Annotated in this window: 96 protein-coding genes and 4 pseudogenes (1 of these 100 running past the window's edge); 59 read left to right on the top strand and 41 right to left on the bottom strand. The window is 31.5% G+C overall.

Annotation, left to right across the window (positions count from 1 at the left end; translation table 11 throughout):
• Window positions 1–2,381 carry the 3' portion of a BspA family leucine-rich repeat surface protein gene (locus tag Q4Q35_RS06175; protein WP_303277075.1) on the top strand. The gene continues 4,420 nt to the left of window position 1, outside the view, so the window shows 2,381 of its 6,801 coding nt (coding positions 4,421–6,801); the start codon falls outside the window, past its left edge; its stop codon occupies window positions 2,379–2,381.
• 4 nt (window positions 2,382–2,385) lie between these two features.
• Window positions 2,386–3,321 (top strand): PorP/SprF family type IX secretion system membrane protein, encoded by a 936-nt coding sequence (locus Q4Q35_RS06170; RefSeq protein WP_303277074.1) that lies wholly within the window; start codon window positions 2,386–2,388, stop codon window positions 3,319–3,321.
• A gap of 438 nt (window positions 3,322–3,759) precedes the next feature.
• On the opposite strand, the gene Q4Q35_RS06165 is transcribed toward Q4Q35_RS06170, so the two are convergent.
• Both Q4Q35_RS06165 and Q4Q35_RS06160 read right to left on the bottom strand, forming a co-directional pair.
• Window positions 3,760–5,658 carry an amidophosphoribosyltransferase gene (locus Q4Q35_RS06165; protein ID WP_303277073.1) on the bottom strand — a complete coding sequence of 633 codons (1,899 nt, stop codon included), beginning with the start codon at window positions 5,656–5,658 and terminating at the stop codon, window positions 3,760–3,762.
• 96 nt (window positions 5,659–5,754) lie between these two features.
• Window positions 5,755–6,681, bottom strand: a complete 927-nt coding sequence (locus Q4Q35_RS06160) for a PfkB family carbohydrate kinase (RefSeq protein WP_303277072.1) — start codon at window positions 6,679–6,681, stop codon at window positions 5,755–5,757.
• 370 nt (window positions 6,682–7,051) lie between these two features.
• Between Q4Q35_RS06160 and Q4Q35_RS06155 the strand changes: the two genes are divergently transcribed.
• Together Q4Q35_RS06155 and Q4Q35_RS06150 are read left to right on the top strand one after the other, a co-directional pair.
• A complete protein-coding gene (locus tag Q4Q35_RS06155) occupies window positions 7,052–8,314 on the top strand; it encodes a sensor histidine kinase (protein WP_303277071.1) in 1,263 nt (420 codons plus the stop codon).
• A complete protein-coding gene (locus Q4Q35_RS06150) occupies window positions 8,314–9,063 on the top strand; it encodes a LytR/AlgR family response regulator transcription factor (protein WP_303277070.1) in 750 nt (249 codons plus the stop codon). Before Q4Q35_RS06155 ends, Q4Q35_RS06150 begins: the two co-directional genes overlap by 1 nt.
• A gap of 2 nt (window positions 9,064–9,065) precedes the next feature.
• On the opposite strand, the gene Q4Q35_RS06145 is transcribed toward Q4Q35_RS06150, so the two are convergent.
• Together Q4Q35_RS06145 and purN are read right to left on the bottom strand one after the other, a co-directional pair.
• Complete coding sequence (locus tag Q4Q35_RS06145) at window positions 9,066–9,707, bottom strand: ribonuclease H1 domain-containing protein (protein ID WP_303277069.1); 642 nt, start codon at window positions 9,705–9,707, stop codon at window positions 9,066–9,068.
• A 116-nt stretch (window positions 9,708–9,823) separates the two neighbouring features.
• A complete protein-coding gene (purN, locus tag Q4Q35_RS06140) occupies window positions 9,824–10,390 on the bottom strand; it encodes a phosphoribosylglycinamide formyltransferase (RefSeq protein WP_303277068.1) in 567 nt (188 codons plus the stop codon).
• Between the two features lie 184 nt (window positions 10,391–10,574).
• On the opposite strand from purN, the gene Q4Q35_RS06135 reads away from it, so the two are divergent.
• The 5 genes from Q4Q35_RS06135 to pyk all read left to right on the top strand — a co-directional run bounded on the left by Q4Q35_RS06135 (window position 10,575) and on the right by pyk (window position 14,967).
• Window positions 10,575–10,808: an acyl carrier protein gene (locus Q4Q35_RS06135; RefSeq protein ID WP_008269813.1), complete on the top strand. Its 234-nt coding sequence runs from the start codon at window positions 10,575–10,577 to the stop codon at window positions 10,806–10,808.
• Window positions 10,809–10,826: 18 nt separating this feature from the next.
• Window positions 10,827–12,077: a beta-ketoacyl-ACP synthase II gene (gene fabF, locus Q4Q35_RS06130; protein WP_303277067.1), complete on the top strand. Its 1,251-nt coding sequence runs from the start codon at window positions 10,827–10,829 to the stop codon at window positions 12,075–12,077.
• Window positions 12,078–12,178: 101 nt separating this feature from the next.
• Window positions 12,179–12,919 (top strand): ribonuclease III, encoded by a 741-nt coding sequence (gene rnc, locus Q4Q35_RS06125; protein WP_303277066.1) that lies wholly within the window; start codon window positions 12,179–12,181, stop codon window positions 12,917–12,919.
• A gap of 120 nt (window positions 12,920–13,039) precedes the next feature.
• The gene (locus tag Q4Q35_RS06120; RefSeq protein WP_303277065.1) at window positions 13,040–13,525 is read left to right on the top strand and encodes an IPExxxVDY family protein; all 486 of its coding nucleotides are present in this window, start codon (window positions 13,040–13,042) and stop codon (window positions 13,523–13,525) included.
• A complete protein-coding gene (gene pyk / locus Q4Q35_RS06115) occupies window positions 13,525–14,967 on the top strand; it encodes a pyruvate kinase (protein WP_303277064.1) in 1,443 nt (480 codons plus the stop codon). Before Q4Q35_RS06120 ends, pyk begins: the two co-directional genes overlap by 1 nt.
• 114 nt (window positions 14,968–15,081) lie before the next feature.
• On the opposite strand, the gene Q4Q35_RS06110 is transcribed toward pyk, so the two are convergent.
• From Q4Q35_RS06110 to dinB, 6 genes are all read right to left on the bottom strand, one after another.
• Window positions 15,082–15,954, bottom strand: a complete 873-nt coding sequence (locus tag Q4Q35_RS06110) for a hypothetical protein (RefSeq protein ID WP_303277063.1) — start codon at window positions 15,952–15,954, stop codon at window positions 15,082–15,084.
• 182 nt (window positions 15,955–16,136) lie between these two features.
• Window positions 16,137–16,592, bottom strand: coding sequence for a hypothetical protein (locus tag Q4Q35_RS06105; protein ID WP_303277062.1), 456 nt, complete (start codon window positions 16,590–16,592; stop codon window positions 16,137–16,139).
• A 35-nt stretch (window positions 16,593–16,627) separates the two neighbouring features.
• Window positions 16,628–17,497: a hypothetical protein gene (locus Q4Q35_RS06100; RefSeq protein WP_303277061.1), complete on the bottom strand. Its 870-nt coding sequence runs from the start codon at window positions 17,495–17,497 to the stop codon at window positions 16,628–16,630.
• 16 nt (window positions 17,498–17,513) lie between these two features.
• Complete coding sequence (locus Q4Q35_RS06095; RefSeq protein WP_303277060.1) at window positions 17,514–17,987, bottom strand: hypothetical protein; 474 nt, start codon at window positions 17,985–17,987, stop codon at window positions 17,514–17,516.
• Window positions 17,988–17,996: 9 nt separating this feature from the next.
• Complete coding sequence (locus Q4Q35_RS06090; RefSeq protein ID WP_303277059.1) at window positions 17,997–18,563, bottom strand: RNA polymerase sigma factor; 567 nt, start codon at window positions 18,561–18,563, stop codon at window positions 17,997–17,999.
• Between the two features lie 135 nt (window positions 18,564–18,698).
• Window positions 18,699–19,796, bottom strand: coding sequence for a DNA polymerase IV (gene dinB, locus Q4Q35_RS06085; protein WP_303277058.1), 1,098 nt, complete (start codon window positions 19,794–19,796; stop codon window positions 18,699–18,701).
• A gap of 114 nt (window positions 19,797–19,910) precedes the next feature.
• On the opposite strand from dinB, the gene Q4Q35_RS06080 reads away from it, so the two are divergent.
• The 3 genes from Q4Q35_RS06080 to Q4Q35_RS06070 are packed head-to-tail and all read left to right on the top strand — an operon-like array spanning window position 19,911 to window position 21,825.
• On the top strand, window positions 19,911–20,384 hold the full coding sequence (locus Q4Q35_RS06080; RefSeq protein ID WP_303277057.1) for a CYTH domain-containing protein: 474 nt from the start codon (window positions 19,911–19,913) through the stop codon (window positions 20,382–20,384).
• Window positions 20,385–20,403: 19 nt separating this feature from the next.
• Window positions 20,404–20,946: a YciI family protein gene (locus Q4Q35_RS06075; RefSeq protein ID WP_303277056.1), complete on the top strand. Its 543-nt coding sequence runs from the start codon at window positions 20,404–20,406 to the stop codon at window positions 20,944–20,946.
• Window positions 20,947–21,825 carry an endonuclease/exonuclease/phosphatase family protein gene (locus tag Q4Q35_RS06070; protein ID WP_303277055.1) on the top strand — a complete coding sequence of 293 codons (879 nt, stop codon included), beginning with the start codon at window positions 20,947–20,949 and terminating at the stop codon, window positions 21,823–21,825.
• Window position 21,826: 1 nt separating this feature from the next.
• Here the strand turns inward: Q4Q35_RS06070 and pbpC are convergent, their stop codons facing one another.
• A complete protein-coding gene (pbpC, locus tag Q4Q35_RS06065) occupies window positions 21,827–24,178 on the bottom strand; it encodes a penicillin-binding protein 1C (RefSeq protein WP_303277054.1) in 2,352 nt (783 codons plus the stop codon).
• 457 nt (window positions 24,179–24,635) lie between these two features.
• On the opposite strand from pbpC, the gene Q4Q35_RS06060 reads away from it, so the two are divergent.
• A complete protein-coding gene (locus Q4Q35_RS06060; protein ID WP_303277053.1) occupies window positions 24,636–26,249 on the top strand; it encodes a T9SS type B sorting domain-containing protein in 1,614 nt (537 codons plus the stop codon).
• A 373-nt stretch (window positions 26,250–26,622) separates the two neighbouring features.
• Here the strand turns inward: Q4Q35_RS06060 and Q4Q35_RS06055 are convergent, their stop codons facing one another.
• The 3 genes from Q4Q35_RS06055 to Q4Q35_RS06045 form a co-directional block, all read right to left on the bottom strand.
• Window positions 26,623–26,985, bottom strand: a complete 363-nt coding sequence (locus Q4Q35_RS06055) for an endonuclease domain-containing protein (protein WP_303277052.1) — start codon at window positions 26,983–26,985, stop codon at window positions 26,623–26,625.
• Between the two features lie 202 nt (window positions 26,986–27,187).
• Window positions 27,188–27,550: an endonuclease domain-containing protein gene (locus Q4Q35_RS06050; RefSeq protein WP_303277051.1), complete on the bottom strand. Its 363-nt coding sequence runs from the start codon at window positions 27,548–27,550 to the stop codon at window positions 27,188–27,190.
• A gap of 211 nt (window positions 27,551–27,761) precedes the next feature.
• The gene (locus Q4Q35_RS06045; RefSeq protein ID WP_303277050.1) at window positions 27,762–33,326 is read right to left on the bottom strand and encodes an alpha-2-macroglobulin family protein; all 5,565 of its coding nucleotides are present in this window, start codon (window positions 33,324–33,326) and stop codon (window positions 27,762–27,764) included.
• A gap of 191 nt (window positions 33,327–33,517) precedes the next feature.
• Between Q4Q35_RS06045 and Q4Q35_RS06040 the strand changes: the two genes are divergently transcribed.
• A complete protein-coding gene (locus Q4Q35_RS06040; RefSeq protein WP_303277049.1) occupies window positions 33,518–33,991 on the top strand; it encodes a CAP domain-containing protein in 474 nt (157 codons plus the stop codon).
• Window positions 33,992–34,180: 189 nt separating this feature from the next.
• Here the strand turns inward: Q4Q35_RS06040 and Q4Q35_RS06035 are convergent, their stop codons facing one another.
• Window positions 34,181–35,263, bottom strand: coding sequence for an isoaspartyl peptidase/L-asparaginase family protein (locus tag Q4Q35_RS06035; RefSeq protein WP_303277048.1), 1,083 nt, complete (start codon window positions 35,261–35,263; stop codon window positions 34,181–34,183).
• Window positions 35,264–35,386: 123 nt separating this feature from the next.
• Here Q4Q35_RS06035 and amaB point away from each other — a divergent pair, with 123 nt between their 5' ends.
• From amaB to Q4Q35_RS06010, 5 genes are all read left to right on the top strand, one after another.
• The gene (amaB, locus tag Q4Q35_RS06030) at window positions 35,387–36,940 is read left to right on the top strand and encodes an L-piperidine-6-carboxylate dehydrogenase (protein WP_303277047.1); all 1,554 of its coding nucleotides are present in this window, start codon (window positions 35,387–35,389) and stop codon (window positions 36,938–36,940) included.
• A 34-nt stretch (window positions 36,941–36,974) separates the two neighbouring features.
• Window positions 36,975–37,418, top strand: coding sequence for a hypothetical protein (locus Q4Q35_RS06025; protein ID WP_303277046.1), 444 nt, complete (start codon window positions 36,975–36,977; stop codon window positions 37,416–37,418).
• Window positions 37,411–38,718: a tetratricopeptide repeat protein gene (locus tag Q4Q35_RS06020; RefSeq protein WP_303277045.1), complete on the top strand. Its 1,308-nt coding sequence runs from the start codon at window positions 37,411–37,413 to the stop codon at window positions 38,716–38,718. The genes Q4Q35_RS06025 and Q4Q35_RS06020 overlap by 8 nt, the downstream gene beginning before the upstream one ends.
• 420 nt (window positions 38,719–39,138) lie before the next feature.
• A complete protein-coding gene (locus tag Q4Q35_RS06015) occupies window positions 39,139–40,512 on the top strand; it encodes a DUF1800 domain-containing protein (protein WP_303277044.1) in 1,374 nt (457 codons plus the stop codon).
• Between the two features lie 2 nt (window positions 40,513–40,514).
• Window positions 40,515–41,705, top strand: a complete 1,191-nt coding sequence (locus Q4Q35_RS06010) for a DUF1501 domain-containing protein (protein ID WP_303277043.1) — start codon at window positions 40,515–40,517, stop codon at window positions 41,703–41,705.
• A 158-nt stretch (window positions 41,706–41,863) separates the two neighbouring features.
• On the opposite strand, the gene Q4Q35_RS06005 is transcribed toward Q4Q35_RS06010, so the two are convergent.
• The 3 genes from Q4Q35_RS06005 to Q4Q35_RS05995 are packed head-to-tail and all read right to left on the bottom strand — an operon-like array spanning window position 41,864 to window position 44,523.
• Entirely contained in the window at window positions 41,864–42,997 is a 1,134-nt protein-coding gene (locus Q4Q35_RS06005; protein ID WP_303277042.1) for an ATP-binding protein, read from the bottom strand.
• 31 nt (window positions 42,998–43,028) lie between these two features.
• Window positions 43,029–43,769: a phosphodiester glycosidase family protein gene (locus tag Q4Q35_RS06000; protein ID WP_303277041.1), complete on the bottom strand. Its 741-nt coding sequence runs from the start codon at window positions 43,767–43,769 to the stop codon at window positions 43,029–43,031.
• Window position 43,770: 1 nt separating this feature from the next.
• On the bottom strand, window positions 43,771–44,523 hold the full coding sequence (locus tag Q4Q35_RS05995; RefSeq protein ID WP_303277040.1) for an SDR family NAD(P)-dependent oxidoreductase: 753 nt from the start codon (window positions 44,521–44,523) through the stop codon (window positions 43,771–43,773).
• A 186-nt stretch (window positions 44,524–44,709) separates the two neighbouring features.
• Here Q4Q35_RS05995 and Q4Q35_RS05990 point away from each other — a divergent pair, with 186 nt between their 5' ends.
• From Q4Q35_RS05990 to Q4Q35_RS05915, 16 genes are all read left to right on the top strand, one after another.
• The gene (locus Q4Q35_RS05990; protein WP_303277039.1) at window positions 44,710–45,819 is read left to right on the top strand and encodes a DUF4382 domain-containing protein; all 1,110 of its coding nucleotides are present in this window, start codon (window positions 44,710–44,712) and stop codon (window positions 45,817–45,819) included.
• 187 nt (window positions 45,820–46,006) lie between these two features.
• Window positions 46,007–47,008 carry an AAA family ATPase gene (locus Q4Q35_RS05985; RefSeq protein ID WP_303277038.1) on the top strand — a complete coding sequence of 334 codons (1,002 nt, stop codon included), beginning with the start codon at window positions 46,007–46,009 and terminating at the stop codon, window positions 47,006–47,008.
• Window positions 47,009–47,082: 74 nt separating this feature from the next.
• The gene (locus tag Q4Q35_RS05980) at window positions 47,083–47,949 is read left to right on the top strand and encodes a DUF58 domain-containing protein (RefSeq protein ID WP_303277037.1); all 867 of its coding nucleotides are present in this window, start codon (window positions 47,083–47,085) and stop codon (window positions 47,947–47,949) included.
• A gap of 14 nt (window positions 47,950–47,963) precedes the next feature.
• Window positions 47,964–49,625 (top strand): hypothetical protein, encoded by a 1,662-nt coding sequence (locus tag Q4Q35_RS05975; protein ID WP_303277036.1) that lies wholly within the window; start codon window positions 47,964–47,966, stop codon window positions 49,623–49,625.
• Window positions 49,625–50,629 carry a vWA domain-containing protein gene (locus Q4Q35_RS05970; RefSeq protein ID WP_303277035.1) on the top strand — a complete coding sequence of 335 codons (1,005 nt, stop codon included), beginning with the start codon at window positions 49,625–49,627 and terminating at the stop codon, window positions 50,627–50,629. The genes Q4Q35_RS05975 and Q4Q35_RS05970 overlap by 1 nt, the downstream gene beginning before the upstream one ends.
• A 98-nt stretch (window positions 50,630–50,727) precedes the next feature.
• Window positions 50,728–51,765 (top strand): VWA domain-containing protein, encoded by a 1,038-nt coding sequence (locus tag Q4Q35_RS05965; RefSeq protein WP_303277034.1) that lies wholly within the window; start codon window positions 50,728–50,730, stop codon window positions 51,763–51,765.
• 101 nt (window positions 51,766–51,866) lie between these two features.
• Window positions 51,867–52,466 carry a peroxiredoxin-like family protein gene (locus Q4Q35_RS05960; protein ID WP_303277033.1) on the top strand — a complete coding sequence of 200 codons (600 nt, stop codon included), beginning with the start codon at window positions 51,867–51,869 and terminating at the stop codon, window positions 52,464–52,466.
• Complete coding sequence (locus tag Q4Q35_RS05955; RefSeq protein ID WP_303277032.1) at window positions 52,463–53,305, top strand: tetratricopeptide repeat protein; 843 nt, start codon at window positions 52,463–52,465, stop codon at window positions 53,303–53,305. Before Q4Q35_RS05960 ends, Q4Q35_RS05955 begins: the two co-directional genes overlap by 4 nt.
• Window positions 53,306–53,368: 63 nt before the next feature.
• Window positions 53,369–55,141, top strand: a complete 1,773-nt coding sequence (locus tag Q4Q35_RS05950; protein WP_303277031.1) for a BatD family protein — start codon at window positions 53,369–53,371, stop codon at window positions 55,139–55,141.
• A 1-nt stretch (window position 55,142) separates the two neighbouring features.
• Window positions 55,143–55,901, top strand: coding sequence for an SH3 domain-containing protein (locus tag Q4Q35_RS05945; protein WP_303277030.1), 759 nt, complete (start codon window positions 55,143–55,145; stop codon window positions 55,899–55,901).
• 54 nt (window positions 55,902–55,955) lie between these two features.
• Complete coding sequence (locus tag Q4Q35_RS05940) at window positions 55,956–56,261, top strand: hypothetical protein (RefSeq protein WP_303277029.1); 306 nt, start codon at window positions 55,956–55,958, stop codon at window positions 56,259–56,261.
• A 101-nt stretch (window positions 56,262–56,362) separates the two neighbouring features.
• Window positions 56,363–57,925, top strand: coding sequence for a SulP family inorganic anion transporter (locus Q4Q35_RS05935; RefSeq protein ID WP_303277028.1), 1,563 nt, complete (start codon window positions 56,363–56,365; stop codon window positions 57,923–57,925).
• A gap of 7 nt (window positions 57,926–57,932) precedes the next feature.
• A complete protein-coding gene (locus Q4Q35_RS05930; protein WP_303277027.1) occupies window positions 57,933–58,727 on the top strand; it encodes a universal stress protein in 795 nt (264 codons plus the stop codon).
• A 24-nt stretch (window positions 58,728–58,751) separates the two neighbouring features.
• Window positions 58,752–59,429 carry a DUF2490 domain-containing protein gene (locus tag Q4Q35_RS05925; protein WP_437439738.1) on the top strand — a complete coding sequence of 226 codons (678 nt, stop codon included), beginning with the start codon at window positions 58,752–58,754 and terminating at the stop codon, window positions 59,427–59,429.
• Window positions 59,430–59,499: 70 nt separating this feature from the next.
• Window positions 59,500–61,362 carry a SulP family inorganic anion transporter gene (locus Q4Q35_RS05920; protein WP_303277026.1) on the top strand — a complete coding sequence of 621 codons (1,863 nt, stop codon included), beginning with the start codon at window positions 59,500–59,502 and terminating at the stop codon, window positions 61,360–61,362.
• A gap of 25 nt (window positions 61,363–61,387) precedes the next feature.
• Window positions 61,388–62,017: a carbonic anhydrase family protein gene (locus tag Q4Q35_RS05915; protein WP_303277025.1), complete on the top strand. Its 630-nt coding sequence runs from the start codon at window positions 61,388–61,390 to the stop codon at window positions 62,015–62,017.
• A 132-nt stretch (window positions 62,018–62,149) separates the two neighbouring features.
• Here the strand turns inward: Q4Q35_RS05915 and Q4Q35_RS05910 are convergent, their stop codons facing one another.
• Window positions 62,150–62,662 carry a CvpA family protein gene (locus Q4Q35_RS05910; RefSeq protein ID WP_303277024.1) on the bottom strand — a complete coding sequence of 171 codons (513 nt, stop codon included), beginning with the start codon at window positions 62,660–62,662 and terminating at the stop codon, window positions 62,150–62,152.
• Between the two features lie 75 nt (window positions 62,663–62,737).
• Between Q4Q35_RS05910 and Q4Q35_RS05905 the strand changes: the two genes are divergently transcribed.
• From Q4Q35_RS05905 to Q4Q35_RS05895, 3 genes are all read left to right on the top strand, one after another.
• A complete protein-coding gene (locus tag Q4Q35_RS05905) occupies window positions 62,738–63,094 on the top strand; it encodes a hypothetical protein (protein ID WP_303277023.1) in 357 nt (118 codons plus the stop codon).
• A gap of 167 nt (window positions 63,095–63,261) precedes the next feature.
• Entirely contained in the window at window positions 63,262–64,281 is a 1,020-nt protein-coding gene (gene pheS, locus Q4Q35_RS05900; RefSeq protein ID WP_303277022.1) for a phenylalanine--tRNA ligase subunit alpha, read from the top strand.
• Window positions 64,282–64,364: 83 nt separating this feature from the next.
• Window positions 64,365–64,760, top strand: coding sequence for a hypothetical protein (locus Q4Q35_RS05895; protein ID WP_303277021.1), 396 nt, complete (start codon window positions 64,365–64,367; stop codon window positions 64,758–64,760).
• 209 nt (window positions 64,761–64,969) lie between these two features.
• On the opposite strand, the gene Q4Q35_RS05890 is transcribed toward Q4Q35_RS05895, so the two are convergent.
• A complete protein-coding gene (locus tag Q4Q35_RS05890; RefSeq protein ID WP_303277020.1) occupies window positions 64,970–65,971 on the bottom strand; it encodes an NAD(P)H-dependent glycerol-3-phosphate dehydrogenase in 1,002 nt (333 codons plus the stop codon).
• Window positions 65,972–66,102: 131 nt separating this feature from the next.
• Between Q4Q35_RS05890 and Q4Q35_RS05885 the strand changes: the two genes are divergently transcribed.
• Entirely contained in the window at window positions 66,103–67,041 is a 939-nt protein-coding gene (locus Q4Q35_RS05885) for a nicotinic acid mononucleotide adenyltransferase (protein WP_303277018.1), read from the top strand.
• 247 nt (window positions 67,042–67,288) lie between these two features.
• The gene (lysM, locus tag Q4Q35_RS05880) at window positions 67,289–67,774 is read left to right on the top strand and encodes a peptidoglycan-binding protein LysM (protein WP_303277017.1); all 486 of its coding nucleotides are present in this window, start codon (window positions 67,289–67,291) and stop codon (window positions 67,772–67,774) included.
• A 78-nt stretch (window positions 67,775–67,852) separates the two neighbouring features.
• Here lysM and Q4Q35_RS05875 read toward each other — a convergent pair whose 3' ends face one another.
• Window positions 67,853–70,441: a phosphoenolpyruvate carboxylase gene (locus Q4Q35_RS05875; protein WP_303277016.1), complete on the bottom strand. Its 2,589-nt coding sequence runs from the start codon at window positions 70,439–70,441 to the stop codon at window positions 67,853–67,855.
• A 297-nt stretch (window positions 70,442–70,738) separates the two neighbouring features.
• Here Q4Q35_RS05875 and Q4Q35_RS05870 point away from each other — a divergent pair, with 297 nt between their 5' ends.
• The 3 genes from Q4Q35_RS05870 to nadB all read left to right on the top strand — a co-directional run bounded on the left by Q4Q35_RS05870 (window position 70,739) and on the right by nadB (window position 75,268).
• Window positions 70,739–72,547 carry a hypothetical protein gene (locus Q4Q35_RS05870; RefSeq protein WP_303277015.1) on the top strand — a complete coding sequence of 603 codons (1,809 nt, stop codon included), beginning with the start codon at window positions 70,739–70,741 and terminating at the stop codon, window positions 72,545–72,547.
• A gap of 231 nt (window positions 72,548–72,778) precedes the next feature.
• Window positions 72,779–73,705 carry a quinolinate synthase NadA gene (nadA, locus tag Q4Q35_RS05865; protein WP_303277014.1) on the top strand — a complete coding sequence of 309 codons (927 nt, stop codon included), beginning with the start codon at window positions 72,779–72,781 and terminating at the stop codon, window positions 73,703–73,705.
• 3 nt (window positions 73,706–73,708) lie between these two features.
• Window positions 73,709–75,268, top strand: a complete 1,560-nt coding sequence (nadB, locus tag Q4Q35_RS05860) for an L-aspartate oxidase (protein ID WP_303277013.1) — start codon at window positions 73,709–73,711, stop codon at window positions 75,266–75,268.
• A gap of 169 nt (window positions 75,269–75,437) precedes the next feature.
• Here the strand turns inward: nadB and Q4Q35_RS05855 are convergent.
• From Q4Q35_RS05855 to Q4Q35_RS05805, 11 genes and pseudogenes are all read right to left on the bottom strand, one after another.
• A pseudogene (locus Q4Q35_RS05855) lies at window positions 75,438–75,629 on the bottom strand (single-stranded DNA-binding protein); the annotation flags it as partial.
• A 159-nt stretch (window positions 75,630–75,788) separates the two neighbouring features.
• Complete coding sequence (locus tag Q4Q35_RS05850; protein WP_303277012.1) at window positions 75,789–78,431, bottom strand: DEAD/DEAH box helicase; 2,643 nt, start codon at window positions 78,429–78,431, stop codon at window positions 75,789–75,791.
• A gap of 337 nt (window positions 78,432–78,768) precedes the next feature.
• A pseudogene (locus Q4Q35_RS05845) lies at window positions 78,769–78,945 on the bottom strand (single-stranded DNA-binding protein); the annotation flags it as partial.
• Window positions 78,909–80,420: a recombinase family protein gene (locus Q4Q35_RS05840; RefSeq protein WP_303277010.1), complete on the bottom strand. Its 1,512-nt coding sequence runs from the start codon at window positions 80,418–80,420 to the stop codon at window positions 78,909–78,911. The pseudogene Q4Q35_RS05845 and the gene Q4Q35_RS05840, both read right to left, overlap by 37 nt.
• A 63-nt stretch (window positions 80,421–80,483) precedes the next feature.
• Window positions 80,484–83,486 carry a type IV secretory system conjugative DNA transfer family protein gene (locus Q4Q35_RS05835; RefSeq protein WP_303277009.1) on the bottom strand — a complete coding sequence of 1,001 codons (3,003 nt, stop codon included), beginning with the start codon at window positions 83,484–83,486 and terminating at the stop codon, window positions 80,484–80,486.
• A 2-nt stretch (window positions 83,487–83,488) separates the two neighbouring features.
• Window positions 83,489–84,073 carry a hypothetical protein gene (locus Q4Q35_RS05830; RefSeq protein ID WP_303277008.1) on the bottom strand — a complete coding sequence of 195 codons (585 nt, stop codon included), beginning with the start codon at window positions 84,071–84,073 and terminating at the stop codon, window positions 83,489–83,491.
• Window positions 84,074–84,148: 75 nt separating this feature from the next.
• A complete protein-coding gene (locus tag Q4Q35_RS05825) occupies window positions 84,149–85,027 on the bottom strand; it encodes an alpha/beta fold hydrolase (RefSeq protein ID WP_303277007.1) in 879 nt (292 codons plus the stop codon).
• 20 nt (window positions 85,028–85,047) lie between these two features.
• Window positions 85,048–86,124, bottom strand: a complete 1,077-nt coding sequence (locus tag Q4Q35_RS05820; protein ID WP_303277006.1) for a hypothetical protein — start codon at window positions 86,122–86,124, stop codon at window positions 85,048–85,050.
• Window positions 86,114–86,926 carry a hypothetical protein gene (locus Q4Q35_RS05815; RefSeq protein WP_303277005.1) on the bottom strand — a complete coding sequence of 271 codons (813 nt, stop codon included), beginning with the start codon at window positions 86,924–86,926 and terminating at the stop codon, window positions 86,114–86,116. The genes Q4Q35_RS05820 and Q4Q35_RS05815 overlap by 11 nt, the downstream gene beginning before the upstream one ends.
• A gap of 154 nt (window positions 86,927–87,080) precedes the next feature.
• A complete protein-coding gene (locus Q4Q35_RS05810; RefSeq protein WP_303277004.1) occupies window positions 87,081–88,694 on the bottom strand; it encodes a tetratricopeptide repeat protein in 1,614 nt (537 codons plus the stop codon).
• A 126-nt stretch (window positions 88,695–88,820) separates the two neighbouring features.
• Window positions 88,821–88,964, bottom strand: coding sequence for a hypothetical protein (locus Q4Q35_RS05805; RefSeq protein ID WP_303277003.1), 144 nt, complete (start codon window positions 88,962–88,964; stop codon window positions 88,821–88,823).
• Window positions 88,965–89,310: 346 nt separating this feature from the next.
• Here Q4Q35_RS05805 and Q4Q35_RS05800 point away from each other — a divergent pair, with 346 nt between their 5' ends.
• Window positions 89,311–89,700: a hypothetical protein gene (locus Q4Q35_RS05800; protein WP_303277002.1), complete on the top strand. Its 390-nt coding sequence runs from the start codon at window positions 89,311–89,313 to the stop codon at window positions 89,698–89,700.
• Window positions 89,700–91,271 (top strand): hypothetical protein, encoded by a 1,572-nt coding sequence (locus tag Q4Q35_RS05795; protein WP_303277001.1) that lies wholly within the window; start codon window positions 89,700–89,702, stop codon window positions 91,269–91,271. Before Q4Q35_RS05800 ends, Q4Q35_RS05795 begins: the two co-directional genes overlap by 1 nt.
• Before the next feature lie 132 nt (window positions 91,272–91,403).
• On the opposite strand, the gene Q4Q35_RS05790 is transcribed toward Q4Q35_RS05795, so the two are convergent.
• Entirely contained in the window at window positions 91,404–91,562 is a 159-nt protein-coding gene (locus Q4Q35_RS05790) for a hypothetical protein (RefSeq protein ID WP_303277000.1), read from the bottom strand.
• Window positions 91,563–91,810: 248 nt separating this feature from the next.
• On the opposite strand from Q4Q35_RS05790, the gene Q4Q35_RS05785 reads away from it, so the two are divergent.
• Entirely contained in the window at window positions 91,811–92,344 is a 534-nt protein-coding gene (locus Q4Q35_RS05785) for a hypothetical protein (RefSeq protein WP_303276999.1), read from the top strand.
• A 42-nt stretch (window positions 92,345–92,386) separates the two neighbouring features.
• Window positions 92,387–93,886, top strand: coding sequence for a hypothetical protein (locus tag Q4Q35_RS05780; RefSeq protein WP_303276998.1), 1,500 nt, complete (start codon window positions 92,387–92,389; stop codon window positions 93,884–93,886).
• A gap of 223 nt (window positions 93,887–94,109) precedes the next feature.
• Here the strand turns inward: Q4Q35_RS05780 and Q4Q35_RS05775 are convergent, their stop codons facing one another.
• The gene (locus Q4Q35_RS05775) at window positions 94,110–94,343 is read right to left on the bottom strand and encodes a helix-turn-helix domain-containing protein (RefSeq protein ID WP_303276996.1); all 234 of its coding nucleotides are present in this window, start codon (window positions 94,341–94,343) and stop codon (window positions 94,110–94,112) included.
• Window positions 94,344–94,494: 151 nt separating this feature from the next.
• Here Q4Q35_RS05775 and Q4Q35_RS05770 point away from each other — a divergent pair, with 151 nt between their 5' ends.
• The 3 genes from Q4Q35_RS05770 (at window position 94,495) to Q4Q35_RS05760 (ending at window position 100,732) form a co-directional block, all read left to right on the top strand.
• Window positions 94,495–96,165, top strand: a complete 1,671-nt coding sequence (locus tag Q4Q35_RS05770) for a T9SS type A sorting domain-containing protein (RefSeq protein WP_303276995.1) — start codon at window positions 94,495–94,497, stop codon at window positions 96,163–96,165.
• A gap of 253 nt (window positions 96,166–96,418) precedes the next feature.
• Window positions 96,419–99,007 (top strand): AAA family ATPase, encoded by a 2,589-nt coding sequence (locus Q4Q35_RS05765; RefSeq protein WP_303276994.1) that lies wholly within the window; start codon window positions 96,419–96,421, stop codon window positions 99,005–99,007.
• Between the two features lie 30 nt (window positions 99,008–99,037).
• Window positions 99,038–100,732: a DUF262 domain-containing protein gene (locus tag Q4Q35_RS05760; RefSeq protein ID WP_303276993.1), complete on the top strand. Its 1,695-nt coding sequence runs from the start codon at window positions 99,038–99,040 to the stop codon at window positions 100,730–100,732.
• A gap of 201 nt (window positions 100,733–100,933) precedes the next feature.
• On the opposite strand, the gene Q4Q35_RS05755 is transcribed toward Q4Q35_RS05760, so the two are convergent.
• The 5 genes from Q4Q35_RS05755 to Q4Q35_RS05735 are packed head-to-tail and all read right to left on the bottom strand — an operon-like array spanning window position 100,934 to window position 104,287.
• On the bottom strand, window positions 100,934–101,374 hold the full coding sequence (locus Q4Q35_RS05755; protein ID WP_303276992.1) for a hypothetical protein: 441 nt from the start codon (window positions 101,372–101,374) through the stop codon (window positions 100,934–100,936).
• A 2-nt stretch (window positions 101,375–101,376) separates the two neighbouring features.
• Window positions 101,377–101,871: a hypothetical protein gene (locus Q4Q35_RS05750; RefSeq protein WP_303276991.1), complete on the bottom strand. Its 495-nt coding sequence runs from the start codon at window positions 101,869–101,871 to the stop codon at window positions 101,377–101,379.
• 40 nt (window positions 101,872–101,911) lie between these two features.
• Window positions 101,912–102,703 carry a DNA adenine methylase gene (locus tag Q4Q35_RS05745; RefSeq protein ID WP_303276990.1) on the bottom strand — a complete coding sequence of 264 codons (792 nt, stop codon included), beginning with the start codon at window positions 102,701–102,703 and terminating at the stop codon, window positions 101,912–101,914.
• An 18-nt stretch (window positions 102,704–102,721) separates the two neighbouring features.
• Window positions 102,722–103,195, bottom strand: a complete 474-nt coding sequence (locus tag Q4Q35_RS05740; protein ID WP_303276989.1) for a JAB domain-containing protein — start codon at window positions 103,193–103,195, stop codon at window positions 102,722–102,724.
• Window positions 103,196–103,213: 18 nt separating this feature from the next.
• Window positions 103,214–104,287 (bottom strand): type IV secretory system conjugative DNA transfer family protein, encoded by a 1,074-nt coding sequence (locus Q4Q35_RS05735; RefSeq protein WP_303276988.1) that lies wholly within the window; start codon window positions 104,285–104,287, stop codon window positions 103,214–103,216.
• Between the two features lie 497 nt (window positions 104,288–104,784).
• Here Q4Q35_RS05735 and Q4Q35_RS05730 point away from each other — a divergent pair, with 497 nt between their 5' ends.
• From Q4Q35_RS05730 to Q4Q35_RS05690, 9 genes are all read left to right on the top strand, one after another.
• Entirely contained in the window at window positions 104,785–105,663 is an 879-nt protein-coding gene (locus tag Q4Q35_RS05730) for a tyrosine-type recombinase/integrase (RefSeq protein WP_303276987.1), read from the top strand.
• Between the two features lie 327 nt (window positions 105,664–105,990).
• Window positions 105,991–106,203 carry a hypothetical protein gene (locus Q4Q35_RS05725; protein WP_303276986.1) on the top strand — a complete coding sequence of 71 codons (213 nt, stop codon included), beginning with the start codon at window positions 105,991–105,993 and terminating at the stop codon, window positions 106,201–106,203.
• Complete coding sequence (locus tag Q4Q35_RS05720) at window positions 106,190–106,699, top strand: hypothetical protein (RefSeq protein ID WP_303276985.1); 510 nt, start codon at window positions 106,190–106,192, stop codon at window positions 106,697–106,699. Before Q4Q35_RS05725 ends, Q4Q35_RS05720 begins: the two co-directional genes overlap by 14 nt.
• Before the next feature lie 828 nt (window positions 106,700–107,527).
• Window positions 107,528–108,235: a hypothetical protein gene (locus Q4Q35_RS05715; RefSeq protein WP_303276984.1), complete on the top strand. Its 708-nt coding sequence runs from the start codon at window positions 107,528–107,530 to the stop codon at window positions 108,233–108,235.
• On the top strand, window positions 108,208–108,900 hold the full coding sequence (locus tag Q4Q35_RS05710; RefSeq protein WP_303276983.1) for a condensin complex protein MksE: 693 nt from the start codon (window positions 108,208–108,210) through the stop codon (window positions 108,898–108,900). The genes Q4Q35_RS05715 and Q4Q35_RS05710 overlap by 28 nt, the downstream gene beginning before the upstream one ends.
• On the top strand, window positions 108,893–112,090 hold the full coding sequence (locus Q4Q35_RS05705; protein WP_303276982.1) for a hypothetical protein: 3,198 nt from the start codon (window positions 108,893–108,895) through the stop codon (window positions 112,088–112,090). Before Q4Q35_RS05710 ends, Q4Q35_RS05705 begins: the two co-directional genes overlap by 8 nt.
• A gap of 1 nt (window position 112,091) precedes the next feature.
• Window positions 112,092–113,036 carry a hypothetical protein gene (locus Q4Q35_RS05700; RefSeq protein ID WP_303276981.1) on the top strand — a complete coding sequence of 315 codons (945 nt, stop codon included), beginning with the start codon at window positions 112,092–112,094 and terminating at the stop codon, window positions 113,034–113,036.
• Window positions 113,037–113,344: 308 nt separating this feature from the next.
• On the top strand, window positions 113,345–114,334 hold the full coding sequence (locus Q4Q35_RS05695; protein WP_303276980.1) for a hypothetical protein: 990 nt from the start codon (window positions 113,345–113,347) through the stop codon (window positions 114,332–114,334).
• A 2-nt stretch (window positions 114,335–114,336) separates the two neighbouring features.
• The gene (locus Q4Q35_RS05690) at window positions 114,337–115,071 is read left to right on the top strand and encodes a hypothetical protein (protein WP_303276979.1); all 735 of its coding nucleotides are present in this window, start codon (window positions 114,337–114,339) and stop codon (window positions 115,069–115,071) included.
• 44 nt (window positions 115,072–115,115) lie between these two features.
• On the opposite strand, the pseudogene Q4Q35_RS05685 reads toward Q4Q35_RS05690, so the two are convergent.
• Together Q4Q35_RS05685 and Q4Q35_RS22470 are read right to left on the bottom strand one after the other, a co-directional pair.
• Window positions 115,116–115,217: pseudogene (locus Q4Q35_RS05685) on the bottom strand (single-stranded DNA-binding protein); the annotation flags it as partial.
• A gap of 5 nt (window positions 115,218–115,222) precedes the next feature.
• Window positions 115,223–115,343: pseudogene (locus tag Q4Q35_RS22470) on the bottom strand (IS982 family transposase); the annotation flags it as partial.

The following is a 115,343-nucleotide window of genomic DNA, read 5'->3' as shown; positions in this document are numbered from 1 at the left end:
GTGCGACTCCAACTGTGCCGGAGTGTACTAACTTAACCTTGCCTGTAAATGGTTCTACCGATATAGCTGTAGATTCAGATTTAGAATGGTTAGCTATAGTAAATGCTGATGGGTATCGTATTACAGCAGGTACTACCCTTGGAAATAACGACGTTATAGATAATGTGGATGTTGGTAATGTAACAATATACGATCTTCCTGCTAACCTTCCGGAGAATACAACTATTTTCGTTACCATTACACCTTATAACACTGTTGGAGATGCAGCCTCATGTACTGAAGAAAGTTTCACTACAGAACTAATTCCGGTTCCTCCAACATGCACAAGTTTAACAAACCCTTTAAACGGAGCTACCGATGTTCCTGTTAATGCTAATCTTAGCTGGAATCCTATATCTGACGCTACAAGTTATCTACTAACAGTAGGTACTACCGGAGGTGGGATAGAGATTCTTAATAGTATTGACGTTGGTAATGTAACCACCTATAATTTGTCGGATGATTTACCTCCTAATAGATTAATTTTTGTGACTATTACGCCTTATAATGCCGCTGGAGATGCAACAAGTTGTTCTGAAGAAAGTTTTAGAACAGGAAATTCTCTAGCAGTTATTCCAAATTGCACCACGTTATCAACACCGCTAAACAATGCTACGGATGTGGCTCTTGATTCAAACTTAGATTGGAATGCCGTGGCCAATGCTACAGGCTACCGTATTAATGTTGGTACTACTGCTGGGGGAACCGATATTGCAGATGATCAAGATGTAGGCAATGTTACTACATTCGATCCGACAGCTGACTTACCGGAAAATACCACCATCTTTGTTTCCATTACACCTTATAATGCAGTTGGGGATGCCACGGGTTGTACCAGGGAATCTTTCACTACGGAAACTATTGCCACTGTTCCTAATTGTACCACGTTATCAATACCACTAAACAATGCTACAGGTGTGGCGGTTAATTCGAACTTAGATTGGAATGCGGGGGTTAATGCTACTGGGTATAGAATTAATGTTGGAACTACTGCTGGTGGTACCGATATTGCAGATGATCAGGATGTAGGCAATGTTACTACCTTTGATCCGACAACTGACTTACCGGAAAATACCACCATCTTTGTTTCCATTACACCTTATAATGCAGTTGGGGATGCTACGGGTTGTACCAGGGAATCTTTCACTACGGAAACTATTGCCACTGTTCCTAATTGTACCACGTTATCAATGCCGCTAAACAATGCTACAGGTGTGGCGGTTAATTCGAACTTAGATTGGAATGCGGGGGTTAATGCTACAGGGTATAGAATTAATGTTGGAACTACTGCAGGTGGTACCGATATTGCAGATAATCAGGATGTGGGCAATGTTACTACATTCGATCCGACAACTGACCTGCCGGAAAATACCACCATCTTTGTTTCCATTACACCTTATAATGCGGTTGGGGATGCCATGGGTTGTACCAGGGAATCTTTCACTACGGAAACTATTGCCACTGTTCCTAATTGCACTTCTTTAATCAGCCCGTTAAATAGCACTACGAATGTAGCGGTAGGCACAAACCTTAGTTGGAATGTCGTTGCCAATGCTACAGGTTATCGTATTAATGTTGGAACTACTGCTGGTGGTACCGATATTGCAGATGATCAGAATGTAGGCAATGTTACTACCTTCGATCCGACAACTGACCTGCCGGAAAACACCACCATCTTTGTTTCCATTACGCCTTATAATGCGGTTGGGGATGCCACAGGATGTACTAGGGAATCTTTTACTACGGAAACTATTGCCACTGTTCCTAGTTGTACAAGTTTAACAAGTCCTCTAAATGGGGATAGGGATATTGTAATAAATACAAGTCTTAACTGGGATGCCGTTGCAGATGCTACAGGATATAGAATCAATATAGGAACTTTATCGGGAGCTACTGATATTTTAAATTCTGAAGATGTAGGCAACCTATTAACATTTGATTTATCTGACTTACCAGAGAACACAACGATCTACGTAACTATAATTCCTTACAATGCTGTTGGAGATGCCATTGGCTGTTCTGAAGAATCGTTTACAACAGAACCTTTAGCTGAGTCAAAATATGGCCTTTCACCTAATGGAGACGGAATCAATGATTTTTGGGAGATAAGAGGTATAGAAAATAGTCCACAAAATATTGTGAATATCTATAATAGATGGGGGGATTTAGTTTTTTCAATCCCAAATTATAATAATACCACTAATGTATTTAGAGGGGAAGCTAATAACCTTACCAATTTGGGGGCAAGCACATTACCCGACGGAACTTATTTCTTTGATATTAAAATATCTGGAACTCATAACTTAAAAAAGCTAAAGGGATTTTTAGTGTTAAAGCGTTAATATAATGAATAGAAAAAATAACTTTACCGCTTATGCGGCTGTCTTACTATTTTTTATTTTAAAAACAAGCATTTGTGTTGGTCAGCAAACACCATCGTTTTCAGAATACAATTACAATCCGTTTATTATAAATTCTGCATATGCAGGTTTAACTCAAAACACTGAATTGTCTATAAGCAATTTGGGCTACTTTAATCAATTTGAAGGAAGCCCTAAAAGCTTTTCATTTAGCGGGCATGGCGCTTTAAACAGAGGTAAAATGGGAGCTGGAGTTGGTATTATTCGAGATGAAATAGGCGTTACTACTTCCTCTCATTTTTTTGGAGCTTATTCTTATAAAATATTCTTCGATCTGAAAAATAACCGCCCAGATTGGCAACACTATACAGCAGGAGTACTTTCCTTTGGAATCACAGCAGGCCTACAACAATATCAGGATAACTTATTAGAGTTGAGAATTATAGATGATCATGTTTTTGCTGAAAATATTAATGCCACAATTCCAACTTTAGGTTTGAGTTTTTTATTTAATTATTCTACATTTTATTTAGGAATTTCAACCCCAAATATTTTAGGTGAGTCATTAGCTTCTCAAGCTAATTTAAATCTTGTAAATCCCTATTATGGTTATTTTGGGTATCGTTTTTTTAATAACCGTTATCGGGAGATAATGATAAAACCAAATGTGCTATTAAAATATGAAGATGGGGCTCCATTACAGGCCGATATAAACTTAGCAGTAAGTTTTAAAAATAAGTTTGAAGTAGGAGCAGGATATAGATCCAGGTCTTCTCTAAATTTTTTAGCTGGTATTTATTTGTTTAAAAACGCACGTTTTATTTACAGTTATAATGTCGCAAATAATAATGCTCCGTTAGGTAATACACATGGCTTTATTTTAAGTTATCAATTTGGAAACGGATATAGAATCGATTATTAAAAAAAGTAAAATGAAAAAGGTGAACGAGTGTTCACCTTTTTGCCCCAAATCTACCATGAACTTAACCTACTTATGTTATGGTGATTCAAATATATCTTTCTTCTAAAGATTGGTAAAATATTTTAGTTAAACTGCTCATATATTGGCTTAAAGGCTTTTAAGTACCATTATAAAGCAAAAAAGGGTACAAGTAACTTTTAAAAAATAGACTTACATTTTAAAACAGACTCAAAAGGAAACTAAACTGCATAAAAAAAGGCGAACAGATGTTCACCTTTTTTTGCCCCAAATCTACCATGAACTTAACCTACTTATGTTATGGTGATTCAAATTTATATGTATTTTAGATACTTTGATTATTTTTTAGACAAAAAGCGTATTTTTCGGATTAAATGTATTTTTTAGCAAAAAAAGAAGAAAAAATTGACAAATTAATAATTAATAAGCTCTTTCATTATTTCCTTCATAAAAATTGATGAATGCTCTGTTTACAACTCTGTTCCCTCCAACGGTAGGATAGTTTCCTGTAAAGTACCAATCCCCTAAATGATTAGGACATGCTTTATGCAAATTTTCAACTGGCTGAAAAATAATTTTAACTTCAGCTTTAACACTTTCATCACTTAACAGTTCAGAAATTTTTCCTGATATTTCCTCATCGGTAAAAGGATCATAAATCTCTTTTACAAAATTCTGCACATGTTTATCATCTAAATCTGTTTGACCCATACACTTATTATATACCTCTTCTACAATATGGTACTTGTTTGCATCTTTTAATAAATCTAAAGCGGCTCTAAAAGCAACTAAGCTTTCTAGGTTGGCCATATCGATACCATAACAATCTGGGTATCTAATTTGTGGCGCAGAGGATACCACAATAATTTTTTTAGGGTTTAAACGGTCAAGCATTTTTAAAATACTCATTTTTAATGTAGTCCCTCTAACAATACTATCATCAATAATAACCAAATTATCTTCTGGTTTTATAACGCCATAAGTAACATCGTAAACGTGAGCCACCAAATCATCACGACTACTATCTTCTGTAATAAACGTTCTAAGCTTAACATCTTTTATAGCAATCTTTTCAATTCGTGCACGTTCCGATAAGATTTCGGTTACTTTATCTGCCGATAATGAACGTTGTCCACTTAAAATAGCACGTGTCTTCTTTTTGTTTATATAAGCTTCAGCAGTTTCAATCATACCAAAAAATGATGTCTCTGCCGTATTGGGAATATAAGAAAAGACCGTGTTCTTAGTATCATTATTAATGGCTTCAAGAACTTTAGGCATTAACAGTTTCCCAAGCATTTTACGTTCTTGATATATTTCGGCATCACTCCCTCTAGAAAAATAAATGCGCTCAAAAGAACAAGATTTTCTTTCTAAAGGTTCTAATATTTGTTTAAAGCGTACTTCGCCCGATTTTTTAATAATAATAGCTTGACCTGGATCTAATTCTTTTACATCTTCAAAGTTTACATTAAAAACTGTTTGAATAACAGGTCGTTCTGATGCAACGACAACCACCTCATCATCTTTATAATAATATGTCGGGCGAATGCCTGCAGGGTCTCTTAAAACAAACGAATCTCCATGACCAATAAGCCCCGCCATAGCGTAACCTCCATCCCAATTTTTTGCAGCCCTTTTTAATATTTTACCTACCTTAAGACGTTCTGCAATAAGCGGCGAAGCCTCTCTTTTATTATAGCCTTCTTTTTTTAAATCTTTGTAAATTTTACTTACTGCATCATCTAAAAAATGACCTATTTTCTCCATAATAGTTATGGTATCGGTATACTCTTTTGGATGCTGCCCTAATTCAATAAGATTGGAAAAAAGTTCTTTAACGTTTGTCATGTTAAAGTTTCCTGCCATTATTAAATTTCTATGCATCCAATTATTTTGTCTTAAAAAAGGATGTACACTTTCTACACTATTTTTACCAAAAGTACCATAACGAACATGCCCCAATAACAGTTCTCCTATATAAGGAATATGTTGTTTTTGTAAAGCAACATTATTAGTATACTCCGGATGTGCTGTTAATGTGTTATTTATTCTTTCGTTTATCTGACCAAAAATATCTTGAATAGGTTGTTGTGCTATAGAGCGTATTCTACTTATATAACGTTCGCCTGGTTTTGTATCTAATTTAATACTTGCAAAACCGGCACCATCTTGACCGCGATTGTGTTGTTTCTCCATCATGAGGTACATCTTGTTTACACCATAAAATGCACTTCCGTATTTTTCTTTATAATATTCCAGTGGTTTTAAAAGTCTTATAACTGCTATGCCACATTCATGCTTTAAAACATCGCTCATATATATTTTTTTTCGCTTTCACTTCAACATGCTCAGTGTGCACGCAGAAATGATATTAAATTAAAACGCACTCTAATTTTGAGTGCGTTGGTTGGTTTATGTTAATTCTATTTCAAATTGCGTTAACTGCTTAAATTGCAACAAGCGTTTATGTATTTCTTTACTTGATAAATTTTGCATGCGCTCGGTTCCAAATTTTTCTACACAAAACGATGCAAGTGTAGAACCATAAATAACCGCATTTTTCATATTTTCAAAAGAAGTATCACCTGTCTTTGCAAGGTATCCCGCAAAACCTCCGGCAAAAGTATCTCCTGCTCCCGTAGGATCAAAAACTTCTTCTAAAGGTAAAGCCGGTGCATAAAACACATTGTCTTCATGAAATAATAAAGCGCCGTGCTCACCTTTTTTAATCACTACATATTTAGGACCCAAATCGTAAATCTTTTTGGCTGCAACAACCAAAGAATACTCTCCGGTTAATTGTCTGGCTTCTTCATCATTAATGGTAATAACATCTACATTCTTAATAACATTATGTAAATCCTCTAAAGCACAATCCATCCAAAAATTCATAGTATCTAAAACCACTAATTTAGGTTTTGTGGTCATTTGGTCTAAAACACTTTGTTGGACGATCGGATGTAAATTTCCTAACATAACAATTTCCGCATCACGATAATCTTCTGGAACTACAGGGTTAAAATCGGCAAGCGTATTTAATTCTGTAACTAAAGTATCGCGAGAATTCATATCGTTATGGTAACGCCCGCTCCAAAAAAACGTTTTGCCTTCTTTAACTATTTCAATTCCCGAAATGTCTATATTTCTATCTGATAATAAATCTAAATATTCCTGAGGAAAGTCACCACCTGCAATAGATACTATTGCTGAGTCTACATTAAATTGTGAAGCCGATAAACCAATGTAAGTTGCGGCACCGCCAAGAATTTTATCGGTTTTACCGAAAGGCGTTTCAATAGCATCAAATGCTACTGTGCCAACTATTACTAATTTACTCATAAAAGAGACCTGATAATTTTCTGCAAAGATAAGTTTTTTAAGTCCTAATTCAAGAATATTTTTTTTAAGAAAATTTAGCTTTTAACAACTTACTATTATAAATCGACAGTTCACTAACTTTTCTTTTTATAGTATATCTTAATCACTCACTTTTGTTCAAAATAATAATTTAGACATGAAAACTATAAGCAAATTTTTAAATGCATTTAAATATGCATGTATTGTTAGTGTTTTGATAAACGTGATTGGGTTTATTATTGCAATTTTATTGAATGGAGTAGACGGGGTTTTAGAGATATATAAAGAAATAGCTCCACTAACATTGTCTTTATTTTTTTTTCCTTGCTTTTTTTCAATTTATTATTTTAAAATGAATGACTACAAAGATATTATTAAAGGTATAAAAACAATTATTAAGCCAGCATTTTCATCTTTTATATTGATATATTGTATTGTTTATTTAACTCTTAAATTCTATAAGGTCTCCAATTTAGATATTTCATTTTGGAATAAAGCAAGTTTATTTAATGGGATAACAGCTATAATTATAACTGTTTTTTGTACACTGATTTATTATTTATTAACTCATAGAAAGATTACAAAAAGGGATTATGAAAAAACCTCTTTGACTACAAAAAATATTGTTTTAATCTGGCTAATTGGAACCTTTCTATATTTAACAATAATTTCAATTTTAGGTAATATTATTCCAATAAAATATGCAATAATAATTGCTTTATTTGGAGTAGTTAATAGTGTTATAATATCTTATGGAATAAAGTATATAGTAGCTAGACAAAATAAGTCAATTACTAATATAGTTTTTATAATTATATATATTGTAAATATTATTTTGCTACCAGCATTATTTTTAGAATCTTTAGAATTTTTAGGAAAAAATTTTGGAGGCTTGTTCCAATATAATTCTTCCAAGTCAATTGGGGTAAACCTAGTTAGGGGTGTGGTTATTTTTGGGAGTTATTTTTTACTACTTACATTGTCTATTCATATTTATTTTATTTATGAAATAAATAGGAATCAAAAACAAAACTTAAAACAAATAGGAATCACTGCGTCATTAAAATATCAACAGTTAAAGGCTCAATTAAGCCCCCATTTTTTATTCAATAACATTAGTGTACTAACTGGGTTAATAGAAGAAAATCAAGAAAAAGCTATTCAATTTTCAGAAAAATTATCTCATGTTTATAGGTATTTTTTGAATCAAGAAAACACCGATTTAGTATTACTAAAAGAGGAACTCGTATTTGCTAAAGAGTATCTGAAATTATTACAAGTACGATTTGAAAATGCTATAATATTTACTGATGAAACAGATGGTTTTTCTAATTATTATATATTACCAATGGCGCTACAACAAGTGTTTGAAAATATAATTAAACATAATGAAATAAGCATTGAATCTCCTATGGATATTGAAATGACTTTTGAGAAAAATTATTTAGTCATTAAAAACAGTAAATATCCAAAAGACAGTACTGGAAAGGGGGAAAATACGGGGTTAGAAAATATTATAAACAGATATGCTTTTTTTACAGATGAGAAAGTAATAATAATTAATAATAAACATTATTATACAATTAAGTTACCTTTACTAAAAGCAGAAGATTAATGAAAGTAGTAATTATTGAAGACGAGTTATTATCAAGTAGAAGGTTAGAACGAATGTTATCTGATTATAATTATGAAATTTTAGCAAGTTTGGTTTCTGTAAAATCTTCAATTAAATGGTTTAAGGAGCATAAGCACCCAGATATTTTATTCCTAGATATTCAGCTTTCAGATGGCTTGTGTTTTGAAATTTTTAAACACATTGAAATCAAAAGTGTAATAGTTTTTACTACCGCTTTTAGCCAATACAGTATTAAAGCATTTGATTATAATAGTGTATCTTACTTACTCAAGCCAATTAATAAAGAGAGCCTAAAAAAAGCTATAAAAAAGGCAACTGTTTTTAATAAAAATGAAAACGAGCTATTAGCCTTAAAAGAAGCCGTTCAAGAATATAATATTCCTGTATTTAAAAATAAATTTGTAGTTAAACTGGGAAAAAAAATAAAACTAATTAGCACAGACAATATTGAATGCTTTTTTAGCTCAAATAATATCACATATTTACGTTCAAACGATTTTAATTACATTCTAAATTCAGCATTAATAGATCTTGAAAATGAATTAAACCCTGCTGTTTTTTTTCAAATCAGCAGAAAATTTATTGTTAACATGCATGCTATTAAAAACATTATTTCATATTCTAATAGTAGATTAAGGCTAGTTTTAAACTCTTATAATGAAAGCGAGATTATTGTAAGTAGAGAGCGTGTAAAAGATTTTAAGAAATGGATTAATGGTGGAGTATAACACTACTTCCTCCCAAAATCGGCCGGAATTTCCCCCCAAGCTTTCGTTTCCCATTTTACAATAACCGTTTTGTAAGTATTGTTTTTTAGCCAATCAACGGCTCTGTCTATTAATTCAAAAACAGCTTTGTTTTTTTTATTTCGCTCTAATTTAGTATTGCAATGTTTCTTTTTCACCCAACTTATGGCTGTTCTAGAATCTGTATAAAGAATGCGATCACTCTTATTTTTTTTAAGCAATGCCAATCCATGAACAATACCAAGAAATTCACCTATATTATTTGTACCTTCTTCAAAAGGGCCTTGAATAAAAAGTTGCTTTTTAGTTTTAGTATCTACACCTCGATATTCCATTTTCCCTGGATTTCCACTCGAAGCGGCATCAACCGAAATAGAATTGTAATTAGGTTGCCCTATTTTTTTTAATTGTTCTTTAGAAAGTTCACTTTTAAATTTTGAAGATTTTCCAATATAATCTTTATAGTTTCCTTTAAAAGCTTTTTTTGCAGCTTCAAATGTTGAAAACGATTTATATTGAGCACCTTGATAATCTTTTATCTGTGCTTTACAATCATTCCATGATTCAAAAACACCAGTATGATGTCCTTTCCAAACGGTGTAATATTTCTTCTTTTTCTTCGACATTTTTTGTCATTCACGTGTAATCACTAAGTGTAGTCAAAGTGAAAACAGGAATCTTTTAAATTAACTTCTATCTATAATTGAGACACTTCAACTGCGCTCAGCATAACATTTTAATTTCATTCAGATAATAGCTTCTCTACCACTTTAGGGAAATGTTCCATTTCTAATTCATGAATTTTTGCGGCAACATCTTCAGCTGTATCAGAAGTGCTAACATCACATTTTGCTTGAAAAATGATAGCACCTTCATCATAATTTTCATTCACATAATGAATAGTAATACCTGTTTCTACTTCATTATTTGCAACAACAGCTTTATGCACGTTCATACCATACATGCCTTTGCCACCATACTTTGGCAATAATGCTGGGTGAATATTTATAACCTTATTAGGAAATGCTTTTAAAATAGATTCAGGAAATTTCCATAAAAACCCTGCTAAAACAATTAAATCTGGTTGAGACACCTTCAATATATTTAAAACATCATCTGTTTTTGTAAATGCTACCCTATTGAAATACAGCGCGCTAACTTTTAGGTTTTTAGCTCGATCTAAAACTTTGGCATGAGAATTGTTTGTAAGGATTTGAATAACAGAAGCATTATCACTGTTGTGAAAAAACTTAATTAAATTTTCAGCATTACTTCCACTTCCGGACGCAAAAATTACAATACGTTTCATTCTACTATTTATAATGTTAAATTACTCGAACAAAAAAAAGAATAATTATTAACAATTAGAAGTTAAAATATAAATACTTAGTGGTATTTTAGTAAATTACAAACACATTTTTATATTTAAAGATATGTTTTAAAAATAAAGTTTTTTATTTTTGCCAACTAATTAAAATTTAAAATTAAATATTATGTCAGACATTGCATCAAGAGTAAAAGCGATTATCGTAGACAAATTGGGAGTTGATGAGAACGAAGTTGTAACAGAAGCAAGCTTCACAAACGATTTAGGAGCGGACTCATTAGACACTGTTGAATTAATAATGGAGTTCGAAAAAGAATTCGATATCCAAATACCAGACGATCAAGCTGAGAATATTGCTACAGTTGGTCAAGCTATTTCTTACATAGAAGAAGCTAAATAAGCACATTATTTAACTATTATGGAACTAAAGCGAGTTGTAGTCACAGGATTAGGGGCTTTAACACCTATAGGTAATACCAAAGATGAATTTTGGGAAGGACTTATTAGTGGTAAAAGTGGTGCTGCGCCTATAACATATTATGATACCGAAAAGTTTAAAACAAAATTCGCTTGCGAATTAAAAGGTTTTAACGCAACTGATTTTCTTGATAGAAAAGAGGCTCGTAAAATGGATAAGTTTGCACAGTATGCTATGGTGGCTTCAGATGAAGCTATACTAGATGCTAAATTAAACCTAGACGAGGTAAATAAATTGCGAGTAGGTGTTATATGGGGAACAGGGATTGGAGGTTTGGAAACCTTTCAGCAAGAAGTTTTAAACTTTGCCGAAGGTGATGGAACTCCAAGGTTTAATCCATTCTTTATTCCAAAAATGATTGCGGATATTGCACCAGCCAATATTTCCATAAAACATGGATTTATGGGCCCAAATTACACAACAGTTTCTGCTTGTGCATCTTCTGCTAATGCTATGTTTGATGCTCTAAACTCAATACGTTTAGGGTATTGTGATGTTGTTGTTACCGGAGGAAGTGAAGCAGCAGTTGCTATTGCTGGAATGGGTGGTTTTAATGCCATGCATGCATTATCTACCAGAAATGAAAGCCCAGAAACGGCTTCAAGACCGTTTGACGGAACCAGAGACGGATTTGTTTTAGGGGAAGGAGCAGGTGCTTTAATTTTAGAAGAATACGAACACGCAAAAGCAAGAGGGGCAAAAATATATGCTGAAGTTGCAGGAGGCGGGTTATCTTCTGATGCGCACCATATGACGGCTCCACACCCTGAAGGCATTGGTGTTGTTGAGGTTATGAAAAATTGCTTAGAAAATGCCGGACTTAAACCGGAGGATATAGACCATATAAATACTCATGGAACCTCTACTCCTTTAGGAGATGTGGCAGAACTTAAAGCCATATCTAAAGTTTTTGGAAATCATGCTAAGAATATAAATATCAATTCGACAAAATCAATGACCGGGCATTTATTAGGTGCTGCCGGAGCTATTGAAGCCATTTCGGTTATATTAGCAATGGAACACGGTGTTGTACCTCCAACAATTAATCATACTACAATAGATGAAAACATTGATCCTGAATTAAATTTAACCTTAAATAAGGCTCAAAAGCGGGATGTTAAAGTAGCGATGAGTAATACATTTGGATTTGGTGGACACAACGCGTGTGTTGTATTTAAGAAAACAAGTTAATTTTCGAATGAAGTTAAACCATAACGATATATTAAATTTTACAGTATAATGAAATATGGTTTATTATACATCTGACATTAAAATAACGTATTAATTATCAGATGAAAAAAATTCGTAACATATTAAATTCCCGTTTTAAACGCAACGGGAATTTTTTTATACAATTAACTAAAATTCTCGAATTCAAACCTAAAAACATTAAATTCTACAAAACGGCATTCACACACCGATCAATGAATATTAAAGATAGTAAAGGAAATGCTATCAATTATGAACGGTTAGAGTTTTTAGGAGATGCTACATTAAGTGCCGTAATTGCATCACATTTATATTTAGAAGTACCAAGTGGCGATGAGGGTTATTTAACTAAAATGCGCTCTAAAATTGTAAGTAGAGAACATTTAAACGAACTAGGGAAAGACCTAAATTTAATAGATCTAGTAGAAAGTAAAATTCCTCCAGGACAGTTTGGAGACAATATCCATGGCAATATTTTTGAAGCTTTAATAGGTGCTATCTTTCTTGATAAAGGCTATAAGTTCTGCGAAAAGTTTATATATAAACGCGTTATAACTCCATATGTAGATATTGAAACCCTAGAAGGTAAAGTTATTAGCTACAAAAGCTTACTTATTGAATGGTGCCAAAAAGAAAAGAAAACATTTAAATATAATGTATATGAAGATACGGGTAATGATGAGATTCGGCATTTTTCGGTAAAACTATCTATAAATGAAAAAATAGTTGCAAAAGCACGTGCAACATCAAAGAAAAAGGCCGAAGAAAAAGCTTCGAAACGCGCTTTTTTTGCATTCCAAAGCAAGATGTCTAAGATGCTTTAACCTATCATAGATAAAAGAATTTAACTATAACGTTTTCGTTTAATTTATTATTAAGATATAAGTAAACGTATTCCAATTGAATTTTATAAATACTATATTTACCGCGACTAATACAAAGTTATGGCTGTACACAAACTCATTTTAGATAATGTTTTTGAAGAAGAATTGTATACTTTAGTAGCAATTCATTGTGCACTTGAAGATTATCGTTTAGCATATCTTTTAAATAAATATTTAGGAATAAGTCTTATTAGAAAATCACAAGACTTAGATTATCAAAATGGGAAATCAATCTACTCAATTTTTGAGTGGGAAGACAATAAACAGCAAACCATTTGGAGTTTAGTTTCTAATATTTGTAAAACAGAAGAATTTAGACAAAAGAGTAACGAATCATTATTTGATTCTGAAGAAAAAATCACAAGAACAGCGTATTTAATACCGGAATATAAAACGGTTAATTATTTTTTAAAAATAGATACCGAAATTAATTTTAGTAAAGAAAAATATATTCTGAATAATGTATTAAAAGTACCTCAAATTGCCACAGCTTACAGTATTGATGTCAATCAATTAAAATCTAAGGATAACCTAATTTTTAACTAATGTCGATAACAAAAAAAACCAAAATAGTAGCAACATTAGGACCGGCTACAAGTAAAAAAGAAGTTTTAAAAGGGATGCTTGAAGAAGGCGTTAATGTATTTAGAATAAACTTTTCTCATGCCGATTATAGTGATGTTACCGAACGCATTAAAATGATACGTGAATTAAATGAAGAATTTGGTTTTACTGCTGCTATTTTAGCAGATTTACAGGGCCCTAAACTTCGTGTAGGTGTTATGAAAGAAGAAGTCGTTGTACACCCTGACGATGAAATCATTTTTGCTACCGGTAAGCGTTTTGAAGGAACAAAAGAGCGTGTTTACATGACTTATGATAGGTTTCCCCAAGACGCAAAACCAGGAGAACGAATTCTCTTAGATGATGGGAAATTAATTTTTGAAGTTGCTTCAACAAACAAAAAAGACGAAGTGGTTGCTCGTGTTATTCAAGGTGGCCCACTGAAGTCTAAAAAAGGTGTAAACCTTCCTAATACAAATATTTCGCAACCGGCTTTAACTGAAAAAGATATTGAAGACGCTGTTTTTGCTATTAGCCAAGGAGTCGATTGGATTGCTTTATCGTTTGTTCGTCATGCAGAAGATTTAATGCAACTTCGCGATTTAATAAATAAGCACAGTGAATATAAAATACCAATTATAGCTAAAATTGAAAAACCAGAAGCTGTAGAAAATATCGATAAAATCGTAACACATTGCGATGGTATTATGGTAGCCCGTGGTGATTTAGGTGTTGAGGTTCCTGCAGAAGAAGTACCTCTTATTCAAAAACAATTAGTTTTACGTGCTAAAAAAGCCAGAATTCCAGTCATTATAGCAACTCAAATGATGGAGACTATGATTTCCAGTTTAACACCTACAAGAGCAGAGGTGAACGATGTTGCAAATTCTGTTATGGATGGTGCCGATGCTGTTATGCTATCTGGTGAAACATCGGTTGGTAATTATCCTGTACAAGTTATTAAACAAATGTCCAACATTCTTAAAAGTGTTGAGGATTCTAACCTAATACAAGTACCACAATTACCTCCACATATTCGTACCAATCGTTATATAACAAAATCTATTTGTTATCATGCTGCTAATATGGCAAACGAAATTAATGCGAAAGCTATTTCAACATTAACGAATAGTGGATATACGGCATTTCAAATTTCGGCATGGAGGCCATCATGTCATATTTTAGTTTTTACTTCCAACAAACGTATATTAACGCGTCTTAGTTTACTTTGGGGTGTTCGTGCGTTTTATTACGATAAATTTGTAAGTACAGACGAAACTATTGAGGATGTGAATTCTATTGCTTGCAAAATGGGGTATTTAGAAGTAGGTGACATGCTTATTAGTTTAGCGGCAATGCCTATTAAAGATAAAGGGATGGTAAACACACTGCGTGTTACCGAAATAGAGACTTGTAACCTTTAAGAAATTTAAGGTTTAAACATATAACGTGATGCACTTTAGAAAAACTAAAGTACATCACGTTTTTCATTTATATTTTTTTGGAGCTTTATAAGTAAATTAAGAAAACATCTAAAGTTACAAATCAAACATATATGCTACAGAAAAATTAAAAAACCCGGTAGTATTTAAATTAGATTCAGTACCTATAGCCGAAGGTAAATTTATATTATACCCAAGCTCGAAATCAAAAGCATTCGTGCTAAACTCTAAAGGAATATTAATTTGAGTATTAATTAAATCGAAAACATCATTTTCTGAATAATCCGTATATATAACACCATCTTGCAGATATGTTTGTGCTAATTCGAAGGTTTGTTTTCCAATAACAATATTAAGCTCAGGTTTTAATTTTAAGCTGCTCTTTTTTGCTTTAAATAATTTAAATGACGCATAACTTGTAGATGAAATTTGAAACGAATCATCGCTTCCAAATAAATAAGTGCCAGAAAGCTGTGTCCCTATAGTACGTTGTTTATTTTTAGCACCAAAGGATAAAGTTAGCGCATTTTTAAAAGGGTTATCTACACCATTTGAATAAACATACCTTGAATAAGAAGCATACAATCTAAACCATTTTTTTTTACCTATATCTTTACCATACCCAAGTGTTAGCGCTGTAAAATCCCATTTTGGGACAAATTCATTATAATATACCCCAGAGATACTAGCTATAAATCCTTTAGAATGTATATAGCTAATTTGCGGCCTTATATTATATTGATCAATACCAATATCTCTTCCGGAAAAATAAGTATCGCTATTGTAATCAAGAGATACATATAAAAATTGAAAATTAGCATCGATCAAGTCATCTAAAATATCCTCATCTTCCAACAAACTATCAATAATCTCATCAACTTCTTTTTCCTTTTCAGAATTCGGTTTTTCTTGTGAATATGTAAATAAACCACTCGATAATATTAAAAATGTCATGAAGACTTTTTTCATTTATTATTATTTATTAATCGTAAGATTTAATTACTTATAGTAAACATGCTTATGGTACTTATGATGCGTTTATATTGTTATTTTTTTAAATAAATATATAAACGCAGAAAAGTGGTTGAATGCATTATTCAACCACTTATCCTATGAAACTAAAGATATATCAAGATGTAAAATGCTATCAATCAACCATTATTTCTTTGTTTCCTTTTTATTATTCTATCTCTTTTTACAGATTCGCGCAATTTATTCCTATTTTCTCCACTTCTGGTTTTCGCTCTAGTACGTATTCGTTGCCGTTGTTCTGTAGTAAGTGTTGCTTTAAATTGTTCTTTCAGCCTATTTACTTTAACTCTATTTTCTTCTAATAAATTTTTTTGAGCTTCTGTAAAAGTTAGTATTAATGCTTCACGCCTTTCTTGTTTTGAAAGGGTTGCATTTTCTAAAATTGTTAACTGTTCGTTTGTTAGGCTTGCTTTAAAAGCTTCTCTATTTGCTTTTATTAAATTACGTTGTTCTTCCATGAGTTTGGTTTGCTCTACTGTTAAACTCTCTTTGAGAATATCTTCTTGAGCCCCTAAACCCATAATACTTATAAATATACCAAGCATTAGTAATTTAATTTTGTTTACAAATTTCATGTCGTTAATTTTTGTTTCAAAGGAAACAGAATGTTTTAGAAACGTCTTCTTTTTCTCTTCAATTCAATTTCTGTAACTGTTTCATCTGCTTCAGTTAATGTAGCTACATTATCGCAAGTACCATCACCATAATCTAAAATAGACGTTTCGTCTGCTTCTGTATATTCTTTAATACCTTCAGCTATATACTTACATGCTGCTGGCTTAACTAAAGCGGTTGTTATTTCAACGCTTTTTGTATTGTCTTCTACATCTGTAAATGAATATGATCCAGTAATCGTTTTTTCATCGTCTTTATGGGTATCTGTATCTCCTCCTGCTGTTACTTCCACCAAGCGAGTTCCTACTTTTGTTATAGTACCTTCATCTGTTTCTATTGTTATATTAACAGACCCTTCTATTTGTGGATTACCATTTTCATTTTCTGCGGTATACTCGTGAGTTTTTGTTCCGTTTACAACATAACCGTTAACTGTAAAAGCATCAAATGTTATACTACGACTTTTGTCTGTATCTAAAGAGGATTTTACAATAGTTATCGTTCCAGATATAATGTCTCCGTTTCTATCTTCACAATCGTCTGGAAAAGATATGGTAATTGTTGTTACATCATCTTCAATGACTTCTTCAAATACGGTACAGTCTGGGAAAAAACCAGATCTATCTTTACAGCCTTTTCCCAACTGCGTTTTTCCTGAGCTTGTTTTACCTGTAGATTCAAATTCCAGAGAACTTACTGCATACAAACTGTAAGCATCTATTACCGATTCTACTTCTTCAACAGAGGCTTCTAGTGCAACCTGTTCTGCAGCACTAAGACTTTGCGAAGCTTCTTCGGTACAAGATAAAAAGCCTAAAGTAATTGTTACTATAGCTGAAACTACTATAAATTTGTTCTTTTTCATAATAAGAGGTTTAAAATTAGTATTGTAAAGCTTCATCAACTAAAGCTTCTTCTAAAACATAGTTATCTATAAACTCATCAATGTTATTTTCTTCTACAAAAAGAGATGTAATTAAAATATCAGTTTCTGATAATACATCGGTTTCATTATCAAATGTTTCTACATCTAATTGTTTAATCGTATCTAAAACAATTGTTTGGATATCATCAATCGGCAAACCTCGATCTGGTTTAACTAATGTGATAGTTATTAATAATATAATGGATGCTGCTGCATACCAAACAAACGATTTTTTTAAAAAGAAGCTTGGTTTTTCTTGTTTCTTTTTACCTGAAACTTTAGATAAAATTTCTTGCTTGGATTTTGAAAAATAATTTTCCGGAACACCAAACCCTAATTCTTTGCTATGCAATTCTCGCATGTTCTTATCGAACAAATTTTGATTGTTTGGTTGCTTTTGAGGTGTTATATTATTGTCCTTTGTATTCATCGCTTATTTTTAGACCTGGGTTTTTGTTAAAAGTTGAACAGAAAGTATATTTTTTTCAATATGTTTAACCGAATTGTAATAGGATGATTTTAAAGTCCCTTCTTTCACGCCCAATATATCGGCTATTTCTCTAAATTTTAAATCGTCAAAATACTTCATTTGAAATATTAGTCTTTGCCTTTCGGGAAGTTCGGATAAAATACGGTGCAATTTTAATTGTGTTTCATTACTATCAAAAAAAGTATCACTTGTTAAATTGTCCAGATAACTATTATTAACATCGTCAATTGAAACATTTTGTCTTTTCTTGTTTTTTTCTATAAAGCGAAGGCATTCGTTATAAGCAATTTTATACATCCAGGTATGTAAAGAGCTTTTTTGTTTAAAATTAGGTAAGCTTTTGTAAATTCTTAAAAACGTGTTTTGAAGTACATCATTTGCATTCTCATGTGTAATGACCAGTTTACGAATATGCCAATATAAGCGCTCTTGATAAAGGTCCAGCAATTTTGCAAATGCTTTTTCTTTATGCTTGGTACTGGTTAATTCTTTTAAAAAAACAGACTCGTCTATCAAAATCTTGGTTAATACAGACTAATGTATTTGTAGTAAATACAGTTTAAACAATAGCATTTTTAATTAGACCTTTAAAAACGGAAATAGTTTATCTTATATTTTAATTGGGGTATTTTTAAGCTTTTGCAAATCTGCCTAAAAGTCAAACTTTAATTGAACACTCACACTTTTTTGCTCTGGTTTTTTCTTGGCCTCAGTATTTAGGTTAGACAAAGAAATGCCTAATAAACGTACCGAATTGCTTAACTTTTCCTGATACAATAAATCTTTTGCTGTATCCAAAATAACGCTTTTATCACTTATAAAATATTGTAAAGTCTTGCTTCTGGTTTGCAAAGTAAAATCACTGTATTTAATTTTTAAAGTCACCGTTTTTCCTGCCACTTTACTTTTGTTTAATCGCCTTGAAACTTCTTCTGCTATATGTTCCAATTTTTCAAGCATAAACACTTCGCTGGATAAATTTTCTCTAAATGTTCGTTCGGCCGCTAATGATTTTCTTATCCTATTTGGTTTTACTTCACTATTGTGAACCCCTCTAACGGTGTAATAATAATACCTTCCGGACTTCCCGAAATTAGTATCTAAATACTCAAGTGTTTTTTGTTTTAAATCCCATCCGGTAAAAATGCCTTTCTGATACATCTTTTCAGCCGTTACTTTTCCCACGCCATAAAACTTTCTAATATCTAATTTTTCTAAAAACTCAATTACTTCTTCCGGGTTTACCGTTTTTTGCCCATTGGGTTTATTATAATCGCTCGCTACTTTGGCAATAAATTTATTTATAGAAATTCCTGCTGATGCTGTTAATCCAACTTCGTTATAGATTCGTTCTCGAATTTCTTTAGCTATCAGCGATGCACTTGGGTTGCCTTTTTTATTTTGAGTAACATCCAGATACGCTTCATCAAGCGAAAGGGGTTCTACCAAATCTGTGTATTCAAAAAAAATGGTTCTTATCTTTTTAGAGATTTCAGAATAACGTTCAAAATTAGCTCTTACAAAGATAATATGTGGACATAATTTAGCTGCTAAGTTTCCAGCCATGGCACTTTTTACTCCAAATTTTCTAGCTTCGTAACTGGCTGCACTTACAACACCTCGTTTACCACCACCGCCTACAGCAATGGGTTTCCCTCTTAAATCGGGATTATCCAGTTGCTCAACTGAAGCATAAAAAGCATCCATATCTATATGGATAATTTTTCGTATTGGTAAATCGTTAGACATACAACAAAATTATACTAATTTTGAATACTAAAATTTCAAATTATAAAAACCAAACTTTAAGATATGTTACTTTTTAAATTTTGGTATTTTAAATATTGATTATTACTGGTAAATATGGTTGAAATAGAACGCAAATTTTTAGTGAATTCTAATGCTTATAAAGAAGCATCTTATAAAGGTACCAGAATTATTCAAGGATTTTTAAATACGCATAAAGAAAGAACTGTTCGGATTAGACTTAAAGGGGACGTAGGATATATAACTGTTAAAGGACTATCTTCGAGTAATGGATTATCACGTTTTGAATGGGAAAAGGAAATTAATGTTAAAGAAGCCGAGTCGCTATTAAAGCTATGTGAATCAGGCGTTATTGAAAAAATGCGCTATGAGGTCAGAATAAAAAATCATACTTTTGAAGTAGATGAATTTTTTGGTGATAACGAAGGGTTGATACTTGCCGAAATTGAATTGGATAATGAAAATGAGGCTTTTGAGAAACCTCATTGGTTAGGAGAAGAAGTTACAGGAAACATAAAATATTATAATTCACAATTAAGCAAACAGCCTTTTAGTACATGGAAACACTAAAAAGCATAAACCTAAACAGATGAAAAAACTACTTATAGCATTATTACTTGTATCGGTTTTCTTTTCGTGTAAAGAAGAAACTAAAGCCTCTATTTCGGACTTAAAAGAGAACATTGAAGAAGTCACTGAAACCGTTACTGATACTATTCCCGAAATTATTGAAGAGCCTGTTAAATCAATAAAGCAAATTAAAGAAGAACTTACTGCAAAAGGTTTTAAGGTTTTTGATTATGTTGATGAAAAAACTCAGGATACCGTTATTATGCAGCAATATTTTATGGCATTTTTAAAAACGGGACCTATTAGAGGTCAAAACGAAGAGGAAGCAGCCTTATTACAAAAAGAACATTTAGAACATTTAAGTAAAATGTACGAATTAGGATATGCCGATATTTCCGGTCCATTTGGTGATGATGGTGATATTCGCGGAATTACTATTTATAATGTACCTACATTAAAAATGGCAGATAGTTTGGCTAATGCAGACCCAATGGTTAAAGCTGAACGATTAGAAATTGAAATTCATCCCTGGTGGGCTGCAAAAGGCTTTCCTCTACGATAAATGTTAAAGTTTTTTAAGCCCCTTTTTTATCTAATAAATGTTGTTATTATTATAGCATTATTAGCTATTCACTTTATCTTAAAAGAAAGTAGCTATAAGGCGTCTTTGTTCTTTTATACATTTCCGTTACCTATCATTATTGTCATTATTTTAATACTTTCTGTTTTTATTGGTAGAAGGCTTAGAAAGTATCATTTACTACTGGCTGCCTTATTGCTAACTATTTGGTTATGCAGAAGTTTTAAAATACATATTCCAAAAACCATTAACGAAAATGATTTAGAAATTGTATTTTGGAATGCATCACGAGAAAGGGGTTTTCAAGACGCTTTTAAATTAAACAATCACATTCCTGATGTTATGGTTTTAGCCGAATATCAAGCAAAGAAACTCAAAGAGGATAAGTTAAAATATCCGGAATATTATATGGTTTGGTTTGAAAAAGAAGAAATTGGCATTTTTTCTAAGACTCCATTTCAAATCGAAAAAAAAGAAACATCCAAGTACCATTCAACCATCGTTAATTTTAAAATAGCAAATATTAATTTCTATGCTGTAGATGTTCAAGGGAGCCCCGATGTGCCTAGAGAATGGGAATTTGCTTTTGTAGATTCTTTAATTGTTAATAAAGAAAATACTATCGTTTTAGGCGATTTCAATGTACCGTACGAGTCTAAACATCTAAAGCATTTTAAAACCGATTTTAATCATGCTTTTTCTAAAAAAGGCAATGGCTTTAGAGAAACCTGGTTTTGGAATATCCCTCTACTATCTTTAGATCATATCTGGGTGTCTAAAGATTTGGAAGTTCTTAAAACTAAAAAAGTAGCTACTTTTAAAAGCGATCATAGTATGCTAAAAACGTTTATAAGACAATAATTTATTCCGAAATCGTAATTTTCCGTTTTGCCTCATTTCCAAATTCATCCACAACAGTAATTATATGCTCACCTTGTTTAGGTATTATTGCCATATCATGAATGTCTTTAGTGCTTCCAATAAAAGTGGCATCAACATACCAAAACAAATTACTTTCGGGTTTAGAATGTGCTATTTTTAAAACAAGGTCATTTGTTTTTCCATCAAAATCTTTTGGTAAAAAAATAGTGTTATTTTCTTTTGGATAAATAAATTCCATTGAAACCGCTTGTGTTCCTATGCAATCGCTTCTAAATTTAGGGAGTGGTTTGTAAAACGGATTTTTAGTTTTGTAATAATAGGCCATTAAAGGAGGCAAAACAAACCAAGGTTTGTGAATAATATCACCCAAATCTTCGCAAGACGTATTTACTTGAAACGATTCATTCTTGTCCACATGGATTAATACATGATATGGACAGGGCTTAGTTTTTATACCACTTACCTGAATAAATTTTTGTTCAACTTCATGGCAATTATGAGAAGCCCTATGTCCACTTTGTTTACAAATATCTATTTTTTGCATGTCGTCAAAAGGCTTTGAAAACCAGTCACTATTTGGTAATAAATCGAATACATCAAATAAAATAGGAGCTGCTGTTTGCACACCAACCAAACCAGGTCGCCCTTCTCCATCGGCATTTCCAACCCAAACCCCAACCACATAATCTTTAGTCGTACCAATAGCCCAAGCGTCCCGAAACCCAAAACTAGTACCTGTTTTCCAGGCTATCTGTTTAGAGCCATCAAAAAACTCCCAACTTTCGTCGCTTTCGGGCCTATTTACTTCTTTTAAACTTTCGTAAGTTAAATAAATAGACCCCGCATCAAGAAGAGTTTTCTCTAATGTTTTTTTTCCAAAATCTATATTTTCTGAAGCAAAGAATGTAGGTTCGCAAAACTCATTAGTAAAGTATTCGCTTGAGGTTTCCGAAAAATGATTTAAAGTTGAAGATAGTGCTGCATAACTTTTGCATAAATCCCAAAGGTTACTTTCTGCTCCTCCCAGAATAAGTGATAGTCCGTAATGGTTGGCATTGTATTTTAAGTCTTTTAACTGCAATGCTTTTAAATAATGGTGAAATCGATCTAAACCAAATTCTTGAAGCATTCTTACGGCTGGTACATTTAAAGAACGTGATAAGGCTCTACTCGCAGGAACAGCACCGTCGTAGGTCTTATTATAATTTTCAGGATTATAACTTCCAAACTGGGTAGGGACATCGGCTACCAGAGTATTAGGCAGCAAATCTCCAGCATCTAACATCGCAGCGTATAAAAAAGGTTTTAAAATACTGCCTGTGCTTCTTGGTTTATCAATAATATCAACATCTTTTTGATGCGCTTTATCTGTTGGCGTATTGCCCACATAAGTTAAAATCTGTCTGGTTTTTACATCTAAAACCAATACGGCTGCATTATAAATTTCATTCTGACTTAACTGATTGTAATGATTTTTTATAATATAGTTAACCCGTTGTTGAAGCTTTATATCAATAGTAGTTTTTATGTGTTTTCCATAATTAGTTTGCGACACTTTTTGTAATAAATGAGGGGCTATTTGTGGTAACGGATACGGTTTTTGTGGCAACCCTTCGGCTATTGACAATTGATAGGTTAATGAATCAATAATATCATTCCCTAAAAGTTTTTTTAAAAGCCTGTCTCGCTTTTTCAAAAGTTTTTCCTGATTTTTTCCGGGATAAATTAAACTTGGAGCATTGGGTAAAACAGCAAGTGTAGCACTCTCTGCCCAGGACAATTGATTAGCGTTTCTGTTAAAATAACGCCATGAGGCAGCATCTAATCCAACTACATTTCCTCCAAAAGGAGCATGACTACTATAATAGGATAATATTTTATTTTTTGACTCACGACACTCCAATCGCGTTGCGAGAATAATTTCTTTTAATTTTTCTAAATAGGTTCTGGATTGCCCTTTTCTGGATAGTCGAATTACTTGTTGGGTAATGGTGCTTCCGCCTCGTTTTACGGTTCCAGATTTTAGATTATCTCTTAAGGCTTTAAAAATGGATACTGGATTAAAGCCGGGGTGTTTATAAAAATATTCATCTTCAAATTGTACGATGCAGGTTTTAAATTTTTCAGGAATACTATCATTTTGTGGAAACCGCCATTGACCATCTTTAGCAATTTGAGCTCCTAATAAGTCATTGTTTGAACTTGTAATAACTGTTGTTGTTGGGTCTTTAAAAAGTTGTTTTGGTAAACATAAATAATAGGTAATTAGAAGTACAACAATAATTGTCGATTTTATTTTATGCTTTTTTATGTAGTCTACTAATCGCCTCACTAAAATATATACTGTAAACAAAACTTTTTAGATGTATTTTATATTAATTTTATGATTACTGAATTCTTATAAATAGTAAGTATAATAAGAAAAAGAATAAATATGAATCATAAGTTATATCATTTAGTTATAAGCCGATACATAAACTTTGTTTTTTTTATTAATATAGCTATTAATAAAATTATAAGGCATTAAAAAAAATATCGTCATATTATTTTTTCTTTTTTCTGTATCAAAGACACAAGCTCAATTAAGTTTTTGTACGGGTAACTCTGGTGATCCTATATTTACAGATACTTTTGGTGCTGGTTCGACAACTCAACTTCCTGTAGGCACAACGACATATACTTATAGTACATCTCAACCCGATGATGGATTTTATAATGTTTCTAGTAATACTAATTGGTTCGGTTGGTATGATATTGATGACCATACTAGCGGTGACACTAATGGAAGAATGCTTATTATAAACGCTAATGACTCTCAAGCAGGAGAGTTTTACAGAACAACCATTAGTGGCCTTTGTGAAAACACTTCTTATGAGTTCTCTTCTTGGATGGTTAATCTACTGCCTTTTAATCATCAAGGGTGTGGTGCTAATGGTAATGGAATACCTATAAATGTCACATTCGAAATTTGGGATAATACAGACACTAATTTATTAGCAAGCGGAAGCACAGGAAGTATCCCTAGTTCAACCTCTCCAAATTGGCAACAATATGCTTTAGTATTTCAGACTTCGCCAAGTGAAACCTCCGTTATTCTAAAAATGCGAAATAATGGTACTGGTGGTTGTGGAAATGATTTGGCTATAGATGATATCGTTTTTAAATCTTGTGGAGATACTGTTACAATTACCGATTCGCTAAATGATACAGAATTTTTTATTTGCGATGGAAACCCTCCTTATTCTACAGTACTTACTGCTACTCCGGATTTTGCAATTTTTACAACCCATTTTTATCAATGGCAAGAAAGTCCCGATGGCATTAATTGGACTGATATTTCTGGAGAAACAAATCAAACCTATACCACGCCCTTACTAAGCAATACCATTTTTTATAGAGCAAAAATAGCCGAAGATGCTGTTAATTTATCAAATCCGTTTTGTAATACGCTATCAGACACATTTGAATTTGGAGTTATTCCAATACCTGATGCACCTGTAAGCAATGGCAATTTAAATATTTGTGAAAATGATACCACGCCACTTACTGTAACTGTTCCTAACGGGATTATAGTGAATTGGTATGATGCTCTTGTTGGTGGAAACCTTCTTCAAGCCAATAGCTATTCATTTAGTCCGGGAGGTGTTTCTGGAACTTATTATGCCGAAGCCGAAACTACTATTGCAGGATGTTTATCGGTTTCAAGAACACCACTTCAGGTAGATTATTTAGAAGTTCCAGAGGTTGTAGATGAATCGTTCTCCTTTTGTGAAAATACGGATACAACTCTTCATGCTAATGTTGCAAACTCAAATATAGTAACATCGTACCTATGGAATACTGGGGAAGTTTCAGAAAGTATTAATGTTACCAGCCCCGGCACCTATACTGTTGAAGTTGCAAATGGAGCCTGCTCAATAACAAAAACAATTACCTTATCGCAAATTGACAATCCAATAATAGAAATGGTCGAAACTGATGGTAACGATATCGTTATTACCACATCAAATACAGGAGATTTCATGTATTCGCTCGATGGTAATATATTTCAATCGAGCCATACATTTTTTAATATTGATGGTGGCTTATATACCATTTATGCCAAAGAACGGCATTGTGACGAACTTATCACTACACTACATTTGCATTTCTATATTCCAAAATTCTTTACTCCAAATAATGACGGTAATAATGATTTATTCGATTTAAAGGGCATTGAATTTTTCTCAACATCTTATGTCTCTATTTTTAACCGTTATGGAAAACTTATTAAAAACTCGAGAAACTCCGCCTTTTCATGGAATGGAACCTTTAATAGTCAGCCATTACCCACTGGAGACTATTGGTATGTTATTATTGTTGATAACCAAAAACTAACAGGGCATTTTACTTTGAAACGGTAATAAATTCCTGCGAAGGCAGGAATCTTATAGTTTTTGATATGTATCATATTTATTGATACAATATTAATATTTGTATTTCTCAATCATGAGATTCCAGTCTTCATTTCGACTCCACAGCAACCAGAGGAATGAGGCTCATTTCAAAGTATTTATTATTACGTTCTTGTCCATAATTATAGTTTAACCCTTCCGTCTTTGATTTCTTTTATAGAAATCAAAGCCATCTTCCCTCACAAGGGAAGGATTTTTTGCTTCTAGCTTAATTTTAAATTTGTAGTTCAATAGTTAATTGTAATCTACTTTTTTAACTCTCCTCCTTTTAAAGGAGGAGTGGATTTCATTTCAATACCTTGAAATGAGAGACGAGGTGGTTCTAATATTTAAAATGACTGCTTATTTCCTCCAATACATCAACACTATTTTCAAAAATCAATTTGTTCTCGAATCTAAGTACTTTAAACCCAAGGTCGTTTAAAATTCTTGTCCTTTCATAGTCATAATTTTGCTGAGCAAAATCAAGATGATAGGCTCCATCTAATTCTATAATCAGTTTTTCTGATGCACAATAAAAATCCACAATATAGTTTTCAATACTATGTTGTCTTCTAAACTTTCTTCCTTTAAGTTGCTTCTTCTGTAAAAGTGTCCATAATGTTGCTTCTGCGGATGTTAAATTTTTTCGCAGTTCTTTTCTACGTTGTTCAAGATATTTATGGTTGTGTATTTTCTTATCCATACTTATAGTTCAACCCTTCCGTCCTTGATTTCTTTTATTGAAATCAAAGCCACCTTCCCTCACAAGGGAAGGAGTTTTTGCTTCTAACTTAATTTTAAATTTGTAGTTCAATAGTTAATTGTAATATACTTTTTTAACTCTCCTCCTTTTAAAGGAGGAGTGGATTTCATTTCAATACCTTGAAATGAGAGACGAGGTGGTTCTAATATTTAAAATGACTGCTTATTTCCTCCAATACATCAGCACTATTTTCAAAAATCAATTTGTTCTCGAATCTAAGTACTTTAAACCCAAGGTCGTTTAAAATTCTTGTCCTTTCATAATCATAATTTTGCTGAGCAAAATCAAGATGATAGGCTCCATCTAATTCTATAATCAGTTTTTCTGATGCACAATAAAAATCCACAATATAATTTTCAATGCTATGTTGTCTTCTAAACTTTCTTCCTTTGAGTTGCTTCTTCTGTAAAAGTGCCCATAATGTTGCTTCTGCGGATGTTAAATTTTTTCGCAGTTCTTTTCTGCGTTGTTCAAGATATTTATGGTTGTGTATTTTCTTATCCATACTTATAGTTCAACCCTTCCGTCTTTGATTTCTTTTATTGAAATTAAAGCCACCTTCCTCACAAGGGAAGGAGTTTTTGTTTCTAACTTAATTTTGAATTTGTAGTTCAATAGTTAATTATAATCTGCTTTTTTAACTCTCCTCCTTTTAAAGGAGGAGTGGATTCTATTTCAACACCTTGAAATAGAAGACGAGGTGGTTATTTTCTTGACTACTTTTCCACAGTAACCCACTGCCCTTTAGTCCTTACCAAATACTCATTATCATACATAGCTTCTGCCTGAATACCCGGCAAATAATACCTGCCTAAATACGACGCATTCAACATGACATTAAAGGTTTTGGTATCCTGCCTTCCTTTGCGTCCTAAATCAAAATAGAAATTAACACGATCGTCCCTAATATCTGTAAATCTGGCTTGACTCGTTGTTGTATTTCCAAAGTCTGTAAAACGAGTGTTTACAATCTCCCAACCAGAAGGAAATATTTGCGTTAATGCCACATCGTTAATAGCTTCATTTTTAAGGTTACTAACTTTAACTGTTGCCACAAAATCTTGTCCTTGCGTTAGTTGAGATATATCAATTTTATTTCCTTTTGAATCTTTGTATGTATAGGAAACACTTAATCCGCGTTGTTCTGCTAATTCTTGGCCTAATGGCAATTTCCCCGAATTTAAAACACGTACATAAACCACATTATCTTTGTTATTAGCAAACAACAACGTGTTTTCTCCATCGACAACTTTTAATTCGCGTTGCGCAATAGCACTTTTAGAATTTATCGTTTCTGCTTTCCCGTTTATGGTATAGTTTACATTAAGTGCTTTTCCTCCATTAGCGTTCACCATTTTTGCAATAGCTAGTAAACTATAAGCAGTTGTTTGAGTACTCATCCAACGGTTACTCGATAAATCTTTAGCAATATATTGAGATAATTCGCGTCTTTTTGGGTTTTTAGTAAGTACCATCGTTTCTAAAGCCATAGCGCGGTTTCTATCAACAGACCCATAGGTATAATAATTATAGCGAACAGGTTTAAAATTAATATTTGCCGATTGCGAAATATTATCGCTCGCTTCTTTTTGTCCTGCTAATGCATAGGCAGCAGCAAGACGCCATTTGGCTTCATTTGAAATTTCACTAAATTCACGCAAGCGATTCATTGCTGCTAAATCTGGACTACCTGCAAGAGCCAAAGTATATAACCTATAAGCTTGGGCTAAATCCGAATTATAATTTCTGTAGCTTGGTCTCCAATCTCTTGCCATCTGTTGTTGATATGAAATCCAATTACTTTTAAAAGTGAGTGGTAAAACAAAGCCTTTCTTTTCGGCTTCAAGCATAAAATGCCCTGCGTAACTTGTTCCCCAATCGTTGGTGTTGTTTTCTCCCATCCAATAACTTAAACCGCCGTTTGGTCTTTGAAAATGACCTAAACGCTTAATACCGTTTTCTATATTGGTTTTAATTTTTTGCTTTTTATCGTGTGTTAAATCGAAAATATCGTTTAAAAACAACTGCGGAAACACGCTTGATGTCGTTTGCTCTACACAGCCATGAGGGTATTGAATTAAATATTGCAATCTGCGTGAAAAATCCATTGGAGGCATGGTAGAAAATTCAAGCGTTGCCGAGTTTGTACCGTAAACCCCAAATGTTGAAAATGTTATAGATTCTGATGCGTTTGCTTCTAAAATCTGGTCTATTGGTTTGGATGTTATAGGATTTGGATTTATAACGTCTAGTTCAACTTTATAAGTCGATTTTTCTCCATTTCCAGAAGCAATTACCTCAACAGTGTTAATGCCTTTTGCTTTACTTACATCCAATTCGAAGTATGCCATTTGTTCATCTGGATTGGCAAAAGTGAGCGTTTTGGATTTAGCTCCAACAATAGAAATTCCATTACTAAGTTTTAGGCTAATATTTACATTTTTCACTTTAGGTTCCATAGCAAAAACCGTTACTGGAAGTGTTACTTTTTCACCCGGACTTAATTTCCGCGGAAGCGATGCCAACACCATTAAAGGTTTTTTTACTTCTACAGATTTATCTGTACTTCCATAAGCTTCGGTTGCATTATTTCCGGCAACTACCATCGTTCTTACAGCTCCTATGTAATTTGGCATTTTTATTTTATGTTTTTTACTAGCGCCTGCTTTTAACGTGAAAGGGCCTAAATAAGTAACTACAGGCTTAAAACGATTTGCTTTTTTATTTTTTCCACCAGTAGCACTACCATCACCTCCTATAGCAAATACTTGATCTATACTACCGGAATATGCACCAATAACATCATCAAAAACATCCCAGGTTTTTATACCTAAAGCTTCGCGAGCATAAAAGGAATTCCATGCATTTGGTGTTTTAAAACGTGTTAAATCCAACAAACCTTCTTCTACCATAGCAATGGTATAGGTCATCGGTTTATTGTTCTTCTCTGAAACGGTAACCTGAAACTCTTGTTCCGGACGTAGCTTGTCCGGCATTTTTAATTCGGGTTCTAATTTGGTATTAGGGTCTTCAACCATTATAGGAATGACCCCGAATAAGCGAATTGGTAAATCGTTAGCTGTAATTGCATGTGGTTGTAATAATGAAATATTTATAAATACATTGGGTGCCATGTCTGATGTTACAGGAATATCAACCGTCGTTTCTCCCGGTTTTGTTTTTACCCATTTTTGGTCTAAAACTTCTGTCCCATTTTCAACACTTACCAAAGCGCGACCTTCGCTACCTGATTGAAATGTTATTCTTGCCGTTTCACCAACGTTATATTTTTCTTTATCTGCCGAAAAAATGAGCATTTTTGCTGCACCTTTATCTCCTGAGGATGCATTTTGCCACCAGTTTTTATAAAAATAGGCTGTTCTTCCCGTGGCATGTCCACTTACAGGGTCTTTAATTCTTATAAGGTAACGCCCCCGCTCACCATCTGGAATTTTTATATTTAATGTTGCTTTTCCATTAGCATTAGTACTTATTTTAGCTTTTAAATAAGGTCTGTGGTAACTGCTGGAAACGTAGCTTGATAAATTGTCGTAAGATGAATTCCACCACCAGCGCCATTCAATTTTATAAACCTTTACTTCCAGATTATTTCGCTTTACAGGTTTCCCTTTGGCATCAACCACAACGACATCAAAACTTTGATTTTCGTCTGTGAAATAAGACCCATAGGCATTTCCTTTTGGCGAACGTAACCCAACAAAAGACTCGTAAGGCGCATATTGTTTGGTGAATGCATCTAATGAGAAATCGCCTCCGTTTTCGAAAGCACGTACTAAAAACTGAACGTTTAACATCCCGGGAGCATTTTTACCAATAGCTATTTTATTAGTAATGTTGGCTTGTCCTTCTTCATTTACTTTCCCTTCAAAAACATTAATTTCTTCGGTATTAAATTGACGTGTTGGGTCGTTAAATGTGTAGTTTTTATAATTTTTAAATCCTGAATATGAGGTGCTGAATTTGGCTTTTATTTCGGCTTTTAAGTTTTTTCCCGGAGCACCATGAAGCCATTTTACATCTAAGTTTCCTTTTAAAGGGGCTTTACTTGTAAGAATCTCATTTTCAAAATCAACTTTAATTTTTAATCGGTTAGGTTTTACAGTTTCAATTTTTAACCCTTTGTAAAATGTCGCCCCTCCTACAGAGACTTTAGCATTATAATGTCCTGTTTTACCTTCTGAAGATGTAGGAACCGTAAATTTGAAAAAATCATTAATGTTATCTACACTAACTTTTTTATAAATTAATTTTCCGTTGGGATCGGTAATTTCCAACTTTACGGGATGCTGTTTAGGTAGCTTATTGGCTTGGTCATTTAACATGAATGTTAAGTGTAACGTATCACCGGGTCGCCAAACACCACGTTCGCCATAAATATACCCTTTAAGTCCGCGTTGTAACTTGTTACCGGAAACATCAAACTTACTTAGTGATAATGAATTGCCATCATGAAGTTTTATATAGCTAACATTATTTCCTTTTGAAACAATAGCAAATGCGGCATGTTTTTCGGCATCAATAATAGTTAGCCCTTCCTTATCTGTAATGGCTTCTTCTAGCTTTTGTTGCTGGAAGTTATAAAGTGATACTGTTGCATTGGGTTCTGGATTGGTATTTAAAATATTTGTAACTGCAAAGTAATACGAATTGTTAGTGCTTCGTTTTGCAATCACTCCCAGGTTTGAAGCAATTAGGTTTTGAGACACTACACGGTTTTCATTATAATAGGCTTCATGACAAGGGTTTTCGCGTTCGCGCCAGTTATAAGAATAGTTGCGGTATCTATAATTTAAATTATTCCAATAGGCTTCTTCTCTTAATTCTTCATCTTCAGTAGTTTCTTCACCGTAATCTTCTTCATAGTATGCTTCATCGTAATAATCATCACCATTTTCAACATTGTTTACTTTAACAACGGCATCACAATCATACAATGAATGGTTTCTATTATAACTCACTTCTACACGATAAATAGCCCCAGGGTCTACTTTAAAAAAATTTGATAAATCAATACTATATGCTTTCCATTTTCCTGTATTCTCGGCTTCAGATACTAAAGGAATGGTTTGTTTTGCAATACGACGCCCCACTTTTCTAATGGCATGACTGTTATTACTATTCATGTTATTGTCTTGCAAAAACTGAAGAATATTGTCTTCGAAAATTTTAATAATTCTAACATCAACAGCACTCAAGTTAACAGCTTCGAAATTAAATTTTAATGCTTCCGAATTTGGTAAAATACTCCCGTTACTAATTAAACGTACCTGTGGTTTTAATGCTTCGAAAGCGATGGTTTCTGAAAAAGGGTTTTTAAGTTTGAAACCTTCTTTGTTTTTAATGCCTTGAAAAATATCTACTCGAATGTTGCCTACCAATTTAGTATCTGGGTATACTTTTAGGACGTTTCCATCAACAACATATTTTGGTTTTTTTACATTTTGAAGCATGACCAAACCATCAAAATTTTGTTGCTTTTTTATAGGGTCTGAAAAATTGATTAGCAAATGTTGTTCGGGTGATTGAACTACTGCTGTTTTAGTAATTGTGAAGTTATTTATCCCCGGAATAATGACTTTGTTTTCTCCTTTGTTAGCTGCTTCAATAGGCTTTCCATTCCAGGAAACGAGAATGTTACTATCGTCATTCAAGCGATTAATACTATCAATTTTAAAATCGAAAATCTTGCTTTTTTCATTAGCATCGTTAAATACAATAATTAAGTTATTTCCATTTTGTGAGGCCTTTACCAATTGCTTAGCCTTATCTAGAGAAATAATATCTGCCGATTTAATAACACCTTCTAAATACTGCCACTTTTTACTATAAGATTGTAAATTATTTGTTACTATATTAAAGCTTGGTGTAATGGTTTTAAACTGAAACGTATAGGTTTCAAAACCTTTAGGAATATCTTTATAAATATCGTTTAGTTTAACTGTAACAGCGTATTCGGTAGCTGGTTGAAGTGGTTCATCTGGAGTAAACATTAAAGTATGCTTATTAGCAACTATTAATTTCCCTTGTACATGTGGACTTATGGAAATGATCTGTTCTGTTATTTCTTCACCCATTAACCAACCTTCGACATCTTCGGTTAAACTTATTTCAATTGGACTGGTTACTGATGTTAGACCGGATGATGTGTAACTTATATAATCTTTGAATTTAAAAAGGTTATCTGTTTCAACGACTTTCTTTTTACAAGATGCGGCTAATATAATAAGCACTACGAAAGCTAATGACTTTTTTAATAACATAAGAGTTGTTTTAAATGAAAAAATAAACTTGAAAAAGAAAGTGTAGGTAGCTTCTTGTTAAATTAGTTACGTTACAATTTTGTTCTTTAGATTTTTGTTATATGTTAAATTAATTATAAGATTTTAAGGTAGTCAAATAAACCATAAAGTTAAATAAAACGTATATTTAAAAACCCCAAATCACATAATTCATGAAAAAATTCTTATCAAGAACTGGACTTGTTCTAGTGTTTTTTACCATATTAACCTGTAACATAGGATGTTCAAAAGATAATTCGGATACCGATATCGAAGAAGAAATAACAACGACTATACTACAATTAGTAAATGAACATAGATTAGGTATTGGAAAACAAGTTTTAGAGGTTAGCACTTTAGCGGAAGATTTAGCCAAAGAACATAATATATTCATGATTAGTCAGGGAGACATCAGCCATGATAATTTTGATTACCGAGCAGATAGGTTGTTTGATGAGGAAAATGCTAAAGGTGTTGGTGAAAATGTAGCTGCCAAACAAAAATCGGCACAAGATGTTATGACAGATTGGTTAGAAAGCAAAGGGCATAGAGAAAATATAGAAGGTGATTTTACACATATTGGTATTAGTGCTATCAAAAATGAAAACGGGCATTATTATTACACACAACTTTTTCTAAAAAAGTAATTTTAAATTTTGTGCTAAGTACATGATAAAATTAAAAATGTCACAAGGAACGCAGTCGAAACGCTTTAAAGGTAATAACTAACAAGTCCTTCGACTGCCCTCAGGAGGACAATGGAACTATCATTTCGACTACGCCATTGCTTACGCTAGTTAAATTTTAACACGGGTATCAGACTGACTGATATATTATTAATTTTTATAGATACCAATGGATAATTCGCCTTTATCATTCATGGTTGCTCTATACATACCTGCTGTATTAAATTCTGCGACCATATCTCCATTTTTATCAACGGCGATAACACCTCCTGTGCCTCCTAAATTTGATAGTTTATTTTGAATGACTTCTTTGGCGGCTTCTTGTAAGGATAAATTTTTATATTCCATAAGAGCAGAAATATCGTGAGCTACCATAGCACGAATAAAATACTCGCCCCAACCTGTACTGGATATAGCGCAGGTATTATTATTTGCATAAGTACCTGCTCCAATAATGGGTGAGTCTCCAATACGCCCCCAGCGTTTATTAGTCATACCTCCAGTAGAAGTGCCTGCAGCTAAATTTCCGTTTTTATCGAGCGCTGCGCAGCCTACCGTTCCAAATTTGGAGTTTTTAATAGCTTCGTCATAAAAGAAGGCTGTTTTGTCATCGTGATCCAATTCAAGTTTTTCCGATTCTTTTATTTTTTCAAGCGATTTATGACGTTTTTCGGTATAAAAATAATCGGGGGCAACAATTTGCAAACCTTGCTCTTTTGCAAAAGTATTGGCACCATTTCCAGACAACATAACATGGGGCGACTTGTCCATAATAGTTCTGGCTAAATTTATAGGGTTTTTTACAATTGTTGTTCCTGCGGATGCTCCTGCATTTAATGTTTTTCCATCCATGATAGAGGCATCATGCTCATTAGTACCTGCGTTAGTAAAAACAGCTCCTTTTCCGGCATTAAACAGAGGTGAGTCTTCCATAACATTAATCGTTTTTTGTACGGCATCCAAACTAGACCCTCCATTTTTTAAGATGTTATATCCAACTTTTATGGCTTTTTCTAATACTGTTTTATAAGCCGCTTCTTTTTCCGGAGACATGTTTTTTCTTAAAATGGTACCTGCACCTCCATGAATTATTATAGAAAACTCATTTGTATTTGCCTCAATTTCAGGGACATTTTGGTGATTTTCTTGAGGATTAGAGTCGATTCGTTTACCTTTCTCTTTACAACTAAAGAACAATAAAGTAATTATTAAAATGTAGGTAGATATTTTCATAAAAATTATAATTGATTAACGCATTAAAGTTACCAGTTTTATCATTACCAAATTTGGATAAAAGAGAGTTTTTATTGCTATATTCGCAAAATAATTTTATCATAAATAATAATTCAACAATAAATGCAAACAATAACAACTGATTTTGGAATAGATAAAGCGCTTAAAATTTTAGGTGTGGAAGGTGTAAACGAAGGCACTTCAACAGGTTCGAATCGTTTTTCCAGTGGCGATATTATAGAATCTTTTTCTCCGGTCGATGGTGAATTGATCGGTAAGGTAAAAACAACCACTAAAGAAGATTATGAAAAAGTTATGGAGCATGCTACAAATGCTTTTAAAACATGGAGAACCATGCCTGCACCACAGCGTGGCGAAATTGTACGTCAGTTTGGTGAAAAACTAAGAGAAAAGAAAGAGGCTTTAGGGAAGTTGGTATCTTATGAAATGGGTAAATCTTATCAGGAAGGATTAGGAGAAGTTCAGGAAATGATTGACATCTGTGATTTTGCAGTTGGGTTATCACGTCAGCTTCACGGCTTAACTATGCATTCAGAGCGCCCAGGGCATCGCATGTACGAGCAATATCACCCACTAGGGGTGGTTGGCATTATTTCGGCTTTTAATTTTCCGGTGGCTGTTTGGGCATGGAATACTGCTTTGGCTTGGATTTGTGGTGATGTTTGTGTTTGGAAACCTTCTGAAAAAACACCTATCTGTGGTGTGGCTTGTCAGAATATCGCAGCCGAAGTTTTTAAAGAAAATAACTTACCAGAAGGGATTTGTAATTTAATTAATGGTGATTATAAGGTAGGTGAGTTTATGACTAAAGATACTCGCGTCCCTTTAATTTCTGCTACAGGTTCTACCAGAATGGGTAAAATTGTGGCACAGGAAGTAGCCGCACGTTTGGGGAAATCTTTATTAGAGTTAGGTGGTAATAATGCCATAATTGTAACACCAGATGCAGATATTAAAATGACTGTAATCGGGGCTGTTTTTGGAGCTGTTGGTACTGCCGGACAGCGTTGTACATCTACTCGTCGTTTAATTATTCATGAGAGTATTTACGATCAAGTTAAAAATGCGGTTGTTGATGCTTATAAGCAGTTGCGTATTGGAAATCCGTTGGATGAAAACAACCATGTAGGGCCATTAATTGACACGGGTGCTGTGAGCATGTATGAAAACGCCTTATCCAAAGTCGTTGAAGAAGGCGGGAATATTATTGTTGAAGGTGGCGTACTTTCTGGTGAAGGTTACGAAAGTGGATGTTATGTAAAACCAGCTATTGCTGAAGCAAAACCTCACTTTAAAATTGTACAGCATGAAACCTTTGCGCCTGTTTTATATTTATTAAAATATTCGGGTGAAGTTGAAAACGCCATTGCTATTCAAAATGAAGTGGCACAAGGATTAAGCTCGGCTATTATGACTAATAATTTACGTGAGGCTGAGCGCTTCTTATCTGTTGCTGGGTCAGATTGTGGTATTGCTAATGTAAACATTGGAACTTCGGGTGCTGAAATTGGTGGTGCTTTTGGTGGTGAAAAAGAAACTGGAGGCGGACGCGAATCGGGTTCTGATGCTTGGAAAGTATATATGAGACGTCAAACGAATACTATTAATTACACCACTGAATTACCTTTGGCACAGGGGATTAAATTTGATTTGTAAGTATGTGTTAGTAATAAAATAAAAAATTAAGTAAATGAAAGGTAATTGGATTCTAACATCTACAGTCTTAGGAATAATTGGAGGGATAATTACTTATGCTATAATTGGAGATTGGCAAATATCTTTAATAATTGCAGTTGTTATTTTAGTACTCGTTTTACTAAACAATCCTGCAACAAGATATATGAGAGCCTTTTATGTTATTTCATTTCCTTTACTTAGTAATATTTATTTTTTTATTAATTCTAAAACGGGAAATTTAAACATACAAGCCGGACTAAAAGAATTAGATTTAATTACAGTTGCTGTACTTGGAGTGCTATCAATGGTCTGTTTGATTTTAGATTATTTAGAGAGAAATAGTAAGTTAAATGGAAATGTAATCAAAACAAGCAGAAACTCAATTAAAAACGTATTCGGTAGTAATATCAATATAACCCAAACAATAAAAAAAAAGGGCATAAATAAAGATGAGTAATTCTAACCTCAATAAAGTAACAGCCCTTGGAAATAACATATTTATTTTTCAGTACATAAATAGTGAGGGAGAACAAATAGAAGAGAGAAAGTCATTTCAGGAATTTCTACAGCCATTTATAGATCCATACCAAGAACAAATTAAAATACTTAAAAGTCGTATTAAAGATAAAGTAAAGATTCAAGGTTATTTAGATAAAGAAATAATTGGTTTGTCTAATAAAATTGAGGCATTAAAAAATGAAAAGAAATCTTTAGAAAATCAAGTCTCTCACTTTTTAACTGAAATAGAGGGTAAAGATTTAAGTGAAAACACAAATTTATATCAAGAAGCTTTAGATTATTTCATTGTTGGAAAAATGGACAAGGCATTAGTTGTGTTGGATGAAGTAAAAATGGAAGAGGAAGAAAAACTTGCTATTGAAGATATTAAACAAAAAGCGGAAACACGAATTTTAAAAGCTCGAATACTGAGAGTGAAAAATAAATTTGCTGAAGCAGGTTCAAATTATGAAAAGGCATTGGAACTTTTTAGCAATTGGGATAATTGTTTGGAAGCTGCAAATTATTTTAAATTTATCCATAAATTTAATAAATCAACACATTATTATCGAATTTGTTTACAAAAAGTAACGTCCAATTATGAAAAAGCGGCAACTTTAAATAATTTGGCTAATTTACAGAGTGATAAAAATGAATTTGGGAAGGCAGAGAGCTCCTATCTAGAAGCTTTAGAGATAAGAAGAAAATTAGCAGAAGACAACCCTCAAACCTATTTGCCTGACGTAGGAATGACTTTAAATAATTTGGCGGTTTTACAGAGGGATAAAAATGAATTTGAGAAAGCCGAGAGCTCCTATGAAGAAGCTTTAGAGATATATCGAAAATTAGCAGAAGCCAATCCCCAAACCTATTTGCCATATGTTGCAGGGACTTTAAATAATTTGGCGGTTTTACAGAGGGCTAAAAATGAATTTGAGAAAGCCGAGAGCTCCTATGAAGAAGCTTTAGAGATAAGAAGAAAATTAGCAGAAGCCAATCCCCAAACCTATTTGCCTGACGTAGGAATGACTCAAATAAATATGGGAATCTATTATCAAGAATCTAAGATTGATAGAGCATTGTCAATTCAATTAGTTGATGAGGCGATTACCAATTTATTGCCATTTTATCAAATACCTTATATTCAAAATTATTTAAAGGTTGCTTTTAAAGTACTTAAGGGTTGGGAAATAGATATTGAAACATATTTAGAAAAAAAGATGGCAACCAATAATGAGCAAAACGGCAATATGGGCTAGATGTAATACAGCATTTGTGTTGGATAAAAAGACTCAAAGTTTCTAAATTTTAAACCATTTCGTTTTTTAAAAGTCTATCATAACATACTCCAATGGGTTATTAAAGTCTTCGGTTATGGAACACAGGCACATTCAACATTTATTTTGGCTTACGGGCCTTGGTATTTTACCACCACAGTAACACCTTATCCAAAAAGAGCAAAACAGAAATTGTTACACTTTACTTACAAAATTCACTTAAAAAACTATCTTAATTCAATTCAGACCTGCCAGGTTTTAAAAACCTGGCAGGTCTTTTTTACGTCCGAAAATAGAATAAACAGTAATCTATCTGACAGCTTAAAGTCTCTAAATTTTAAACCTTTTTGCTTTTTAAAAGTCTATATAATATACTTCGATAGATTATTAAAGTTTTCAATTATGGAACACAAGCACATTCAGCATTTATATTGGCGTACAGGTTTTGGGATTTTACCAGCACAACTTAATACTTTATCAAAAAAGAGTAAAACAGAAATTGTTGCCCATCTTTTTAAAGCTTCAAAAAGTGTTACACCTCTAAAAGTAGATACCTCCGAAATTGATGCTTTGTTTACGAGCAAGTCTGATTTTACAAAAGAAAACAGAAAGAAATTTCAAGAAATTAGTCGAAAAAAGAGGCTTGAATTAAATGTTGCATGGATAGGCAGATTAGCAAATACAGATGAACTGCTACGTGAAAAAATGACCTTGTTTTGGGCTAACCATTTTGTGTGCGAAGACAATAATATTTTATTCATTCAACAGTTTAATAATACCTTACGTAAGCACGCTTTAGGGAATTTTAAAGATTTTGTAAAGGCTATTTCAAAAGAGGCTGCCATGACAAAGTATTTAAATACGAAACAAAACAGAAAACTAAAGCCTAATGAAAATTTCGCCAGAGAACTTATGGAGTTATTCACTTTAGGCGTTGGCAATTATACCGAACAGGATATTAAAGAAAGTGCACGTGCTTTTACAGGGTATAATCATAATTTTAAAGGAGAATTTGTTTTAAGAAAACCTCAGCATGACACTGGTAATAAAACATTTTTTGGTAAAACAGGAAATTTTGATGGTGAAGCTATTATCGATATCATTTTAGAAAAAGAACAATGTGCTAAATATATTTGCGAAAAAATATACAAATATTTTGTGAGTGATGTTGTGCATAAAGCGCATATAGATGAAATGGTAAGTGTTTTTTATCCTAATTATAATATCGAAAAACTAATGAGGCATCTACTCCTTTCCGATTGGTTTTATGATGATGAAAATATAGGAACAAAGATCAAATCTCCTATTGAGTTTTTAGTTGGTATAAATGGCATTGTTCCTGTTCAGTTTAAAAATTCAAGGCAATTGCTTTATATTCAAAAAGTATTAGGGCAAACATTGTTAAACCCGCCTAATGTAGCTGGTTGGAAAGGTGGAAGGAGTTGGATAGACAGTAACACGATTATGTTTCGGTTAAAATTGCCTTCCATACTATTAAACAATGCTTATATTTCTAAAATTGAAGTGGATGACTCTGATAGTATGATGGACATGTCTTCCAAAAACAGAAGTAAAAAGAACCGATTTAAAGTAGAGCCCAATTGGGATGTTTTTAATACGAACTTTAAAAAAGTGTCTTTAGAAACATTAGAAAATCATTTATTACAATGTCATATTAATTCTAAAACGGAAGATTATTTACAGTCATTGAAAAAAGGGACTAAAAGAGATTATTGTATTCAGTTAATGTCGTTACCAGAATATCAAATGTGTTAGTTATGGATAGAAGAAAATTTTTAAAGAATTCAACATTGGCAAGTAGTTTATTCTTTGTGCCAAGTTTTGTAAAAGCTTTTGAAGAAGTTGCCAGCAGTAGCTTAGGTTATAAACGTTTGGTAATTGTCCAATTATCTGGAGGAAATGATGGTTTAAATACGGTTATACCTTATAGAAATGATATCTATTATAAAGAACGCCCAACCATAGCGTTATCAAAAACCGATGTTATAAAACTTAATGACGACATAGGGTTACACCCAAGTTTATTACCCTTAAAACGTTTATACGATAACGGTAATCTTTCTATTATTAATAGTGTAGGGTATCCTAACCCTGTTAGATCTCATTTTAGATCGATGGACATTTGGCATACAGCAAGTGACTCTAATGAGTATTTACAGGAAGGTTGGATCGGTCGTTATTTAGATCATTCTGCTAAACATCCGTATCATGCTATTGAACTAAACGAAAGTTTATCTATTGCCTTAAAAGGAAATCGGTTTAATGGAATTGCTACACAAAACCCAAAAGTTTTGTATAACATGTCTAAAGACCCTTATTTTAAAAACGTGTTAAAACATCAAAATGATATCCACCTTAGCGAACACAACTTAGGGTATTTATATAAATCTATGATATCGGCAGAGTCTTCTGCAAAATATATTTATGAAACGAGTAAAACTGTTTCGGCTAAGGATGGGTACCCGAAAAATCAATTTGGAAATCAGTTAAAAACAACCGCACAGTTTATTAACTCAGGTTTGCAAACAAAAGTATTTTATGCCTCTTTAGGCGGATTTGATACGCATGCAAACCAAAAAAACGCACAAAATAGGTTATTAGGTATTTATGCCAATAGCATGGAAGCGTTTGTTAGTGATTTAAAAGAAAATAACACTTTTAAAGACACCCTAATTTTAACCTTTTCTGAATTTGGCAGACGCGTAAAACAAAATGCAGGCATGGGAACCGATCATGGTACGGCTAATAATGTTTTTATTATAGGCGATAAGTTAAAAAAGCAAGGATTTTATAATGAAGCTTCCAGTTTAAGTGATTTAGATGATAATGGCGATTTAAAATTTGAAATAGATTTTAGAACCATTTATGCCACCGTTTTAAATAAATGGCTAGAAGTAAATGACAAAGCTATTTTGAATAAATCGTTCAACCAATTAGATTTTATTTAAGCACAAAAAAACCTTGTTCCAATGCCGATTTTTTTTCGGGAGAAACAAGGTTATATCTAAAAAGATTAATAGCATTGCAAAATTAATAATTTTTCTTTTATTTCAAAACTTGAAAAGTTAACTTAAGATTAATTTTAGGCTAAACTTGTTAACTCATATTAACTGTATTTGACCTTTCTTAAGATGCGCAAAGACTCTTTGTAAAGATTGTATAACTCATTACTATGAGCTTTTAAATAAGGTTTGGCTTCGTTAAGTCTATTTATGGCTTCCTCAAATGAATTAAGAAAACATATAAGATACGTTCCAGGTAAATTTCTTAAATCTACTTCTTCTCTTTTTGTAAGTGCAAATCCTTTTTTAAGTTTTTCTAAAATAGCATTATTAGTGTTATAAATATGATGCAATACCTTTTTATCAAATTGAGGAGGTTTGAATAATAATTTTGTTTCAATGGTATAGTTTGCATTGTTTTCAAAACGAATAATTGTTTCTTCTAATGGATAATATTTACTGGAATTTTGAAGCCCAAGACCCACATATTCAACAATCTTAAAGCTGTTGTCATCAAATAAAATAGAGACCTCATCTAAGGCAGAAAAAAATAATCGTACTTGCTCATTAATCAATTCAATATCTACTCTGGAAAAAAAGACTTCATCTTTTACAACTTTTTTTTGACCTGCCCAACACACTACAAAATACTCTTTAAAAACTTTGTATTGCGCATTGTAATCTTTACGGGTATTCATAAAGTCGAAAACACCATCAAGCGTATGCTCTATGTTATTTTGAGCATTGTTCTCAATGGCCTCAACAATTTTAGAATTGGTGTCTTTTATTTCAATATCAAACACCTTGGGCATACTCATGCTCCCATCTCTAAAAAATACAGAGCCTCCATAGTATTTCCAAATGTTTTTTCTAAGAGATGTTATTTTACCGGTAGGTCTAATAGTTACTAAACCAACTACTTTATCGTCGGGAAGATGTGGAAATGGAATGTTTTCGTATTGTATTATTGGTGGGTGGCTTAAGTAAGCATTGATAAGGTTTTGTATTTTGCTGTCATCAAAAAAATCGACACCAATAATATGGTTGTCTTCATCTTCAACACCAATAACTATATAAGCGTTGTTTTTCGGGTTGCTATTAGAAAGTGCACAAACATGTTTTAAAAACTTAGCTTTTCCTTCTTTATGACCAATGTTTATTTTTCGTTTTTTATCATAAAAGCTGTTCTCATCGTTATGAGCCAGAAGGTGTTTTATTAGTAAACGTTTGTTAATCATATCTGTCATTCCTGCGAAAGCAGGAATCTTTTTAATTCATTTCTTCAATTTCGGCAATAATCACTCCAAAATTACCATCTAATTGTTTCCAATTCTTAGAAGGCAGGTATGTTCTTGATACAAATCCGTCAAAGTATAAAGCATTTTTACAACCATTATTTTTAAAAAATTCGGCAAAGTCATATAATGTGATTAAACCTTTCGACATGGCAAATAAAAGATCTCCATTAGACAGGATACCAATACCATTTCTTATATGTAAATGTTTTGAATCCTTTTTAAATACAGGATGTATTTTATTGTCAATGACTAACATTGGTCCAGATTGTGTTGCATAGACTATATTTTTGCTAAGCTTAAAATTTTCTGTTTTACAAACGACACCTTTATTATCTTTTGTTACATAGAAAACACCATTAGGTTCTAAGTAAAAGTTTCCATAATCTTTTTTTAGAGTATCTAATGGAATTTTAACGATCCCATTTTCTATAAACAACCCTTGAGGAGAGCCATCTTTCATATACATCCCACCATTTGTAGCAAAAATTAATTTTTGGGATTTGTTCTCAAGATATTTTTTTAATTTTTCATGATTTCCAATATTAACTCCATCATTACTTTTCCAATAAAACCTTAAATTTTGTTGTTTTAAATCAACAGTATGTATAATGAATCTTGGGTCTTCAGAATCCTGATTGGTTTGACTATATAATGAGTTAATACAAATAGGAAAGAGTATTAAACAGAAAAGAAGTAGAAGTATCTTCTTCATTTTATAAATCCTTTTTTACGATAACACTATTCGCCTGAGCCGTTGGAAACACTAATAAATCTGCAATATTTACATGAGGAGGCCGCGAAATTGCGAAGTAAATAATCTCTGCAATGTCTTTAGCCTGTAAGGCTTTAAATCCCTTGTAAACAGAATCTGCAATTTTATCACCTTTAAAGCGTACTTCGGAGAATTCGGTTTCTACCAAGCCGGGATTTATGGCTCCTACTTTTATTCCAAAAGGGTTTAAATCTATACGCATACCCTCTGTAATAGCTAAAACAGCATGTTTACTACCACAATACACATTTCCTTTTGGATAAACTTCTTTACCTGCCGACGAACCGATATTAATAATATGTCCGGATTCACGTACTGTCATTTGTGGAATAACTGCCTTACTTACATAGAGTAATCCTTTTACGTTAATATCCATCATAGCATCCCAGTCGTCAATACTCCCTTCATTTATTGGATCTAAACCATGTGCATTACCAGCATTATTTATTAAAATATCAATGTTTTTAAAAGCATCAGGTAGCGATTCAATGGCTTGCAGTGTTTTTTCTTTATCACGTACATCAAAGTTTAAAATATGTACATCGGTTAACCGCTCTAATGCTTTTTGAATCGTGTTAAGGCGATCTAGACGCCTCCCACATAAAATTAAATTGATACCGTGTTTTGCAAATTCATAAGCAGTTGCTTCTCCAATACCACTAGTTGCTCCTGTAATTAGGGCTGTTTTTTTCATATTTTTAATTATAATAAAAAGACAAATTTTTCATGTTTTTTTACAGATTATGTGTCTTTTTTGGCAATTCACGTATAAAAATACTTAAAACTCATTTAATATTGTATCATTGTCTTTAAATAATAATTAAGCACTGATTATGAGATTGTTACCAGTGGTGAAGATCTCGATTTGTAAGTTATAGAGATGAGTATTTTAAATAAATTAAAAACAATCCTTCTTTCTTTAATATGTATCTCTCTTTTTGGGTGTCATAATTCGGAATCAAATAATACTAGTTTACAAGCACCAACCATTTCTATTAAATTGGTAGATAAATCTGGAGACTTTGAAGAAGTGAATGTTGATGTTGTTGATGTTTTGATTAAAATGGATGACAACAGCAATGATGAAAATGGTTGGATATCACTTAACTCAAATAAAAAAGTGATAAACTTACTTGATCTCACTGGTGGTGTTCATGAAGTTTTGGTGGACAAGTTCCCTATTCCTACCGGAACCTTAAAACAAATAAGATTAGTCTTGGGAGATAATAATACTATTGTTATCAAAAATGATTTGGATGTTGGAGAGGTACATGACTTAAAAACACCAAGTGCACAACAATCTGGTTTAAAACTAAAAGTAGATACAGTAATAGAGGAAGGCTTTACTTATGATTTTGTTTTAGATTTTGATGTTGATAAATCTGTTATAATTGCAGGAAAATCAGGAAACATTAATCTAAAGCCGGTGATGAGGGTGATAACAGAAGTAAGTTCTGGAATCATAGAAGGTTCTGTACTTCCTGTAGATGAATCGGCTGTAGCATCTGTTATAGATACTAAAGGAACTCCGGAAACAGACGACGACGAAGTTTTATCAGCTTATACTAACTACACAGGACATTTTGCGCTTTGGGGAGTTTCGTCAGGAACATACGAAGTTATATTAACGCCTATAGATTCAAATTCTAAATATAAAGTAACAACTGTTAATAATATAGAAGTTGTTAATGGGGAAATTACGGTTATTGAACCTGCTATAGAATTGGCACTAAAAGCAGGAGCGATTACAGGTAAAATACTTAATGAAAATGTAGTAGTAACAGCCTCTGTAATAGTAGATGGTGTTGTCGTTGAGGCAAACACAAATGAAGCAGGTGTATTTCTTCTTGAAAATATTCCAATAGGTGTATATAAAATTACATTAACACCCGCAAACGGATCTGGGCTAGTTGCAACCGAATTAAATAATGAAGAAGTAAAAGAAGATGAAACCAACGATTTGGGAGAGATCACTTTACCAGGTGCATAATATTTCATTCTAAAACAATGTATATTACGGGCAGTTTCTTTAAGAAACTGCCCGTAATATTTTAACCTATTCTTAACTGGATTTGTTAAATATTTTAACCTATTCTTAACAGGTTTAAAAGAAAAATTTTAACAATTTGCATGGCTCAAATAAGCTTATTATATTCGGGCTTAAAAAAATAAAGAAGATGCAAGAAACTGGTACAATTGATATTAAGACAATTAACGAGAAAATTGAGAAGGAAAGTGCTTTTGTTGATTTACTAATGCTAGAAATGAATAAAGTAATTGTAGGCCAAAAACATATGGTCGAACGGTTACTTATTGGGTTATTAGGACAAGGGCATATTTTACTTGAAGGTGTTCCTGGGTTAGCAAAAACTTTGGCTATAAACACCTTGGCACAAGCTGTAGACGGAAGCTTTAGTAGAATACAATTTACACCCGATTTATTACCCGCCGATGTAACAGGAACCTTAATTTACAATATGAAGGTTAATGATTTCTCGATAAAGAAAGGACCTATATTTGCTAATTTTGTCTTAGCAGATGAGATTAACAGAGCTCCTGCAAAAGTACAATCGGCTTTACTTGAAGCGATGCAAGAAAAGCAAGTAACTATTGGTGATGAAACTTTTGTATTAGATAAGCCGTTTTTAGTTATGGCAACACAAAACCCCGTTGAACAAGAAGGGACATACCCTTTACCAGAAGCTCAGGTTGACCGTTTTATGTTAAAAACGGTTATAGATTACCCAAAAATTGATGAAGAACAGCTCATTATGAGAGCAAACCTAAAAGGTGCTTGGGATAAAGTAAACCCGGTTGTTTCTGTAAAACAAATCATAGATGCACAAAAAGTAGTTCGTGAGGTCTACATGGATGAGAAAATTGAAAAATATATTCTTGATATTATTTTTGCAACACGATATCCGGAAAAATATAAACTTGCCGATTTAAAACCGCTAATTTCATTTGGAGCTTCACCACGTGGAAGTATCAATTTAGCAACTGCTGCTAAATGTTATGCTTTTATTAAACGTCGTGGATATGTTATTCCAGAAGATGTTCGCGCGGTTGTTTATGATGTATTAAGGCATAGAATAGGGATTACTTATGAAGCTGAAGCCGAAAATGTAAATTCAGTAGACATCATCAACAAAATTGTAAACGAGATAGAAGTACCATAGAATTTTAGATTTTAGAATTAAGAATGACGATTTTAGAAGTCGTAAATCAAAAATCTACAATCGTAAATTGAAAAATGGATACTAAAGAATTACTAAAAAAAGTACGAAAAATAGAGATTAAGACACGTCGTCTGTCTGATCATATATTTGGAGGAGAATACCATTCAACCTTCAAAGGACGTGGTATGACTTTTAGTGAAGTACGCCAATATCAATTTGGTGACGATGTACGAAATATAGATTGGAACGTAACTGCACGTTACAATGAACCTTTTGTGAAAGTTTTTGAAGAAGAACGCGAGCTTACCATGATGCTTATGGTAGATATATCCGGTTCAGAATTGTTTGGCACAGAACAGCAGTTTAAAAACGAAGTCGTTACAGAAATAGCAGCAACATTGGCGTTTTCGGCCACTCAAAACAATGACAAAATCGGACTCATTTTATTTTCTGATAAAGTAGAACTTTATATTCCGCCTAAAAAAGGACGTTCACATGTACTTCGTATTATTCGGGAACTTATAGAGTTTAAACCGGAAAGTAAGCAAACCAATTTGGCAGAAGCATTAAAGTTTATGCAAAACGTGATGAAGAAAAAAGCCATTGTTTTTGTGTTATCTGATTTTATTGCCGACGATTATCATCAAACAATGAAAATTGTTTCGGGTAAACATGACGTTACAGGAATACGCGTTTACGATAAACGTGAAGAAGATATACCAAACTTAGGCATGGTGCAAATGCATGATGAAGAAACCGGAGAGTCCATGTTAGTGAATACATCGTCAAAAAAAGTAAGACTTAATTATGGTAAGTTCTATCATGAAAAAGTAGCTTATTATAAAGAGAGCTTTACAAAATCGGGCGCTGGAGCAATTGATTGTCGCGTTGATGAAAGTTATGTAAAAAAGCTTCTAGGTTATTTTAAAAGAAGAGGATAAACGATTTTAGATTTATGAATTACGAATTACGATTTTTGAGTAAAATAGCTTCCGCCTTCCGTCTTCGGTCTTCGGTCATAGCTTCTTTTCTCTTTTTTCTATTTTCTCTTGTCTCATTTGCCCAAGTTACTTCGGCAATCGATTCTACATCTATAAAAATAGGTGAACAAATTACATATCATATTCAAGTAGAAACAGATACTACTAGTTTGGTTGTTTTTCCAGAAGGGCAAACATTCACGCCTTTAGAAATGATTGAATCCTACGAAGTAGATACATTAAAAAATAACGATAAGTACAATCTCATTAAAAAGTATGGATTAACGCAATTTGATTCAGGAGCTTACACCATTCCAAGACAAAAAATAATTATTGGAGATAAAACCTTTTTTACCGATTCTCTAAAGGTAGAAGTTAGAGATATTGTAATTGATACTACAAAGCAAGGGTTGTATGATATCAAACCTATTATTGAAGTAAAAAAACCTTCAAGTAATTGGTGGAAATATCTATTACTTACGCTTTTAATAATTGGTATTATTGCATTTTTATTGTTTTGGTTTATTTGGAGAAAAAAACCATTATCCGAAGCCGAACAAATAGCATTGCTCCCTCCCTATGACAGAGCTAAATTAGCTCTTAAAAAGCTAGATGAAAGCCATTATTTAGAACATTCAGAATTAAAAGAATATTATTCAGAATTAACAGGAATCATCAGAAAATATTTAGATGAAAAAGTATACGATCATTCTTTAGAAAGTACTACCGATGAGCTTGTTAAAAGACTTCGATTGCTTAAAGAAGGTAACCAAATTGATTTAAGTAAAGAGACGATTGAAAATATTGAAAATATTTTAAAACGAGCCGATTTAGTGAAATTTGCAAAATCTGCTCCAGATATAGCATTAGCCGAATTAGATAGAAGTACGATTGATAGCGAGATTGATCATGTAAAAGAAGTGTTACCAGAGCCAACAGAGGAAGAGAAGCTTTTAGACGAAAAATATAGAGAAGAATTAGAACGTAAAAAAACCCGAAATAAGATTATTATAACGGTAGCAATAAGTGTGTTTATATTAATAGCTACTTTCACAGGTTTTTCAATAAAATATGGATTTAATTATGTTAAGGATACTATTATTGGTCATGATAGCATAGAGCTTTTAGAGGGCGATTGGGTAACTAGCGAATATGGGGTTCCGCCTATAACAATTTCAACACCTAAAGTGTTAAAAAGAATGGATCCCGGTTTACCCGAAGAATTATCGCAACAGATTGATGTTACAATGTTTGGTTATGGTAGTTTAATAGATAGGTTTAGCATTGCGGTTACGACTTCTAAATATAAAAATTTAGGTGAAAATAAAATAGATTTAGAACAATCTATAAACGAGAATTTTAAAACACTTGAAGCTTCTGGTGCACAGAATATCGTAACAAAAAACGAAAAATTTGTGACTCCAAACGGTGCCGAAGGACTAAAAGTTCATGGTAGTTTAGAACTATCAATCCCAAATTCAGACAAAGTAGAAAGAGGGAAGTATGTTATTTTAGCATTTACATCAGAAAATATTGTACAACAAGCACTCCTTTTTTGGAAGGAATATGATGTTTATGCAGATCAAATTGTTGAGCGTATTTTAAATTCAATAGAACTTAAAAAAGCAGAAGAATAATGTTTGAGGGAATCGAATTTTTAAATAAAGAATTTTTCTGGTTGCTGTTAGCACTTCCATTAGTTGTGTTGTGGTATATTTTTAAGCACAAAAAACAAACAGCAGAACTTAAAATATCAAGCCTAAAAGGTTTTAAGGTTACTAATTCCTGGTTACCTAAATTAAAGCACCTATTGTTTGCTTTGCGCTTAGTCGCCTTGGCTATATTAATTACCGCGTTAGCAAGACCTCAAACTGTAGATGTTTCGACAAAAACAAAAACTACAAGAGGAATTGACATTGTAATGGCCATAGACGTTTCTGCTAGTATGCTAGCAAAAGATCTATCTCCAAATAGATTAGAAGCATTAAAAAAAGTAGCAGCAGAATTTATTAAAGGAAGACCAAATGATAGAATTGGTTTGGTTGAATATGCCGGAGAAAGTTATACGAAAACACCAATAACAAGCGATAAAGCCATAGTAATACGATCATTAAAAAGTATAAAGTATAATACTATTATTGAAGGAGGTACTGCTATAGGCATGGGGTTAGCAACATCGGTAAATCGCTTAAAAGATAGTAAAGCCACAAGTAAAGTCATTATTTTATTGACCGATGGTGTTAATAATTCAGGATTTATAGACCCTAAAATAGCGAGCGAATTAGCTGTTGAATATGGTATAAAAACATATACCATAGGTTTAGGAACCAATGGTATGGCGTTGTCTCCTATAAGACTTTCATCTAATGGGCAACTCCAGTACGGACGCGTTCAAGTAGAAATAGATGAAGAGTTATTAAAAGAAATAGCCAACGCTACCGGAGGAAAATATTTTAGAGCGACTAACAATAGAAAGTTAGAGGAGATTTATGATGAAATAAATAAACTAGAAAAAACAGAAATAGAAGAATTTAAATTTTATAATTACGAGGAGAAATATAGATCGTTAGTAGTATTCGCAGGATTGTTACTCCTTATGGAATTACTATTGCGTTTTACGGTTTTTAGAAGTTTTGTTTAAAAAGACCAAAGAATATAAAGTCAAAATAAAAGACATTACGTTTTTGGAATTTTGGAATTTTGGAATTTTGGAGTTTAAATATTGGAATTTAGAAAAAAATGTATCAATTAGAAGAAAAAATATGGTTTTGGGCGTTAGGTATTATTCCAGTAATAATCCTATTCTTTTTGGTGCTTCAGTTATGGAAATATAAGGCACAGAGTAAATTTTCTGATAAAAAATCACTTAAAAAATTAAGCCCCAATACATCATTGTTTAAATCAGTTTTAAAAATTGGCGTATTGAGTTTAGCTTTTGCTTGCTTGGCAATCGCATTGGTAAACCCCAAAATAGGTACAAAATTAGAAACGGTTAAGCGAGAAGGTGTCGATATTGTTTTTGCTGTCGATGTATCTAAAAGTATGTTAGCCGAAGATATAGCACCAAATAGGCTAGAAAAATCTAAGCAACTCGTCACGCAAATTATCAATAATTTGGCTAGTGACCGCATTGGAATTATAGCTTATGCAGGAAAAGCATTTCCACAATTACCTATAACAACAGATTATGCATCGGCCAAAATGTTTTTGCAAAGTATGAATACCGATATGTTATCATCGCAAGGAACCGCTATAAACGAAGCTATTAAATTGGCAAAAACATATTTTGATGATGAGGAACAAACCAATAGAATTCTAATTATTATTTCAGACGGAGAAGATCATAGTGAGGAAGCAGCAGCAGTTGCAGAAGATGCAAGTGAAGAAGGTATTCGTATTTTTACCATTGGTGTTGGCGATATAAAAGGAGGCCCTATTCCCGAAAAACGAAATGGTATTGTATTAAACTATAAAAAAGACAATCAAGGAGAAACGGTCATTACACGTTTAAATGAGGAAACCCTCCAAGCTATTGCCGAAGAAGCCAATGGCGCTTATATAAATGGAAAAAACACAAATGATGTTGTTGAGAATATTCGTGAAATTTTAAATAGCATGGATAAAACAGAATTTGAAGCCAAGCAATTTGCCGATTTTAAAGATCAATTTCAATGGTTTTTAGGCTTTGGGATTTTCTTTTTGCTTTTAGATGTTTTCTTATTGGAGCGTAAAACGGCCTGGTTGAAAAAATTAAATTTATTTAATGAGAATTTATAAATTCTTTAACGAAGATAAAAGAGAAGGTTTTATATCTTAGAAATTAAAATAAACCCATATTACACTAGATACAATAAAGTATCGGTCAATAAATAATGAAGATGAAAGTTTTTACAACATTAATAGTTTTATGCACATCGGTATTTACTTGTATTGCTCAAGTTGCTGAAAAAGACACTGATATTTCTCCATTATTAATAGGTGAAAAAGTCCCTAGTTTAAGTGTCGTTTCAACAGAAGGAAATAAAGTGCCATTAGAAGAAGTATTAAAGCAACAACCATCGGTTTTGCTTTTTTATAGAGGTGGGTGGTGCCCGTTTTGCAACAGACATCTTTCTGCTGTTGGTGAAATCCAGAATGAGATTGACGCACTTGGATACCAAATAATCGGTTTCAGTCCAGATTCTCCCAAAAACTTAAAAACCTCTAAGGAAAAAGGGGCATTGGCATATAAACTTTTTTCGGATGCAGATGGCGAATTAATAAAAGCTATGGGTATAGCCTTTAAAGCTCCCGAACGTTATTCCGATAGGCTTGACAAGTTTTCAGGAGGCCTTAATTCAGGGTTCCTACCAGTTCCATCAGCATTTATCGTAGATACAGATGGCACCATACTTTTTGAGTATATTAGCCCTAACTATAAGCAAAGAATGAGTGCTAATATGTTATTAGAAATACTAAAGCAATTAAAAGAAAAATGAAACAAGTATTATTAATCACATTAGTATTATTTGTGTCTTTATCTTTTTCTCAGGAGGAACAGGATAAAGAAGCGTTGTTAGCTTTAAAAAAAGCGACTAATTATATATATGAAGGCAATAATTTAATAACTGAAGACGATTTTGTTTCGGGAGAAATGGCTTATAGACAAGCTATTTCTAAACAAGCAAATGCAGTTGCAGGAATTTACAATTTAGGAAATGCATACTATGAAAAAGGTAATTACGAAGAAGCACTTTTTCGTCATCAACAAGCAGCAAAAGCAGCCACTTCAAAGTTAGAAAAGCACAAGGCATATCATAACATTGGTAATATTCTAATGCAGAATAAAAAATGTAAAGAAGCTGTTGAAGCTTTTAAAAATGCTTTAAGAAATGATCCTACAGACAATGAAACACGGTACAATTTGGGTTTAGCTAAGATTTGTGCAGAAGAACAAAAAGATCAGCAAGACGAAAATAAAGACGACCAAAACAAAGACGAGAACAAAGAGGATCAAGATAAGAAAGAGAACGAAGATAAAAAGGATAAGGAGGGCGACGATAAAGAGGATAAAAAAGACAAAGGCGATCAGGATAAAAAAGAAGGTGAAGACGAAAAGGATGATGAGGGAAAGCCTAAAGACGAAAAAGAAGATAAAGGTAAGGAAGGTGATAAAGAAAAAGAACAGCAAAAACCTAAACCTCAACCCGGACAGATGTCGCCACAACAAATAAAGAATTTATTAGAGGCCATGAACAATCAGGAACAAAAAGTTCAGGAAAAAATGAATCAGGCAAAAGAAAAAGGTGTAAAAATAAAAACTGAAAAAGACTGGTAAAATGAATTACCATTTGATGAATTACGATTATAAAATCTCGTAAATTGTCAATTTAAAATTACAATGAAACTCATTAAATACATATCAATATTATTAATATTTGCAACAAGTATAACTTCTGCCCAAGTTAAATTTGAAGCAAAAGCAAGTAAATCTAAGCTAGGTATTAACGAACGTTTGCGTGTTGACTTTGAAATAAATAAAGACGGCGATAATTTTAATCCTCCAAATTTTTCAAATTTTACAGTAACAGCAGGTCCTCACCAATCCATAAGTAACTCTTGGATTAATGGTGTTAGAACCTATAAAAAAACCTACAGCTATTTTTTGACCCCTAAAAAGCGCGGTAATTTTACTATCGGTCAAGCAACCATAACTATTGATAACCAAGTCTATAAAACATTACCTATAAAAGTTGAAGTTACAGCTGCTGTAGACAAACCCAAAGATCCTAACGACCCTAATTATATAGCTTCGGAGAATATTCATTTAGTGGCAGAAGTTTCTAAAACAAATCCATATTTAAATGAAGCATTAACCGTCGTTTACAAACTATATGTATCGCCTACCATAGAAGTTTATAACTGGAACGAGATTGATAGTCCAAGATATAATGATTTTTGGAGTCAGAGTATTAATATAAAAGGACTTAAAGTTCAAAATGGTACTTATAACGGACAGGATTACCGTTATTTAGTTTTAAGAAAAACGGTATTATACCCTCAAAAAACAGGAAAGCTTAATATTGAACCCCTCAGTCTAGATATTGCATTACGCGTACCAACAAATAGAAGAGATATTTTTGGTAGTCTTTTAATGACAAAAGTTAACAAGGTTTTTTCTGCGGGTAATAAAACAATTAATGTTAAACCTCTTCCAGAGGCAGGTAAGCCAATAGACTTTACGGGAGCTGTTGGTAATTTCAAACTAAATGTAATAGCTTCTAAAAAAGTATTGGATGCTTCAGAATCATTTCAAGTAAAAGTGGGAGTAAATGGCGATGGGAATTTAAAGCTTTTTAAGCTACCAAAAATTTCATTACCAAGTTCTTTAGAGGTTTATGAGCCAGAACATAAAGAAGACGTAAAAACCAGGCTATCGGGAATGACAGGTAGCATTTCAGACAGTTATACTGTAGTACCTCAATACAAAGGTAAATATCCAATCCCTAGTATCTCTTTTTCTTATTTTGATTTAAAAACAAAAAGTTATAAACGGTTAACATCCGATGAAATTGTAATTGATGTTTTAAATGGTCCTACAAATAACAACGATGAAACTTCCAATAACACTAATTTAAACAATGTTAAACAACGTGTTGTTGCAAATAACGATCAATTTGCTTTTATAAAAACCCGAACAGATTTTATTAGTATCAAACCAACTTATTTCTTTAAAACAAACTTGTTTTGGAGCTTATTACTATTACCTTTTTTAGCAATTCCTTTAGCGATTATTGTCCGTAATAAAAAAGTAAGCAGAAATGCTGATGTGTATGGGAATAGAATTAGAAAAGCAGATAAACTAGCGAAGAAATACTTAAGCAACGCTAAAAAATCGCTTGGTAAAAAAGAAGCCTTTTATATAGCTTTAGAGAAAGCATTGCATAATTATTTAAAAGCAAGATTGCATATTGAAACAAACGATTTAAGTAAAGAAAAAATTAATAGTTTACTAAAAGACAAACAAGTTGACGATAGTACCATAAAAGATTTTATTGCTATTGTAGAAAATTGTGAATTGGCAAGATATACACCCATAGACATTGTTACCATGCAAGAAGATTATGAAAAGGCAGCAAAAACAATTTCTTTAATCGATAAACAAGCTCGTTAAGATGAAAAAAGTTTTTTACATAGTCTCGTTTTTGTTAAGCTTAGGTGCTTTTTCTCAAAACCAAACATTATTCGAAAAAGCCAACGCATTGTATAATGAAGGGAAATATGCCGAAGCGATAGATAATTATAATGCTATTTTAGATACTAAGAAACATTCGGCCGATTTGTATTTTAACTTGGCGAACGCTCATTATAAATTAAATAACATTGCGCCTAGTATTTATTTTTATGAAAAAGCATTAAAATTAGCTCCTAATGATGAAGACATTAAAAATAATTTGTCATTTGCTCAAAACATGACAATAGATGCTATAGATGCTATCCCCGATGCTGGATTTTCTAAACTCTTAAAAAATGTTACTAATACTATGAGTTTCGATAATTGGGCAAAAACAGCTATAGGTATGGTGTTTTGCTTTGTTCTTTTATTTCTCGTCTATTATTTCGCTTATTCAACCCTAAGAAAACGATTAACATTTTTAGGGAGCTTAGTATCACTCGTTTTATTGTTTGTGTCGCTTGCATTTGCATTTCACAAATACAATTTAGATAAAAAAGATAATCTTGCTATTGTATTTGCACAAGAAAGCAAAGTAAAAAGCGACCCAAACCCAAGAAGTGAAGAATCTTTTAGACTGCATGAAGGCACTAAAATACAAATACTAGAAACTTATAACGATTGGAAAAAAATTAAACTTTCTGATGGTAAAACAGGTTGGGTTAACTCAGAAGACATTAAAATGTTGAATGCTATTTAATATTTCTTTAACAAAAAATAACATATCTTTGTTTTAATAAGTTTTTTCAATAAAATGTCTAGAAACATAATTTCTGTATGCTTATCAATATTTTTTATGGTGCTTTTAACGACACCAACTATTGTTATTATGGTAGATGATTCTATTGATATATCTTTCCTATTTGACTCCTCTGAAGAAGAAGAAAAAAAAGGCAATAAAAAAAACAAAAATTCAGAAGTATTATTTTTTGATTTTAACGAAAACCTCATAGATTTAGTATCACAAGAAATAAAGAACAACTTAGAATATCGTTTTAAAAAGTATTCTAAACCTCATTTAAATATTATTTCTCCCCCACCAGACTTACACATATTATAAATAACTCAGTTTTTGGCTTTTTTTAAGCCCCCATCATCTAATTAATAAACTTTTTGGTTTTTAAAATAAACACTACCAAAAAGAAAAAACTTAATTATAATATGTTTAAAACAATCAAAAATGATTTACCGGCAAGTATTGTCGTTTTTTTCGTAGCATTACCTCTTTGTTTAGGTATTGCATTAGCAAGTGGCGCACCTCTTTTTTCAGGATTAATAGCAGGAATTATAGGAGGTATTGTTGTTGGGATTTTAAGTGGATCCCAAATTGGGGTAAGCGGGCCTGCAGCAGGATTAGCAGCCATAGTATTAACTTCAATTGGAGCACTTGGCGGCTTTGAAAACTTTTTAGTAGCTGTCGTATTAGGAGGAGCCATTCAAATAATGTTTGGCGTACTTAAAGCAGGAGTTATTGGATATTATTTTCCATCTTCTGTAATTAAAGGAATGCTAACTGGTATTGGTATTATAATTATTCTTAAACAGATCCCTTACTTTTTAGGGTATGTTTCAGAAAAAGGAGAAGGTACTTTTGAGCAAATTTTTAATTCCCTATTTAATATTAATTTAGGTAGTACTATAATTGCCGCTATTGGTTTAGGGATATTAATTCTTTGGAGTAATGTACTTTCTAAAAAAGGTAAAATTTTTCAGTTAATACAAGGGCCTTTAGTAGCAGTTGTTGTTGGGATTATTTTTTATTCGCTTTTTGGTACTACAGATAGCTTAGCAATTAATGAAAAAAGTTTAGTAAGTGTACCAATCCCATCAGATGTAGCTTCTTTCTTTGGTCAGTTTACATTCCCTAACTTTGGTGTAATTTTAGAAGGAGATATTTGGATTACCGCATTTACAATTGCTTTAGTAGCTAGTTTAGAAACCTTATTATGTGTTGAGGCTACAGATAAGATAGATCCTCTTAAAAGAGTAACTCCAACAAACAGAGAGTTATTAGCTCAAGGAACAGGAAATATTCTTTCAGGTTTAATAGGAGGCCTGCCTATAACCCAGGTAATTGTAAGAAGTTCTGCAAATATTCAATCTGGGGGTAAATCAAAACTTTCAGCAATTATTCATGGTTTCTTCTTAATTATTTCAGTAATAGCTATTCCAAGGTTACTTAACCTTATCCCATTGTCTGTATTAGCCGCAGTTTTATTAATCGTTGGATACAAGCTAGCTAAACCATCGTTATTTAAAAAGATGTACGATTTAGGTTGGAAACAGTTTATTCCTTTTACAGTGACAGTTTTGGGTATTGTGTTTATCGATTTATTATATGGAATTGGATTAGGGTTAGCTGTCGGGGTTATTGTTATTTTATTGAAAAGCTACCAAAACTCTCACTTCCTTCATATTGAAGATAAGAGTAACGGTAAACATAAAATAAAAATGTCCTTAGCAGAAGAAGTAACATTCTTTAATAAAGGAGCTATTTTGAAAGAACTAGATAGTTTACCAAGAGATACCTATTTAGAATTGAACCTTATTCAAACCAGATTTTTAGACAATGATATTATTGAAATATTAGAAGACTTTGCATTTAAAGCAAAAGAGCGAAATATTGATATAAAATTAGTTTCTAAAAGAGGTACTGTTGAAAACCCTGATAGTTTTATTGATTTCTTTAAAACAAGACCAAAATCTAATTTAAGTTTAAGTTAATGAGCCTATGAAAAGCAACAAATATAAAATATTAGTACTTTCAGATTTAAAAGATAGTTCTGATACTACTATAAAAACCACAGCTAATTTAACAAAATTTATTAGTGGAGACATTGACCTTTTATACGTAAAGAAACCTATTGACATTGTAGAAAGTGACAACCAGTTATCATCTATGCGTACTATTAACAGAGATTATATTGCAAGTAAAAATAAAATTGAAAGTATTATAAAATCTATAGACAAAGAGTTAAATATTAATTATAATATGACCTATGGTAATGTGAAACAAACAATAAAGGAACACATAGAAACTACCAATCCGGATATTATAGTTATAGGTAAAAAAAGATTTAATGCTTTAAAGCTATCTGGTGACAGGATTACTAAGTTTGTTCTTAAAAAATACAAAGGCGTAGTTCTTATAGCTTCAAATGAAAATGTTTTAGAACCTAATGAAGATTTATCTTTAGGAGTTTTTAATCATTCACTTAATGAGGATTTATCCAAAAAATTAATGGCGTATACTCAAAAGCCTGTTAAATCATTTAAAATTAAAAAATCTTCTAATAAGTCAGAACAAGATGGAAGTGATGCTACATTAAAAGATACCATTGAATACGTTTTTGAGCCTAATGATAATGCTATTAGTAATCTATCTAATTATGTGTTAAAAAACAATATTGATCTATTATGTATTAATAGAGAGAATAACGATTTTAGTAATGCATCTGCATCTGGTAATTTAGATATTAACAAGGTTATTAATAAACTTAATGTTTCGCTATTACTAACAAAGTAATATCAATTTAGTTGTTATTTTAATATGAAAAAGAAGTTGTTTAAAATTCATATGGTGGCATTAGCAATTGTGTTAATGCTACCAGCATATGTTCAAAGTCAAGAGAGTAATTTTGGTAATTGGTTAATCTATATTGGGAATAAAAAACTTAATAAAAAATGGAATATTCACAATGAGGTTCAATACAGAAATTACGATGCCATTGGAGATTTGGAGCAATTACTTTTAAGAACGGGGTTAGGCTATACCTTTAATGAAGGCAAGAATAATGTTTTATTGGGTTATGGTTATATTCTTTCTGAAAATTATGTAGGCGATACAAATAATAAAGTATCTGTTAATGAGCACAGGATTTTTCAGCAATTTGTTTCTAAACAAAGTATTGGAAATGTAGGCTTAAGTCACCGTTATAGATTTGAACAACGTTTTGTTGAAGACGATTTTAAAATGCGACTTCGTTATTTTTTAGCTTTTAAGATACCTTTTAAAACCAAGGAAAAAGAAAATAGTAAATTTTATTTATCGGCATACAATGAAATATTCTTAAATACCGAAAGCTCTGTTTTTGATAGAAACAGATCCTATGGAGGCTTAGGTTATACATTAAATAAAAATATAAGAATTGAAGCTGGCTATATGAATCAGTTTTTTGAAACAAGTAGCAGGGATCAATTTAATATAATAACGTTTGTTAATTTTTAAATTTTCTAAAACCTAAATAATTATTTATTATCTTATAAGTTTATTTTCTAAGATTAAATAATAAATTATCATGAAAAACTTTTTCTCAAATATAAAAGGAGATGCATTTGGAGGTATTACTGCTGGTATTGTAGCATTACCCTTAGCTTTAGCATTTGGAGTATCTTCTGGATTAGGTCCAAGTGCAGGACTTTATGGTGCTATTTTTATTAGTTTTTTCGCGGCTCTTTTTGGAGGAACAAACACCCAGATTTCTGGGCCAACGGCTCCAATGACTGCTGTTAGTATGGTAATTATTGCTGGTATAATAGCAGCTAATGATGGTGATATTAATAAAGCATTGCCAGCTATTTTAATTGTTTTTTTATTGGCGGGTTTAATGCAAGTTGGCCTTGGTATACTCGGTTTAGGAAAGTATATTAGATATATTCCATATCCAGTAGTTTCTGGATTTATGACAGCCATTGGGGTGATTATTTTAATTACGCAAATATTACCTTCCATTGGTTATTACCCAAAAGAAGATGTGGAATTTGTGAACCAATTTAAAGCTCAGGCTGAAGAAGTAATTTTAGAAAATATTTTAAAGGACGAAGCGGGTGAAGGCATACTAGTTTTAGAAAATTTTAAAGAAACTATAGATCGGGCTGAAAAAATTTCACAAGAAGATATTTTAAAAGAATCTCAAACTCTAGCTGCTAAAGAAGCTTCTGGAACTGTTGGTGCTATTAAGGTATTGCCAAGGGCTCTAAAAAATATAAGTTGGTTAGAATTAATACTTGCTTTAGGAACTATTTTTATCATTTATGGTTTTAAACGCATTACAAAATCTATACCCAGTACTTTGGTAGCTCTAATTGTAATGTCGGGAATAGCCGTTGGTTTTGGGTTAGACTACAGACCTATTGAAAGAATTCCAGATGGTCTACCACAATTGCGGTTAGATATTTTTTCAGGATTCAAATTAGGTTCTATAACACCATATGTATTTACGGCACTTACATTAGCACTTTTAGGAGCTATAGACTCATTATTAACCAGTGTGGTTGCAGATAATATGACTAAAACCAAACACAAACCAAATAAAGAATTGGTTGGCCAAGGTATAGGTAATAGTATTGCAGCTTTATTTGGAGGTATTCCTGGAGCTGGAGCCACCATTCGTACCGTTGTTAATATCAACTCAGGAGGTAAAACGAAATTGTCAGGTATGATAGCAGGGCTCCTATTGTTAATAATATTATTGGGGTTTAGTGGCATTGCTTCTCAAATACCTGCTGCTGTATTAGCAGGCATTTTAATAACCGTAGGTATTGGTGTAATGGATTATAAAGGGCTGAAAGCCATTCCTAATATGCCAAGAGATGCTAAATTAGGACCATTCAAATTAAGTTCTGAGGTTTTAATTATGTTAATTGTTTTAATACTTTCTGCATTTTGGGATTTAATTTTTGCTGTAGGTATTGGACTTGTAATAGCATCTTTAATGTTTATGAAAAAAATAGGAGATTTAACCGCAGAACGTTCTGATGTTAAAACACTTAAAGAAGAAGTATGGTCAGACGAGCTTGGATTCCCAGACAACTTAAAAGAAGAAGTATTTATAAAACATATTAAAGGGCCTCTTTTCTTCGGTTCTACTAGCGATTTCCAGCAATTAGCAGCCCAAATACCAGATACTGCTAAAACAGTCATCTTAAGGTTAGGCCGTATGCAATATATGGATCAATCTGGTTTATATGCATTAGAAGATATGCTGTTAGAATTAAGAAAAAAAGACGTAGACTTTCTATTTGTAGATTTATTAAAACAACCTAGATATATGATGGAACGTATTGATATCATACCAGATTTTATCCCGGAAGAACATATATTCAAAACGTTTGATGAATGTATGGAATGGATAAAAGAAAATATAGAAGACAAACATTAAATAAAAATTTAGTAATTAAAATAAAATGAAAAACATAGCAATAACAAAAGATTTACAAAGTACTTTAACACCAGCAGGTGTTTTACAAGATTTATTAGAAGGAAATAATAGATTTGTTAGCAATAATCTGCAAGCAGTCAATAATTCTGCATTAGTTGAACAAACAGTAGGAGGTCAATTCCCTAAAGCTGTTGTATTATCATGTATAGATTCAAGAGTTCCGGTAGAAACCGTTCTGGATCAAACCATAGGAGATGTTTTTGTAGCGCGTGTAGCAGGAAATTTTGAAAACACAGACATCTTAGGAAGTTTGGAGTATTCTTGTAAAGTTGCAGGAAGTAAATTAGTATTAGTGTTAGGTCATGAAAGTTGTGGCGCTGTAAAAGCAGCTTGCGATGGTGTAGAGCTAGGTAATATTACCAGTATGCTCGATAATATTATCCCAGCGGTAAAAAAGTCTTCAACCGAAGTAGAAGGAGAAGCAAATTCTTCAAACGCTGAATTTGTTGCAAAAACAGTAGAAAACAACGTAAAACTTACCGTTGAAAGAATTAAAGAGCGTAGCCCTATTTTAAAAGAGATGGAATCTAATGGAGAGATTCAAATTGTTGGAGGCGTCTATATGCTTTCATCTGGAAAAGTAGAAATGCTTTAAAACAAATAAAGGTGAATAAAAGCACCTAAATTGTCCGTTCGAGCGCAGTCGAGAATTTTTAAATATCTTGATTCTAATACATCTTGGCTGTACTCGATGGGACAACCTTTAGTTTCCAATACTTTTCAGACCTCATGCTTGGTTATCTACATCAGTGTCATCATCAGTACCCAACACGCTAGGAAGAATCATAGGCACTAAAGATTTTACTGGTTTATAAAGTACCGATCCTTCCAACGTCTCCTCTTCAGTAAACGGAATGGTATCATTCATTCTATCGAAAACAATTAAAACCACACTTAAAATTAATGCAATTTTAAGCCCACCAAAAACCCCACCAAGAAGCTTGTTTATAATACCAAGAGCAGCAAAATTTGCTAATTTGGTTAGTGCTTTTCCTGCTAACGCAATGGCTAAAACAATAATTACAAACGTAATTGCAAAAGCAACAATATTAATAGTCTTTTCGTTCCAATCTACCTTTTCTGCTAAAAACTCGGCAGCAAAGTTACTAAAGTGAATAGCACCATAAACGCCGGCAATTAAGGCTACTAAAGAAGCAACTTCAACAAAAAGCCCTTTCATAAAACCACGAATGAGTCCAAACAAAATTAAAGCTCCTAAAATAATATCTATAACGCCCATAGTTATCTTAATTTAAACAAATATAAAATAATAGTCACACTTAGGTTTATTAACTTTGTTACTTTCAATTTTATTATGTCTAGAGACGAACAATTAAAAGAACGCTGGGAATTAGTCGTTGAAAAACTATCGAATCAATTTGCAGATGGAGATCCTTTAGATCTTGATGCTATTATTTACTTAATAGGCATTCAAGAATTGGGTCAGTTAGGTAAAAATTTTAAAAAAGACCAGAAATTAGACCTTATGCATATTGCCATTTGTAAGCTTCTGGTACCCTATGGTTATTATGAGCTTGATTTTGTAGATCCCGATGGTTGGCCACACTATAAAGCTTTAGAAACTTTACCTCATTTAAAAGCAGGCGAACAAAGTATTTTAATGAAAGAAGCCATAGTAAACTACTTTTTAGAAACCGAATTTATAGATTAATATTTGGGTGCAACTTTTTGAGAAAAACAAAAAGTCGGATTTTACACTTTATTCTTTTACTAAAAAGTAAATAAGGATACGTTTACTCTAAGCGAAATTGAAGACCTAAATCCTTAACGCAAATCCCGATAAAATGATTAAATTTGCCATCATTTTGAATATATATCATGATAGATAAGATAAAAGAACTTATAGCAGAAGCAGAGGCCTTTAAAACACAGTCAAAGGAAGAAGTAGAAGCATTCCGTATAAAGTATTTAGGCTCTAAAGGGTTACTAAAGGAGTTTTATGGTGAATTAAAAAATGTTGCAAACGAACAAAAAAGAGAGTTTGGACAAATAATTAATCAACTTAAAAACACAGCGGAAGATAAAGTAAATGCCTTAAAAGAAGAACTGGAAAACAAAGAAGAAGTAAAAGGTATTTATGGTGATTTATCTCGTCCGGGCGAACCTATTCAAATTGGGGCACGTCACCCTATTTCTATTGTAAAAAACCAAATTATAGATATCTTTTCACGTATTGGGTTTAATGTTAGTGAAGGTCCAGAAATAGAAGATGATTGGCATAACTTTACAGCACTAAATTTACCAGAGTATCATCCGGCACGTGATATGCAGGATACGTTTTTTATTCAAACAAATCCAGACATCTTATTGCGTACTCATACCAGTTCTGTACAAGTTCGTTATATGGAAAACAACACCCCGCCTATCCGTACTATTTCGCCGGGTAGAGTTTTTAGAAACGAAGCGATTTCGGCACGGTCACACTGTTTTTTCCATCAAGTAGAAGGTCTATATATTGATAAAGATGTCAGCTTTGCAGATTTAAAGCAAACGCTTCAGCACTTTACTACCGAGATGTTTGGAAAATCTAAAATACGATTACGTCCGTCGTACTTTCCTTTTACAGAACCTAGTGCAGAAATAGATGTGTATTGGGGTTTAGAAACCGAAACGGATTATAAAATTACCAAAGGAACCGGTTGGCTAGAAATTGGAGGTTGCGGCATGGTAGACCCTAATGTTTTAGAGAACTGTAAAATAGATCCAACAGAATACTCAGGGTTTGCATTTGGGGTTGGTATAGATCGTATAGCGATGTTACTACATCAAATAGGTGATATTCGTTTATTGAGTGAGAATGATGTTAGGTTTTTAGAGCAGTTTAAGAGTGCTTTATAGATGCTTTGTCATTCCGCACTTGAATGCGGAATCCACTTTATAACTTCAATTAATAAGATTCCTGCCTTCGCAGGAATGGCAAAATGAAAAAAGACATCCAAATTCCAAAAGTTGAAGACGTTTATGTGGCCATTGTAAATGAATACAATGATATTTACAAAACTCAAGATTGGAATGCCTATATAATAAATAATAAAGATGTAGATTTAGAAATGGTACTTATTGTTACCAGTGGTTATTCTAATGATAAGCAAACGTCTGTATTTAGAAAAAAATTAGATAAACTTCCCAAAAAAAGTTATGCAAAAATAGAATTGATGCAAGAGGAGTTGTTTGCTTTAAACAATACCTTTAAAGTATCTTTTTTTGAAGGTAATACCATGTTTGATAAAACCTATTTGTTTAGAAAAAACACGATTAATTTAAAAGCGTTACAGCCAATACCCTTAATGAGCGTAAAAGGTGTTTTGGTGAAATAAACCCTAACCCTTCCGTCTTTATCCCGATATACTTCGGGATAAATCCACCTTCCCTTCAAACAAGGGAAGAATTAAGTTTCTGATAAAAAATATTATTTTATATAAGGTTAGTAAAACTCGCTTCCTTTAAAGGAGGAATGAATTCAATTTTAACACTTCGAATTGAAGACAACGAGATGTTAATTTATTAAAACAAGCTATGCATTTCTTTAATCCAACTTATCAGTTAGTTTTTTAAATACTTTTTTAGGATTTTTACCTTCATATAAAACCTGGTAAACGGCATTAATAATTGGAAGTTGTGTTTTTTTAGCATTTTTCTGGTTAAGTAAATGCGCACTTTTTGTAGCATAATAGCCTTCGGCAACCATATTCATTTCCATTTGAGCCGATTTTACCGTGTAACCTTTACCAATCATATTGCCAAACATGCGATTTCTGGAAAAAACCGAATAACCCGTTACTAATAAATCTCCCAAGTAAGCAGAATTATTAATGTTACGTTTCATTTTGTGCATTTTTTTAATAAAACGTTTCATTTCGCGTACTGCATTACTCATTAAAACACTTTGAAAATTATCACCATAACCCAAACCGTGTGCAATGCCTGCTGCAATAGCATATATATTCTTTAGCATAACAGCATATTCTACCCCAATAATATCATCATTAATTTTGGTTTTTATATAGTCGCTAGACAACTTATTAGCTATCGTTTTCGCTTTTTCTGTATCCGAACATGAAATGGTTAAGTAAGATAAACGCTCTAAAGCAACTTCTTCGGCATGACAAGGGCCTGCTATAACTGCAATATTATCATAAGGAATATTATAAACATCATGAAAATGCTCGCCTACTAAAAGCCCTGTTTCGGGCATAATCCCTTTTACAGCAGATACAATTATTTTATTAGAAATATCAATATTTAGCTTTTCTAACTCGGCATGAATAAAAGCAGAAGGAATTACAAAAAATAGAACATCTGCATAAGTAGCTATTTCATTTATATCGTTACTAAGTTTTAATTGCTCCAAGTGAAACTCAACCGAACTTAAATAATTAGGGTTATGCTGTTCTTTTAATAAATGCTCTTTGGTGTAAACACTTCGCATATACCACCCAATTTCATCTAAATTTTCGCAAAGCATTTTTACAATAGCAGTAGCCCAACTTCCTGCTCCAAAAACCGCATACTTTAAAGGTTTATCCATAAATAACAAATCATTTATGTTCCAAAAATACACAAAATAATGGTCTTAGTTAGATCAAGAAAAGATTAAGAAAATGTTTTTTGGCACGTGTTTTGAAAATATTCAAGTATAAACCTAAAAAATGCTTGATTATGAAGACTGTAAAATTACTTTTAAGCTTTGCTTTAGCAACAACGTTGTTTACATCATGTTACACAGAGGTAAATATTGATGACGAACCAACTATATCTATAAATCAATTATTAAACTCATATGAATTGTGGTATGTAGATATTAATAATACAAAGGGGTTTGGTGAAACACCTTTTTTACAAAAAGCGTTTACAATATCTTTTAGAAACGGTATAGTATATGCTAATAATAATATCGTTGGGTTAGGTAATAGTGGTAACGGGTTTGGAATTGATGTTGGTGAATACAATGCCTATGAGATGATTTTAGATGTTACCCACGATATTGACGGGTTTGAAACGTTTGATGTATACCAAATAGATAGCAATACCATAGAGCTCTATAATCTTAACAATGATACATCTTATTTTCTAGACGGTTATCAACGTAATAATTTTGATTACGATTTTGTATTCTACGACAATATTCACTATTTCTTACAAGAATATGAAGCATGGGAAAAAACATATACCAGTGAATTTGGTGCTATTAATGAATTTGATAACGAGAATTATTTACAATTTTTAGCTGGTGGAAACGACTCAACATTTCAAAGTTCGCAAAATGAAACTGGTACTAGTGTAAATAATCTTATTTGGGATTACACAGGTGTTTATGGTGTAGGTGATGTAAGCGGAGATTTATATTTAAAAACTTTAACATTAGATTATAATTTCTTCGACAATGAATACTTTGAATTAAGCGTTATAAATGACGGAAAGATAGAACTGTTTCATCCATCGTCTGAAACCATATATGAGTTTGAAGGAAGAGGATATATTCAATTCTTAAAATCATCTGGAGATATAAAAGGAAAAACAGAATCTTTAGAAGAAAAGAAACGTAAGTTTAGAAAAGATAAAGTAGAGAACCCAAGAGAAAATACAAGGGTTAATTAAAAAGTGAGACCCCTCCTATCAATGGGATTGATTTAGCTAATTAATTTGACAATGCTTTTTAAGTAATTCAAATTAAAGCTTTACTAAAATTTTGGTTGGTTATTTAGTAAAAAACCGTTTAAAGAATAATTTCTTTAAGCGGTTTTTTTATGTCTTATTAAAAAAAATCATAAAATATGTGACCTTATAAATTTCTCAGTGTCTAAAAAATATCAACAAAAAATAGGACTTAAGAATATAAAAAACAATGGGGTTATTTTCATTTATTAAAAATGCTGGTATTAAAATATTCGGAATTAGGAAAGCTGATGCAGAAGATCCATCCGAAGTAGCAATAGAGGAGCTTATATTAGAAAAAGCGGCTGCAAAAAAACTTAAAGAGACTATTATCGATTTACAATTGCAAATAGAAAACTTAAATATTTTTATTGATGATGATATTGCTATTATTTCCGGATTGGCTCACGATCAGGCTACTAGAGAGAAAGCTGTTTTAGTTGTTGGAAATTCTAAAGGAATCGCAATTGTAGATGATCAAATAACAGTAGAACATGTAGAACCTGAAGCACAATTTTACACAGTAATAAGCGGTGATACTTTAGGAAAAATTGCAAAGAAGTTTTATAACGACACCACGAAATATCCTATTATTTTTGAAGCCAATAAGCCTATGCTTTCAGACCCTAATAAAATTTATTCAGGACAATTATTACGTATACCAGTCCTAGATTAAGTTCTATTTAATAGCTTGTTTATTATAAAGCCAACTAAAATTTAGTTGGCTTTATTTTATTTAATATTTTAGAAGTCTTTACGCTGAATTTCTACTGGCATTAATGTTACCAAATAAAGAACGTGTTACAATCTTTTCAAAAACTTTTAACTGTTCTTCATCCTTTACATCTGCTTTTTCTAATTCCTGTACCTTTTTAAGTGCGTACTGCTGTATTGTTAGTAATGGCAAAACAATAGATTCTCTAACTTCAATAGAAGCTTTTCCAGATGGTTCGTTTTCCATTAATCGTTCATAACCTGTGAGTTTTAAAAGAACTCTTTTAGTAGTGATATATTCGTTATAAATAATATTCCAAAACGCTCCAAATTCAGGATCCTTAGACATGTATTTCGTTAAATCGAAAAACGATTTCGATAAAGACATCATACTATTTTCTATTAAGGTTTTGAAAAATTTCGAATTGTTATAAAGCTGTTCTACTTTATCAAATTCGCCATGGTCTTCATACTTTTTTAGAGCAGTACCGACACCAAAGAAACCTGGGACATTTTGTTTTAATTGACTCCATGATCCTACAAACGGAATAGCTCTTAAATCTGAAAACACTAATTCATTAGAATTAGATCGTTTTGAAGGCCTACTTCCAATATTGGTTTTTGCATAATATTTTAAAGTACTCATTCTTTCCAAATAAGGAATAAACATAGGATGTCCTTTAAAATCTTTGTAGGCTTTATAACTTATTTCAGCTAAATCATTCATAACAAACTTATCGTCTGGAGACATAGCAGATTTATTCTCATCTAAACGATTAGAAACTCCAGAACTGATTAACTGTTCTAAATTGTATTGCGAGGACTCTAACGTTCCAAAATTAGAACTAATGGTTTGTCCTTGAATGGTCAATTGCACTTCTTTATCTTCAATGGTTGGCCCAAGTGATGAGTAAAACTGATGTGTTTTACCTCCACCTCTAGCTGGAGGCCCACCACGTCCGTCAAAAAATATAGCTGTGATATCATATTTTCTAGACATTTCCGTTAGCAATTCTTTTGCTTTAAAAATTCCCCAGTTAGCCATCAAATATCCACCGTCTTTAGTTCCATCTGAAAAACCTAGCATAATGGTTTGCTTATTGCCTCTGCTTTTTAAATGTGCCATATAGGCTGGGTTGGAGTACAATTGTTCCATAACACCAGGGGCATTTTCTAAATCGGTAATCGTTTCAAAAAGAGGAACAACATCAACCGTTAAGTTGTCTTTAAATGTAATCAGTTTAAGCATAGCAAAAAGCTGCATGACATTTAAAGCTGTTTGATTATTACTTATAATATACCTGTTGGCACCACGCTCCCCATTGGTTTCTTGAATTTCTTTAATAGCTTCAATAGTCTTTAAAGTATTAAAAACCATCTCGTCTTTAAAAACACTTATATCAATTGAAGCATCAGAGGCTTCAGATAATATTTTAATTTGCTCTTTTTCAGATAAATCATGATAATTTTTAGGGAATGAAGGATTTCCTGTTTCAATTAAATGATCTATAACCGTTGTAAAAACACTATGATGAATTCTACTATCTTGTCTAATATCCAGAGTAGCAAAATAATAACCAAAAAGACGAACCCTATTTATTAAATTGTTTATTTCACCTACGTATAAGGATTGATGCTCTTTTACAATAAGATCTCTAATACTTAACAACTCTAAGATAAGCTCTTTCGAAGTAATTGTTTCTTTTGTGTTTAAATCAACACTATAGTCGTACAGTATGGTCTCTAATTTTATAATACGTTCTTCTACCCCTCTAAATGTTAGTCTACGTCTTAGTTTTTTAAGATCGGAATAGTATTTCTTTAAGATAGCCTGTTTTAATTTTTTGGCTACTTTTAAGGTTGTATCTGGTTTTACAAATGGGTTTCCATCACGATCACCTCCAGGCCAAAAGCCAATATTTATAATTTCGTTATGCTTTTTACTATCATCGTAAATGTTTTGCTGAATGTAATTATAAATTTCGCCAAACGATTGATAAAATACATTCTCTAAGTACCAGATTAAACTCTTTGCCTCATCATAAGGTGTTGGTTTTTTGTGTTTAAAGAAGGGAGTTTTTCCTAATTGACCAAATAAATTATTAATATTGGATAGGTTGTTTTCTTTAATAGCTTCAGTTAAATCTGTGATGATTCCTAAGACCGAACCAGGATAGAATTGTGTTGGGTGTGCTGTTAAAACGATACGTACTTTAAACTCTTCAAGATAATCTTTTAAGGCTTCTAACCTATTTTGCGAGATAGCCGTCTCTTTAAGGTTTCTTAAAGTACCAATACCTTCCATATTATTAACTATTGGAAATGCAGCGTCTTCAATAGCATCAAATAATACAACTTGTCGTTCTATATATTGAATAAAACGAAACAGTAAATTTATTTGACTTTCTTTAGATCGTCTTGCTTGGTATTTTTTAAAAAACGTATCTACAATAGTTGTAGGGTCGTCACCTTTGGCAAAACCTTTTTCGCAGGTTTCATGAAATAAAGGAAGTAGTATTCCTGTTTTTGTAATAGTATCGAAAGGTAATGTCATAAATATACTGTTGTATATTTGATATTTAGACAGGACACTTTGTTTAAATCGCATTAATTTTGGCTCTACCGACATAGTTTCGTTCTATTGAAAATTAACTGCAAAAATAACGAAGCTTTATTTAAAGCATGTAAACTAGATAAAGATTTATCAATTTTTCTAGTTTGGTGAATTCTAATTGTGAATAATTTAAAAAAAAACTACTTAACCAGAATCTTTATAATTATTAAAGCCTGAAAATTAAGGTTTTTTATATGCTACCAATATTAATTCTGCCAAAAATAGTATGATAAAAGTCATACTTGGTGTTATGGTAAACTAATATCTTCGGCGCTTAATAACGTTTAAAGAAACAGTAATAAATATAGTTAGATGAAAAAAATGCATTCATTTCATATTCCCGTTATGGGTATTGGCTTTACGGTTGATACACCTCTAAAAGTTGCCCAGTATGGTATGGATTCTGTTATTTCTTTAGTAGATGATATTTTACTTGAGAAGTTAAGAAAGATGTATAGCGAAAAATTTGAAATTCCTTATAACGAAATTACAGATAAAGTACAAGATTTTAGAGCAAAACGAATTACATCATATTTGGATTTAATTCATGACTTAGCTGATAAAAAATTTGAAGATCTAAAAAGTATAGGAGTAAAAAAAAGTGACGATTTAAAAGCTTATATAAACATGCTTCCCAATGGAGCTTCATTAAAAACAGAATTTAAAAAACTTACAGAAAAAGGGTTTAACATACCTGAAATTAAAAAATGGACTCTTAAAAACTTGGTTAAAGGTAGTATTGATGTTAATATTATGACCAAAGTTGACAAAGACAACTATAATAAAGATGAAAAATTATCTGTAGAGTATAACGATGCACATGCCGCTTTAAGAGGTTTTGTAAATAGTAAATTAAACTCTTCTGTGGTGCTTTCTGCCGGAATGAACCCCAGGCTATATGGCTATATGAGCCAGTTTGATGATTTTTATCCTGCAGAAAATGGCGCCTTTAAAAAGAGAATTATTTTAAAGGTAAGTGATTACAAATCGGCGTTAGTCCAAGGTAAGTTTCTGGCAAAAAAGGGGTTATGGGTTTCAGAATATAGAATTGAATCTGGGCTAAATTGCGGAGGTCATGCTTTTGCTACTAACGGATATCTTTTAGGGCCTGTTTTAGATGAATTTAAAGAGAAACGGGAGGAACTAAGGAGCGCCATTCAAGACCTGTTAAATCAAGAATTAATAAATCAAGGGCGTGTCGTTTCTAAAACACCACTATCTATAAAAATTTCTGCGCAAGGGGGTGTAGGCACTCAAGAAGAACACGAGTTTTTAATAAATCAATACCAATTAGATTCTGTTGGTTGGGGAACGCCTTTTTTATTAGTACCAGAAGCAACAACTGTAGATGAAAAAACATTAAACAAGTTAGCTAAAGCTAAAGAGGACGATTTATATTTAAGCGATATTTCGCCATTAGGCATTCCATTTAATAATCTTAGAGATAATACTAAAGATCTCGAAAAGGAGATGTTTATTAATAAAGGAAGACCAGGGAGTGCTTGTCCAAAGAAGTTTGTAGCTTTAAATAAAGAGTTTAAAGAAAAAGGAATTTGTACTGCTTCTAGAGAATACCAACATTTAAAAATAAAGGAGTTAGATAAACAAGGCTTGCCTTTAAAAGAATATCAAGCTAAGTTTAACAAAATCATTGAAAAATCCTGTACCTGTGTAGGCTTAGGTACTTCTGCGTTATTGGCATATAATTTAGACACAAAAGTAGAAGGAGAAGGCGTGTCTGTTTGTCCCGGCCCTAATATGGCGTATTATTCTAATATTATGAGTTTAAAGAATATTACAGACCATATATATGGGAGAGATAATATGATTACCAGACATGACAGGCCAAATTTCTTTATTAAAGAATTACATATTTATATAGATTTTTTAAAGAAGAAATTAGAAGATGTAAAAGAGTCAATAACAAAAAAAGAAGAAAAATACTTGCTAACTTTTACTAACAATATGAAAGAAGGTATTTCGTATTATAAAACAATGTTTCATGATTTAAAAAGCACCTTTGAAGACATTAAAGAAACCGTTCTTAATGAATTAGATAAAAGTGAAATGACCTTAAGTCTTATTAAGGTCGAAATTGAAAATTTACCAATAAAAAGTTAACATATTGCTACAGAATACCATTTATAAATATAGCCCCATTCTGTTTTTACTAAATATTAAATCGTTTATTTGAGTTAGACTCTTCTATCCAATGATTTTTTTGAAGATGTTTAATTTCTTCCCAATTTTTGATGCCATGTGATTTTCAATACGATTTTAATTAAGATATTTGCAAAAACAAAGATATTACAGACAGATTAGTTTGTTTGTAATCTGGTGAAGATTAGCAACATGGATTTAGTAAAAGAAATAAAACGTCTTAAAAAAGAAAAGAATGCTGTAATTCTGGCACACTATTATCAAGTAGCAGAAATACAAGACATAGCCGATTATGTAGGAGACAGTTTAGGTTTATCGCAAAAAGCAGCCGAAACAGATGCCGATGTTATTGTATTTGCAGGCGTACATTTTATGGCCGAAACTGCTAAAATATTAAACCCTTCAAAAACGGTTGTATTACCCGATTTAAATGCTGGATGCTCGCTGGCAGATTCTTGTCCACCAGATAGTTTCGAAGCCTTTACAAAACAACATCCAGATCATATTGTAATTACTTATGTAAACTGTTCGGCAGAAATTAAAGCGTTAAGCGATATTGTATGCACGTCTTCAAATGCCTTAAAGATTGTAGAATCGGTACCAAAAGACACCCCTATTATATTTGCGCCAGATAAGAATCTTGGGAAGTATGTTATTAAAGAAACAGGAAGAGATATGTTACTTTGGGACGGTAGCTGTATTGTACATGAAGCCTTTTCGATGGATAAATTAATTGAATTACATAAGAAATATCCAGAATATAAAATTATAGCACATCCGGAGTCTGAGGAGCATATTTTAGATACTGCAACCTATGTTGGATCCACCTCTGGTATGATAAATTATGTAAAAGAGCATCAGGATCAAAAATTTATAGTGGCTACAGAAGCAGGTATTTTACATAAAATGCAACAAGAAATGCCAAATACAGAACTTGTTCCTGCTCCTGCTGTAGAAGATAATACCTGTGCTTGTAGTGAGTGTCATTTTATGAAAATGAATACCATGCAAAAATTGTATGATTGTTTATTAAACGAATCGCCACAAATTGAAGTGCCGGAACCTATTAGAAAAAAAGCGTTACTACCTATTGAGCGTATGTTAGAACTATCTAAATAAAAAATGGTTACTACAGATTATTTAGTTATTGGCTCTGGAATAGCAGGTTTAACCTTTTCGGTTAAAATTGCAGAAAAATTCCCAGAGAGAAAAGTTATCATAGTTACAAAAGCTAATGAGGACGAATCTAATACTAAATATGCCCAAGGCGGTGTTGCTGTCGTTTTAGATAAAGAAAAAGATTCCTTTAAAAAACATATTAAAGATACTTTAATTGCCGGCGATGGTTTGTGTAAAGAAGATGTCGTTAAACTGGTTATAAAAGAAGGCCCTAAACGACTGAAAGAATTACTGCTTTGGGGAGCAAATTTTGACACCAATGCCAGCGGAAATCTTGACCTAGGGAAAGAAGGCGGACATTCGGAATACCGTGTGGTTCATCATAAAGATATTACTGGGTACGAGATAGAACGCGCACTGTTAAAGCGTGTACATCAATTACCAAATATCACCATTTTACCACATCATTTTGCTATCGATTTGGTTACCAACCATCATATTGATAACTATAAATCTGAAACTTTATCGTGTTTTGGTGCTTATATATTTAATCAAAATACTGGTGATATTTTTACCATAAAAGCAAATAGTACGATGCTTGCTTCTGGGGGTATTGGTTGTGTTTATGGGCATACAACAAATCCTGTTATTGCAACAGGTGATGGCATTGCCATGGCTTATAGAGCCAAAGCACGTATTAAAGATATGGAGTTTGTCCAGTTTCATCCAACAGCTTTATATGAAGAAAAAGGCGAATCGTCTTTTTTAATTTCAGAAGCTGTTAGAGGTTTTGGAGCCTATCTTCGTAATAAAAAAGGGCATCGTTTTATGCCTGATTATGACAAACGTGCCGAATTAGCTTCCAGAGATATTGTATCTCAAAGTATCGATAGTGAATTAAAAAAGTCTGGAGATCCTCATGTGTATTTAGACTGTACACATTTAGACATAGAAGCATTTAAAAATCATTTCCCTAATATTTATAAAAAATGCTTAGAGCATCATATAAATATCGAAAAAGATTGGATTCCTGTAATCCCTGCATCTCATTATTTATGCGGAGGGATTAAAGTAAATAAAAAAGGGAAAACAACTATTGATAATCTGTTTGCCTGTGGTGAATGCTCAAGAACGGGTTTGCATGGTGCTAACAGGTTAGCGTCAAATTCGTTATTAGAAGCTTTGGTATACGCTCACAATATTTTTAAATACCATAGTAAACATGATTGTAAATCGCCAGATGTTGCAATCCCAGACTGGAACGATGAAGGCACAACCATTCCAGAAGAGCATATTTTAATACAACATAACCTAAAACAATTGCAAGCCCTCATGAGAAACTATGTTGGAATTGTAAGAAGTAATAAACGGCTAAAAAGAGCCATTAAGCATTTGGATTTAATTTATAATGAAGTTGAAGATCTTTATAAGGAATCTAAAATAACCTCATCGCTTTGCGAATTAAGAAATATGATTAATGTCTCTCACTTAATTATCAGACAATCTTTAGATAGAAAAGGAAATAAAGGTGGTTATTATAATATTGATAATGCGAAAAAATAATTAAAGTTATCTTAAAAAGTGTTATTGAGAAGGAGTCTCGATAACTATCGGGACGACTGTGGCAATCTGTTTAATCTAGATTCAATTTGAAAGATTACCACGTCGATTCTCTCCTCGTAATGACAGTCTCTTTTTACTTTTTAGACCTCATTAAAATATTTTAAAGCTGTTATTTACCTCCTAACATTAATAGTTCGTTGCAAACAACTTCGGTGATATATCTTTTATTTCCTTCTTTATCATCATAACTGCGAGAGGTTAATTTACCTTCAATGGCAATCTCCTTACCTTTTGTGACATATTTCTCAATTATTTGGGCTGTTTTACCCCAAGTGATAATATTGTGCGTTGCACCTTGGGAAGATGGTTTGCCGTTTTAAAATAACCGCTCTTTTAAAGCATTCTTCCATTTGTAGAATCCTTTTTTATCGTCACTGCAATCATAGCTAATTGATTTTAAATTCAGGATTTTTGAAAAATAAAACTTTAATATGAGTTCATGTTTTGTTTTAATCGAAAATCATTTTTTCGGAGTGAGTTCCATTTTGAACGAAATAGAAACTTCTCCGGTTTCTTTATTAACTTTAACCTTGGGTGTACTGACATCACTTAGGTTTTTACCGGTACTCATTTGATATAAACCTGTTAAAAATTCCATGCCCTTAGTCATTACCTCTTCCATCTGATTGAATTCTGTCACAGATTCAGTAACATATTCTTCATTTTTCGATACCTTTTTGTTAATAGGCGTATTATCTGTTTCGGGTTTATCTTCAGAAATCAGAATAGTTTCTTCCTCTAACAAAGTTTCGTTTTCATCAATCGTTATTTCTTCTGATGCATAGGAACTACTGTCATTAATTACTTCTTCCAATTGCTTGATGAACTGTGATTTTCCTTTTTCTGAAAAATCTACCTCATCGGTTAAGTTACCTTCATTTAATACACTTTCAAAAAGATTCTGTTTTAAAAGTAATCCTGTAGCAATTTTCATTTCAATAGAATTTTGAGACAGTAAGTTAAATACATGAAGTTTCTGTTTCTGTTGCCCGATCCTGTCTATTCGTCCTATGCGCTGATTCTTCTTAGCGGGATTCCATGGTATTTCAAAATTAATAACCGTATCGGCTACTTGCAGGTTAAGTCCGGCGCCTCCCGACTCACTGGATAGGAATATCTTACAATTGTCATTTTCTTCAAACTCTTTGATTAAAGTTTGTCTTTTTTTAACAGGTACTTTGCCGGTAAGCATGGTAAACGTTAAGTCTTCTTTTTTGAGCATGTCTCCTATTAGATTTAGCATCGTAATCCATTCTGAAAAAATAATAACTTTTCTGTTTTTGGTATGCTTAATTCCTAGTCGTTCTATAAGTATATCTCTAAGCTCTACCAACTTTGGTGAATGATGTGTATGTTTGTCAATTAAATAACTGGAATCACATACCATGCGCATATTGGTAAGTAGGAGCATTAGCTTTTGCCAATCGTAAGTGGTTTTGAATTTTTTACTAAGAATTTTAGCAATTCCAGCTGAAAAACTTGCATGCATTGAGGCTTGTTCTTCCGAAAGTTCTACGTAGACATTTTTTTGAATAACGTTAGGTAATTGGTCAAATACCTCTCTTTTTTCCCTTCGTATCAATATTGAACTTAAGCGTTTTTTAAGGCTTCTAAGGTTGTAATAGCCATGGATTTTATTTTTATGCTGATTGTCAAAAATGCAATGTTGGTAAGAGAACTCCCATTGTGGGGCAAGTATTTTTGGGTCTAAAAACTGTACAATGGAATATATGTCCAGCAATTTGTTTTCTAAAGGAGTTCCTGTTATGACCAACGCATGTTTTTTCTGGATACTTTTAATAGCTATAGCTATTTTTGTTTCATAGTTTTTTATTTTTTGAGCCTCGTCCAGTATTACAAAATCGTACGCCGATTTATTGATTTCCGATAAATCGCGTAGCACGGTTTCATGATTAATAATGTGAAAAAAATCGGTATTTGTTGCATATTCACCGGTTCTAATATCCGGAGCTCCTTCAATGACTGTTGCTCTTTCATTACTGAATTTTAAGATTTCATTTTTCCATTGGTGTTTTACTGAAGCGGGACAAATGACAAGTGTTTTTTTGAAGTTGAATAACTTTTTCTTAAGAATTGCTGTTGTAATAGATTGCAGAGTTTTTCCTAAACCCATTTCGTCGGCAATAATCACCCCTTTTTTAAATACCGAAAATTCTACCCCTTCTTTCTGGTAAGGATAAAGAGTTGCATTAATTGAGGAAAAGTCTAATGTAGTTTGTTGTTGGAGTTGATTTAATTCTGATTTTTCATAATAAGATTCTATTTTTTCAAGCACTTCTTCCCGTATTTTAACGCGGTCGAAGTCTTTAGACTTTTGAAGAAAGGAAAAGAACGTTCCTGTTTTAGAATGATCGATATATGCTTTTGTTCCAAAATAAGAATTCAAGAACTCTTGCTCATCGTCATTTAGTTTTTCAGGAAAAAACCAAGATATCTTGTAATCATTTAACGGATCTGTATACACTTCTATAAAAGGAAATGTTTTGCTTAGTCTTTTAGTTTTTGTTGGGTTTTCTTTTAAATAATTGAAAAGGTATAGGATATGCTTGGTTGTGCCTAACTTGTTAGTTTTCCAATCTATATTGTTGATATATCCTGTTTTTGCTTCAAAATCCCAAAGCGTTACTTGATATGATTTCCCTTTTTCATTAATTAAAGTATGTTCTCCAAACAGATTATTAGATAAAAGAACTTTATAGTTTGCTTTGTTTGCCTTATCCAGACGTTCTGCCAATACGCGTTTTATCATGCCCTCTCTGGTGTATTTTTTTCCGTCAGAAAGAGATTTGTCTCCATCATACTCTTCTATTATGACATAAAGAGCTGCAAGGCCAATAATATTCCATTCTGAATAAGACCCATCTATTTTTAACAATAAGCTATCTTCACTATCACCGGTCAAAATAATTACAGTAAACACATTACTACCATTATCTATTTTAACGGATATTTCCTGTTTTCCTTGAGAAAGAATAACATGATCATGGTTTTCAAATATGTATTTAGTTTTTTGTATTTCAGATTGCGAAAGAACGTCGTTTTTTTCGATTCGTTTAATGGTGTCGTTTACTAGATCTAACATTACGTGTTTTTAGGTTGTGTTTATTCTGAAAAATTATAGTAAAATCCAGTGAGCTCATTTTAACTATTGTAAAAGAGTTTAAATTTAACTATATAAGGCTTTTTATAGCAGCGTTAAAGGTAAGAAAAGTAGTGAAATTTAGTTGGAAGGCTAACCATTTTTTATGGTAATGGTAAAAACAATATCTTAAGTATTTCCGGCTTAGTTTTATTAATGTTTAAAATGATTATCTGAAGTAAAAGACACAAAACTATAATTCGGCAGTAAATTAGATTTAGTGCCGAATTATAGTTTTAAAAATACTTGGTAAAGTATAGGGTTTCTTGAAAGTGTTACTTTATTGTTTGCCTAACATCAAAATTTCATTGGCAACAACTTCCGTGATATATCGTTTATTTCCATTCTTATCATCATAGCTACGAGAAGTTAGTTTTCCTTCAATGGCAATCTCTTTTCCTTTAGTAACGTATTTCTCGATTATTTGGGCCGTTTTACCCCAGGCGACAATATTATGCTACGTTGTTGACCATTTGGGTTTAATTCTAAAGAAGAGAGCGGAGCGATTTGTTTGAGCTTGAATTTGATGGTTTTGTTGTCAAATATGATTTCATTAGTTATAGACTCTACGATATAACGTTTTTCGCCTCTATCTAAATGTTCCCAATTATTATAAAAATCAATAGATTTGTTAGCGATTATATCAAAGGATATTTTAGCTTCTTCTAAGAGTTCTAATTCTTTTTTTAAGTCTTTAATAGTGACTTCAAGGCTTTCTTTTCTAACATAAATTGGTTCATAATGTTTTTTGAAACCTTTAGTAGGTATTTGACCTTGAGTATTTAAGTCAATTAAACTTTCTAACTTTTGTTCAAGTTTGGTTAATTCAATTTCAGCAAACTCAATCTCATCACGTTTCATTTGAATCTCATGAGAATTTGAAGTGTTGTATTCTGAAAGTTCTTCATCCGAAATTAAAAACTGTTTTATTCGACTTAAAAAGACATCTTCTAAATCATCTTTGTCGATACCAAATTTGCAATGCTTACACGTGTATCTTTTACTCTTAGATTGAATGACCATTTTATGTCCTTTGTCGCATTTAATGTAACCCGTAAATAGATGTACTCTTTTATTTAAAGGTTGCCTTTGTTTACTTCCTTTTTCTTGATCTCGAATAATGGCATTTACTTCATCCCATTTCTTTTCAGATATTAAGGCTGGGCAGGGAAGATGTTGCCATTCAGTTTGTGCTTTTAATCCAGATGGATTGTCTTTAGACCGTTGTCCTTGATAATTACATTTTCTAACTCCTTTTGCATCTGTATTCTTTAATAATCTCCTAATGGTGGTATCAGACCAAGGCCTGTTTTTTCTAGTAACATAACCTCTCTTATTTAATTCGTTTGCAACGGTAGACATGCGTTGGTGTTCTAAAAACAAATCATATATCAATCGTCTAACAGGGGCTTCTTCTTCATTAATAACAACTTCGGCATCAACAATCTTATACCCATAGCTAACCATACCACCAGTAAATTTGCCTTGCTTTCTTCTGTAATTAAGACTTGCCATTTGTCTTTCATAGGTAATCTCACGCTCGTAAGTTGAAAGAGCACTCAATAGTGTATAAAAGAATTTTCCACCACTTGTTGAGGTATCAAGCGATTCGTTTATAGAGATTAGACTAGCATTATGGTCTTCAAAGAATTTACTATACTCAAGAAGTTCGGAAGTATTTCGAGCTAAACGACTTAAAGAACTTATAATAATACCTTCGACTTTGCCAGATCTAATATCATCGAACATCTGTTTGGTTTGTTGATGATTGATGGTGCTTTTACCAGAGACCCCTGCAAGATTATATATTTTGACAACATTCCATTCTTTGGATTTTGCATATAATTTACCTCTCTCAATATGAGTTTCTACAGAGTCGGTGTTATTTTTTTGGTCTAGAGTGCTTACTCTAACAAATATTGCAACATTCATATATACAGTGTTTTGGGTCTAAAGTAATTCTTTGGTAAAACTGTTGAAACTAAATACTGAGCTTTATTTTTTCCTTTTAAATAGCTTATTAAGACGTGATTTAATATTCTTAATTTGAGAACTTTCTTCATTTTCAAATTCTGTTACTATTCTAAATCCTTTTACCATTTCTTCTTGCTTTTGAGGTTGAAAAGCAAATGAGTCTAAAATCTTTGGAATCTCATCAGGTTGAATAAATTGAACTAATGCTTTGTCTTTGGTTGATAATTCCTGAAAAGTTAATTTTTCGATAGCATCTAGCTGTTTTTTGTTTTTTGAAACCATCACTACAGGAATACATCCAGCCTTTAAACATTTTTTTATATTCTTAACTTCGTATGAAGGTTTATTGGTTTCTGAAATCTCAAAACCAATTTTCAAACCGTCTTTTTCTAATACGATATCTATGCGTCCACCATCTTTAGTTGGGTATTCTGTTGTAGCTATGTAATTTCTATCTTGTCCCAATTTTTTAATCATTGATTGTAGATAGGTATGAGATCGTATTTCTAAGGACTCATTTTCTTCTTTGATGAGTTTGTTTTTAACATCATCGGGAATAGTACTTGGTAAACTTTTGGGTTTTAGTTCGGGAACCTCTTTAACGGTTTCATTTGATATTATTGATTTTTCTTTAATTTGAGTTTTCTTCTTAAAAGAAGGTGTTTTTAAAGAAGGAAGCATTGAAAATAACAGGTCTTTTACTTGTTCTTTTGGTGTTCCATATTGTTTACGGACAGATGCAATAATAGTTTGAGAGTAATCAGTATTTATTTCTCGTAACGGATTAGTTAAAAGGTTAAAATCATTACTACTAGAACCAATACGCATAATCACCTCTCCACGTTCCAAACTTTGTAAATCCGTTTGTTCAAAATATGAGAAACCAGACTCTAGGCGTTTTGCATCACTATCTCCCAACCTAAAACAAATACGTATTTTAGGGTTAGAGATTACCGAGTTCAATAATGACAAATCTTGAATTTGTCCGAGCTCCTGATGAGCGATAGTTAATCCTAAACCATATTTTCTTGTACCACTTAAAATCTTTTCAATACTTGGAGTAATGAAGTTCTGAAACTCATCCAAATACAACATGTAAGGAGTACGTTCATCTTTACTTTGTCCTTGGCGTGATAGTGCCGCTTGATTGAACTTTGCTAAGAATAGGGAACCAAGTAAATAACTATTATGTTCTCCAATAAGTCCTTGCGATAGTTTGAGTAATACAATCTTGTTTTCTGCCAAACACTGTGAAATATCAACCCCTTGCTTTTGAGCTAACATATACCTTACGAGTTTCGGTCGTAAAAAGGTATCTATACGAGTTAAAAGGGGAGCGATACCTTTGCGTACCATTGGGTATTCATTCTGCCAATAATAGTGTAATGATGGGTCATCTACTGATGTGAGATATTCATTTCTAAATGATTCTTCGATTAGGAATCTCTTAAGTTCAATAATAGTTCCTCCTCTAATACTTTCCAATATTGTATTTACAGCATTTTGCAAAACAGCGGTCATATTATCACCCCAAGCAGTCGCATGTCGTTTAAACGCTGAAACTAAATCAGAGCTTAATACAATTTTTTCTGGTTCGGTATGTGCTTCAAGGAGATTAAAACCAATGGGATGTTCACTATCTGATGGATCAATGATAATGACATCATCTTTTCGATGTTCTGGAATACGTTTTAATATATCATCACAAATATCACCATGAGGGTCAAAAATAGCACAGCCACGGTTTTGTTCAATGTCAGCTAACATCATATTTGCTATTAGAGTCGATTTACCAACTCCTGTTGCTCCAATAATATGAGTATGTGATAATCTTGATTCGGTGTCTAAATATACAGGAAATTCTTGCTCTAAATGAATGTTTGTTCCTATATAGATTCCACTAAGCGATGCATTGGATTGTCGTTTGGTCTTTTCGTTACCTAATCCAAGCTTATTACTCACTACAGTTTTATTCGGATAATGAACAAAGGTATTTAACTCTTTACTGTTCAGAATAAACCCTAAACGGTTACTTAACCTATTACGCAGATTATACTCATGAAAATCATAGGCATACCCCTCATTCGATAAAGGAATTAGTTTATTGTACCCAGAATGTGAAATACTGGTGATACTACGCGCTAGTTCCGTTGCTAAATAGTGACTTCGATTATCATTAACTCCTTGCGTACCAATTCGCATAACTACCGAGAACAACGGAGCTGATATCTTATCATCTGCACATTTTGGCATTTCTGGAGCGTCAGAAAAAAAAGAGCCACCATCACCATCGCTAACCGCATTGGTAATGTCTTTGGCTAATGGGGAAGTAATACCTTTGAAAAGGATTTGAAATACTGCAATGTCTCCTTGTTCCAGAGAATCTAATGTTGCAATAATTGAAGTAAGTGGGTCAATTGAAAACGATTCGCTTGTATGAATGGAACGCATGAATTCATCATGTACACCAAAATCTGCTATGGCTATATCTTGATTGAGGTTAAAACCGAAATCTTTAATATCGCAGTTTCGTATTATTATAGCAGGGAAGTATGCCTTCAGGTGAGACCGTACACGATTACTATCTAAGTTACTACATACTATTTGCAAGGTAATCGTATCCTCTATTCCAACTAATTCAAACGAAACCAAGTGTGTCGTAAACGACAACATATTGAGAAGCTCAATATTTCGCAAAGGGAGAATTTCTTGTCCTTGTGGAAATGAAATTGAAAAACCTACCAATGTAGGTTGCTCATCAAACTTTAAAAAGCTTGGATCAATGCTAAGGTTTTCGTTTTCTTGTTTTTCTTCCTTTTGTTGAGGAATAATTAATTTTCTAATACTCGTAAAAAGACCAGGTATACGCCCATCGTCTATAACTGGATTAGTATATGTTCTGTGCTGAAAGGGAAGATATGGAGGCTCTATATCAATGGGAGTATCGAAATGGTAATAACCACGATTCCGATACTCCCATTCATAGAAATAGAGCGTTGCTTGCTCACTAGCTGTAAGGCTCATTATTACCTCTTGAATATATCATTCAATATTGGTTTACGTTCGTTTTCGCTCAAGGCTCGTACTCCTTTGTTCTTTGTAATATCATCTATGACTTTCAGTACTGACGATTGAGCATAGGTCATAAACATAGATGCAGTATCGATACGGTAATATGTTACAGGATAGAGTTTTTGTGCTAACCAACTACCTACAAATGGAATTTTAGAAATAAGTATTTTTACTATCGAGTTTTTATACAATAGCCACCATGAGATAAAGAACCCTCTACCAAAAGGAGCAGCACAAATATCATATTGGTATTCTTTCCACTCTACTCGAATATATCTTCTACGTTGTGAGAATATACTTCCCTCATGCAATGAAACATCAGAAGCTGTGATACCACTAATACCATGACTTAATAAATCTTTTTTGAATTTTAAATAAAATTCTTCTGTTGAATACTCAAAATCATCAACAAGGGTATTCCAATTACTGTGATGATTTTTTAAAGTTTTATCGAAAAAAAGTTTTAAGATTATAAAAACTAAAATTCCGTATAAGATATACATTGCGTAATGTGTGATATAAAATAGGATTTCGTTCATGATTGATTTTTAACTAAAAAAATGTATCCAAACTCAAATCAGTGAGTTTTTTTCTTTAAATTAAATGTTGCTTTTTTACGAATTATATTTTTCAATTAACCAATTTGATATTTCTTCTGCTAAGATGTCTTCCTTAAAATGGTAATTATGATTAGCATTTTCGATAATCTCGAAATGTAGCAAGGAACTATCATGAGATGATTTTTTGAAAGAGCTTATACAATATTCTATAGGGTTTATTATAGCTTCGTTGATTGTAGCAAATGATATGAATGTTGGTATATTGATAGAGTTAATTCCAGCTTTTTTCATAAGTTCGACATCTTGATATGTAAACATTCCTGTATCATTTTCTTTAAGCATATTATAAAAACTTTCACAAGTTATTGATTCAAAATAGGCTTCCTTTGGCATTAACTGCAAATTATCTTTTTGTAATAACTCCAATGCTTTTTCTTTGTATTCTTCATATCTACCGGCATTATCTTTTTTTTGTAATCCAATGCTGTCTGGTGGGGACAATAAAATTAACCCATCTACATTCCCCTCAATATTTTTGTTAAAATATACTATCTTCATTGCTCCCAAACTATGACCTTGCAATAAAACTTTATGATATCCTTTTTTCTTAGCAAGTAATATCCATGGTTCAATGTCTAGAGTACATTCCTGAAAAATTTCTCTAATGCCTCCTATTCTTTTTGATTTATATTCCTTGTTATTTAAAATTTTAAAATCTGAGTAATAATCACTTCCTCTGGTTCTAATAGAAAGAAACGAAACACCTGTTTCATTAAACTTATTACTCATTTCTTCTAAAAAGAAATTTTCATAGAAATTTCCATACGATCCATGAACATGAATAATAATTGTTTTTTTGCAATTCGACTTACAATATATCCCTTGCATAATTAAGCCATCTTTAGTTGTAATTGAAATTAATTCTCCTTTCATAATATTATTATATTTCATTATTAGTCTTCAGTAAATACTTTGAAAAAATTCCTTGATGTTTTTGAATATCGTTTTATTTGATTGTACTTTTTTTCTAATAAAAGAACTTCTTCTTCATTAACCCCTTCAAATGTTTTCACGAAAACCGCATTAGACATCAAAATTTCATTAAACATGTTTTTAAATTTCGATACGCCATTGCCCTTATGTATTAATAGCCCAAAAGTATTCATGTTTGGCATAGTTTTACTATCTGAAAACCCTATCAATACATCATCTGGAAAAACAATAAAGTCAATAAAAACGGTAAAAGGAGGAGCTATTATATAGCCTAAAGAGAAATTTTTTATATCCTTAATGATTTTTAACCTAATTTTTAAATCTTCTATATCCTTTTTGCTGTTTATTAAAACGATTTGTTTTACTTTTAATTTTTTCTCTTTAACAATAGAATACCATTTATTCATAAACTCTTTTTCATAATAATAACCATCAGTGTTTAATTCGTTTATAGGTTCCTCGAAATGTGTAACAAATACCTCTGATCCATATTCAATTGTATCTAAGATTTTAGCCATTTGATTATGATCACCATCTCTATCAAGAAATGTAATTATACCTTTCTCTTTTCTAATATTAGTTAAAACTCTATTTATTAGTATACCCTTATCATGTAGGCTAAATAAGAAATATGTATTAAGTATTAAAAGTGATATTTTTAAGATTATTTCTAGTCTAGAATTTGAACTTATAAAACCAAATAAGTTTATTATTGGAATAATAATTCCTAAAATTAATTGAAAAACAATAATAATATATTGAAATATTTTTTGAATCCTTAATACTGATGTCTCTATATAATTATGGATTAAAATGATTTTAGCTTGATTTTCAAACGATAGGTTTTCTGTAGAAATATATATTGCATTGAAACAGATAGAAATTAAAATCAAAAGAGCAGCTTGTAGACTATCTATTTTAAAAAACGTATTCTTTAAATCATGAATTGAAATTGTATAAGATAGAGTGATAATTGCATATATCAGTATGCCTATAATAATAATAATAGAAACTATTGAACGTATCTTATGTTTCATTTTTAAAGATTTTAATTTTGGATTTTCCATTAAAAGTATAAAATGGAAAAGGCTCACTAACCACTACATCGGCATAATTGTTCTCAACATAAAATGATCCAAAAGAAGAACCTGTTTCAGCAAAAAGCACAATTTTTGTATTGTGCTTTAAAGCTGTATCACGGATATTCTTCAATGTGTTCGTTGATAAAACCATTCCAGATACAACTGCTATGTCAGATTCTTTAATAAGTCTTAGTGTTTCATCATAACCTTTAATTTGAACTTCATTAAATAGTGTTTTTTCTAAAATTTCTGGATCTTTATCGCTTGCTGAAACTGTATAATTATTTTCGATTAATAATCGAATTAAAGTCATAACAACTCCTATATTACATACTTTAATATTACCTCCTCCCAAGCATTTTGCAATTAAGTCAACTTCTTTTAAGATAATTTTGGCTCTTTCAATAGATTTTTTGTCATTTGTATCTTCCAAAATATATTGATAAACGGGAGAGATACTAAATGAATCTGCAATAGAATCTAGTAGTGCTATTTCAACATTTCTATTTATTGAAGAAGAAAAATCATAATTTTGTCCTATTAAGGTCTCTAGTATTTCTTTTTTTAGTTCATTACCTTCATAATAACAAGCACCTTGTCCATTTGTTTGAATAATAATAATGTTGTAATTAAATTTCCTTTCAGATTCAGAAGGTTGGAATAAGCATTTTATTCCCCAAATTCCTTTTATTCTATGAGATTTTGAATCAGCTTTCTTTTTAATCCAGTTCTTTATTTCTTCAATTGTATTATCCATGTATGAAGATTAAAATATTTGATTTTGAATACGTCAATGCTACAAATGTTTTAATCAATAAAAAAACTTTGAAACCCTTGTTTTTATTGGAAGTTTAAAATCTACCCCTCTATGGGTGGATGGAATAAATAAGGGGATTTTATAATAGAGGTTTTTATTTTGTTTTTATGAAGTCAGCAAGTTCTTCATTATAAATATTAACTAAAAAAGACCGAGTTATTTCAGTTTCGTTTCTAGCTTCTTTTAGTACCTTTATGAGGCGTTTTCTTCTATCGATTACAGAATTTATACTAATATATAATAACTCTGCCATTTCTTCTTTTGTTTTTCGATTTGCTCGCAATATCCAAAACTCCAGAAGCACATCAGTAAGGTTGTATTTTTCTTTGAGTGTATGATGGAATTCATCCAGATGTTCTTTTACCTCTCTGGTAGTATCAAGAACCTTATTCGAAAGAACCTGTTTAGTTTTCTTTAGATCTTCGTATGCTTTATTTAATAACGTTTTTTGTCTTCGTTTTGTAATTCTAAAATATAGAACTATTACAAGCAAAATTCCCGATAAAGAAATGAGAATATTAATTATACGTCTTCGTGTTTTTGCATTTCTATTTTGTTTACTTATTAGTATATTTTTTTCATCAACCATCAATTCTATTGAAGAAAAAGAATCACGACGTTTTTTATCTGCTATTTCAAGACTATCACGAATAGAGGTATATTCATTAAAAATTGTTTTAGATTTTTCATTATCATAAAGGTTTCCTAGGAGTTCAAGGCATTTTAAATAACCTTGATTATGTTGTATTTGTCTCGCAGTTTTCATCCCTTTTAATGCATAAGCAATGGCATTTTGTTTGTTGTTATTCTTTATATAATACTCTGAAATATGGACATAATTATTAACCATTCCATATTTGTCATTGATTTGTTTTCTGATATCAATGGCATCATTAAAGGAGCTCAAAATATTATCATCTTCTCCTTTTTTAAAACGTGCATAGGCATGGTTATCTAATAATGTAGCTTTTACTTTGGGATATTTATTGATAAGACTGTCGAAATATAGTGCTTGGTTAAAATATTGAATTGCCTTTTCATATTTTCCTTCGGTTATATGTATATCTCCAATATTATTTAACGAATGAATTATATAAATAGAATTTTGATTTTTTTGTCTCCTTATTTCAAGAGCTTTAAGATGGTGTTTCAGGGACTTATCAAAATAACCCAAATTGTTGTAAATAACCCCTAAGTTGCTATAGACAGAGGCAATTCTTCGAGGATTTGCCCGATTATTTAAGTATTTGAGAGCTTTTCTACATTTATATTCACTGCCTGAATAATCTCTAGAGTTTTTTTGAATGATTGCTAGGTTTAATAACATCAACCCAGCATTAAGTGAATCTTTTAATTGGTCATACTCTTGAAAACTTTTTGTGTAATAGTAATAGGTGCTGTCTATTATGTGGTTCTTTCTAAAATATGCTGCAACATATTCTAATGTTTTGGCACGTGATAATGTGTCTTTAATTTTGTATGTGAATTTGAGGTGTTCTATTCGAACTTTATTAAATGCTTCCCAATCTCTTTTTTTGTAATAGAGTTTAATGTATTTCTGTAGAGATATGTTCTTTAATGAATCTTTATTACTATTAATATCTATTCTATAGAGAGAGTCGTTTTCTAATAATAAGTCAGTTGTTACTTTTTTAGTTTGCCCAAAACTAATGAGAGTAAATACTAAATGGAAAAACAAAATTAGCAAAAAACAGTTTTTTCTTTCTTTACAAGTAATCATATTCTGTAAATATAATTTTAAATTATTACATTTAAGGCAATTAAAAACCCTTGCATAAATACAAGGGTTCATAACTAACCGTAGAATTTGATATTAATCTCGATCTGGTTCAACTGGGTCGTCAATTTCTCCGCCTGTCGCATAGGTTGGAGTTTCTGTTAAATCATCGTCAGTTGAACAAGACATTATTCCTGCGGTCATAAAAAACATTAATAATATAAAATATAAACTTTTCATTTTTTCAGTATTTAAAAATTAGGCAAACCTTTTCCTGTTCGAGCTGACTCGAATGATTTGCTGAAATCATTTTTTTGAAATACTGGAAGACTATTTCATCTAGAAGAGTTAAAAGAAGTTTGGTAAAGTTTTGTTTCTGCTTCCAGTCAGGCACGCTGCCTTACCATTTTTCTTTTCTAAAGCTTTAAGTTTAATCTCTTATTGCAAGTTGAGATTTGTGAACGTTCGTGAAATATTTCTCTACAAAGAAAGCTTGGTTGTGAACGATTTTTTAGACAGAGGCTTGAAATAAATGGCAAATTTTTGTCAAAAAACATATACCTAAAAAACTTAAAACATTTATACCATGATAGAAGAACTATTTAAGCAGATTTATGACAAAATAAAATTAGAGACAGGTAATGACAGTGTAAATAATGTAGCAAAACATTTAGGAGATTTTTTAATGTCAAAAGAGATATCTGGAGGTAGTGATAGAAATCTTTCTCGTTATTTTGATGAATATATATTTAGCAAATATGTGCCTGATCATCAAAAACCAATCAATCCTAAGATTGAATTATTAGATGGAGCCAGCCAGTATCTAGACTATAATAATTATGAACATTTCGTAAGAGAGAATACTATTGTTACAGAAGACAATAGTAACAAAAATCTTGGTACAAGGGTCATTAATCAAAATGGGGATAAGAGCATCTATTTAGAGAATAATTCTGCCTCAATAAACATTTCGTAATGTGTAATTATTCGTTTCCAATTCAATCGTATTCACTTAACGAAAACATTCAGTTTTGCGATTACTATAAGTTAATCAAAACCCATACCTCAAAAGATTTAACAGTTTTAGACGAAGAAGGGAGATGCTTGTTTCATAGTAATCATATTAAATGGAAAAGAAAACATAATTTTTATGAGAACCTTTTTATTCTTTATGCGACATACGAAGAACTTGGAATAGAAGCCAACTTAAGCGGTGTGCACTTCATTGCAAAGAAAGAAGGAAAACCAATTATTGATTATTTACATAAACTCCTCCCTTGTAATTTACATGGTGCTACTTTTTTAGATCAGGTAAGAATATCTGATAAAAAAATCGATCATAAATTGAATCTTGAATACTGTAATTTTAGATCTGATTTTTTTATAGAAAACTCTTCAGTCAATGCAGATGCAATATTTTCTCATATTGATTTTTACTGCGAAACTCCTGGAACATTTGGGATTAAAAATTGCACATTTAATTCCTCTGTAGATTTTTGTCATACAAAAATACAGGGATCTCTATCAATTCAAGACTGTCACTTTGCTGAATCTTTTCTGTTTCTCGATAGTCAATTTACCAAAGATGGGCTTTTTGAAATTACAGGAACTTTTAATGATTATACAATATTTGGTAATCTTGAAATTTTCTCATCATTAGTTAATTTTTGCGACTCTACTTTTAATGGAGAAACTATATTTAGTAACAACAAAATTCAAGCGGAACAACAAATTCTATTTACTAATATTAGTGTAAAAAAAACATTGCTATTCTCAGGACAAGATGAAAATAGAATTTTCCATAGTTATACGCGATTTCCATTAAACCTTGAGAACATAGAGGGGAAAATAACATTTCAAAATTCAAACTTATCAAATATAGATGAGGAGGACAGGCGGGAAATATTTCGGCTACAATCAACAGGTAAAGTTATTATTGAAAGAGGATGTATTAAATATCGTTTGCAAACAGTACCAAGAAAAATTTTGATTGATACAGGTAACCAATCATTGATAGATGAAATTACTATGGTCTATTCGAATTTTTTCATAAGTAATACGGGATATAATTTAGGAGTTGAAATTGTTGAAAGAGATAAAAAGAGTATTACATTACTTTATTTTTCCGATGAGAATATTTCACAAGAAGAATTCATTGACCTACTTGAAGCAACCAGTAAAAGATTATTAAAGGGTTTTATTGATTTCAAGAAATATCTAACCAACGGTCAAAATCAAAACTATTTTACTACTGCAGTCATGGGCATAATTTCGTGGTTTTCAATATCGCTTAAAGTTTCTTTTTTGATTACCACAGGTCAATGGAATGAAGAAAACACGAACTCTTTAATTAACTCTATTAGTCCTAATAGAAATCTAATCTCCGATGAGTTTCATAGGACTCTTTCTCAATTAGATATAGGGTTTTTACAAAATATAATAGAGGAGAAAAAGCTTAACCTTATTAATATTCACCAAATAAATCAAAATGGAGAAAAAGCTATTTACATAGAGAATAATATAAATAGAAGAAAGGACAAATTTTAAACAAAACACCTGTATTTTCTTTCTTTAAACGTAATCATATTCTTCATTTGTGGTTTTAAATTATTATATTTAAGCCAATTAAAAACCCTTGCTAAATGCAAGGGTTCATAAAATTAACCGTAGATTTTGATATTAATCATCATCTCTGTCTGGTTCAACTGGATCGTCGAGTTCTCCTCCTGTTGTATAGGTAGGAGTCTCGGTTAAATTGTCTTCAGTTGAGCAAGAAGTTGCTACCATCCCTAGTGTTAACAAACATATTAGGGTGAATAAAACCGAACTTTTAATCATAATAAAATAATTAAAATGCCCTAATCTAGATTGTTTGGCTCGTGACCATTTGGACTATTAAATACGAGTCCTTGTACAAGGTATCTCACGATGAAATACAAGTCAAAGATCCTTAAAAAGCTAAGTGAGAAGTTTAAATTTCCATTGTTTATAACAAGGAAATATGAAGGATATATATACAGTTTAAGCTAGCAGAAAAAGGTATTTCCATGGTATTTCTATGGAAACAATAAAATGTATAAAAATCAATGATTAAAGAGGAAGAATTAAGAGAGGTTATAGGCTTGGTTTTTATAGAAGGGGAACGGGAACATGAAAATGTTGCATCTAAAACAGAACTTGCTGAAAAAATAATAAAAAGTAACAGATTTAAAATTACTTTGTCATCAAGAAGCTTGGTAGATTATCATCGTTATTTTTTTGGTAAAGGAAAAAAATATACTAATCCAAATGAAGATACCATTGAAGGGTTATTGGAGTATCTAAACTTTCAATCCTTAAAACAATTCAGAAAGAATAAGCCAACAAATAAAAATTACCTAAATAATGTTCCTTTTGCTGAATATGATGAGATCAATATAAAAGAACCACCGAAGAAAATACCAAAATTTGAAAAGAACGCATTACACATTGATTTGTTTGATATCAAACAAATCAATGTGTTAAGTATATTTAATTCTTCTAAAATCAAAAAACTCAAAGGAAAAATAAGTCAATTAAATTTTTTAGGGTTTGGTAATAGACAAGAAGTGGGCGAAGACAATGACAAAACTAAGAAGTAATATTTTTAATTAGCATTACTCAAAACTAATTATTAAGATAAAATGTGTGTATTTAAAAAAGAGATTGAAGGGAAACAGATAGTTTGCTGTTTTTCAAAAACAGATTATTTAGTTGATAAAATTCTCATTGATAATGAAGGGCTTTGTATTTTTCATAGTAAAAATGAAGCATGGAAAAATGAAAATAATTTCATTTTTCATTTAGAAAAATTAATCTGTTATTTTGAAGAAGACTCTACGCAAAAAAATATTTTCCTTGAAGATATTATTTTCACAACAAGCATTGATAAGATATTTAGTGACAGGGAGTTTAAAAAAGACATAAAATTTAATAATTCGAAATTTAATGTAAACCTAACTTTTAAATCTTCAAGATTTAAAAACCTAGATTTTAATTCAGCTATTTTTGATAAACCTGTTACTTTTTCTGATTTATCAATTAAAGGTATTATGTTTGATAATGCTGCTTTTAAATTAAAATTATTTATAAGTGATTGTGATTTTTTTAATGGTTTCTTTATGTTAAACACTCATTTTGATGGTGGTTTTTCGATATTAAATTCCCTTTTTCATTCAAATTGTTTTTTTCAGAATATCATAACAAATATGGATAAATCTATTCATGATGCAATAATCTTTAAAAATATTGAATTTAAAGATTTTACTACGTTTGAACTATCTGAATTTAATTCTGTAGTGGATTTTAAAAATATAATTATATATAAAGAACTTGTTTTTCATAACACACAATTTAATTATGATGAACCTTTGCCAATTGTATCATCTGTTACTTTTAGCCAAATAAATATTAAAGAAAAAGGAACACTAGAATTTAGAGGAATCTCTGATAATAAAATGTTCAATAAAGTGCAAAATGTTAGTTTTGTAGGAGAAGAAATTGACGGTAAGTTATTTTTTGAAAACACCGATTTTACAAAATTTAATCTGTTAACTAGAAAAAGATTGATTAGTGCGACAAAGAAAAAAAATGCGAAAGTAGTTATTGGTATTGGATGCATTAAGTATTATAATCAAACTCCCTTAAAATCAATTGAGATAAGTGATGATAACCAAAGTTTAGTTATTGAACTATGCAATACATTTGTTGATTATTTTACCAAAAACGCAGGATTCAATTTGGGAGTTGAATTTGTAAGTAAAACCAATCAATATATTAACTTTTTTTATTTTTCAGATGAGGATATTTCGTATGAAAAATTTGAAAATCAGCTTCAAAAAAGCGAACAGGCTATGTGGCGTTTAATTAAAATTGATAACGATAATTTGAGTGCACAACCACCAAAAAACCATCTTCCATCTAAAATAATTAACGCAACAGACACCATTGTAAATTTATTAGGTTTGGTGTTGAAAATTGGCTCACGAATTCCTTTAGGTTTAATCTCAAAAGAAGATATTTTACATTTAGTGAATACAACACTACCATCCAATATAAGACCTAACAATGCTATTATGATCAATCAAATTGTACTTTTTGGTACAAAAAACACCCAAACTATAAAAATAAAAAAGATAGAATAGTTTCTTTGCATAATGGTTCATAAAAAACTAAAAATGAAAGATATGTAAAGATGGTTAATAACTCCTCTAAGGCAAAAATTGGATATACAAATGATATGTGTTATCAGTTTGCTCTTGAATTTATGGAGCAAGAAAGGGTTTTAAAAATGGATTAAGAATTTTATTGAGAAACCTTTTCTTTAAGAGGGTCTAAAAAATTTTAGAAGCTTATTAAACATATGTTTTACTTCTTTATATGTTCAAAAAACTCAAAAATATTCATTTCAAAACTATTAGCTAGTTTGATAAGTGTTTTCAAGGTCGGGGAAGTCCTGCCCGCCTCCATACGTTGTATTTGACGAACATCCAATCCAGATGCAATAGCAAGGTCAAGTTGCGTTATAGATAACTCTTTACGTAAGGTCTTTATACCTACTCCTATTTTGCTGATTAATTCTAATTCTTTCGAATCTTTCATGTCATTCGTCCTTCAATGAATGAAAATAGTCGTAAATCATAATAAAGAACACGACAATTTTGTCGTGTTTTGAAAATTAAATCTATATTTGAGCCACAAATAACTCAAAATGAACGCCTTTGTAAGCTAAAGGGAACTAAAACTAAAAACAATGAAAAAAAACGTATTACTTATAATTGCTTTAGCAATTTCTTTTCAAACATTTGCTCAAGTATTTACAGGGGATTTAACTCTTATCAGTCAAGCCGAAATCGATGCTTTTAACTATACAGAAGTTACTGGAACTTTAACCATTGAAGAATCTTCATTAGGAGGAATAACTAGCCTAAGCGGGCTTAGTGAACTTGAATCTGTTGGAGAAGGATTATCTATTAATAACAATAGTAGCCTTTCTTCTTTAGATGGATTAAATAACCTTAGTTCTATTGTTGGAGAAAACATTGATACTTTGGGTAACGGAATTGGTTTAAATATTTCTAATAATGAAAGTCTTAATTCTATCAGTTCCTTAAGTAATCTCACCTCAATAGAAGGTAATTTGCATATTGTAAACAATAACTCAATTACTAGTTTAATAGGATTAGAGGGTATCACTTCCTTGAATGGTAACTTAGATATCTCTGATAATGAAAACCTTAACTCGCTTAGTGGATTGAATAATATTTCCTTAGTTAATGGGGTTGGCTTTTTTGGAGGCGGGATGTCTTTTTGGAATAACGATTCTTTGACTGATATGACTGGTTTAAATAGTCTAATAACTATAAATGGATGGTTGCAAATAATTGGCAATGATTCTTTAACCGACATGACAGGACTGAATAACCTCACGAATATAGTCGGTTCTCTTCTTATAACTGGAAACAATTCACTTAGTTCATTAATTGGATTAAACGCTTTAACTTCTGTGGAAGGAAAATTAGGAACAAATGATAGATTAGAAATTAGTAGTAACCCTATGTTAACTTCATTGGACGGCTTTGATTCTCTTACAGCGGTAAGGACTATAGAAATACTTGGTAATAACCTTCTTTCTTCTCTTAGTAAACTAATAGGAATAACATCTATAGATGAACATTTAATAATCAATGCAAATAATTCGCTCACTTCATTAGATGGCTTAAACAATATTACATCAGTTGGAGGGGGATTGAATATACTTAGCAACTATAATTTAACGTCTTTAGTTGGCTTAGAGAATCTTACGAGTGTTGGGAGGTATATGCATATTGGACATGTTATAACAAATACAGGAGGACATTTAGAAGGGAACAAATTACTTGCTTCTATTAGTAGTTTAACGAACCTTAATTACATAGGAGAAAACTTGACCATTGAGGCTAATGACGTTTTAACAACGCTTAATGGTTTAGAAAATATAAGCACAATAAACGGGAATTTAGAAATTGGAAGAGCAACATACGGTAGTAATGTTTATTTTGATAACCCTAATTTAAATGATCTTTGTGCTTTAAAACATCTTATTACTACTGGACAAATAGTGAGTAATGAATATTTTGTTGAGAATAATGCTCATAATCCTACATATTCAGAAATGCAAAATTTAAATTGTGGCAGTTTATCAATAAATGATGTAGCAAAAAACCATTATCAAGTTTACCCAAACCCTGCGAAAAACAATATAACTATTGAAGGATTTGCTACGGTAGAAAAGATTGAAATCTACACTATCCAAGGTCAAAAAGTTTTATCCCATTTTAAGAAAAATAAAATAGATATAAGCAGTTTATCTAATGGTATCTATCTTTTAAAGTTAACAGATCCAAAGAATAAAACACAAACGATAAAGTTTATTAAAGAATAACTAAAAAGCTGTTAATCATTTTTTTAACTCTGGCGTATTTGTCAGAGTTTTTTTATTTCCTACTTTTAGCAGCAATTATTCTCCCATAGCATTATTAAAATAATAGTTGAAAATACCAGAGGTCTTTTTAAGGTCATCTGACAAATCGGCTATTTTTGGTAAAATAGAATTATGACAAGCTCATAACTCAAAATATGGAGAGCTAAGGAATATTAGAAAATTGAGAATGAGAAAGAAATAATAAGTTAAACTTATGACAATATATCAGGAAATATTACAATGGTCGGCTTCTAAAAGTGATTTCACAAAAGATGCTTTAAGAAGAATAATTACATCTCAAAATTTAACATCAGTTGATATTGATGAACTTGTACAATTACTAAAAAAAGAGGAAGGAGACGGTAGTATTTTAATTAATTCAGTTCCATTAGATAGTTCGCATTTACCAACATCTGTAAGTTCAGGCTTTAACTATCCCAAATTAATTAGTATTAAAAATCCAGAAAATATTTGCGCACTTTATAACCAAGCAAATCTTGAATTTTCAAATACAGGTTTAATTGTTGTTTATGGAAATAATGGTTCGGGTAAATCTAGTTACTCCAGAATTTTAAAAAAAATGTGTTGGAGTAGAGATAAAAGTATTGATTTAAAAAAGAACGTTTTTTCAGGAAGTAATACACAACAAAAGGTTGAGTTTGTAATTGAAGAAAACGGAGTAAATCATAATTTTACATGGAATGAAAACACACCTTCTCATCCTACCTTAAACTCTATTTTTGTTTTTGATTCTAATTGCGGAGATATTTATGTAAATAATGAAAACCCTACGGAGTATAAACCGACTGGTATTGATGTATTAGAAAAACTTATTGGTGTTTTAAATCAGATATCACTTAATTTAGATAATGATGTTAGAGCATACAATACACAAAAACCAATATTGAATGAAAATTTAAGAACTACAATTTCAGGAGTTTGGTATCAAAGTATAGAGACTAAAACAAAAGAACAAGTTGATACATACATACAATTTAGTGATACAAACAAACAGCGTAAGGAAGAGTTAACTGCATTGTTAAAAACTCAAGATCCTCAGGAAAAAATCAAGAACTTAACAGAATTAAAAACTCGTTTAATTAATTACGTTCAACAATTTAAATTAATTGAAGGTCTTTACAACGAAGACAATTTAAAAATAATAAAAGATTTAAAAATTAAGTTAGATACCATAAACAAAGCTTACATTACTGCTACTTCCGAATTGGGGAATATTAATTCCTTGTCTGGATTTGGTTCTGATCACTGGAGGGTGCTCTGGAATGCAGCAAAAGATTTTTCTATTAAAGAAGAGCTTACCGATGAAAATGATGTTTTTCCTTCAAATCAATCACTTGAAACATGTGTTTTATGTCAACAAGATTTGGATGAAACAGCAAAATTACGTTTACAGGGGTTTAGTGAATTTGTTTTAAATGATGTTTCTATTAAATTAAATGCAGTTAAAGAGGGAATTAGACTTAAAATTGAGAGTATTAATAATACTGTCATCCTTCCATTTGAAAACTATTCAGAATTAGTTAAACACATACCTGAATTTGAAAAGTTGTATGAACTATTTGTTGAGAAATTCAAGGAAATTAAAACAAATATAGTAAGCCACTTGCAAAGTGATATTGAAATTAATGTTACTGAAAATATATTGTCTAAAAATGTTGAGGGTTTAGTTATCAATACTGATTTGCAGATTAAAAATAACACAGAACTATCAAAAAATAGAAGCAAGCTTGTTGTTGAACTTAATGAGTTGTTAACTAAAGAGTTTTTACATACTCAAAAGGTTAATATTGCACAGTATCATAATGAACATCTGTATAAAAAGTGGATTAATCAGTGTAAGGCAAAATTAAATACAACACAGATATCTAAAAAAATTGGTGACTTAATGGATAACCAAGCAGTAAACCTACAGCACCAAGAATTTGTTAATCATCTTCAGAATTTCAATCAGGATTTAGCAAGTAAAGTAGCAATTGCAAAAACGAGAACAACATCTGGAATAACATTTCAAAGATGTGGTTTTTCTGATATTGGAGAGGGGATGAATTCTATTTTAAGTGAAGGAGAACAGAAAATTGTAGCCTTATCAAATTTTCTAGCTGAATGTACTATCGATAATAGAAAAAACAGTATTGTATTTGATGATCCTGTTAACTCCTTAGATATGGATTATAGAGATTTGATTGCTGAACAAATAGTTAGCTTATCAGCAGACAGACAAATAATAGTTCTTACTCATGACTTGTCATTTCTTCGTCTATTAATTGATACTCACAAAAGTATTATTAATTCTGATTGTCAAGTTATAGGTATTGATAAATACAATGGTATTAGTGGTATTGTTACAGATGAAATACCATATCTCGCAAAAAATGTTGACGAAAGAATTGATTCAATCAGAAGAATTCTAAGAGACCATGATTCTTTACCTATAACTGATGCACATGGACGTGAGATCAAATTAGATTCTGCAAGAAAACGTTTTAGAATGTTAGTTGAAAGAACTGTTGAAGAAATTCTATCAAACAAGACTTATCAAAGGTTTTCTAAAAACATTAACTTAAAGAAAAGAAATCTTTCTGGTTATATCGTAACAGAGCAAAGTGATGTAGATATATTATTGGATCTATTTGGGAAATATTCAGTTACAGAACATGATGGGGGGACATCAACAATTCCACAATTACCAAATAAACAAATAATTCAGCAGGACATTACTAATTATTTGACTTGGAAAGCGGATTTTAAAAGTAGGCTAAACACATTTGTACAGTCTTATTAATCATATAAATTTTTTTAAACAAATATATAAATGGCAGATTTACATGTAAGTAAAAAAACTATAGGAAAACTATTCAATGAAATGCAGAATAAAAAATTTGTAATTCCCGATTACCAAAGACCATACAAATGGAATATAGAAAAATGTGAGACTCTATGGGAAGACATTGAAAATTTTGCCCAAACAGATGCTAAAAAAGAAGCTGACTACTTTTTAGGGACTATTGTTTCTTATAATAACAATATCGGTTCTTTGGAAATAATTGACGGTCAGCAAAGAATAACATCTTTTTTCTTACTACTTCGTTCTTTTTATAAGAAGTTAGAGGCAATGCCAGAAGATGACGATGTTAAGGGACTTAAAAATCAATTAGCTCCGTGCATTTGGGATATTAATCCTATTTCTCAAAAGGTGTCAGATAAAAATAAAATTCATATAGAATCTTTAGTAGCAACGGAGTCTGATAATGAAACATTCCATGAAATTCTTAAAACAGGAGAAGCTTCTCTTGATGCTAACGATAATTATTCTAAAAACTATTTGTTTTTTAAGTATAAATGCGATGAATACGCTACGATTAACCCTCTGCAATGGAAAGAATTGTGCGTTACAATTCTTCAAAAATGCATCCTTTTACCTATTGAATGTGACACACCGGAAACAGCTCTAACAATCTTTTCGACTTTAAATGATAGAGGAATGCCTTTATCGGATTCAGATATTTTTAAAGCTCAAATATATAGAAGCAAGGTAACAAAAGTAGAACGTGGAGATTTTACGGGTACATGGAAAGATTTAACAGCAATTTGTGAACAAGGTGATTTTGTAATAGATGATATTTTCAGATACTATACTCATATATTAAGAGCTAGAAACAATGATAAAAGTAAAGAGGTAGGTTTAAGAAAATTTTATTCAGAAAGTAATTATTCTAAATTAAAAAAAGATGGAATTATAAATGAGATAATGGAGCTAGCTAACTTTTGGAGGTATGTTAATAAGGATATTGAACCAGAGGAGAGTAATTATTCAATCTCACTAGAAAATAGAAAATATATTCATTGCTTATTTCACTACCCAAATGAATACTGGCGATATCTTTTAAGTGTTTTCTTTATCAAAAATAAAGATTCTCAAAGATTTTCAGATGATTTTTTAACTATATTGAAAAAGCTTTTAGCGTCATTAGTTTATAAGTTTATTGGAGCACCAACAGTTAATGCTATTAAGGGTGATGTTTATCAGTCTTGTATTAGCATTATTAGTCATAATGAATTGATTTTTAGAATTAATTGGGATGAAGAGTCATTGCAATCAGATTTAAATAACCATCACTCATCAAGACTTTCTAGGGTTTTATTATTAATGGATGCCTACTTAAACCCTAATCAAAAAGATTTAATTTCAAGTACATCTGACATTGAACATATTTTTCCAAAGAAATGGCAGAATACAAATTACAATGGTTGGGATATTGAAGATGCTAATCAATATTTAGATAGGCTTGGAAATAAAATGATTTTAGAAAAAAAGTTAAATATACAGGCAGGAAATGGTTATTTTGGAATCAAGAAAAGTAAGTATGCTAATTCAAAAATAGCCAATGTAAAAGATTTAGCAAACTATCCAAATAATGATTGGGTCAAGGCAGATATTGAAATCAGGGAAATAAATTTCAAGAAAAACATCATTAATTTTTTTAAAACGCAACTTTTAGAATTGTAATGTTTTTAGAACATCTAAAAAATATTTATAAAATTACTAAAAGAGAAAAATAGTCAAAAAGAAAATGTAAATTTCTTCTTCTTACTGAAAACGATTATTAGTCTGTTGATAGAGAAGAGATATATAAACAAACTGAGAATTTTTAAAAGTATAATATAAATAAGTAAAAAACACTCAAACTAATGAGTGTTTTTATAATATTCATTTTTCTTTCAACCAAATGCCTCTAGCTGTATCAAACCCACACCAACGATAATTTTCATCAAACCCTCGTAATGCTAGTTCATGACGAATAATTCGGTCAAGTGGTATTTTGTTTTTAAAAATAAATCGAAGTATTTCTCCATCCATAACAGAAACCATTCCAATGATAGACTCCCAATGTGGCAAAGGTTCTTTATCCTGTCGAATAGCATCAAGTTTCTTGTATGATATTTTAGAATAATTTTTTGGCACAATATCTAAAAAAGATATTCCCATTTCATTTGCAGTTGCTTCTTCACATACCACAAAATTTCTTTCTGTTCCATTTATCACACCAAAAACAATTCCTGCAATACTATACTTAAAATTAAGCCATATAGCATGGTCAATTGCTTTTTGCTTGTCATCAAACACATCCAAATAATTATCGTTTTTCATAACTATTTAGTCTTTGAATTATCAATAATTTTTCCATTTAGAGAAATGATATCCTCACGTGATGATTTTGGGTCTTTGCCTTTTTTACGAAGCAAACGTTGAGTGTTAAATAGAGAACGACATTTAATGTTAAACTCGGTATAGTTTACAGCTTCTTTTTCATCCTTAAGACTTTTTACATAAGCATTATACAATTCTGCATTGGTGGTCTGATTGTCTTTAGTTTTCATAATAATATCCAAAACTATCGAAGCTACAGTGTTGAGACCGTGCTCTGATTCAGATAAATCAAAACCAAGTTTTTCAATTTGTTTGAGATGTGTCTCATCTGCATATTTCATTAATACAGAAAGGTCTTTTCGATAATCTTTCAATCGGTCTACAACAGTGCGTTTGTCATCTTTAGCTTTATCAATACTTACTTCTGTTTCTTTTAAAAGTTCTTGGTCAGTTTTGATATTCTTTATCAGAACATCAACAATACTTGTGTTTTTCATGTGTATTTAATTTTAAAGGTTATTATTTTATTAAGGTAATTTACTTGTCTAAAAGGAAGTTAGCCGTCAGCACTTCGGTTTTAGTTTTGTGCTTTTTAGATTTTGTTTGATTTGCAGATACTAGTTGTTCAATAGACTTGGTGTGCCAACCATTATGTTTAATAAATTTGGTAAGAATTTCGGAAGGGTAGCTACTTAAGATAAACTTACCCTTAAGGGTTTTTAATAATTCCAAAAGGGCAGTAAAGTCTTTAAGCGTATAACCTTCATAATGCCCCATGTTCGAATTAAAATACGGAGGGTCGATGTAGTGAAAAGTATCAATACTATCACGAAGCTTTAAGATTTTTAAAGCATCAGTACATTCAATTTGAGTACCTTTTAATCGCTCTTTGAGTTGAGGTGTGAGTAGTTTTTTCTTATTTTCCCAACCCATTGCTTTATTACCTTTGGTGTAACAACCAAAAGACCCTATTCGACCAGAAAACCCCATATTAGTTAGTACAAAGAATGCCCAGGCACGTTGTAAGTCTGTAAAAAATACAGGATGTTTGTACATGTTTAAAGCCACGTTATAAACGACTCTAGAATAGGCTGTAGTATTGATTTTTGATTTAAGAGTTTCAAAATCTCCATGAAGCACTTTATAAAATATGGTTACAAAGGCATCAGTATCGTTAATAATTTCATTTCGAACTTTATCTTTTAAAAAGAAAATAGCGGCACCGCCTGCAAAAGCTTCTGTATAGACGGTATGTTCAGGAATTAAATCCACAATAGTTTTGGCTAAATTCTGTTTGCCGCCGTAATATGTTATAGGTGTTTTTATCATATAGTTGATTGAATAGTCTTATATCCAATGATTGTCAGAAAAGGATATAAAATCTTCAGAAGTTAAAATAAGGTGGTCGAGTAATGTGACGTCGAATAATTTGGAAGTGTTTTTGAGTTTCTTTGTTAGACTTTTATCTGATTCAGAAGGCGATAATTTTCCTGAGGGATGATTGTGCGCCACTATAATTGCAGAGGCATTAGCTAGTAATGTTAATTGATGAATTTCTTTAATATTAACTGGAACACTGGAAGTGTTTCCCATTGCTATTTCACTAATCCCAATAACTTGATTGGCATTACTGAGTAGCATTACCCAAAAAAACTCTTTATAGTCTATGCGCTTGTCATCAATAAATGCACGCAGTAATCGTTCAGAATCTTTAGAATTTTTAACGATTCTATTTTGGTTGAAAATTGGTCGCTTGTAATAAATTTCAATTTCATTAAAGGTTGAAACCTCTAATAAGGGTTTTAATAACTTTGCTTTCATTTTAAAAGATTTATAAAATTAGAGAATGGTATCTGCACTAAATGGAATTGAAGGTTTTCCATCAATCATTAAACGTAGATATATAGAATAGTTGGCAAGGGAAATGAAGTCCTCAGTTTTAAATACAGGGTAGAATTCTTTTGCCATAAGTTTGGCATCTGTAATACCAAGACGAAAGGCAACAATAGTACCTACATTTCCTAGTACACTAGCACGCACATTTGGTTCTAGTTGATATAGAAACTGATTAGCAAGAATCAATCCTATTTTAAATTTTCGGACTTGTGCCAATAATTCTGCAATCAATTCAGTTCCAGAAATAGTCTGAAATTCATCGATGTATAAAAAGTAAGGCACACGGTCTTTTTCCAAAATATCAATTCTTGAAAACGAAGCTGAAGCTAAAGAGGTTAATAATAAGCCACCAAGGATGTTTGAGACATCCGCACCTACTTGTCCTTTAGCCAAGTTGATTATGAGAATGGTATGCGAATCAATAATTTTTCTTAATGATAATTGCTTTTTATTTTCAATTAATACTTTACGAACTATTATATGACTTAAGAAACCTCCCAATTTATTCATTATCGGTAATAAATCATTAGGCTTATATTTTGGGAATTCTTTTATCCAAAATGTTTTAATGTCTTGGTTTTGAATATGAAGTAAACATTCATCACGATATGATTTCTGATGTAATAATTTTAGGATGTCCGAGAGCTTTGCTGAGGGCTGATCCAATAAAGTAAGTAAAATCATTCTGAGAATGTGCTCCATTTTCATTCCCCAAGCCGATTTCCAATTGCGTTGGAAAATTTCTAGAATATTTGAAGCTACCAAGGAGCGTTTAGACGGAGACACAGCCCTTAATGGGTTATATCCGAAATCAAGTTCGGGGTTGGTAACATCAAAATAAATAATATTGCGCTTTCTAAAACGATCTTTGAGTCTTTCATTAATCTCACGAGAAGCGTCTCCATGAACATCAACAAAAGCAAATCCACGATTGGCTTCTGCATCTTGCATCATAAGACTTTTAAGGAGTGACGTTTTACCTGAACCAGATTTGCCAAAGCAATAGAAATGAAACATACGGTCTGATTGTTTAATGCCGAACATTTTTCTATGGTTTCTAAAATTGGAGCGAGCAAAATAACTGACGTCATGCAAATTTGAATGATGCCAATACATAAAAAGGGAAGAAGGAAAATGAGAAATAAAGCTTTATGGAATTGTACAGTTTCAAAACTGTGGAAAGAACTCTTGCTTTATTTTTTATCTGTGGTACTTTTTAGGCTTCTTAATAAGGTCTTTTTTACGTTCAACTTACTACTATTATACCACATTCGTAAAAGGGAAACTATTAGGGAGAAAGCAAGGGTATAGAATTCTTGCTAAATTTTATTTTATGAAATATACTATTACCAGTAACTTAATTACAAAGAAACCTCGTTGGGCGAAAGCCTCGTTTATGTAGCAATACATAGACTAAAGCAACAACGCGAGTTTATTTATCTACCTCTAGCTTTTTAAGTAATAGTTGGGGTATATAAAAGACCCGCTAGATTGCTTTGGCGGGTCTTTTATATATGAATATTGAAAAATCAATACAGATTTATTTAGAATGGAAGGAATCACATACAACAGTTGCTTTTGAAAGATACGAGATTCGATTGGAACAATTCAAGCAATTTATTGGAGAAACAACGGCGCTTCGAAGTGTAAAAGGAGATGATATTGTGGCATATCACAAACAGATGGATCAATTTTATAGTCCTGCTACCGTTGCATACTCAGCAAGAATATTGAGGAATTTTTTCTACTTCTGGCATGGGAGAAGAGAAGTAGGTTTTAACCCAAAAGAAATTATTCCGATACGATTTATAAACCCGAACAAAGATATCGTTACCAAAGAAGATTATCAAGAAATGGACGAACTCTTAGATGTAAACTGTTATGATGATTTAAAGAAAAAACTTGTTTTGCATCTGCTCTGGGATACAGGAATGCGAATTAGTGAATTGTGTGATATAGAGTTATCACATATTAGCGAGGAAAATGATGAAGGGCTCAGAACCGCAAAAGTAAGAAGTAGAAAAAGTATGCGATATAATCTTGTGGTATGGGGAAGAGAAACCAATGAATTACTTATAAAATTTTTAGGGGTAAGGTTATGCCAGGATGTTACAACGGATAAACTACTTATAAATATCAAAACAGGGAAACCATATACAGCAAGGAGTATTCAAAGATGGATTAAAGAGTTAGCAGATTTGGCGATGTTAGATAAGAATATTACACCTCATAGTTTCAGGCATGGAAAAGCGAACTACATTTTAGATGAAGGAGGAAGTGTACGTGACGTAAGTGCTATTTTAAGACACGTAAAACCAGAATCATCTTTTCATTATATGCAACTCTCAACTAAAAGGTATTTGGATGTAGCAAGAAAATATGTAACAGCATAGTGCAAGGCATTAAAAACTCTTAAGAAAAGGGTTGTTTTTTTATGAGCTCAGTGTATAATTACAGACAGTACTTTCAACTATGAATATTTGGTAAACTATTAGTAATCATTTATAAAGTTTATACTTTGTATTTAAGTTACTACCGTTAGATACATAGATATATCCCAAGAGAAGGGATTTAAAATATATTTTGATAACGTCGCACAACACCACTTGTACGACAAGTCAAGAGTAAATTATTTATGTGTCTGATATGGATTACTAATAGTTTATTAGATATTGGGCAAATGTCCTAAGGTCGTTAGTACATAACAATTAAATTTTAGCATGACTAAATTTTACAATGTTGTTACTCGAAAAACAATTAACAAACCAGTTAACGACAAACATATTTATCATAAGGTAGGTGTTGTAAAAATCACAGAAAATGGAGGTTGGTTTTTACAGTTATACCATCAACCTGATACTGATTTTATGATTTTTCCAAATCATAATGAAAGTTTACCTGTAATTGATTTTGATAATAATGAAGTTAAATAATACGACGCCTGTTCCAAATATATTCTTTGATAAACACATTGGAGGTTTAAGTGGTTCTGCGGTTCGCGTTTATCTGAAAATCGTTAGAAATCTGTTAGGTTGGCGGGATGAAAATGGTAACGTAAAACAACGTGATTGGATTGCACATTCTCAGTTTGAAAAAACAGGTTTGTCTAACCGCAGTGTTACTAATGGTATTCAGGAACTACTTGAACAAAAGCTTATTAAAGTCTCTGATTATTTGAATAATGATTTAACTGACCCATACAAACGCAAAAAGGCTAAACGAGTATATTATTCATTAGTTAAAAACTCTGAAAAAACTACGTTATACAACGAAAAAACAAAAGAAATACCAACGCAAAATATGCGTCCTACAAAAGAAATTTCTATACCAAAGTACAACGTAAATGAACGAATACCAGACCATATAAGAATTGAACAGATAAAACAAGAACAAGAAAGAAAACAACAACAAAGAGATAGCTGGTTATAGCTGTCTTTTTATTTTATTTAGATAGATAAAAGCTTATGCTTTTTTAGTTGTTATATAAATTAATTTTTACAGATTTTTACATCAAAGTATTTAAGGGGTTTTCTCACGATAATTATTTAACTATTAGTATATTAACGGTTTTAAATTAATATTAGAATTATAGAAGCTCAATTACAAGATATCCATTACTACTATGATAAGTTTGTCCCTTCTAAAATAGAAGGACTTACTATTTATATACTTCATAAACGAATTGAACTTAATTATATAGAAAATACGTTTACAGAAACAGATCTAGAAAGAGCTATCAGTAATGCTAATGCCTTTTTTCTGGAGAAAAATCATAGAGTAGAAAATGTAATTCAGCAATTATTAAATGCTCATATAGAAAACCCTCCTAATGAAATATATAAATATGTACTTACACCTCACGCTAATAGGTTTATAGAATTTTTAGGCAAAAAATTATTCAACGAACATACACACTTTCCGTTACGAGAAACATTTCAAAACTATGGACTATTTAAAGCAGAAGAAATAGCAAATATAAAAGACTTTGAATCTTGGTATGAGTTTAATTTTAAGAATAGTAGTAAAAATACTATTGAAGATCATTTAGAAGGGTTTAAAGACTTAGTTAATAAATCTATTCTAAAACTGAACGAACTAACTAAGGTTGATGATGAATTAGCCATTGAAAATTTAGAAGAGTTTGTAGCTGTTTTTAAACAAATTAACTCTAGGGGAGATGAAATACGAGAAACATTTTATTTAAGTAGCTCTTTAAAAAGTGAAATAAGAAAAGTAGTTGATGTCTTTGAAAGTAGAATGTTGGACAGACCAAACAAACAAGGGAGAGAAGAACAAAAAATAATAGAACAACTAAAAAAAGAATATGAAACTGTTTTAGAAATTAAAACCAAAGTCTTTACTTTTTTTGAGCTAGTAGAAGGAAAATTAGAGCAAATATTAGAGCGTTACATCTATGCAGACAAACAATTAGCCTACTATAAAGAAAACTTTAGAACACGGTCTAGATTTCAAATAAACCTTAGAAGCTTTCTAGAGATCAGTTTAAAAAATCTTCAATACGATAAAGATGATGGAGTCTTATTTAAAACCAATTTCCCATTAAAATCATTGGTCTACGAAAACTTTAAATATATACATTTAAAATACATAGAGCAATTCAGTAGAAAAAAGAATTACATCACTTTAATAGACAGAGATAAAGACTATGAAAGAGAACAACTAACTTTTGCTAATAAGAAACTGTTAAAACAAGAACGTATTGCCAAACTAATTCAAGAGTATAAAAACACATTAGCAATCAATAAAAAACTAGACGTAACAAAAAGTTTTTATGAAATATTAAAAGACACAGAAGATTCAGATATGGCGCTTCAAGTGGTACACGGTCTTATTCAGTTTTCAAGCACAGAAAACAACTATTCTATAGACATTCAGCAAGAATTATCTGAAGAAATTTTAAACAATAAAATATTAATATGGAAAATGGATATTCAAGCGAAATAACAAATAGTAATTCTTTTACCTTTTTAAATCATAGAGAAGTTCAAAAACACTTTGCAAATTTAAACATAGAACTCCTTAGAGGTACTCATATAGATGATGGTAGCCATTATCATTTCACGCTTTTAGAAAATTATTTTAATGAGCTGAAAGACTATTATTTAGCGCTATACAAGCTTAAGCTAGATAAAAAAACCTTTGAAAATAAAACCTATTACTTTCTCAATTTTTTCTTAGAATCAAAAGGTGTTTTATCCTCTAATACAAGACATAAAGAACTGACTCCAATTCAAATAATTACTGCTATAACTTTATTAAATATGTATTATGAGAAACAATTTGAAAAATATAAAGTAGTGTCCTTTTTAGAAATTAGAGAGAAAATAGAACAAAGCGAATTTGGTCATCTGTACAGAAAAGCATTCTTTAAAAATCCCAATAAAAAAGCATTTTCTTCAACAGAATGGTCTAGAGTTAGAACAAATATTAAAAATGTAATTATAGATTTTGAACAGCTAGGCTGGGTGGAAAAAATAAACATTTTAAATGAAAACGATTTTAATTTTATCTTAAAACACTCTATTCATCGTTTTCAATTGCTATATGAATACGAAATATCTCATTTGGATGAGTTTTTAAAAAATTTAAAATCAGAAGAAGATGAGTAAACTACCATTAATCCATTCCATATCTACCGTAGGTGTTATAAAACACTATAATCAAGATTATCTACTCCACCATACAAGAACAGACTTTACTGGAAAAAATGGTATAGGTAAATCGTTAGTTGCAGACCTTTTGCAGATCCTTTTCATAGCAGACAGTAAAAAAATCACGTTTGGGACAGAGAGTTTTAAAAAAGAGCACCGTCAAATTTTTACAATACCATACAAAACAAATGACGCTTATTTTTTTATAAATATAGAAGTAGAACCCAAGCAGTATATTACCATTGGTGTAAATATTCCAAATACCAGTTCTAGCCCAATAAGGATGTTTAGAATTTTAAATACATATTACAACCCAGAAGCCGAACAAAGAAAAAACATTACAGAAAGAAAGAAACTAACAGGCTACCTGATTCCTGAAGAAAAACTCCTTTATAATAAAGACTTTTTAATTTCAAAAAACAATAAAACTGAAATACCTAAAATAGGAAACTTAATAAGCCACTTGCGAGATTCCAAACAATTAGTTCTAAAGTATTTTTCTACCAAATCAGAAAAAAAGGAATTATATCAATTTTTATTTGATAAAGAAATATTACCTCTTAACTTAAGTATTGATAATCACTTAACAGCTTTTGCTAAAGTATTACAAGCCTTTTCTAAAGCAAATACCTTAAATACAGATAAAGATTTGAGTCTTAAAAGCTTTCTTTTCGATGACAAAAAAGATGAAATTGAAACAGAATATAAACGGAATAAAGAGAGGCTTGATAATTTAGTCTTAAGGCATCGAGAATTAAAAAAAGTAACTGATAGTTTAGAAAAGAAACGCCTGTTCTTAGAGGGTTTAGAGAAAAAGGAAACAGAATTTATTACTGCCGAAAAACTATCCTTTAAAAAAAGCTATCTTTTAAAAAAAACTGCGTTCAAAAACTTAAAAGATAAATGGAAGGCAGATGAAAAGGTATATAAAACTTTAAACAAAGAAATAACAGACCTTAAAGAAAAAATTCCAACTTTAAAAGAAGCAGAGAATGAAGCAGATAAAAATCATAAAAACTATTTGAAATCACTTCAGGATTTAAACAATTATCAATTAGAATACAATACATATTCAAAAAAGAAGGCAAATGTAAACAAACTAAACAACTGCCAGTTACCAGATGTCTCCAATGAAGCTGTTAAGCCTTTTGATTTTGAAAATCTACCTATTGAAGATATTATTACTAAAATTAAAATCTTACAATCTGTTTGGTCAAAATATGGTTCAGTTGAAGGTATCGAAGATCAATATAAACAACAATCGACGCAATTAGAAGAATTAAAAACAAACCTTAAACAAGAACAAAGTAGGCTCAAACAGATGCAACGTTTGGTAGATTATAAAAATGAAGAAACGCTAGCTTCAGAAATAATTAATCAAAAAAAAACATTAAGTAAAGCACAAGAAACTATTTTACTCACATTGTTTTTAGATGTAAAATGGCAAAAACCAAAAGCCGTTACTAAAAGTATAAAATATACAAATAGCCTAGATATCTTAAATGAATCTAATATTACTGAGGACACAACAGCTGGAGGCTATTGGATTAAAATAGGAAACCTTAACTATTTTGCGAGCTATAATAACGAAAAGCAAATTTTTAATAACGCTAATAACCTACAAGATGCTTTCGAAAAAAAGCAAAAAGAAATAAGTAAAACCTTAGCAGAATTAAAAAATAGAATTGATGATATAGAAAATCTTGCAATAGATAATATACTGCAACACCTACCCGATATTGATTTTATATGGGATAAAGAAATTCCTGATAGAAGGAAAATAGGAGAATATATTTCTACAGTTTCCATAGTTAAAAACCTGCCAGATTTTAAACTGACTATAGAAACTGAAGTCAAAGGATTAAAAAAGAATTTAGATACCCAGAAATCTAAAATACCTATTCATTTTTTAGACGATAAAATACAAGAAACAATTAAACAATATTCAGCACAACAAAATATACTTAGTGGAATTCATACTAAGGCTATACAAGCACATCAAAAAGCAAAAACAGAACTTGAATTAAAAGAAAAATTAGTAATAGAACTTGATTTTGATGCCGATAAAATTCAGCAAGAAAAAGAAGGCTTCGGAAAAGAGCTAGAAGATTTTAAAAAAGAAAAAGAAAATGTATATCCCCAGTTATTTTCTAATATGAATAACAAAGAATTAGAATCATTAGATACAAGAGAAGTTGACCAAAATTATTCTGATAAAAAAAGTCTATACCAATTAAAATACGAAGATGTAATTAAAGATTTTCCAGAAACCAAAGATGATATTGAAGTAAAAGAACAAATAGAAAATAAAACATTTCATTTTAAACGCTTAGAAAGGAAACTACTAGGGAACACTATTGTTGAAACGAAAAATATTGAACAAGCCTTAAATAAAGCAAATGAAGAGAAACGAAAAATGTCTTCAACTTTAAGAGAAATAATGCTTAAAATATTTCAGAAAACACAAGATGAATTTGAGACGTATAAAGGCGTAACAGCAAAACTGAACCTATTTTTTAAAAATAAATTGATTAGTGATAAATACTATTTTCAGGTACGTTTTAATACCAATAAAAACTTTTCTATTCAATGGATTAACGAGTTGCAATCTAAAGCCCAAACGGCAGGAGAAACAGGAGAGCTTTTTGAATCTGAATCTGTAGAACAATTTGCCGAAGACTTTTTTAAAGATGTTTCTGGCTACCAAAAAGGAATTGCCTTTTCAGATTTATTAGATCCTAAAACCTATTTTACTCTTAAAACAGAATTTAAAGATGAAGACGATAACGAATACCCTGGTAGTACAGGAGAAAGTTATACCGCACGAGTACTGTTAGGTATAGGAAGGCTGTCTATTACTTCGTTTAAGGAAGAAAAAGGATTACGTTTTTTAATACTCGAAGAAGTATCCAGTTTAGATACTTCAAACTTTAACACATTCCCCGAATTAGCAGAAAGATTTGGATATCAAATTATAACAATGACACCTGAGCCTTTTGGTTCAAACTCAGACGATGGTTGGTATTTACATCAACTTATACAAGGCAAGGTAAATAAAGACATTAATTATCCAGTACCAAACAGTAGTTTCAAAACAAATTATAGCAATGAACAATTAATAGCTTACCTAGAAAGAAATAAGAGTTAGTATGAATTGGGTAGAAATTAAAGCACTTAATAGACTTTATAACAATAAAGAGATTAAACTTAATAAAACAATAAGTAATAGCCCCGTTTTTAAAACACACGAGCAAGCAGGAGAAATAACGAAAAGAAGAAAGACGTATGTTGCTGAAGATGATTTTATCCAAGTCTATGAAACAAAATACTTAAATGACTTTGAAAAATATTATGAATTTCTTGGTGCTAAGGAACTACTGAAGCCACAATTGAAATTTAGCAAAAAAGCAATAGATCTTTTAATATCCTTTGACGAAGGCTTAAAAAATGGAAAACTTACAAAACTTAGAGAAGACCTAATTAAAGCACAAGAAAGTGTAAAAGGATTCTCTTTAATGTTTTTTAAAAATGAAAAATATTTAGACCATCATTCATCTTTAGTAGATGCAATAAAAAAAATACTTGATATAGAATTGGTTGACAATAAAAGTCAACAATATTTATATGTTTTACAATGCTACAACCCCAAGCTAATTATACTTTGTGAAAATGGTAATTTTCTAAATAGAGACAAACTCCCAAGAGAAAACAACTATGAACTTTGGTATGCAGGAGGTAGAAATGTTCCTAAACTAAAATACACCCCCGAAATAAGAAGAGGTCTACCTATATACTACTCTGCCGATTGGGACAAAGATGGATTAGAGATTTACCAATTAGCAAAAAAAATAATTCCAGATTTAAAACTATTACACCCCGATGGTATTTCTAGAAGTATCATTACAACAGAACATAAAAGCCATTGGTTGCAATCAGAGCATCCAAAATTATTATCAGGTTTAGATGCAAACTTATATTCAGAAAAAGACAAAGAAAAAATCAAAGAATTAATTACAAAAAACCATTGGATAACCGAAGAAGGTAACAATTTAAAGGCAATGATTGAACATTCTGATTTTTATAGTCCCGTTTAATAGGTGTGTGACGGGATAAATACAATTCATTTTGACATATCAAGAATAAGTTATGTTTCTCCTAATTATCAATGTATAGGGTTGAATTAAGCAAGACCTCGTGATAAGTCTATCAGTGAATATACATGATTAATAATGTAATTGATTGTTTGTTAGTGTATTGTTGATTATTTGTTATATTTACAAGCAGGTACATGTTAGGTTGTGCTTACATTCTTCTCCCAAGAATTAATAAGATTAATTTATTGTTTTGAATATAACTTAGGTTATAGCTTTGGTACAATTGCTTAAAATCAACCTTATTGATTATGAAGAATAATTACACATGCTATTTTTTATGCATTCTATTTTTTATCAGTTATTTAAATTTAGAAGCTCAAAACTTAGATAGACCTCAATATGGAGGAGCTATGAGGCTTACTATTGATGTTAATGGATTAGAAAATAATTTTAGTTACACAAATTTCAATTTATCAGTTGTTGGAGGTATTGGAATGCATCCTTTTGAAGCCTCTTTTATATATCCTTCATTACATACAGGGATAATGCTCTATAGTAGAGGTGATGCAGGCAGTTCATATAAAGACGATTTTTGGGAAAGCTTTCAGGTTGAATTATTTCTTGATGCTACCTTAACTGGTGGTTTTTGGAGAAATAATGTAAATCATAATTTGCGAACGGTACCGCTTTATCATTTTTCAGATATTTTACCAAACCCTTTAGTTAATCCTTTTCAGCATTCAATTGGATTAGGAATCAATTGGATTTATTCATTTGATGATTATAAAAAGTGTGATCCTATTCAACAAATAGGATTTGGAAATATTTTATTTGATAGGCATTTTCAATTTAACATGTATAACGATGGAACGCCATATAGACAATTAGGGTTAACCGACAAACATGATAGATATTACACAGGTGGAGGTCAATTTTCTTATCATACTGATAATAATTATTTATTTGATATAATTGAGCTTAGTTTTATGAAATATACTGGATATGACTATTCTGCTTTTGAAACAGCAAATCTACTTCAATTAGATTTTATACCTTATAAAAAAGAGCAATCTGTGTTTTACAATAAAAATAGATTAAGACTAAGGCTTGGTAATAGTATAAATAATTATTCTTTACATATTACTGCTCATAATACAGATAAGGATGTTCAAGACCTCATTCACTATAAGGGTGATTATAGCTACTTTATAGACATCTTCGAAAATAAATCAGGTATTGGTAACGAATTATCTCGTTTAGGTATAGGAGGCTCTTATAATTATTTTAAAACTTATTAAAGATGAAGAAAAATATTCTAGCTATAGTTTCACTATCATTAATAATAATTTCTTGTTCAAAATATTTACAACCAGTAAAAAAGATACCTAGCAATACAAAAGCAATAAGTCTATCGGATTATAATTTATATATACTTCAATTAGTCCTGGATGAAGTTAAAAGTTCAGACCCACTTAAAAAATTATATCCTCGAATAGCAAATATAACTTCTAAAAAAGATGAATTAATTTGTGAGGAGCTATATTTATTAGTCGATAAAAATGAAAGGCATTGTTATTATTTATCCAGCTTTAGCCATAAATATATTTTCGAGGATGGAGTATTTAACAATAGGAATTATAATAATGCTTATTATTTAAATGATATAGATTTCGTTTTTTATGGAGAAATTAAAGATTCGATAATTACTTTCAGAAATCAAGCAATGATTGGTCCAAATACCAAAAAAGATATTAATATAAGTTTCTATAAAACCTCTGATTCAATCCAATTTATAAGAATTACAAATGACAATCCAAGTAAGAGAGAAAGAGATAATAAGGAGTCTGTTTTGATTAGTGATATTTTTAATATTGATTTTACTTTTATAAAGTCTCAGAGGTTTATGAAATATAGAAACTCTTATTGCGTTGAAGGAGAGGTTGATAGTGTTAATTTCTTTTGCAACGATGTCTATTTCAAAACAGATATACCTAATTATAAATACATTAAACTAAAAGATAGATTCAAATATTAAACAAGAGTGAAAGAAACTTCACTCTTGTTTAATATGCTTGGCTATTATTTTCCTAACATTAATAACTCATTAACAACAACCTCAGTTATATAACGTTTGTTACCGTCTTTATCATCATAACTACGAGAAGTTAATTTAACGTGAATCTCGTTTAAGCTGCCCATAAACAAAGTTGGTTAGTTTCAATAGGAGTAATATTCAAGGAAGGCTTTTTAGGAAAGAAACAATAAGCAGTTAGTCCAGAAATAAGATTGACCAAAAAGCCTTTAACG

The sequence above is a fragment of the Flavivirga aquimarina genome (genome assembly GCF_030540835.1).
GTDB classification, from domain to species: Bacteria; Bacteroidota; Bacteroidia; order Flavobacteriales; family Flavobacteriaceae; genus Flavivirga; species Flavivirga aquimarina.
Note: the sequence above shows the minus strand (reverse complement) of the source record. Positions and strands in the feature narration are given on the sequence as shown.

Coding starts and splice junctions, on each gene's coding strand:
- Q4Q35_RS06170 (WP_303277074.1), top strand. CDS start 2,386: ATGAATAGAAAAAATAACTTTACCGCTTATGCGGCTGTCTTACTATTT.
- Q4Q35_RS06165 (WP_303277073.1), bottom strand. CDS start 5,658: ATGAGCGATGTTTTAAAGCATGAATGTGGCATAGCAGTTATAAGACTT.
- Q4Q35_RS06160 (WP_303277072.1), bottom strand. CDS start 6,681: ATGAGTAAATTAGTAATAGTTGGCACAGTAGCATTTGATGCTATTGAA.
- Q4Q35_RS06155 (WP_303277071.1), top strand. CDS start 7,052: ATGAATGACTACAAAGATATTATTAAAGGTATAAAAACAATTATTAAG.
- Q4Q35_RS06150 (WP_303277070.1), top strand. CDS start 8,314: ATGAAAGTAGTAATTATTGAAGACGAGTTATTATCAAGTAGAAGGTTA.
- Q4Q35_RS06145 (WP_303277069.1), bottom strand. CDS start 9,707: ATGTCGAAGAAAAAGAAGAAATATTACACCGTTTGGAAAGGACATCAT.
- purN (WP_303277068.1), bottom strand. CDS start 10,390: ATGAAACGTATTGTAATTTTTGCGTCCGGAAGTGGAAGTAATGCTGAA.
- Q4Q35_RS06135 (WP_008269813.1), top strand. CDS start 10,575: ATGTCAGACATTGCATCAAGAGTAAAAGCGATTATCGTAGACAAATTG.
- fabF (WP_303277067.1), top strand. CDS start 10,827: ATGGAACTAAAGCGAGTTGTAGTCACAGGATTAGGGGCTTTAACACCT.
- rnc (WP_303277066.1), top strand. CDS start 12,179: ATGAAAAAAATTCGTAACATATTAAATTCCCGTTTTAAACGCAACGGG.
- Q4Q35_RS06120 (WP_303277065.1), top strand. CDS start 13,040: ATGGCTGTACACAAACTCATTTTAGATAATGTTTTTGAAGAAGAATTG.
- pyk (WP_303277064.1), top strand. CDS start 13,525: ATGTCGATAACAAAAAAAACCAAAATAGTAGCAACATTAGGACCGGCT.
- Q4Q35_RS06110 (WP_303277063.1), bottom strand. CDS start 15,954: ATGAAAAAAGTCTTCATGACATTTTTAATATTATCGAGTGGTTTATTT.
- Q4Q35_RS06105 (WP_303277062.1), bottom strand. CDS start 16,592: ATGAAATTTGTAAACAAAATTAAATTACTAATGCTTGGTATATTTATA.
- Q4Q35_RS06100 (WP_303277061.1), bottom strand. CDS start 17,497: ATGAAAAAGAACAAATTTATAGTAGTTTCAGCTATAGTAACAATTACT.
- Q4Q35_RS06095 (WP_303277060.1), bottom strand. CDS start 17,987: ATGAATACAAAGGACAATAATATAACACCTCAAAAGCAACCAAACAAT.
- dinB (WP_303277058.1), bottom strand. CDS start 19,796: ATGTCTAACGATTTACCAATACGAAAAATTATCCATATAGATATGGAT.
- Q4Q35_RS06080 (WP_303277057.1), top strand. CDS start 19,911: ATGGTTGAAATAGAACGCAAATTTTTAGTGAATTCTAATGCTTATAAA.
- Q4Q35_RS06075 (WP_303277056.1), top strand. CDS start 20,404: ATGAAAAAACTACTTATAGCATTATTACTTGTATCGGTTTTCTTTTCG.
- Q4Q35_RS06070 (WP_303277055.1), top strand. CDS start 20,947: ATGTTAAAGTTTTTTAAGCCCCTTTTTTATCTAATAAATGTTGTTATT.
- Q4Q35_RS06060 (WP_303277053.1), top strand. CDS start 24,636: ATGCTTATTATAAACGCTAATGACTCTCAAGCAGGAGAGTTTTACAGA.
- Q4Q35_RS06055 (WP_303277052.1), bottom strand. CDS start 26,985: ATGGATAAGAAAATACACAACCATAAATATCTTGAACAACGTAGAAAA.
- Q4Q35_RS06050 (WP_303277051.1), bottom strand. CDS start 27,550: ATGGATAAGAAAATACACAACCATAAATATCTTGAACAACGCAGAAAA.
- Q4Q35_RS06045 (WP_303277050.1), bottom strand. CDS start 33,326: ATGTTATTAAAAAAGTCATTAGCTTTCGTAGTGCTTATTATATTAGCC.
- Q4Q35_RS06040 (WP_303277049.1), top strand. CDS start 33,518: ATGAAAAAATTCTTATCAAGAACTGGACTTGTTCTAGTGTTTTTTACC.
- Q4Q35_RS06035 (WP_303277048.1), bottom strand. CDS start 35,263: ATGAAAATATCTACCTACATTTTAATAATTACTTTATTGTTCTTTAGT.
- amaB (WP_303277047.1), top strand. CDS start 35,387: ATGCAAACAATAACAACTGATTTTGGAATAGATAAAGCGCTTAAAATT.
- Q4Q35_RS06025 (WP_303277046.1), top strand. CDS start 36,975: ATGAAAGGTAATTGGATTCTAACATCTACAGTCTTAGGAATAATTGGA.
- Q4Q35_RS06020 (WP_303277045.1), top strand. CDS start 37,411: ATGAGTAATTCTAACCTCAATAAAGTAACAGCCCTTGGAAATAACATA.
- Q4Q35_RS06015 (WP_303277044.1), top strand. CDS start 39,139: ATGGAACACAAGCACATTCAGCATTTATATTGGCGTACAGGTTTTGGG.
- Q4Q35_RS06010 (WP_303277043.1), top strand. CDS start 40,515: ATGGATAGAAGAAAATTTTTAAAGAATTCAACATTGGCAAGTAGTTTA.
- Q4Q35_RS06005 (WP_303277042.1), bottom strand. CDS start 42,997: ATGATTAACAAACGTTTACTAATAAAACACCTTCTGGCTCATAACGAT.
- Q4Q35_RS06000 (WP_303277041.1), bottom strand. CDS start 43,769: ATGAAGAAGATACTTCTACTTCTTTTCTGTTTAATACTCTTTCCTATT.
- Q4Q35_RS05995 (WP_303277040.1), bottom strand. CDS start 44,523: ATGAAAAAAACAGCCCTAATTACAGGAGCAACTAGTGGTATTGGAGAA.
- Q4Q35_RS05990 (WP_303277039.1), top strand. CDS start 44,710: ATGAGTATTTTAAATAAATTAAAAACAATCCTTCTTTCTTTAATATGT.
- Q4Q35_RS05985 (WP_303277038.1), top strand. CDS start 46,007: ATGCAAGAAACTGGTACAATTGATATTAAGACAATTAACGAGAAAATT.
- Q4Q35_RS05980 (WP_303277037.1), top strand. CDS start 47,083: ATGGATACTAAAGAATTACTAAAAAAAGTACGAAAAATAGAGATTAAG.
- Q4Q35_RS05975 (WP_303277036.1), top strand. CDS start 47,964: ATGAATTACGAATTACGATTTTTGAGTAAAATAGCTTCCGCCTTCCGT.
- Q4Q35_RS05970 (WP_303277035.1), top strand. CDS start 49,625: ATGTTTGAGGGAATCGAATTTTTAAATAAAGAATTTTTCTGGTTGCTG.
- Q4Q35_RS05965 (WP_303277034.1), top strand. CDS start 50,728: ATGTATCAATTAGAAGAAAAAATATGGTTTTGGGCGTTAGGTATTATT.
- Q4Q35_RS05960 (WP_303277033.1), top strand. CDS start 51,867: ATGAAAGTTTTTACAACATTAATAGTTTTATGCACATCGGTATTTACT.
- Q4Q35_RS05955 (WP_303277032.1), top strand. CDS start 52,463: ATGAAACAAGTATTATTAATCACATTAGTATTATTTGTGTCTTTATCT.
- Q4Q35_RS05950 (WP_303277031.1), top strand. CDS start 53,369: ATGAAACTCATTAAATACATATCAATATTATTAATATTTGCAACAAGT.
- Q4Q35_RS05945 (WP_303277030.1), top strand. CDS start 55,143: ATGAAAAAAGTTTTTTACATAGTCTCGTTTTTGTTAAGCTTAGGTGCT.
- Q4Q35_RS05940 (WP_303277029.1), top strand. CDS start 55,956: ATGTCTAGAAACATAATTTCTGTATGCTTATCAATATTTTTTATGGTG.
- Q4Q35_RS05935 (WP_303277028.1), top strand. CDS start 56,363: ATGTTTAAAACAATCAAAAATGATTTACCGGCAAGTATTGTCGTTTTT.
- Q4Q35_RS05930 (WP_303277027.1), top strand. CDS start 57,933: ATGAAAAGCAACAAATATAAAATATTAGTACTTTCAGATTTAAAAGAT.
- Q4Q35_RS05925 (WP_437439738.1), top strand. CDS start 58,752: ATGAAAAAGAAGTTGTTTAAAATTCATATGGTGGCATTAGCAATTGTG.
- Q4Q35_RS05920 (WP_303277026.1), top strand. CDS start 59,500: ATGAAAAACTTTTTCTCAAATATAAAAGGAGATGCATTTGGAGGTATT.
- Q4Q35_RS05915 (WP_303277025.1), top strand. CDS start 61,388: ATGAAAAACATAGCAATAACAAAAGATTTACAAAGTACTTTAACACCA.
- Q4Q35_RS05910 (WP_303277024.1), bottom strand. CDS start 62,662: ATGGGCGTTATAGATATTATTTTAGGAGCTTTAATTTTGTTTGGACTC.
- Q4Q35_RS05905 (WP_303277023.1), top strand. CDS start 62,738: ATGTCTAGAGACGAACAATTAAAAGAACGCTGGGAATTAGTCGTTGAA.
- pheS (WP_303277022.1), top strand. CDS start 63,262: ATGATAGATAAGATAAAAGAACTTATAGCAGAAGCAGAGGCCTTTAAA.
- Q4Q35_RS05895 (WP_303277021.1), top strand. CDS start 64,365: ATGAAAAAAGACATCCAAATTCCAAAAGTTGAAGACGTTTATGTGGCC.
- Q4Q35_RS05890 (WP_303277020.1), bottom strand. CDS start 65,971: ATGGATAAACCTTTAAAGTATGCGGTTTTTGGAGCAGGAAGTTGGGCT.
- Q4Q35_RS05885 (WP_303277018.1), top strand. CDS start 66,103: ATGAAGACTGTAAAATTACTTTTAAGCTTTGCTTTAGCAACAACGTTG.
- lysM (WP_303277017.1), top strand. CDS start 67,289: ATGGGGTTATTTTCATTTATTAAAAATGCTGGTATTAAAATATTCGGA.
- Q4Q35_RS05875 (WP_303277016.1), bottom strand. CDS start 70,441: ATGTCGGTAGAGCCAAAATTAATGCGATTTAAACAAAGTGTCCTGTCT.
- Q4Q35_RS05870 (WP_303277015.1), top strand. CDS start 70,739: ATGAAAAAAATGCATTCATTTCATATTCCCGTTATGGGTATTGGCTTT.
- nadA (WP_303277014.1), top strand. CDS start 72,779: ATGGATTTAGTAAAAGAAATAAAACGTCTTAAAAAAGAAAAGAATGCT.
- nadB (WP_303277013.1), top strand. CDS start 73,709: ATGGTTACTACAGATTATTTAGTTATTGGCTCTGGAATAGCAGGTTTA.
- Q4Q35_RS05850 (WP_303277012.1), bottom strand. CDS start 78,431: ATGTTAGATCTAGTAAACGACACCATTAAACGAATCGAAAAAAACGAC.
- Q4Q35_RS05840 (WP_303277010.1), bottom strand. CDS start 80,420: ATGAATGTTGCAATATTTGTTAGAGTAAGCACTCTAGACCAAAAAAAT.
- Q4Q35_RS05835 (WP_303277009.1), bottom strand. CDS start 83,486: ATGAGCCTTACAGCTAGTGAGCAAGCAACGCTCTATTTCTATGAATGG.
- Q4Q35_RS05830 (WP_303277008.1), bottom strand. CDS start 84,073: ATGAACGAAATCCTATTTTATATCACACATTACGCAATGTATATCTTA.
- Q4Q35_RS05825 (WP_303277007.1), bottom strand. CDS start 85,027: ATGAAAGGAGAATTAATTTCAATTACAACTAAAGATGGCTTAATTATG.
- Q4Q35_RS05820 (WP_303277006.1), bottom strand. CDS start 86,124: ATGAAACATAAGATACGTTCAATAGTTTCTATTATTATTATTATAGGC.
- Q4Q35_RS05815 (WP_303277005.1), bottom strand. CDS start 86,926: ATGGATAATACAATTGAAGAAATAAAGAACTGGATTAAAAAGAAAGCT.
- Q4Q35_RS05805 (WP_303277003.1), bottom strand. CDS start 88,964: ATGAAAAGTTTATATTTTATATTATTAATGTTTTTTATGACCGCAGGA.
- Q4Q35_RS05800 (WP_303277002.1), top strand. CDS start 89,311: ATGATAGAAGAACTATTTAAGCAGATTTATGACAAAATAAAATTAGAG.
- Q4Q35_RS05795 (WP_303277001.1), top strand. CDS start 89,700: ATGTGTAATTATTCGTTTCCAATTCAATCGTATTCACTTAACGAAAAC.
- Q4Q35_RS05790 (WP_303277000.1), bottom strand. CDS start 91,562: ATGATTAAAAGTTCGGTTTTATTCACCCTAATATGTTTGTTAACACTA.
- Q4Q35_RS05785 (WP_303276999.1), top strand. CDS start 91,811: ATGATTAAAGAGGAAGAATTAAGAGAGGTTATAGGCTTGGTTTTTATA.
- Q4Q35_RS05780 (WP_303276998.1), top strand. CDS start 92,387: ATGTGTGTATTTAAAAAAGAGATTGAAGGGAAACAGATAGTTTGCTGT.
- Q4Q35_RS05775 (WP_303276996.1), bottom strand. CDS start 94,343: ATGAAAGATTCGAAAGAATTAGAATTAATCAGCAAAATAGGAGTAGGT.
- Q4Q35_RS05770 (WP_303276995.1), top strand. CDS start 94,495: ATGAAAAAAAACGTATTACTTATAATTGCTTTAGCAATTTCTTTTCAA.
- Q4Q35_RS05765 (WP_303276994.1), top strand. CDS start 96,419: ATGACAATATATCAGGAAATATTACAATGGTCGGCTTCTAAAAGTGAT.
- Q4Q35_RS05760 (WP_303276993.1), top strand. CDS start 99,038: ATGGCAGATTTACATGTAAGTAAAAAAACTATAGGAAAACTATTCAAT.
- Q4Q35_RS05755 (WP_303276992.1), bottom strand. CDS start 101,374: ATGAAAAACGATAATTATTTGGATGTGTTTGATGACAAGCAAAAAGCA.
- Q4Q35_RS05750 (WP_303276991.1), bottom strand. CDS start 101,871: ATGAAAAACACAAGTATTGTTGATGTTCTGATAAAGAATATCAAAACT.
- Q4Q35_RS05745 (WP_303276990.1), bottom strand. CDS start 102,703: ATGATAAAAACACCTATAACATATTACGGCGGCAAACAGAATTTAGCC.
- Q4Q35_RS05740 (WP_303276989.1), bottom strand. CDS start 103,195: ATGAAAGCAAAGTTATTAAAACCCTTATTAGAGGTTTCAACCTTTAAT.
- Q4Q35_RS05735 (WP_303276988.1), bottom strand. CDS start 104,287: ATGTTTCATTTCTATTGCTTTGGCAAATCTGGTTCAGGTAAAACGTCA.
- Q4Q35_RS05730 (WP_303276987.1), top strand. CDS start 104,785: ATGAATATTGAAAAATCAATACAGATTTATTTAGAATGGAAGGAATCA.
- Q4Q35_RS05725 (WP_303276986.1), top strand. CDS start 105,991: ATGACTAAATTTTACAATGTTGTTACTCGAAAAACAATTAACAAACCA.
- Q4Q35_RS05720 (WP_303276985.1), top strand. CDS start 106,190: ATGAAGTTAAATAATACGACGCCTGTTCCAAATATATTCTTTGATAAA.
- Q4Q35_RS05715 (WP_303276984.1), top strand. CDS start 107,528: ATGTTGGACAGACCAAACAAACAAGGGAGAGAAGAACAAAAAATAATA.
- Q4Q35_RS05710 (WP_303276983.1), top strand. CDS start 108,208: ATGGAAAATGGATATTCAAGCGAAATAACAAATAGTAATTCTTTTACC.
- Q4Q35_RS05705 (WP_303276982.1), top strand. CDS start 108,893: ATGAGTAAACTACCATTAATCCATTCCATATCTACCGTAGGTGTTATA.
- Q4Q35_RS05700 (WP_303276981.1), top strand. CDS start 112,092: ATGAATTGGGTAGAAATTAAAGCACTTAATAGACTTTATAACAATAAA.
- Q4Q35_RS05695 (WP_303276980.1), top strand. CDS start 113,345: ATGAAGAATAATTACACATGCTATTTTTTATGCATTCTATTTTTTATC.
- Q4Q35_RS05690 (WP_303276979.1), top strand. CDS start 114,337: ATGAAGAAAAATATTCTAGCTATAGTTTCACTATCATTAATAATAATT.